At 72.1% G+C, this 114,817-nt stretch carries 97 protein-coding genes, 5 tRNA genes and 3 pseudogenes (1 of these 105 only partly in view); 57 read left to right on the top strand and 48 right to left on the bottom strand.

Annotated features, from left to right (window positions below):
• Positions 1-71, bottom strand: partial view of a response regulator transcription factor gene (locus tag QSK15_RS09565; RefSeq protein ID WP_030333589.1) — the start only. The gene continues 586 nt to the left of window position 1, outside the view; the window shows 71 of its 657 coding nt (coding positions 1-71); its start codon is at positions 69-71; the stop codon falls past the left edge of the window.
• Between the two features lie 95 nt (positions 72-166).
• Between QSK15_RS09565 and QSK15_RS09560 the strand changes: the two genes are divergently transcribed.
• Complete coding sequence (locus QSK15_RS09560; RefSeq protein WP_285793805.1) at positions 167-1,294, top strand: LolA family protein; 1,128 nt, start codon at positions 167-169, stop codon at positions 1,292-1,294.
• A 67-nt stretch (positions 1,295-1,361) separates the two neighbouring features.
• On the opposite strand, the gene QSK15_RS09555 is transcribed toward QSK15_RS09560, so the two are convergent.
• Positions 1,362-1,988, bottom strand: a complete 627-nt coding sequence (locus tag QSK15_RS09555; RefSeq protein ID WP_285793804.1) for an SGNH/GDSL hydrolase family protein — start codon at positions 1,986-1,988, stop codon at positions 1,362-1,364.
• 146 nt (positions 1,989-2,134) lie between these two features.
• On the opposite strand from QSK15_RS09555, the gene QSK15_RS09550 reads away from it, so the two are divergent.
• Positions 2,135-4,429: a HelD family protein gene (locus tag QSK15_RS09550; RefSeq protein ID WP_502889529.1), complete on the top strand. Its 2,295-nt coding sequence runs from the start codon at positions 2,135-2,137 to the stop codon at positions 4,427-4,429.
• A 110-nt stretch (positions 4,430-4,539) separates the two neighbouring features.
• Here the strand turns inward: QSK15_RS09550 and QSK15_RS09545 are convergent, their stop codons facing one another.
• Entirely contained in the window at positions 4,540-4,959 is a 420-nt protein-coding gene (locus QSK15_RS09545) for a hypothetical protein (RefSeq protein ID WP_285793803.1), read from the bottom strand.
• A 191-nt stretch (positions 4,960-5,150) separates the two neighbouring features.
• Here QSK15_RS09545 and QSK15_RS09540 point away from each other — a divergent pair, with 191 nt between their 5' ends.
• On the top strand, positions 5,151-7,193 hold the full coding sequence (locus QSK15_RS09540; protein ID WP_285793802.1) for a glycerophosphodiester phosphodiesterase family protein: 2,043 nt from the start codon (positions 5,151-5,153) through the stop codon (positions 7,191-7,193).
• A 266-nt stretch (positions 7,194-7,459) separates the two neighbouring features.
• On the top strand, positions 7,460-7,741 hold the full coding sequence (locus QSK15_RS09535) for a hypothetical protein (protein ID WP_377620585.1): 282 nt from the start codon (positions 7,460-7,462) through the stop codon (positions 7,739-7,741).
• Positions 7,742-7,809: 68 nt separating this feature from the next.
• Here the strand turns inward: QSK15_RS09535 and QSK15_RS09530 are convergent, their stop codons facing one another.
• The 3 genes and pseudogenes from QSK15_RS09530 to QSK15_RS09520 all read right to left on the bottom strand — a co-directional run.
• A complete protein-coding gene (locus QSK15_RS09530; RefSeq protein WP_285793800.1) occupies positions 7,810-8,766 on the bottom strand; it encodes a sporulation protein in 957 nt (318 codons plus the stop codon).
• A gap of 208 nt (positions 8,767-8,974) precedes the next feature.
• Positions 8,975-9,184 (bottom strand): DUF397 domain-containing protein, encoded by a 210-nt coding sequence (locus QSK15_RS09525; RefSeq protein WP_285793799.1) that lies wholly within the window; start codon positions 9,182-9,184, stop codon positions 8,975-8,977.
• Positions 9,181-9,360: pseudogene (locus QSK15_RS09520) on the bottom strand (Scr1 family TA system antitoxin-like transcriptional regulator); the annotation flags it as partial. The gene QSK15_RS09525 and the pseudogene QSK15_RS09520, both read right to left, overlap by 4 nt.
• Between QSK15_RS09520 and QSK15_RS09515 the strand changes: the two are divergent.
• Together QSK15_RS09515 and QSK15_RS09510 are read left to right on the top strand one after the other, a co-directional pair.
• Positions 9,325-9,579, top strand: coding sequence for a DivIVA domain-containing protein (locus QSK15_RS09515; protein ID WP_285793798.1), 255 nt, complete (start codon positions 9,325-9,327; stop codon positions 9,577-9,579). The pseudogene QSK15_RS09520 and the gene QSK15_RS09515 overlap by 36 nt on opposite strands.
• Before the next feature lie 86 nt (positions 9,580-9,665).
• Positions 9,666-9,887, top strand: a pseudogene (locus tag QSK15_RS09510) (hypothetical protein); the annotation flags it as partial.
• Positions 9,888-10,029: 142 nt separating this feature from the next.
• Here QSK15_RS09510 and QSK15_RS09505 read toward each other — a convergent pair.
• Entirely contained in the window at positions 10,030-10,806 is a 777-nt protein-coding gene (locus QSK15_RS09505) for a DeoR/GlpR family DNA-binding transcription regulator (RefSeq protein ID WP_285794373.1), read from the bottom strand.
• Between the two features lie 37 nt (positions 10,807-10,843).
• The gene (locus QSK15_RS09500) at positions 10,844-12,835 is read right to left on the bottom strand and encodes a beta-galactosidase (RefSeq protein WP_285793797.1); all 1,992 of its coding nucleotides are present in this window, start codon (positions 12,833-12,835) and stop codon (positions 10,844-10,846) included.
• 283 nt (positions 12,836-13,118) lie between these two features.
• Between QSK15_RS09500 and QSK15_RS09495 the strand changes: the two genes are divergently transcribed.
• From QSK15_RS09495 to QSK15_RS09465, 7 genes are all read left to right on the top strand, one after another.
• Positions 13,119-14,447, top strand: a complete 1,329-nt coding sequence (locus QSK15_RS09495; RefSeq protein ID WP_285793796.1) for an ABC transporter substrate-binding protein — start codon at positions 13,119-13,121, stop codon at positions 14,445-14,447.
• Positions 14,448-14,468: 21 nt separating this feature from the next.
• Positions 14,469-15,425, top strand: a complete 957-nt coding sequence (locus tag QSK15_RS09490) for a carbohydrate ABC transporter permease (RefSeq protein ID WP_030333565.1) — start codon at positions 14,469-14,471, stop codon at positions 15,423-15,425.
• Positions 15,422-16,336: a carbohydrate ABC transporter permease gene (locus QSK15_RS09485; protein ID WP_285793795.1), complete on the top strand. Its 915-nt coding sequence runs from the start codon at positions 15,422-15,424 to the stop codon at positions 16,334-16,336. The genes QSK15_RS09490 and QSK15_RS09485 overlap by 4 nt, the downstream gene beginning before the upstream one ends.
• Complete coding sequence (locus QSK15_RS09480) at positions 16,333-18,468, top strand: alpha-galactosidase (protein WP_285793794.1); 2,136 nt, start codon at positions 16,333-16,335, stop codon at positions 18,466-18,468. The genes QSK15_RS09485 and QSK15_RS09480 overlap by 4 nt, the downstream gene beginning before the upstream one ends.
• Before the next feature lie 107 nt (positions 18,469-18,575).
• The gene (locus QSK15_RS09475; protein ID WP_285793793.1) at positions 18,576-18,977 is read left to right on the top strand and encodes a YciI family protein; all 402 of its coding nucleotides are present in this window, start codon (positions 18,576-18,578) and stop codon (positions 18,975-18,977) included.
• Positions 18,978-18,980: 3 nt separating this feature from the next.
• Positions 18,981-20,375, top strand: coding sequence for an RNA polymerase sigma factor (locus QSK15_RS09470; RefSeq protein ID WP_285794372.1), 1,395 nt, complete (start codon positions 18,981-18,983; stop codon positions 20,373-20,375).
• 895 nt (positions 20,376-21,270) lie between these two features.
• Positions 21,271-21,591, top strand: coding sequence for a DMT family transporter (locus QSK15_RS09465; protein WP_285793792.1), 321 nt, complete (start codon positions 21,271-21,273; stop codon positions 21,589-21,591).
• Positions 21,592-21,645: 54 nt separating this feature from the next.
• Here the strand turns inward: QSK15_RS09465 and QSK15_RS09460 are convergent, their stop codons facing one another.
• On the bottom strand, positions 21,646-22,992 hold the full coding sequence (locus tag QSK15_RS09460) for a cellulase family glycosylhydrolase (protein ID WP_285793791.1): 1,347 nt from the start codon (positions 22,990-22,992) through the stop codon (positions 21,646-21,648).
• Positions 22,993-23,366: 374 nt separating this feature from the next.
• Here QSK15_RS09460 and QSK15_RS09455 point away from each other — a divergent pair, with 374 nt between their 5' ends.
• Genes QSK15_RS09455 through QSK15_RS09445 form a run of 3 tightly spaced genes read left to right on the top strand, consistent with a single transcriptional unit; the run spans position 23,367 to position 25,326 of the window.
• On the top strand, positions 23,367-24,329 hold the full coding sequence (locus QSK15_RS09455) for a TIGR03557 family F420-dependent LLM class oxidoreductase (RefSeq protein WP_285793790.1): 963 nt from the start codon (positions 23,367-23,369) through the stop codon (positions 24,327-24,329).
• Positions 24,326-25,201: an alpha/beta fold hydrolase gene (locus QSK15_RS09450; protein WP_285793789.1), complete on the top strand. Its 876-nt coding sequence runs from the start codon at positions 24,326-24,328 to the stop codon at positions 25,199-25,201. The genes QSK15_RS09455 and QSK15_RS09450 overlap by 4 nt, the downstream gene beginning before the upstream one ends.
• Positions 25,198-25,326, top strand: coding sequence for a hypothetical protein (locus QSK15_RS09445; RefSeq protein WP_285794391.1), 129 nt, complete (start codon positions 25,198-25,200; stop codon positions 25,324-25,326). Before QSK15_RS09450 ends, QSK15_RS09445 begins: the two co-directional genes overlap by 4 nt.
• A gap of 11 nt (positions 25,327-25,337) precedes the next feature.
• Here the strand turns inward: QSK15_RS09445 and QSK15_RS09440 are convergent, their stop codons facing one another.
• From QSK15_RS09440 to QSK15_RS09410, 7 genes are all read right to left on the bottom strand, one after another.
• Complete coding sequence (locus QSK15_RS09440) at positions 25,338-26,381, bottom strand: hypothetical protein (protein WP_285793788.1); 1,044 nt, start codon at positions 26,379-26,381, stop codon at positions 25,338-25,340.
• A gap of 65 nt (positions 26,382-26,446) precedes the next feature.
• Positions 26,447-27,256 carry an endonuclease/exonuclease/phosphatase family protein gene (locus QSK15_RS09435; RefSeq protein WP_285793787.1) on the bottom strand — a complete coding sequence of 270 codons (810 nt, stop codon included), beginning with the start codon at positions 27,254-27,256 and terminating at the stop codon, positions 26,447-26,449.
• 11 nt (positions 27,257-27,267) lie between these two features.
• Positions 27,268-28,758, bottom strand: a complete 1,491-nt coding sequence (locus tag QSK15_RS09430; protein WP_285793786.1) for a phosphatase PAP2 family protein — start codon at positions 28,756-28,758, stop codon at positions 27,268-27,270.
• A gap of 69 nt (positions 28,759-28,827) precedes the next feature.
• Complete coding sequence (locus tag QSK15_RS09425) at positions 28,828-29,829, bottom strand: YihY/virulence factor BrkB family protein (protein ID WP_285793785.1); 1,002 nt, start codon at positions 29,827-29,829, stop codon at positions 28,828-28,830.
• Positions 29,822-30,826: a diacylglycerol/lipid kinase family protein gene (locus QSK15_RS09420; RefSeq protein WP_285793784.1), complete on the bottom strand. Its 1,005-nt coding sequence runs from the start codon at positions 30,824-30,826 to the stop codon at positions 29,822-29,824. The genes QSK15_RS09425 and QSK15_RS09420 overlap by 8 nt, the downstream gene beginning before the upstream one ends.
• 93 nt (positions 30,827-30,919) lie before the next feature.
• Complete coding sequence (locus QSK15_RS09415) at positions 30,920-31,498, bottom strand: Clp protease N-terminal domain-containing protein (RefSeq protein WP_285793783.1); 579 nt, start codon at positions 31,496-31,498, stop codon at positions 30,920-30,922.
• Positions 31,498-31,734 carry an HTH domain-containing protein gene (locus QSK15_RS09410; RefSeq protein WP_030336062.1) on the bottom strand — a complete coding sequence of 79 codons (237 nt, stop codon included), beginning with the start codon at positions 31,732-31,734 and terminating at the stop codon, positions 31,498-31,500. Before QSK15_RS09410 ends, QSK15_RS09415 begins: the two co-directional genes overlap by 1 nt.
• Positions 31,735-31,869: 135 nt before the next feature.
• Between QSK15_RS09410 and QSK15_RS09405 the strand changes: the two genes are divergently transcribed.
• The 8 genes from QSK15_RS09405 (at position 31,870) to QSK15_RS09370 (ending at position 42,087) form a co-directional block, all read left to right on the top strand.
• Complete coding sequence (locus tag QSK15_RS09405) at positions 31,870-32,409, top strand: PadR family transcriptional regulator (RefSeq protein WP_285793782.1); 540 nt, start codon at positions 31,870-31,872, stop codon at positions 32,407-32,409.
• Positions 32,406-33,134 carry an ABC transporter ATP-binding protein gene (locus QSK15_RS09400; RefSeq protein WP_285793781.1) on the top strand — a complete coding sequence of 243 codons (729 nt, stop codon included), beginning with the start codon at positions 32,406-32,408 and terminating at the stop codon, positions 33,132-33,134. The genes QSK15_RS09405 and QSK15_RS09400 overlap by 4 nt, the downstream gene beginning before the upstream one ends.
• 1 nt (position 33,135) lies before the next feature.
• Entirely contained in the window at positions 33,136-34,899 is a 1,764-nt protein-coding gene (locus QSK15_RS09395) for an ABC transporter permease (RefSeq protein WP_285793780.1), read from the top strand.
• Between the two features lie 102 nt (positions 34,900-35,001).
• Positions 35,002-35,862: a universal stress protein gene (locus QSK15_RS09390; RefSeq protein ID WP_285793779.1), complete on the top strand. Its 861-nt coding sequence runs from the start codon at positions 35,002-35,004 to the stop codon at positions 35,860-35,862.
• Positions 35,863-35,928: 66 nt separating this feature from the next.
• Positions 35,929-38,322: a phosphoketolase family protein gene (locus tag QSK15_RS09385; RefSeq protein WP_285794371.1), complete on the top strand. Its 2,394-nt coding sequence runs from the start codon at positions 35,929-35,931 to the stop codon at positions 38,320-38,322.
• 11 nt (positions 38,323-38,333) lie between these two features.
• On the top strand, positions 38,334-39,191 hold the full coding sequence (locus QSK15_RS09380) for a universal stress protein (protein ID WP_285793778.1): 858 nt from the start codon (positions 38,334-38,336) through the stop codon (positions 39,189-39,191).
• Positions 39,192-39,331: 140 nt separating this feature from the next.
• The gene (locus tag QSK15_RS09375) at positions 39,332-40,315 is read left to right on the top strand and encodes an Acg family FMN-binding oxidoreductase (protein ID WP_285793777.1); all 984 of its coding nucleotides are present in this window, start codon (positions 39,332-39,334) and stop codon (positions 40,313-40,315) included.
• A gap of 41 nt (positions 40,316-40,356) precedes the next feature.
• Positions 40,357-42,087: a sensor histidine kinase gene (locus tag QSK15_RS09370; RefSeq protein WP_285793776.1), complete on the top strand. Its 1,731-nt coding sequence runs from the start codon at positions 40,357-40,359 to the stop codon at positions 42,085-42,087.
• A 15-nt stretch (positions 42,088-42,102) separates the two neighbouring features.
• On the opposite strand, the gene QSK15_RS09365 is transcribed toward QSK15_RS09370, so the two are convergent.
• Positions 42,103-42,741, bottom strand: coding sequence for a response regulator (locus QSK15_RS09365; protein WP_285793775.1), 639 nt, complete (start codon positions 42,739-42,741; stop codon positions 42,103-42,105).
• 192 nt (positions 42,742-42,933) lie between these two features.
• On the opposite strand from QSK15_RS09365, the gene QSK15_RS09360 reads away from it, so the two are divergent.
• Positions 42,934-43,908 carry an Acg family FMN-binding oxidoreductase gene (locus QSK15_RS09360; RefSeq protein WP_285793774.1) on the top strand — a complete coding sequence of 325 codons (975 nt, stop codon included), beginning with the start codon at positions 42,934-42,936 and terminating at the stop codon, positions 43,906-43,908.
• Between the two features lie 15 nt (positions 43,909-43,923).
• Here QSK15_RS09360 and QSK15_RS09355 read toward each other — a convergent pair whose 3' ends face one another.
• From QSK15_RS09355 to QSK15_RS09345, 3 genes are all read right to left on the bottom strand, one after another.
• A complete protein-coding gene (locus tag QSK15_RS09355) occupies positions 43,924-44,916 on the bottom strand; it encodes an NAD-dependent epimerase/dehydratase family protein (protein ID WP_285793773.1) in 993 nt (330 codons plus the stop codon).
• 87 nt (positions 44,917-45,003) lie between these two features.
• Positions 45,004-45,468 (bottom strand): hypothetical protein, encoded by a 465-nt coding sequence (locus QSK15_RS09350; RefSeq protein ID WP_285793772.1) that lies wholly within the window; start codon positions 45,466-45,468, stop codon positions 45,004-45,006.
• Positions 45,465-45,983: an RNA polymerase sigma factor gene (locus tag QSK15_RS09345; RefSeq protein WP_285793771.1), complete on the bottom strand. Its 519-nt coding sequence runs from the start codon at positions 45,981-45,983 to the stop codon at positions 45,465-45,467. The genes QSK15_RS09350 and QSK15_RS09345 overlap by 4 nt, the downstream gene beginning before the upstream one ends.
• A 308-nt stretch (positions 45,984-46,291) precedes the next feature.
• Here QSK15_RS09345 and QSK15_RS09340 point away from each other — a divergent pair, with 308 nt between their 5' ends.
• From QSK15_RS09340 to QSK15_RS09325, 4 genes are read left to right on the top strand one after another with little or no spacing between them, the layout of a single operon-like run.
• Positions 46,292-47,224 (top strand): ABC transporter ATP-binding protein, encoded by a 933-nt coding sequence (locus QSK15_RS09340; RefSeq protein WP_285793770.1) that lies wholly within the window; start codon positions 46,292-46,294, stop codon positions 47,222-47,224.
• Entirely contained in the window at positions 47,221-47,943 is a 723-nt protein-coding gene (locus tag QSK15_RS09335) for an ABC transporter ATP-binding protein (RefSeq protein ID WP_285793769.1), read from the top strand. The genes QSK15_RS09340 and QSK15_RS09335 overlap by 4 nt, the downstream gene beginning before the upstream one ends.
• 7 nt (positions 47,944-47,950) lie before the next feature.
• Positions 47,951-51,118, top strand: coding sequence for a permease (locus tag QSK15_RS09330; protein ID WP_285793768.1), 3,168 nt, complete (start codon positions 47,951-47,953; stop codon positions 51,116-51,118).
• The gene (locus tag QSK15_RS09325) at positions 51,115-53,874 is read left to right on the top strand and encodes an FtsX-like permease family protein (protein ID WP_285793767.1); all 2,760 of its coding nucleotides are present in this window, start codon (positions 51,115-51,117) and stop codon (positions 53,872-53,874) included. The genes QSK15_RS09330 and QSK15_RS09325 overlap by 4 nt, the downstream gene beginning before the upstream one ends.
• Positions 53,875-53,947: 73 nt before the next feature.
• Here QSK15_RS09325 and QSK15_RS09320 read toward each other — a convergent pair.
• Positions 53,948-54,022, bottom strand: a tRNA-Val gene (locus QSK15_RS09320).
• Between the two features lie 29 nt (positions 54,023-54,051).
• Positions 54,052-54,124 (bottom strand) — tRNA-Gly (locus tag QSK15_RS09315).
• A 148-nt stretch (positions 54,125-54,272) separates the two neighbouring features.
• On the opposite strand from QSK15_RS09315, the gene QSK15_RS09310 reads away from it, so the two are divergent.
• Positions 54,273-54,515: a DUF6458 family protein gene (locus tag QSK15_RS09310; RefSeq protein WP_030336096.1), complete on the top strand. Its 243-nt coding sequence runs from the start codon at positions 54,273-54,275 to the stop codon at positions 54,513-54,515.
• Positions 54,516-54,603: 88 nt separating this feature from the next.
• Here the strand turns inward: QSK15_RS09310 and QSK15_RS09305 are convergent, their stop codons facing one another.
• Positions 54,604-55,185, bottom strand: a complete 582-nt coding sequence (locus tag QSK15_RS09305) for a TetR/AcrR family transcriptional regulator (RefSeq protein WP_285793766.1) — start codon at positions 55,183-55,185, stop codon at positions 54,604-54,606.
• Positions 55,186-55,302: 117 nt separating this feature from the next.
• Between QSK15_RS09305 and QSK15_RS09300 the strand changes: the two genes are divergently transcribed.
• Together QSK15_RS09300 and QSK15_RS09295 are read left to right on the top strand one after the other, a co-directional pair.
• Positions 55,303-56,037, top strand: a complete 735-nt coding sequence (locus QSK15_RS09300; protein WP_285793765.1) for a GNAT family N-acetyltransferase — start codon at positions 55,303-55,305, stop codon at positions 56,035-56,037.
• A gap of 129 nt (positions 56,038-56,166) precedes the next feature.
• Positions 56,167-56,652 (top strand): winged helix-turn-helix domain-containing protein, encoded by a 486-nt coding sequence (locus QSK15_RS09295; protein WP_285794370.1) that lies wholly within the window; start codon positions 56,167-56,169, stop codon positions 56,650-56,652.
• 64 nt (positions 56,653-56,716) lie between these two features.
• On the opposite strand, the gene QSK15_RS09290 is transcribed toward QSK15_RS09295, so the two are convergent.
• The 3 genes from QSK15_RS09290 to QSK15_RS09280 all read right to left on the bottom strand — a co-directional run bounded on the left by QSK15_RS09290 (position 56,717) and on the right by QSK15_RS09280 (position 56,982).
• Positions 56,717-56,791, bottom strand: a tRNA-Val gene (locus QSK15_RS09290).
• Between the two features lie 13 nt (positions 56,792-56,804).
• Positions 56,805-56,875: transfer RNA gene (locus tag QSK15_RS09285), tRNA-Cys, on the bottom strand.
• Between the two features lie 34 nt (positions 56,876-56,909).
• A tRNA-Gly gene (locus tag QSK15_RS09280) sits at positions 56,910-56,982 on the bottom strand.
• A 387-nt stretch (positions 56,983-57,369) separates the two neighbouring features.
• On the opposite strand from QSK15_RS09280, the gene QSK15_RS09275 reads away from it, so the two are divergent.
• Complete coding sequence (locus QSK15_RS09275; protein ID WP_278138192.1) at positions 57,370-57,972, top strand: TetR/AcrR family transcriptional regulator; 603 nt, start codon at positions 57,370-57,372, stop codon at positions 57,970-57,972.
• Between the two features lie 83 nt (positions 57,973-58,055).
• On the top strand, positions 58,056-58,637 hold the full coding sequence (locus QSK15_RS09270) for a TIGR03086 family metal-binding protein (protein ID WP_285793764.1): 582 nt from the start codon (positions 58,056-58,058) through the stop codon (positions 58,635-58,637).
• Positions 58,638-58,727: 90 nt separating this feature from the next.
• Here QSK15_RS09270 and QSK15_RS09265 read toward each other — a convergent pair.
• A pseudogene (locus QSK15_RS09265) lies at positions 58,728-59,925 on the bottom strand (alkane 1-monooxygenase).
• Positions 59,926-60,130: 205 nt separating this feature from the next.
• On the opposite strand from QSK15_RS09265, the gene QSK15_RS09260 reads away from it, so the two are divergent.
• Both QSK15_RS09260 and QSK15_RS09255 read left to right on the top strand, forming a co-directional pair.
• Positions 60,131-62,266 carry an acyltransferase family protein gene (locus QSK15_RS09260; RefSeq protein WP_285793763.1) on the top strand — a complete coding sequence of 712 codons (2,136 nt, stop codon included), beginning with the start codon at positions 60,131-60,133 and terminating at the stop codon, positions 62,264-62,266.
• A 226-nt stretch (positions 62,267-62,492) separates the two neighbouring features.
• Complete coding sequence (locus tag QSK15_RS09255) at positions 62,493-65,429, top strand: M36 family metallopeptidase (protein ID WP_285793762.1); 2,937 nt, start codon at positions 62,493-62,495, stop codon at positions 65,427-65,429.
• Between the two features lie 42 nt (positions 65,430-65,471).
• On the opposite strand, the gene QSK15_RS09250 is transcribed toward QSK15_RS09255, so the two are convergent.
• A complete protein-coding gene (locus QSK15_RS09250) occupies positions 65,472-66,362 on the bottom strand; it encodes a hypothetical protein (protein ID WP_285793761.1) in 891 nt (296 codons plus the stop codon).
• Between the two features lie 150 nt (positions 66,363-66,512).
• Here QSK15_RS09250 and QSK15_RS09245 point away from each other — a divergent pair, with 150 nt between their 5' ends.
• The 5 genes from QSK15_RS09245 to QSK15_RS09225 all read left to right on the top strand — a co-directional run bounded on the left by QSK15_RS09245 (position 66,513) and on the right by QSK15_RS09225 (position 71,043).
• Positions 66,513-67,181, top strand: coding sequence for a class I SAM-dependent methyltransferase (locus tag QSK15_RS09245; protein ID WP_285793760.1), 669 nt, complete (start codon positions 66,513-66,515; stop codon positions 67,179-67,181).
• A 9-nt stretch (positions 67,182-67,190) separates the two neighbouring features.
• Positions 67,191-68,381 carry a cytochrome P450 gene (locus QSK15_RS09240; RefSeq protein WP_285793759.1) on the top strand — a complete coding sequence of 397 codons (1,191 nt, stop codon included), beginning with the start codon at positions 67,191-67,193 and terminating at the stop codon, positions 68,379-68,381.
• Between the two features lie 24 nt (positions 68,382-68,405).
• Entirely contained in the window at positions 68,406-69,254 is an 849-nt protein-coding gene (locus tag QSK15_RS09235; RefSeq protein ID WP_285793758.1) for a polysaccharide deacetylase family protein, read from the top strand.
• Positions 69,255-69,343: 89 nt separating this feature from the next.
• Complete coding sequence (locus tag QSK15_RS09230; protein WP_285793757.1) at positions 69,344-70,276, top strand: ABC transporter ATP-binding protein; 933 nt, start codon at positions 69,344-69,346, stop codon at positions 70,274-70,276.
• On the top strand, positions 70,273-71,043 hold the full coding sequence (locus QSK15_RS09225) for an ABC transporter permease subunit (protein ID WP_285793756.1): 771 nt from the start codon (positions 70,273-70,275) through the stop codon (positions 71,041-71,043). The genes QSK15_RS09230 and QSK15_RS09225 overlap by 4 nt, the downstream gene beginning before the upstream one ends.
• Before the next feature lie 36 nt (positions 71,044-71,079).
• Here QSK15_RS09225 and QSK15_RS09220 read toward each other — a convergent pair whose 3' ends face one another.
• The 4 genes from QSK15_RS09220 to QSK15_RS09205 form a co-directional block, all read right to left on the bottom strand.
• Positions 71,080-71,757, bottom strand: coding sequence for a response regulator (locus tag QSK15_RS09220; RefSeq protein ID WP_285793755.1), 678 nt, complete (start codon positions 71,755-71,757; stop codon positions 71,080-71,082).
• Positions 71,757-73,328, bottom strand: coding sequence for a sensor histidine kinase (locus QSK15_RS09215; protein ID WP_285793754.1), 1,572 nt, complete (start codon positions 73,326-73,328; stop codon positions 71,757-71,759). Before QSK15_RS09215 ends, QSK15_RS09220 begins: the two co-directional genes overlap by 1 nt.
• 287 nt (positions 73,329-73,615) lie before the next feature.
• On the bottom strand, positions 73,616-74,341 hold the full coding sequence (gene bioD, locus QSK15_RS09210) for a dethiobiotin synthase (RefSeq protein ID WP_285793753.1): 726 nt from the start codon (positions 74,339-74,341) through the stop codon (positions 73,616-73,618).
• A 173-nt stretch (positions 74,342-74,514) separates the two neighbouring features.
• A complete protein-coding gene (locus QSK15_RS09205) occupies positions 74,515-75,651 on the bottom strand; it encodes an 8-amino-7-oxononanoate synthase (RefSeq protein ID WP_285793752.1) in 1,137 nt (378 codons plus the stop codon).
• Positions 75,652-75,854: 203 nt separating this feature from the next.
• Between QSK15_RS09205 and bioB the strand changes: the two genes are divergently transcribed.
• The 3 genes from bioB to QSK15_RS09190 are packed head-to-tail and all read left to right on the top strand — an operon-like array spanning position 75,855 to position 77,558.
• On the top strand, positions 75,855-76,850 hold the full coding sequence (gene bioB / locus QSK15_RS09200; protein WP_030336132.1) for a biotin synthase BioB: 996 nt from the start codon (positions 75,855-75,857) through the stop codon (positions 76,848-76,850).
• A 5-nt stretch (positions 76,851-76,855) separates the two neighbouring features.
• Complete coding sequence (bsaP, locus tag QSK15_RS09195; protein WP_285793751.1) at positions 76,856-77,047, top strand: biotin synthase auxiliary protein BsaP; 192 nt, start codon at positions 76,856-76,858, stop codon at positions 77,045-77,047.
• A gap of 4 nt (positions 77,048-77,051) precedes the next feature.
• Complete coding sequence (locus QSK15_RS09190) at positions 77,052-77,558, top strand: GNAT family N-acetyltransferase (protein ID WP_285793750.1); 507 nt, start codon at positions 77,052-77,054, stop codon at positions 77,556-77,558.
• 139 nt (positions 77,559-77,697) lie between these two features.
• Here the strand turns inward: QSK15_RS09190 and QSK15_RS09185 are convergent, their stop codons facing one another.
• Positions 77,698-80,601 carry a glycoside hydrolase family 9 protein gene (locus QSK15_RS09185; protein WP_285793749.1) on the bottom strand — a complete coding sequence of 968 codons (2,904 nt, stop codon included), beginning with the start codon at positions 80,599-80,601 and terminating at the stop codon, positions 77,698-77,700.
• Positions 80,602-81,036: 435 nt separating this feature from the next.
• On the opposite strand from QSK15_RS09185, the gene QSK15_RS09180 reads away from it, so the two are divergent.
• Positions 81,037-82,602, top strand: a complete 1,566-nt coding sequence (locus QSK15_RS09180; RefSeq protein WP_285793748.1) for an aldehyde dehydrogenase family protein — start codon at positions 81,037-81,039, stop codon at positions 82,600-82,602.
• A 72-nt stretch (positions 82,603-82,674) separates the two neighbouring features.
• Here QSK15_RS09180 and QSK15_RS09175 read toward each other — a convergent pair whose 3' ends face one another.
• The 4 genes from QSK15_RS09175 to QSK15_RS09165 form a co-directional block, all read right to left on the bottom strand.
• Positions 82,675-83,733, bottom strand: a complete 1,059-nt coding sequence (locus QSK15_RS09175; RefSeq protein ID WP_285793747.1) for a GNAT family N-acetyltransferase — start codon at positions 83,731-83,733, stop codon at positions 82,675-82,677.
• 106 nt (positions 83,734-83,839) lie between these two features.
• Positions 83,840-83,944: a hypothetical protein gene (locus QSK15_RS32520; protein WP_352232175.1), complete on the bottom strand. Its 105-nt coding sequence runs from the start codon at positions 83,942-83,944 to the stop codon at positions 83,840-83,842.
• Positions 83,945-83,950: 6 nt separating this feature from the next.
• Positions 83,951-85,234, bottom strand: a complete 1,284-nt coding sequence (locus QSK15_RS09170) for a DM9 repeat-containing protein (RefSeq protein WP_285793746.1) — start codon at positions 85,232-85,234, stop codon at positions 83,951-83,953.
• A 63-nt stretch (positions 85,235-85,297) separates the two neighbouring features.
• Positions 85,298-85,999 carry an ACT domain-containing protein gene (locus QSK15_RS09165; protein ID WP_285794369.1) on the bottom strand — a complete coding sequence of 234 codons (702 nt, stop codon included), beginning with the start codon at positions 85,997-85,999 and terminating at the stop codon, positions 85,298-85,300.
• Positions 86,000-86,144: 145 nt separating this feature from the next.
• On the opposite strand from QSK15_RS09165, the gene QSK15_RS09160 reads away from it, so the two are divergent.
• Together QSK15_RS09160 and QSK15_RS09155 are read left to right on the top strand one after the other, a co-directional pair.
• Positions 86,145-87,212 (top strand): phosphotransferase family protein, encoded by a 1,068-nt coding sequence (locus QSK15_RS09160; protein WP_285793745.1) that lies wholly within the window; start codon positions 86,145-86,147, stop codon positions 87,210-87,212.
• Complete coding sequence (locus QSK15_RS09155) at positions 87,212-88,423, top strand: acyl-CoA dehydrogenase family protein (RefSeq protein ID WP_285793744.1); 1,212 nt, start codon at positions 87,212-87,214, stop codon at positions 88,421-88,423. Before QSK15_RS09160 ends, QSK15_RS09155 begins: the two co-directional genes overlap by 1 nt.
• A gap of 135 nt (positions 88,424-88,558) precedes the next feature.
• Here QSK15_RS09155 and QSK15_RS09150 read toward each other — a convergent pair whose 3' ends face one another.
• The 6 genes from QSK15_RS09150 to QSK15_RS09125 all read right to left on the bottom strand — a co-directional run bounded on the left by QSK15_RS09150 (position 88,559) and on the right by QSK15_RS09125 (position 95,117).
• Entirely contained in the window at positions 88,559-89,605 is a 1,047-nt protein-coding gene (locus QSK15_RS09150; protein WP_285793743.1) for a LacI family DNA-binding transcriptional regulator, read from the bottom strand.
• Between the two features lie 82 nt (positions 89,606-89,687).
• A complete protein-coding gene (locus tag QSK15_RS09145) occupies positions 89,688-91,109 on the bottom strand; it encodes a GH1 family beta-glucosidase (RefSeq protein WP_285793742.1) in 1,422 nt (473 codons plus the stop codon).
• Entirely contained in the window at positions 91,106-91,948 is an 843-nt protein-coding gene (locus QSK15_RS09140; RefSeq protein ID WP_285793741.1) for a carbohydrate ABC transporter permease, read from the bottom strand. Before QSK15_RS09140 ends, QSK15_RS09145 begins: the two co-directional genes overlap by 4 nt.
• A gap of 10 nt (positions 91,949-91,958) precedes the next feature.
• Positions 91,959-92,927: a carbohydrate ABC transporter permease gene (locus QSK15_RS09135; RefSeq protein WP_285793740.1), complete on the bottom strand. Its 969-nt coding sequence runs from the start codon at positions 92,925-92,927 to the stop codon at positions 91,959-91,961.
• Positions 92,928-93,036: 109 nt separating this feature from the next.
• Entirely contained in the window at positions 93,037-94,326 is a 1,290-nt protein-coding gene (locus QSK15_RS09130; RefSeq protein ID WP_285793739.1) for an ABC transporter substrate-binding protein, read from the bottom strand.
• Between the two features lie 227 nt (positions 94,327-94,553).
• A complete protein-coding gene (locus QSK15_RS09125; protein ID WP_285793738.1) occupies positions 94,554-95,117 on the bottom strand; it encodes a plasmid pRiA4b ORF-3 family protein in 564 nt (187 codons plus the stop codon).
• Positions 95,118-95,267: 150 nt separating this feature from the next.
• On the opposite strand from QSK15_RS09125, the gene QSK15_RS09120 reads away from it, so the two are divergent.
• From QSK15_RS09120 to QSK15_RS09080, 9 genes are all read left to right on the top strand, one after another.
• The gene (locus tag QSK15_RS09120; RefSeq protein ID WP_285793737.1) at positions 95,268-96,014 is read left to right on the top strand and encodes a pyrimidine reductase family protein; all 747 of its coding nucleotides are present in this window, start codon (positions 95,268-95,270) and stop codon (positions 96,012-96,014) included.
• 200 nt (positions 96,015-96,214) lie between these two features.
• Positions 96,215-97,969, top strand: a complete 1,755-nt coding sequence (locus QSK15_RS09115; RefSeq protein ID WP_285793736.1) for an ATP-binding protein — start codon at positions 96,215-96,217, stop codon at positions 97,967-97,969.
• A gap of 14 nt (positions 97,970-97,983) precedes the next feature.
• Positions 97,984-99,132: an exonuclease SbcCD subunit D gene (locus QSK15_RS09110; RefSeq protein WP_285793735.1), complete on the top strand. Its 1,149-nt coding sequence runs from the start codon at positions 97,984-97,986 to the stop codon at positions 99,130-99,132.
• Positions 99,132-101,606: an AAA family ATPase gene (locus QSK15_RS09105; RefSeq protein ID WP_285793734.1), complete on the top strand. Its 2,475-nt coding sequence runs from the start codon at positions 99,132-99,134 to the stop codon at positions 101,604-101,606. The genes QSK15_RS09110 and QSK15_RS09105 overlap by 1 nt, the downstream gene beginning before the upstream one ends.
• A gap of 155 nt (positions 101,607-101,761) precedes the next feature.
• Positions 101,762-102,721, top strand: coding sequence for a hypothetical protein (locus QSK15_RS09100; protein ID WP_279518285.1), 960 nt, complete (start codon positions 101,762-101,764; stop codon positions 102,719-102,721).
• Positions 102,722-102,739: 18 nt separating this feature from the next.
• Positions 102,740-103,597: a spermidine synthase gene (locus QSK15_RS09095; protein WP_285793733.1), complete on the top strand. Its 858-nt coding sequence runs from the start codon at positions 102,740-102,742 to the stop codon at positions 103,595-103,597.
• 126 nt (positions 103,598-103,723) lie between these two features.
• Entirely contained in the window at positions 103,724-104,416 is a 693-nt protein-coding gene (locus tag QSK15_RS09090) for a sigma-70 family RNA polymerase sigma factor (protein ID WP_130399796.1), read from the top strand.
• Entirely contained in the window at positions 104,413-105,195 is a 783-nt protein-coding gene (locus tag QSK15_RS09085; protein WP_285793732.1) for an anti-sigma factor family protein, read from the top strand. Before QSK15_RS09090 ends, QSK15_RS09085 begins: the two co-directional genes overlap by 4 nt.
• Positions 105,196-105,397: 202 nt before the next feature.
• Positions 105,398-106,045: a hypothetical protein gene (locus tag QSK15_RS09080; RefSeq protein WP_030336186.1), complete on the top strand. Its 648-nt coding sequence runs from the start codon at positions 105,398-105,400 to the stop codon at positions 106,043-106,045.
• A 78-nt stretch (positions 106,046-106,123) separates the two neighbouring features.
• On the opposite strand, the gene QSK15_RS09075 is transcribed toward QSK15_RS09080, so the two are convergent.
• From QSK15_RS09075 to QSK15_RS09065, 3 genes are read right to left on the bottom strand one after another with little or no spacing between them, the layout of a single operon-like run.
• Entirely contained in the window at positions 106,124-107,884 is a 1,761-nt protein-coding gene (locus tag QSK15_RS09075; protein WP_285793731.1) for a stealth family protein, read from the bottom strand.
• Positions 107,881-110,610 (bottom strand): bifunctional glycosyltransferase/CDP-glycerol:glycerophosphate glycerophosphotransferase, encoded by a 2,730-nt coding sequence (locus tag QSK15_RS09070; protein WP_285793730.1) that lies wholly within the window; start codon positions 110,608-110,610, stop codon positions 107,881-107,883. The genes QSK15_RS09075 and QSK15_RS09070 overlap by 4 nt, the downstream gene beginning before the upstream one ends.
• Before the next feature lie 58 nt (positions 110,611-110,668).
• A complete protein-coding gene (locus tag QSK15_RS09065; RefSeq protein WP_285793729.1) occupies positions 110,669-112,486 on the bottom strand; it encodes a stealth family protein in 1,818 nt (605 codons plus the stop codon).
• Between the two features lie 494 nt (positions 112,487-112,980).
• Here QSK15_RS09065 and QSK15_RS09060 point away from each other — a divergent pair, with 494 nt between their 5' ends.
• Entirely contained in the window at positions 112,981-113,901 is a 921-nt protein-coding gene (locus tag QSK15_RS09060) for a DNA-3-methyladenine glycosylase family protein (protein ID WP_285793728.1), read from the top strand.
• 57 nt (positions 113,902-113,958) lie between these two features.
• Here the strand turns inward: QSK15_RS09060 and QSK15_RS09055 are convergent, their stop codons facing one another.
• Together QSK15_RS09055 and QSK15_RS09050 are read right to left on the bottom strand one after the other, a co-directional pair.
• On the bottom strand, positions 113,959-114,381 hold the full coding sequence (locus tag QSK15_RS09055) for an SRPBCC family protein (protein ID WP_285793727.1): 423 nt from the start codon (positions 114,379-114,381) through the stop codon (positions 113,959-113,961).
• A gap of 112 nt (positions 114,382-114,493) precedes the next feature.
• The gene (locus QSK15_RS09050) at positions 114,494-114,706 is read right to left on the bottom strand and encodes a hypothetical protein (RefSeq protein ID WP_030336201.1); all 213 of its coding nucleotides are present in this window, start codon (positions 114,704-114,706) and stop codon (positions 114,494-114,496) included.
• Positions 114,707-114,817 lie beyond the last annotated feature (111 nt).

The raw sequence follows: 114,817 nt of genomic DNA, 5'->3' as shown, positions 1-114,817 counted from the left end.
CCCTCGGCCTGCAGGCCGCGTTGCAGGGCAGCCGCCAACCGGGCCTCGTCCTCCACCACCAGCACCCGCACCACTCAAGGGTGCCACCCGGGTCAATCAACCCCGTTCGGTGTCCTCAGCACGTTCACAGCAGCCAGCGGGCAGGATGGGCGCAGGAGGTGCCACCATGTCCGTCCTGAGAAGTCGTCCCGTCCTGCGCTGGCTGGTGCCGGCAACCGCGGCCGTCGCCGTCATCGGCGGTGGCGCGGCGATCGGCACGTTCGCCGCCGAGGCCGAGCCGAGTCTGCCGCCCCGCACCGCCGCTCAGCTCCTCGTCGATCTGCAGACATCCCGGTTGGAGGGGTTGTCCGGGACCGTCGTGCAGCGCGCCGACCTCGGCCTGCCGCCGCTGGTCGGGCTGCTCCCCGGCAACGAGCTGACCACCATGCTGACCGGCACACACACCCTGCGGGTCTGGTACTCCGGGCCGGACAAGCAGCGGGTCGCGCTGCTGGACACCCTCGGCGAGCAGGACGTGATCCGCAACGGCCGGGACCTGTGGACCTGGCAGAGCCGCACCAACACCGCCACCCACCGGGCGCTCGGCGACAAGGCCGGGGCCTTCAAGCCCGCCCCGGACCCGGCAGCGAGCCTGCCGGCCACCCCGCAACAGGCCGCCGACCTGGCGTTGGGCGCGATCGACCCGAGCACCGAGGTCAGCGTCGGCCGCTCGGCCACCGTCGCCGGCCGGGACTCGTACGAGCTGGTGCTCCAGCCGCGCGACCGGGACTCGCTGGTGCACCAGCTGCGGATCGCCATCGACGCCAAGCAGCACGTGCCGCTGCGCTTCGAGGTGCTCGCGAAGGGCAGTGACCAGCCGGCGTTCGAGGTGGCCTTCACCCAGGTCGACTACCGTCGCCCGGACGCCGACCAGTTCACCTTCAACCCGCCGCCGGGGGTGACGGTCACCGAGGAGAAGGCCGAACGGCCGGCGGGCAGGCCCGGTCACGTCAAGCCGGAGGCAGACCCTGGGGTCCGCGCGGTGGGCGACGGCTGGACCACCGTGCTGGTCGCCCGCCTGGACGATGCGCTCGACGGCGGGCCCGCTGCCGCGAAACCCGCCACTCCCCCGGCCGGTGCCGCAGCCGACATGGACGTGTCGAAGCTGCTCGGCGGGCTGCCCGCCGTCAGTGGTGACTGGGGCAGCGGTCGGCTCTTCAGCACCAGGCTGTTCACCGTGCTGCTCACCGACGACGGCCGGGTGCTCGCCGGAGCGGTGACGCCGGAGCGGCTCTACCAGGCCGCCCGCAGCTGATCTCCGCGGTGTTCGCGCCGGGTCGACCTCACGGTCGGCCCGGCGCTTCGCCGTGCGCGCGGCCGGGTCAGGAGACGCCGAGGGCGCTGAGGTACGCGTCGGCGAGGACCGCGTGACCGGGCAGGTACGGGTGGACCCGGTCGTCGGCCCAGCGCGTCGCGGGACTGACCGTCAGCACCCGGTCGAACGCCGCCTGGTTGGGCACGTGCACCGCGTCGAACTCGGCGGCGAGCCCGGCCACGACCGCCGCGTACCGGTCGGTGTCGGCGCGTTGCGGGACGCTCCGGTCGGGCTCGATGAAGAACGGGTCACCAAGGATCAGTCCGCAGCCGGTGGCGTCGACCGCCCGACGCAGCAGGTCGCGCAGCGTGCGCTCGTACTCCTCGATGCCGACGGCCTCATCCGGGCGGTCACCGTAGTGCCGCCAGATGTCGTTGATGCCGATCAGCACCGCGAGCCAGTCGGGGCGCTCGGCGATGGCGTCGGCGTCCCAGCGGGCGGCCAGGTCCCGCACGGTGTCGCCGCTCACACCCCGGTTGACCCATTGCACCTCCAGCTCGGGGTGCCGGGCGTCGACGAGGGCGCGCACGAGACTCACGTATCCGCTGCCGTACGGCGCGGCGGTGTCGCGTCGACCACAATCGGTGATGCTGTCCCCGATGAAGACCACCCGTTGGCCGGTCCGCAGGATCATCTGCCGTCACCTCGCGATCACCGGCGCGCCGGACCGCCCGGCTTAGTGAGAACCGGCGGAACGCGCTATCTTCAACAGTTCGAAGGCACAAAAAAGAACGGCTAAAAGCCGTTCCTGCAAAGGATTCTAATCTTTAGGGAGACGGCTTGTCAAGGCACTCCGGCGGTTCCGGCGAATTGCCGCTCGACGACGAGATCGGTCGCGAGCAGGAGTACGTCTCGATGCTCTACCACCGGCTGGATGAGCTGCGTGAGCAGGCCGCCCGCCGACTCACCGCCGAGCTGCACAACACCGGCGGAACCCTCCAGGACCGCTCGCAGCGCGACAGCTCGGTAGCGATGTACGCCGATCAGGTCGAACAGTTCTCCGCCGTGGAGAACGGACTCTGCTTCGGCCGTCTCGACGGCGACGACGACTCCCGCCGCTACATCGGCCGGATCGGCATCTTCGACACCACCGGTGACTACGACCCGCTGCTGATGGACTGGCGCGCCCCCGCCGCTCGACCGTTCTACCTCGCCACCGCCGCCAACCCGCAGGGCGTACGCCGTCGTCGGCACCTGCGTACCCGCCAGCGCAAGGTGACCGGGCTCAACGACGAGGTGCTCGACATCGACAGCGCCTCCCCCGGCGCCCACGAGGAGCTGACCGGCGAGGCGTCGCTGCTCGCCGCGCTCAACGCCGGCCGCACCGGCCGGATGCGCGACATCGTCGAGACCATCCAGGCCGAACAGGACGAGATCATCCGCGCGGAACTTCCGGGCGTCATGGTGGTCCAGGGCGGCCCCGGCACCGGCAAGACCGCTGTCGCGTTGCACCGGGCGGCGTACCTGCTCTACACGCACCGCCGCGAACTCTCCAGCCGGGGCGTGCTGCTGGTCGGTCCGAACGCGACCTTCCTGCGGTACATCTCCCAGGTGCTGCCGACGCTGGCCGAGACCGGTGTGTTGCTGCGTACCCAGGGTGATCTCTTTCCCGGGGTGAGCGCCCAACGGTCCGAGCCGGCCGGGACCGCGGCGCTCAAGGGCCGGGCGGTGCTGGCCGAGGTGTTGGCGCTGGCCGTGCGGGACCGGCAGTGGGTGCCGGACGAGCCACTGGAGATCGAGGTCGAGCGGGAGACGCTGACCCTCGACCCGGAGATCGTGCGCGCCGCCCGCGACCGGGTCCGCCGCACCGACCGACCGCACAACCTGGCCCGCGCGCTGTTCGACGTGGAGATCGTGCACGCGCTCGCCGAGCAGGTGGCCGAACGGATCGGCGCCGACCCGCTCGGCGGGGACAACCTCCTCGACGAGGCGGACCGGGCCGAGATCCGGCGGGAACTGCGCGAGGAACCGGAGATCCGGGCCGCCCTCGACCAGCTGTGGCCGGTCCTCACACCGCAGCGGCTGCTCGCCGACCTGTACGCCGACCCGGATCGGATCGCCGCCGCCGCGCCGATGCTCACCGCTGACGAACGGGCGCTGCTGCGGCGCGAGCGCGGTGGCTGGACCCCCGCCGACGTTCCGCTGCTGGACGAGGCCGCCGAACTGCTCGGCGAGGACGAACGTGCCGCCGCCGCCCGGCGGGACCGCATCCGGATGATGGAACGGGAGTACGCCGAGGGCGTGCTCGAGATCGCCAGGGGTTCCCGCTCGATCGACGTCGAGGACGAGGCCGAGGGCGGTGAGATCCTCGGCGTCACCGACCTGATCGACGCGGACCGGCTGCTGGAACGGCAGGAGGAGACCGACCGGCTGACCACCGCGCAGCGGGCCGCCGCCGACCGCACCTGGGCGTTCGGCCACGTCATCGTGGACGAGGCGCAGGAGTTGTCGCCGATGGCCTGGCGACTGCTGATGCGCCGCTGCCCGAGCCGGTCGATGACGATCGTCGGGGATGTCGCCCAGACCGGCGCGCTCAGCGGCACACCGTCCTGGGCGGACGCGCTCGCCCCGTACGTCGAGCAGCGGTGGCGGCTCACCGAGTTGACGGTCAGCTACCGCACCCCCGCCGAGATCATGGCGGTGGCAGCCGACGTACTGGCCGAGATCGACCCGGCGCTGCGACCGCCGCGCTCGGTGCGGGAGAGCGGCGTACCCCCGTGGGACCGGACGGTGCCCGACGGGCGGTTGGCTGCGGAACTGGTAGCCGAGGTCACCCGAGAGGCCGCCGGGCTGACCGAGGGTCGGCTCGGCGTGCTGGTGCCGGCCGGTCGGGTGGGCGAGTTGGGCGCGGCGGTGACCGCGGCCCTTCCGGAGGCCGCCGTCGGCGAGCATCCGGAGCTGGAGAGCCGGGTGGTGGTGCTGACCGTCGCACAGGCCAAGGGGTTGGAGTTCGACTCGGTGCTGGTGGTCGACCCGGACCGGATGGTGGCCGAGTCACCGCGCGGGCGCAGCGACCTGTACGTCGCGCTCACCCGCGCCACCCAACGCCTGGGCGTCCTGCGCCCCGCGAGCTGATCCCCGATCCCCCACGCCCTCCCGGCCAGCCTCTCAGTCGATCATGAGGTTGGCGTGGACTGTGATCTCCGACAGCCCCGCCAACCTCATGATCACGGCGGGATTCCGCTCTAGTCGTCGGCGCGATCCTGGATGGACTTCGCCGGTCCGGTCGCGGAGGTGGACTGGTCGCTGGTGCCGCCGCCGATCGGAGTGCTCAGACCGCCGGTGGTGGCGTCGCCGGTGGTCGTCGGGGCTACCCTGCCCGGGTGCCGCTCCGGCTGTCGGGCCACCCGGCGTACGCTCGCCGGCCCGGCGGTGCCACCGGTGGTGGTCACCGCGCCCTGCCCGCCGACCGGGCCGCCGTCGCGCAGCACCTGCGGGTCGATCCGTTCGTTCGCCGGATCGAGCGGGTCATCGCGCTGGATCTGACTCTCCACATCGGTGCGGGGCACCGTCACCTCGTCGAGGGCGCCCTTGCCGTACACGCCACCGGCGATCCGGTCCTCGGCCTCGCGGGCGGCGTCCTGCCGCATGTCGTCCTCACGCACGTCCATCACCTCGCAGAAGCTGTGGAACTGACTGCGTGCCCGACCACCGGCCGACCAAACCCGGTGTGACCGGGAGGTCGTCCACGGCGGTTCACCGTCGCGCCGCCCGCTGGCCGCCTGCCCGCAGCCCGAGATGTCCATGCTGTCCGGCGACCGGTGGGAGGTGCCCGCCGGCAGGAGGGGATGACAGCGTGCGCACAGTACGCCGTACCGCCGTCGCGGCCCTGGTGGCCGCGACGGTGACGACCGGACTCGCGGTGCCCGCCCAGGCGAAGCCGCGACCGGACCGGACATTCGACGTGCAGGCCCACCGGGGTGGCCTCGGGCTGCGGGTGGAGAACACCCTCGCCTCCTTCGGCAACGCCCTCCAACTCGGGGTGACCACCCTCGAACTGGACGTGCAGATCACCGAGGACGGCCAGGCCGTCGTCACCCACGACCGGAAGGTCACCGGCACCAAGTGCGTCGACACCTCCCCGGTGACGCCCGGTGACCCGGAGTTCCCGTACGTCGGGAAGTACATCAACACGCTCAGCCTGGCCCAGGTGCGCTCGCTCGACTGTGGGTCGAAGACCCTCGCCGACAAGCCGGGGCAGGTCGCCGTCCCGGGTGCCCGGATGCCGCTGCTGCGTGAGGTCTTCGCGCTGGTCAACCGGTACCGGGCGAAGGACGTGAAGCTCAACGTCGAAACCAAGGTCGAGGCGGGCGCGCCGACCGAGACCGCCCCCCGCGAGCAGTTCGTCCGGGTCACCGCTGCCGAGGTCCGCGCCGCCGGTCTGCTCAAGCAGGTGACCATCCAGAGCTTCGACTGGGGTGCGCTGATGCGCATGCGTCAGGTCGAGCCGAAGCTGCCGCTGGTGGCCCTGACCAACTACGACTTCCTGCAGACCGGCCAGCCGGGTGCCTCGCCGTGGCTGGGCGGGTTGGACATCGACGACTTCGGCGGCGACCCGATCACGGCGATCCGCAGCTTCGGCGCCAGCGCCTTCTCGCCGGTGCACGGTATGCCGCAGAACGGCACTGTCACCGACCCCGGCTACCAGCCGTACGTCACCAAGGAGATGGTCGACCGGGCGCACCGCTACGGGATCACGGTGATCCCGTGGACGGTCGACGACGTGCCGACCATGGCCAAGCTCATCGACGACGGCGTGGACGGCATCATCACCGACTACCCGGACCGGCTGCGCGGCGTGCTGGCGCAGCGCGGTTACCGGCTGCCGAAGGCGTACGCGTCGCCGTTCGACATTCAGGCGCACCGCGGTGGCCGGGCCACCCGGCCGGAGAACACCCTGCCGGCGTTCTCGAACGCGCTGTCCAACCGGGCCATCTCCACCCTGGAGCTGGACACCGGCGTGACCGCCGACGGCAAGCTCGTGGTGCTGCACGATCGCACCGTCAACGGATCGCACTGCGTCGACACCAAGCCGGTGCACCCCGGTGACCGGATGTTCCCGTACGTGGGCAAGCCGGTGCACGAGCTGACCCTGGCGCAGCTCAAGACCGTCGACTGCGGCACGAAGACGCTGCCCGAGCTGCCCGCGCAGGTGCCCGCGCCCGGTGCCCGGATCCCGACCCTGGACGAGGTCTTCGCCCTGGTGAAGGCCAGTGGCCGCACCGACATCGGCATGAACATCGAAACGAAGATCAGCCCGGTGGTGAACGACACCGAGCCGTACCGCAGCTTCACCCGCAAGCTCGTCGACGCAATCCAGCGGGCCGGCTTCGCCAACCGGGCCACCATCCAGTCGTTCGACTGGCGCACCATCACGTACGCCCGGCAGCTCGACAAGCGCATCGGCACCGTCGCCCTGGTCTGGCAGTACGGCCCGACCGAATGCGCGACCCTGGCCGACGAGTGCTCGCTGCAGGCGGTCTACGGCAACCCGGCGGTGAAGAGCCCGTGGACCGGTGGACTGGACTGGTGGAAGTACCAGGACCTCGGCAAGCTGACCCGGGCCGCGGGCGCTGGCACGGTGTCCGCCAACTGGCAGGTGCACGACCCGAAGCAGGGCACCGTCGCGTCCTCCGACTGGTACCTGCGGGAGAACCCGGCATACTTCCACGGACCGGACGTTCGTACTCTGCAGACGCGCGACGGCCTGAAGGTGATCCCGTACACCGTCGATGACGCGGCGGTGATGCAGCGGGTCATCGACCTCGGCGTCGACGGCATCATCACCGACGACCCGGACCTTCTGGTGCGCGTGGCCATGCGCAACGGCCTGCGCTGACCCGCCGGACCACCTGATCGCCGGCCGGATTTTTCCGGCCGGCGATCGGTGTTACCTGCTCCGGGGCCTCGGGTAGTCGGGGGTTGTCCCCGCCACGAAAGCGAACCGTGCCGTGGCCGAAACGCGGTAGCGGGGCGAGGGAATGCAGGTACGACTCATCGCATCCTGAGGAGGACCAGATGAGCACGCAGGCTGCTTCCACCCGGCCGACGAACCGGCCCATGAACGACCCGCAGAACCCCGCCATGATGCGGGACACGCAGCAGATGCCGTCCATGCGGGACGGGCACCGAGACCCGATGCCGTCGCCGGGCACGGAGACCAAGCAGGCGTTCCTGACGACGGAATTCTGGGTCTACGCCGCCGCGGTCGCGCTGCTGGTGATCTCCGCGTTCTGGAAGGGCACCACCGCCAACGGGTTGAACATCAACAACCCGAGCCAGGCGTGGCTGTTCCTGACCATTCTGACGGGTGGTTACCTGGTCAGTCGTGGTCTGTCGAAGGCTGGTTCCGCGCGCCGGTCCGGCCGGGAGCGCAGCAAGCACTGACGCGTCACGCGTAGCACAGTGGCCTCCGGGACTACTCCCGGAGGCCACTGTCGTCGCTTGTGGAACGGCTACTCGTCGCCACCGAAGTCGCCGAAGTCGCCCTCGAACGCGTCCTCGATCATCTCGCCGGCGATCATGCCGCCAGCGACGCCGAGCGCCGCCCCGGCGACCATGCCGCCGACTCCCATGCCGCCTCGGCCGTGCCCGTGACCGGGGCCGTACCCGTGGCCGTACTGCGAGCGCAGGCTGCCGTAGCGGGACGTGGTCTCGCGCAGCCAACCGTCGACGACCTGCGCCCAGTCCACCCGGTCGACGTCGGTGTGCGACACCTGGTAGCGGCCGAACGCGTCATGCCCGGCGCTGAGGAACCCGCCGCGCTTGTCGCACTCCAGGATGACCTCCACGCCACGCTGGCTGGTCACGAAGGTCAGCTCGACCTCGTTGATCGTGTTCGCGTACTGCGGGGAGGCGAAGAACTCGATCTCCTGGTAGAACGGCAGCGTCTGCTGCACGCCCCGGATGTGACCGCGCTCCAGGTCGGCGCTCTTGAACCGGAAACCGAGCCGCTGGAACGCCTCCAGGATCCGCTCGTGCACCGGCAGCGGGTGCACCGCCACGTGGTCCAGGTCGCCCTTGTCGACAGCACGGGCGATGGCCAGCTCGGTGCGCAGACCCATCGTCATGCCGTGCAGGCGCTGGCCGTACACGTCGGTGATCGGGGTCTCCCACGGCACCGGCAGTTGGAACGGGAGCGAGAGTTGCTGCTTCGGGGCGAGGACGAACGACCCGCTGACCGCCATGCGGTGGAACTCCATCGTGCCCGCGTACTCGGTGTCGTGTCCTTCGACCTCGACCCGGGTGACCAGGCCAATCACCACCTGCTCGATGGCTGCCTCAGCGTCGCCACCGACGAGGTTGACCTGCCCGTCGAGGGTCAGGCCGGGCCGGGTGTTGGGGTTGGTCAGCACGGTGTCCACGCTGGGACCGCCCACACCGAACGCGCTCAACATCTTCTTGAAGACCATCGGAACTCCTGTGCGACGCCGACCGCTCCACGCTGGAGTCGGACGTTGACTCGACCGGCACCCTATCCAGCACCCCTGTGAGATGGCTGTGAAGCGCCGCGCCGACACCGTCGGCGTCGGCGCCACTTGATCGACTCGCGTTCACGGAAGTCGGGGTGTCCTGGTCGCGGTGACGCCCCGATTTTCAGCAACCCGAGTCGATCACGCATCAGGTCGCGAAATCGCCGTCCTTCACCCCGTTGACGAAGGCCATCCAGCCGCCAGCCGGGTAGACGAGGGTCGCTGCCGCGCGATCCTTGCTGTCGCGAACGGCCACTCGACCGGAACCGTCCAGGACGGGCCCGGCCTCGACACAGTTGCCGCCGTTGTCGGGGCTTTTGGTGCTGATATGCCAGGCGACGGGCATGAACTCGCTCATGACAGCTCCTCCGCGAGTGCTGCGATCAGCTTCGCCGACTCGTTCGCGCTGAGTGCGGCCTCCCGGAGGCGATCGTACGCGCGGACATACCGCAGAGCCTTGTCCGACTCGAGAAACAGCCGCCCTCCGAGGGTCTCCGCATGGGCAACGTCGGAGTACGGCGCAGGCATCCTGAACGGCTGCACCCGAGCCAGGTCCGCGACCGGCAGTTCACCGTCGTCGGTTTCGGCCGACGAGGCGTGGACCCCGCAGAGGTACGACGCTTCCTGCACCGCGTCGCGCTCGATCTGGCGACGCTGCACCATGATGTGGCTCGGCTCAGCGAGGAGAACGCCCGGGTGAAGCGAGCGCTGCGCGACTGGCAGAGCACCTGGTCCGAGCGGCGTCAGCCGTGAGCCCGGGATGGGAGCATCAGTACAGCGGGCTCTTCACGCCGCTGCCGCGGTTCGCTCTCGAGGCGCATTCGGAGGAGCCTCGGCATGTGATCCACCTGCCGGTGGCGGTCACCGACCTGGCCGAGGCGATGGACCTGGCGCGGACCCTCGCCCGGTCGCTGGCCTCCACGCCGCAGGTCGACGTCGGCGGTACCACCGTCTCGGCCGAGGACGCGCAGCACGTACGACATTGGGTTTTCTGCGACCGGCTCATACCCGGCCACCGCCGGTGCGCCCGGCAGGCCGACCACGCCGGAGCCTGCCTGCCCAACGACAGCCAGCAAGGCGGTCGGGCCCCGCCCCCCTCTTCCGCGATCTTGCGTTTTCCGTTGCGACCTAAGGGGCAATGCACGCATACCGACGTCCGAAAGTGCAAGATCGGTGCAGAGCGGCGCGGGGCGCGACGGGGCTTCAGGTTGCGTTGACGATCACCAGCTCGCCTACCTGTTCGCCGATGGTGGTGCGGGCCTCGGCGGGCAGGCCGGCGTCGGTGATGAGCACGTCGGCGGCCTCCAGGGGGGCGATGGTGGCGATGCCGATCGTCTCCCACTTGGTGTGGTCGGCGAGCACCACGAGCCGGCGGGCCGCGCCGATGAGACACCGGTTGACCCCGGCCTCCAGCAGGTTGGGCGTGGTGAAGCCGGTGCGTGGGCTGAGGCCGTGCACCCCGAGGAACAGCAGGTCGACGTTGAGCGCGCTGATCGCCGCCTCGGCCACCGGCCCGGTCAACGCGTCCGACGGGGTGCGGATGCCGCCGGTCAGCACGACGGTCTGGTCGGCGCGCGGATTCTGGTACAGCGCGTCGGCCACCGGGATCGAGTTGGTCACCACGGTCAGGCCCCGGACGTCGGAGAGGAGCGTGGCCAGCGCGGCGGTGGTGGTGCCGGCGGAGAGCGCGATGGCCATCCCCGGCTCCACCAGTGTCGCCGCCCGCTCGGCAATGGCCCGCTTCTCCGCCTGCTGGCGGATCGACTTCGCGGCGAAGCCGGGTTCCTCGGCGGAGCCCGGCCCGGCGAGGGTCGCGCCGCCGTGCACCTTGTCGACCAGGCCGCGTTCGGCCAACACCTCCAGGTCACGCCGGATCGTCATGTCGGACACACCGAACCGGCTGACCAGCTGACTCACCCGCACCCCGCCACGTTGGCGGATCAGATCGAGGATGGCGGTCTGCCGCTGCTGGGCGAGCATGTGGGGAACCTCCTTCGCGCCGTGCCGGTCGTACGGATCACTGCCGATCCTCACGGATGACAGCCACCTCACCGGCCGGCACCGTCAGGTCACCGGCGCACTCTGCACCGCTGAGCAACTCGACGCCGTGCGCCGGCAGGCGTACCTCCGTGTCGGTGTGGTTGATCGCGAAGAGCCAGGTCCGGTCGCCGTCGCGGCGGCGGACCACCTCCACCCCGGGCGGCGCCGACACCGCCGGGCGGACGCCGGCCTCGGCGAGCAGCCGGGCCACCAGGCGGTCCGTGGCCGGCTCGTCCAGCCGGGTGCCGACGTACCAGGCGGCGCCGTCGCCCACCTGGTTCCGGGTCAGCGCCGGCACGCCCGGCAGCGGCCCATCGGTGTACGAGGCGAGCACCTCCGCGCCCTCGGCGTGCACCCACTCGGTCCACACGTCGGCGGCGCTGCCGTCGTCCAGTCGGACCTGCTCGCCCTCGCGCAGCGGGAAGAACTCCTCGGTCCGGACGCCGAGCAGCTCCCGGAACGCGCCCGGGTAGCCGCCCAGCCGGATGTGGTCGTTGGCGTCCACGATGCCGCTGAAGTAGGTGACCGCGGCGGTGCCGCCGGCCTCGACGTACCGGTGGAGCGCGTCGGCGTCCGCGTCGCGGACCAGGTAGAGGGTCGGCACCAGGACCAGCCGGTAGCCACCGAGGTCGGTCGACGGGTGGACGACGTCGGCGGTCACGCCGGCGCGCCAGAGCGAGCCGTACAGGGCGTTCAGCCGGTCGGCGTAGGTGACGTCGAGGCTGGGGTGCGAGTCCAACTCGGCACCCCACCACGCCTCCCAGTCGAACAGGATCGCCACGTCCGCGTCCACCCGGCTGCCGCGTACCTCCGCGAGGGCCTTGAGGTCCGCGCCGAGCCGGCAGACCTCGCGGAACACCTTGGTGTCCGGCCCGGCGTGCGGCACGAGCGCGGAGTGGAACTTCTCCGCGCCGGCCCGGGAGGCGCGCCACTGGAAGAAGAGCACCCCGTCGGCGCCGCGGGCGACGTGCGCGAGGCTGTTGCGGCGCAGCTGCCCGGGCAGCTTCGCGACGTTGCGCGGCTGCCAGTTGACAGCGCTGGTGGAGTGCTCCATCAGCAGCCACGGCTCGCCACCGGCGACGCCCCGGGTGTGGTCGGCGGCGAGCGCCAGCCCGAGGTGTGCCTGCGGGTCGGCGGCGGTCAGGTAGTGGTCGTTGGAGACCAGGTCCACGTCGGACGCCCAGGAGTGGTAGTCCATGTGCTTGACGCCCAGGCCGATCATGAAGTTGGTGGTGATCGGTTGCCGGACCAACGTCCGCAGTACCTCGCGCTCGGCGCGTAGTTGGGCGCGCTGCTCGTCGGAGGAGAACCGCAGGAAGTCCAACTGCTGCGTGGGGTTGGCGAAGGTCGGCGCGGTGCGCGGCGGGTTGATCTCGGCCCAGTCGCCGTAGCGCTGGCTCCAGAACGCGGTACCCCAGGCGTGGTTGAGCCGGTCCAGGTCGCCGTAGCGTTCGCGCAGCCAGCCGCGGAACGCCTCGGCGCTGACGTCGCAGTAGCAGTGCACGTTGTGGCAGCCCAGCTCGTTGGAGACGTGCCACATCACCACTGCGGGATGCTCGGCGTACCGGCCGGCGACCGCGCGCACCAGCTCCAGGGAGCGCTCGCGGAACACCGGGGAACTGGGGCAGTACGCCTGACGTCCACCGGGCCAGAGGATCGCGCCGTCGGCACGGCGGGGCAGCGTCTCCGGGTGCGCGCGCGCCAACCACGGCGGTGGGCTGGCCGTGGCGGTGGCCAGGTCGACCTGGATGCCGCCGTCGTGCAGCAGGTCCAGCACCCGGTCCAGCCAGCCGAACTCGAAGCGCCCCACGCTGGGCTCCAGCAGGGCCCAGGAGAAGATCCCGACGGAGACCAGGTTGACCCCGGCCCGGCGCATCAGGTCGATGTCCTCCGACCACGTTTCCTCGGGCCACTGCTCGGGGTTGTAGTCGCCACCGAAATAGATGCTGTCACCCTGCCATCGCCGCATGACAGCTGAGAGTGCACCCGCCGGTCCGCGGAAGTCAACAGGTTCCAACATCGAGATTCTTTCCAACGTTTACCAGGTAACAGCCGTGTCACGACTGGGTTATCAGAGGCGAACAGCCCTCTTGACAGCACACGACCGCAGGGTAGCTTGAGGCCCCAATGGCCGTTCGTGTTCGCCAATGTGGATTCTCGGTGGATCTCAATGTGTGATCACGACGCCGGACCTGCCTTCACCACCCTGATGGCCCTTGGGCGTAGCACCTCTTCATCCGCAGGAGGCACAGATGTCCCGTCCCCAAACCCAAGCCGAGTACCTGGCTCGGCTCGTACCGCCCTCAGTCGCCGGCATCAACCGGCGGTCGTTGCTGGCCGCAGCGGCCGGCACGGGCGCGCTGCTCGGCACCGGACTGCTCGCCGGCTGCGGCGACGACTCCGGCTCCGGCGGGTCCAGCACTGACGTGTCGCTCGGCTCGAACCAGTCGGACCCGAAGCCGAAAGAGGTGCTCGTCAAAATCACCGACGGCTTCAAGACCTCCTCCGGGGTGCAGGTCGCGGTGAACACCGTCGACCACAACACGTTCCAGGAAAACATCAACAATTACCTACAGGGCAAACCGGACGACGTCTTCACCTGGTTCGCCGGCTACCGGATGCGCTTCTTCGCCCAGAAGGGCCTGGCCAGCGACATCAGCGACGTGTGGGGCAAGCTTTCCGGCTTCTCCGACGCCTTCAAGAAGGCATCGACCGGCGACGACGGCAAACAGTACTTCGTACCGGCGACGTATTACCCGTGGGCGGTGTTCTACCGCAAGTCGGTGTGGCAGCAGTACGGCTACCAGGTGCCCACCACGCTGGACCAGTTCACCACGCTCGGCGCGCAGATGAAGCGGGACGGCCTCATCCCCATCGCCTTCGCCGACAAGGACGGCTGGCCGGCGATGGGCACCTTCGACATCCTCAACCTGCGCATCAACGGCTACCAGTTCCACATCGACCTGATGGCCGGCAAGGAGGCCTGGACCTCCGACAAGGTCAAGAAGGTCTTCGACACCTGGGCCGGTCTACTCCCCCTGCACCAGCCCGACAGCCTCGGCCGCACCTGGCAGGAGGCCGCTCAGTCGTTGCAGCAGAAGAAGAGCGGCATGTACCTGCTCGGCCTCTTCGTCGGTCAGCAGTTCAGCAACGACGAGCAGGACGACCTCGACTTCTTCACCTTCCCCGAGATCGACCCGGCCATCGGCGCCAAGGCGCTCGACGCCCCGATCGACGGCTACATGATGGCCCGCAAGCCCAAGAACGAGGACAACGCGCGCAAGCTGCTGGAGTACTTCGGTGGCAAGGCCGCCGCGGACATCAACCTCAAGAACGACCCCGCCGTCCTGGTCGCCAACAGTGGCGCGGACGTCGGCGGCTACACGGCGTTGCAGAAGAAGGCCGCCGACCTGGTCGGGTCGGCCACCGAGATCGCCCAGTTCCTCGACCGGGACACCCGGCCGGACTTCGCCTCCACGGTGATGATCCCGGCGATCCAGCAGTTCATCAAGAACCCCAAGGACATCGACGGGCTCACCTCGTCCATCGAGAACCAGAAAAAGTCGATCTTCACTGACTGACGGCGGAAGGGGGAGGACATCGTGTCCGACCTGCCCCTGATCCAAGCGGATCGCGCCGTGCCGCCGCCGGCCACGACCACCTCCACGGGTGGTCGTCGCCGGCGGCTACGGCTCCTGTCCCGCACCGACCGCGTGGTCATCACGCTGATGGTGCTCGTCCCGCTGCTGCTCGTCACCGGGTTCGTCTGGCTGCCGGCGGCGGCCACCGTGCTGCTCTCCGGCACCAACTGGGACGGCATCGGCCCCCTCAACGAGATCGAGTTCGTCGGCGCGCGCAACTACAGCGACGTGGTGAACATCTACCCGCCGTTCGTGCCGGCGATCCAGAACAACCTGCTCTGGCTGGCGACGCTGTTCGTGGTCGCCACCCCGTTCGGCATGTTCCTGGCCGTGCTGTTGGACAAGGAACTGCGCGGCAGCCGCTTCTACCAGACCGCGCTCTACCTGCCGGTGGTGCTCTCACTGGCGCTCATCGGCTTCGTCTGGCAGCTGCTCTACTCCCGGGACCAGGGCCTGATCAACGCCGCCTTCGGCAGCAGCATCGACTGGTACGGCGACTCGAACGTCAACATCTGGGCGGTCATGGTCGCCTCCGGATGGCGGCACGTCGGGTACATCATGCTGCTCTACCTGGCCGGCCTGAAGGGTGTCGATCCGTCGCTGCGGGAGGCCGCAGCTGTCGACGGCGCCTCGGAGAGCCGGACGTTCTTCCGGGTCGTGTTCCCGGTGCTGCGGCCGATCAACATCATCGTGCTGGTGGTGACCGTGATCGAGTCGCTGCGCGCGTTCGACCTGGTCTGGGTGGTCAACAAGGGACGCAACGGACTGGAGCTGATCTCCGCCCTGGTCACCCAGAACGTGGTGGGTGAGGCGAGCCGGATCGGTTTCGGCTCGGCCCTGGCAACGATCATGCTGGTCGTCTCGCTGGTCTTCATCACCATCTACCTGGCGACCGTGATGAGGGAGAACCGGGAATGAGCACCGCGACCGTCACCCGGCGTACCGAGGGTGAACCCGACGTGCCGCCGCGCCGGCGCCCGCTGACCCCGATGCGGATGCTGCTGCACGGCTTCCTCATCGTCGTCTCGTTGGCCTGGCTCTTCCCGATCGCCTGGGCGGTGCTGACCTCGCTGCGCTCGTACGACTACACCGCCCGCAACGGCTACGTCTCGTTCGGCGGCTGGACCTTCGACAACTACGTCACCGCGTGGCGGACGGCGGAGTTCGGGCAGCACTTCCTCAACTCGGTGTACATCACCGTGCCGGCGGTGCTGCTGACCCTCTTCCTCGCCTCCTGCGTGGCGTTCGTCATCGCCCGGTTCAGTTGGAAGCTCAACCTCGTCCTGCTGGGGGTCTTCACCGCGGCCAACCTGCTGCCCCAGCAGGCGCTGCTCATCCCACTGTTCCGGCTGTTCACCGAGGTGCCGCTGCCGGAGTTCATGAGCGACTCCGAACTGCTCTACGACAGCTACTGGGGCCTGATCCTGATCAACGTGGCCTTCCAGTGCGGCTTCTGCGTCTTCGTGCTCAGCAACTACATGAAGGCGCTGCCCCGCGACCTGTACGAGGCGGCGATGGTCGACGGGGCGAGCATCTGGCGGCAGTACTGGCAGGTCACCATGCCGCTGTGCCGGCCGGCCCTGGCCGCGCTGGCGACGCTGGAGGTGACCTGGATCTACAACGAGTTCTTCTGGGCCACCGTCCTCATGCGTACCGGTGACAAGTTCCCGGTGACCAGCTCACTGAACAACCTGCGCGGTGAGTTCTTCACCGACAACAACCTGGTCTCGGCGGGCAGCGTGCTCGTCGCGATCCCCACCCTGGTGATCTTCTTTATGCTCCAGCGGCACTTCGTCCGGGGCCTGACCTTGGGAGCCTCCAAAGGATGACGATCCTGCACCTGCGCCGCGCGCGGACCAGCCTGGTGCTCGACGCACGCGGCCCGGGGCTGCCCCGGGTCGTGCACTGGGGCGGCGACGTCGGCGACCTCGACGACGACGGCCTGCGCCAGCTCACCGACGCGACAGCACCGCCGGTGGTGCCGAGCAGCTTCGACGAACCGACGGTGCTGTCAGTGCTGCCGGAGGCCAGCGCGGGTTGGAGTGGCCGCCCGGGGCTGGCCGGGCACCGCGACGGACGGGACTGGTCCACCTCCTTCCGCCTCGACGGGGTGGACGTGCGGGACTCCGGGGCCGACGCGGCGCGGGTGACCGTACGGGCCTCGGACCCGGCCGCCGGGCTGACCGTGACCATCGAGATCACCCTCGACCCGTACGGCCTGCTGACCGTTCGGCACCGGCTGCGCAACGACGGCGACAGCGGGTACGAGCTGCGGGAGCTGACACCGGTGCTGCCGGTGCCGGCGGTCGCCACCGAACTGCTCGACCTGACTGGCCGGTGGTGCCGGGAACGGTCCCCCCAGCGGCACCCGTGGCAGCACGGGGCCTGGGTCCGCGAGAGCCGGCGCGGTCGTACCGGGCATGACGCCACACTGCTGCTGGTGGCCGGCACCAGCGGCTTCGGCTTCGGCCACGGTGAGGTCTGGGCGGTGCACACCGCATGGAGCGGCGACCACGTCACGTTCGCCGAACGTCGGCCCACCGGCGAGTCGACGCTCGGCGGCGGTGAGCTGCTGACCGCCGGGGAGATCCGGCTCGACCCCGGCGAGTCGTACGAGACTCCCCTGCTCTACGCGGTCTGGTCCGACGCCGGGCTGGACGGGCTCAGCGACGTGCTGCACACCCACCTGCGGGCCCGCCCCGGGCACCCGCGCTCCCCCCGCCCGGTGACCCTCAACGTCTGGGAGGCGGTCTACTTCGACCACGACCTGGACCGCCTGCGGGCACTCGCCGACCGGGCCGCGCAGATCGGCGTGGAGCGGTTCGTGCTCGACGACGGCTGGTTCCGCGGCCGGCGCGACGACACCGCCGGACTCGGCGACTGGTACGTCGACCAGGGTGTCTGGCCGGACGGCCTGCAACCGCTGATCGACCACGTCACCGACCAGGGTCTCCAGTTCGGCCTCTGGGTCGAGCCGGAGATGGTCAACCCCGACTCGGACCTGTTCCGCGCACACCCCGACTGGCTGCTCGCCGTGCCGGGGCGGCTGCCGCCGGCCTGGCGTCACCAGCAGGTGCTCGACCTGGGCCGCCCCGAGGCGTACGAGTATGTCCGGGAACGCCTCGACGCGCTGCTCACCGACCACCCCGGCATCCGGTATCTCAAGTGGGACCAGAACCGGGACCTCACCGAGGCCGGGCACCACGGCCGCCCCGGGGTGCACGGGCAGACCCTGGCGGTCTACCGGCTCCTCGACGAGTTGCGCGGTCGCCACCCGGGCGTGGAGATCGAAAGCTGCTCGTCCGGCGGGGCCCGGGTGGACCTGGCCATCCTCGCGCGCACCGACCGGGTCTGGGCCAGCGACTGCAACGACGCCCTGGAGCGGCTCAGCATCCAGCGCTGGACGGGCTTGCTGCTGCCACCGGAGCTGATCGGCACCCACATCGGCCCGGAACGCTCGCACACCACCCGCCGCGTCCACGACCTGGGTTTCCGGGCGGCCACCGCGCTCTTCGGCCACCACGGCATCGAGTGGGACATCGCATCGATCAGCGTCACCGAGCAGATCGAGCTGGCCGCCTGGGTGGCACTGCACAAGCGGCTGCGCCCGCTGCTGCACTCCGGCCGGGTGGTCCGGGTCGACCACCAGGACCCGGCCGTCTGGGCGCACGGCGTGGTCGACCACGAGCAGACCCGAGCGGTGTACGCGGTGGCCCGGCTGACCACCTCGGTGGCGCAGGTTCCCGGCGCGGTACGGCTACCCGGCCTCGACCCCGGCCGGCGGTACCGGGTGCGGCAGGTGCCGGACGTACCGTCCCCGGCGGCCTTCGACCTGTCCGCGCCCGCGTGGTTGGCGGCGGGTGTGACCCTCAGCGGGGCGGCGCTGACCCGGGTGGGTGTGCAACTGCCCGCCCTGCATCCGGAGCAGAGTCTGGTGCTGGAGGTCGACGCGGTCGACTGACAGGATTCTCCGGAAGAATTTGTGGCCGGGGTGTCGAGAACGGCAGAGCCTGCTTCTACCTCAGGGTGAGAGCACCGACGAGGGTGCGCGGGCGTGAGGAGCCAACCATGAAGTACATGCTGCTGATGCAGTTCAGCGCCGCCGGGGCCGACTTCCCGGGCATCGACACCTGGACCCAGGACGAGGTCCGGGCGCACATCGCCTTCATGGGCGAGGTCAACGACAAGCTCACCGCCGCCGGGGAGTGGGTCGACGGCCAGGGCCTCGGCGGCCCGCAGCAGGCCCGGATCGTCCGAGCTGGTGAGGGCGGGACGCCGGTCGTCACCGAGGGGCCGTTCGCCGAGACGAAGGAGTTCCTGGCCGGGTTCTGGATCGTCGACTGCGAGAGCCCGCAGCGGGCCGTGGAGGTGGCCGCGTACATCTCCACCGCACCCGGCCCCGGCGGTCGGCCGCTGAACATGCCGATCGAGGTGCACCCGGTGATGTCCGCTCCGCCAGCGGAGCTGTGAGGGCTGAACACCGAACCCCGCGTCGAGGACCTGCTGCGCGAGTTGGCGCCGCAGGTCCTCGGCGTGCTCAGCCGCCGCTTCGGTGACTTCGCCACCGCCGAGGACGCGGTGCAGGAGGCGCTGCTGGCCGCCGCCACCCAGTGGCCGTCCGAAGGGCTACCGGTGAACCCCCGTGGCTGGCTGATCCAGGTCGGTTACCGCCGGATGATCGAGCTGGTCCGCGCTGAGCAGGCTCGACGCCGCCGGGAGGACCTGGTCGCCAGCCAGGACCCCGACGACCGACGGTACGCACCGGCCGCGGACGAGCAGTTGACCGCCGAACGGGACGACACGCTGGTCCTGCTCTTCCTCTGCTGCCACCCGGCGCTCGCGCCGACGTCGGCGGTGGCGCTGACCCTGCGCGCTGTCGGTGGGTTGAGCACCGCCGAGATCGCCCGCGCGTTCCTGGTGCCCGAGGCGACGATGGCGCAGCGGATCAGCCGGGCCAAGCAGCGCATCCGGGCGTCCGGGCTGTCGTTCCGGATGCCCGAGCCGGCGGAACGGGCGGACCGGTTGGTCGCCGTACGGCAGGTGCTCTACCTGATCTTCACCGAGGGGCACACCAGCACCAGCGGCCCGCACCTGCGCCGGATCGACCTCGCGGCGGAGGCGATCCGGCTGACCCGCGCACTGCACACGCTGCTGCCCCACGACAGCGAATCGGCCGGGCTGCTGGCGTTGATGCTGCTCACCGAGGCTCGCGGGCCGGCACGGACCGGCCCCTCCGGCGAGCTGATCTCACTGGCCGATCAGGACCGCAGCCGCTGGGACGCCACGGCGATCGCCGAGGGCATCACACTGGTCACCCGGGCCCTGCCACGCGGGCCGGTCGGCCCGTACCAGGTGCAAGCCGCCATCGCCGCGGTGCACGACGAGGCATCAAGCACCGAGCAGACCGACTGGCCACAGATCCTGGCGCTCTACGAGGTGCTGGAACGACTCGCCGGCAGCCCGGTGGTGGCTCTCAACCGGGCCGTGGCGACGGCCATGGTGCACGGTCCCGCCGCCGGCCTGGCCGCACTAGACGCGCTGACCCACGACCCGCAGTTGGCCGGACACCACCGGCTGGCCGCCGCCCGCGCCCACCTGCACGAGATGGCCGGTGACCGGGCCCGGGCGATCGCCAACTACCGGACCGCCGCCGCCCGCACGAGCAGCCGCCCCGAACAGCTCTACCTGACCATGCGGGCGGCCCGGCTGACTGCCGAGTCCGGGGACGATCCGCCGGCCGCCGTCGAAGTCGGCGATGACCCGCCAGCCGCCGTCGAGGTCGGCGAGGGCCTGCCGGCCGAGGTCGAAGTCGGCGATGGTCCGCCGGTCGAAGTCGAGGTCGAGGCCGAGGCCGAGGCCGAACCGTAGCCGTCTATCTCGGCGGGCCTGCCCGCCGAACGTGCGGTTGTCGCCGCGCGACAGTCTCCCGTGAAGGCCGGCACCTCACGGGTGCGGCCTAAGCCCCCGCAACCGGCAATCTTGGACACTTTCCGTCAACGCAGAACGGAAAGTGTCCAAGATCTACCCGGTCAACTCTCTTCTACGCTGCCACCCGGGGTGCGGCCAGGCCGCGCCCGGCGGGGCGCGAGCGCAGTCCGGGCGCAGGCGCAGGCGCGGACACGGACGCAGGCGCGGACACGGACGCAGGCGCGGTCCGGGCACGGCACGGCACGGCACGGTCCGGGCACGGCACGGCACGGCACGGTCCGGGCACGGCACGGCACGGCACGGTCCGGGCACGGCACGGCACGGCACGGTCCGGGCACGGCACGGCACGGCACGGCACGGGCACGGCACGGTCCGGGCACGGCGCGGCACGGCACGGGCACGGCACGGTCCGGGCACGGCGCGGTCCGGGCACGGCGCGGCGCGGGCGCGGCACGGTCGGGACACGGGCACGGGCACGGGCACGGGCGCGGGCGCGGGCGCGGGCACGTCCGGACGCAGGCGCGGGCACGGCACGATGTGGGCCGGGCCCGGGCGCGGCAGGGCACCATGCGCGTGCGGGCGCCTTTGGAGCTGATGCCGCAAACGATTCATCCACCGGGACGGGCGGGCGGGCAAGCGGGTGGGCGGCACCCTGTGCATCCGATTCGTTTGCGACATCAGCTCTAAAGGGTGGCTGTGGCAGATGTGGGGGTCACGCGGACGTCCCACTGACGGGGCGGCCGGACGTCACGCCGACGGGGCGGCCGGACGTGGACGTGGCCGGCACTAGCCTGGGCAGCGATGGGTTCGTCGACCAGAAGGACCAAGGGAACGCATGGCGTACGTGCTGCTGGGGATCGCGATCCTCGCCGAGGTGCTGGCGACCAGCCTGATCAAGAGCACCGCCGGGTTCACCCGCGTCTGGCCGACGGTGGCCTGCCTCGGCGGCTACGCGCTGGCCTTCGTCCTGCTCGCTCAGGCCGTCAAGGAGATCCCGGTGGGGGTGGCGTACGCCCTCTGGTCGGGTCTGGGCACGGCGGCCATCGTGGCGATCGGGGCGGTGTTCCTGGGTGAGTCGGTGGGGTTCGCCAAACTCACCGGCATCGCGCTGATCATCGCCGGAGTGGTCATCGTGAACCTGGCCGGGGAGCACTGACCGGACAGGTTCCGGTGGTCGGGACCGACGCGGACCCGACCACCGGTCCGACGGTCAGCTCGCCGTGCAGCTCAGCGCCGGCACGCTGTTGGTACCGGTCCAACTAGCGAGGAAGCCGAAGCTGGCACTGGCCCCGGCGGCCAGCCGTCCGTTGTACTCGGCATTGCGGGCCGTCACAGTGGTGCCGCTGCTGGTGAGGGCCACGTTCCAGGACTGGGTGACGCTCTGACCGTTCGCGAAGGTCCACCCGGCGGTCCAGCTGGTGATCGCCCTCGCGCCGGCGGTCACCCGTACCTCGGCCTGGAAGCCGCCCTGCCACTGGTTGGTCACCGTGTACGTCGCCGTGCACCCACCGGCCGGCGGGGGCGTCGTCGGCGGGGGCGTCGTGGGCGGGGGCGTGGTCGGCGGGGGGATGCTGTCGAAGATGCTGGCCTGCCGGGCGGTCTGCCGGATCCCGTTGGCACCGTTGAAGAGGCGCTGACCCCAGTCGGTCAAGCTCGCCGGGTTGAAGTTGGTGGCCAGGTCGAGATACTCCACGCCGCCGCCGTTACCGCTCCACGACCAGCCCAACCAGCCGATCCCGTTGGCCTGGCTGTACGCGAGGATGGTGTCCTCGTCCGGGTTCCCGTCGGAGTGGTTGAAGCCGAACTCACCGACCACGATGGGCAGTCCCGCGCTGCGGAACCGGCCCAGGTAATCGCTGATCTCCGCGGCGGTGTCGAACACGCCGTACATGTGGATCGAGAAGACCGTGTTGCGGGCCGGATCGGCGGCGAAGACCGACGCGGCGTTGTCGCGCATGGTGAACGACCAGTCCTGGCCCCAGTTCGGCGCGTCCACCATGATCGTGTGGCTCAGTCCGCCGGCACGCAGGCGCTTGATCGCGTTGGCGTTGTCGGTGGCCCAGGAGGCGTAGTTCTGGTTGCCGTACGGCTCGTTGCCGATGTTGACGATGACGTACTTCTCCTGACCGGAGAGGACATCGGCGAGGCTGAGCCAGTAGTCGACGGCGCGGGCCAGGGTGATCGCGCCGCTCTGCTCGCCGTACCCGGTGGTGTCGTGCACCTCCAGCACACAGATCAGCCGGTTGGCCTTGCAGAGTGAGATGACGTTGGCGACGTCGGCGTTGGTGTTGCGGGTCCAGCGGTCGCCGCTGGAGAGCACCACCCGTACGGTGTTCGCGCCGAGTGCCTTGACGTCGGCGAACGAGCTGGTCTGCTGCGGGTACCAGGTGTGCGCGTGGTTGACGCCGCGCATGATGAATTCGGTGCCGTTGGCGTCGTACAACTTGCCGCCAGCGACGGAGAAACCGGCCGCGGCGTGCGCCGGCTGGCCGAACGCCAGCACGGTGACGAGCAACGCGAGCACCGTCACGCCGACGGCGGAGAGTCGAGTCTTCATGGCCTTCCTCAGGGAGGACCCCCGGTGCCCGACAGGGGTGGGGATGTGACAGGGAAGGCGGCTGCAGCCCGGCAGCCGCGCCCGGCTCCCGGCGCAGGCATCAGCGTAGGGCGATGGGATGGTCATCGCAACCGGTTCAGTTGGCGGACCCGATGCCCGGACAGCCGCAACGGCCCACGCGGACGCAGGCCGTCACGGGGCGGTCATCCCCACCACAGGATGTGCGCCACACCCGGCTCTTAACCGGTTAAGAGCGACGGTAGGCAGGCGACTGCGATCCGTCAAGCACCGGGTCAGCCGAACCGGACGAGAGGGTTGACCGGCGCGCACCGGGGTATCCCGGGAACGATCCGTCGGTGAGAGGGGATACCAGGATGGTCAGCGTCGGCTACACCCTGATGAGCGAGCAGGCCGGTCCCAAGCAGCTGGTCGACCACGCGGTGCGGGCGGAAGCGGCCGGTTTCGACCAACTGGTGGTCTCCGACCACTACTACCCCTGGCTGGACTCCCAGGGCCACTCCCCGTACGCCTGGTCGGTGCTCGGCGCGGTCGCCCACGCCACCTCCCGCGCGCAGCTGATGTCGTTCGTGACCTGCCCGATCCGCCGTTACCACCCGGCCGTGGTCGCGCAGAAGGCCAGCACGGTCGGGGCGCTCTCGGACGGCCGGTTCACCCTCGGCCTGGGCGCCGGGGAGAACCTGAACGAGCACGTGGTGGGCGGCTGGCCGCACGTCCAGCAGCGGCACGAGATGTTCGAGGAGGCGTTGCAGATCATCCGGCCGTTGCTCAACGGGGAGACGCTGACCTTCTCCGGCAACCACTTCGACGTGCCCGACGCCTACGTCTGGGACCGCCCGGAACAGCCGGTGCCGATGGCCGTCGCCGCGTCCGGTCGACAGTCCGCGACACTGGCCGCCGAGTACGGCAACGGCCTCATCTCCACCGAACCCGACCGGCACATCATCGAGATGTACGACGACGCCGGGGGCGCCGGCCAGCCCCGCTACGGCCAGGTCGCCATCTGCTACGGCCCCGACGAGGCCGAGTGCCGCAAGATCGTGCACGACCAGTTCCGCTGGTTCGGGATGGGTTGGAAGGTCAACGCCGACCTCCCCGACCCGGATTCCTTCGCCGCCGCCACCCAGTTCGTGCGCGAGGAGGACGTCGCCGAGGGCATCTCCTGCGGTCCGGACGTGGACGCGCACGTCGAGGCGTTCGCCAAGTTCGTCGACGCCGGCTTCACCCACGTGGCGATCATCCAGGTCGGCGGGGAGACCCAGCCGATGTTCCTGGACTGGGCGCAGGAGCAACTGCTGCCCCGGTTGCGCGAGCTGTGAACCGAGACGTCGCCGACCGGCCGACCGGGTCGCCCCGCCGCACCTCCGGCGGCCGGTTCGGGCCCGCCGAGTTGCGGCTCGCCATGGCAGCGCCCCGGCCGGCCGGCGGACTGACCAGCGAGTGGCGGCTCGTCGACGGGCTCCGCACCCACACCCGCCGCAGCGCCGACCCGGTGAACGGGGCGCCGCCCGTGGTGCTCGTGCACGGTCTGGCGGTCTCGCACCGGTATCTCACCCCGCTGGCCGTCGCGCTCTCCAGCACCCATCAGGTGTACCTGCCGGACCTGCCCGGCTTCGGGCTCTCCGAGCATCCCCGGGGCGCATACGACGTCCGCCGGCACGCCGAGCATCTCGCCGCCTGGCTGGCCGCGTACCAACTGCCGCCGGTCTGCCTGCTGGGGCACTCGTTCGGCGCGGAGGTCGCCGCCGCGCTCGCCGCGACCCGCCCCGACGCGGTACGCGCGCTGGTGCTGGCCGGGCCGACGAGTGACCCGGCGGCCCGGTCCCGACGGGCCCAGTTCGGTCGTTGGCTGGTGGACATCCCGCGCGAGGCACCGCTGCAGGCTCCGATCCTGGTGCGGGACGTCTGGAACGCCCGGCCCTGGCGGGTCCTTGCGACGCTGTCCCACTCGGTGCGTAACGCCATCGAGGCCGACCTCGTCCGGGTTGGCGTGCCAACTGTCGTCGTCACCGGCGACCGCGACCCGGTCGTGCCGCACCTGTGGCGGAACGAGGCCACCCGGCTGGTGCCGGAGGCGACAGTGGTGGTCGTACCCGGTGCCGCGCACAACGTGGTCACGACCGCTCCGACGGCGGTCGCGGACGCGACCCGCCATCTGCTCGCCCCGCACTCCACACTCACGGACAGGTGACCACCATGCGTTTCGGCAACACGGAGATTCGCCCGCTCGGCGGTGGCCTCGGCTGCCTCCTGATGATCCTCTTCTCGATCGTGGCATCGGTGGTGCTGACCGTCCTGCTGAACCTGGTGCTCTGAGACGCACACCCTCAACGGCGCAGGCCCAGGGCGGTGAGCACCTCCCGGGCGCCCAGCCGGGCCGGGTCGAGCACCGACTGGCGGACCCAGCGGGCCACGGGCGCGACGGTGGCCCGCCACACCGCCCTGAGGCCCCGCGCCACCGGCACGACCGTCACCGACCAGACCCACCGGACTCCGCGCAGCAGCGGGCGCACCGTGTGCCGCCACAGCCAACCCAGCGCTGTCCCGAGTGGACGCACCACCAGCCGGTAGAGCTGTCGCAGCACCCAGCCGGCCGTCCGCCACGCGCCGAGCACCGCGGCGACGACCAGCCGACCCGCCCCCGAGATGAGCCACCAGACCCCCCGGAGGAACCCGACGAACGCGGCACTCAGCGCCCTGTCGAGCACGCCGACGGCACGCCGCAGCAGCCGTCCGACGGGGGTGAGCGCCGCGCCCAACCAGCTCAGCGGCCGCAGGACCAGGTGTTCGGCGAGCCACGCCAGCGCGCGCCCCAACGCGACCAGTGGCGGACGCAACCCTCGACGGGCCAACCAGACCAACGGCAACCAGATCACCGTGCGGGCCAGCCAGGCGAGTGCGGACGCCAACCACACCAGTGGAAGCCACACCACAGTGCGGGCCACCCATGCCAGAGCACGGCCCAACCACACCAGCGGAAGCCACACCACAGTGCGGGCCACCCATGCCAGAGCACGGCCCAACCACACCAGCGGCAACCACACCACAGTGCGCGCGACCCACGCCACACCACGCCCCAACCACACCAGCGGCAACCACACGAGGTGCCGGGCGCACCAGAGCAGCGGGGGCCAGCACAGCCGGTGCAGCAGCCGGCCGGCAGCCGCGATCAGCTCCCAGAGCAGGCGTACCGGCAGCACCACGACCAGCGCCGCACCGCGCGCGACGGCCGCGACGAGCGGAAGCGCGACGGCGGGGGGCTGCGCCGTGGCCGAAAGCTGGTCGCCGGCCGGATGCGCCGTCGTCGGCGCGGCCCGGTGCTCGACCGACGGACCGGGCAGCGGCGGGCGGAGGGGGTGGTGGTCGGTCACGGTGGCACGGTAATCGGCCAGCGCCACACCGTGGGGCCGGGCCGCGCGAGGTGGCGGGCGGCCGGTCAGCCGGCGGACAGCTCCACTGTGGCGAGCAGCGGATAGTGATCGGAGGCGGTGGCCGTCGCATCGTCTCGGACCACCCGACAGTCGTGCAGCCGCTGCGCCACAGCGGTGCTGCCCAGCAGGTAGTCCAGCCGCATCCCGGCGAACTCGGCCCCACCCAGCCGGGTGGGCACGGTGAGGCCGTCGGCCTCCGGTGCGTCGCCGTTGCCTGCCGGCCAGAGGTCGACGAGGCCGGCGTCGAGCAGCCGGGCGATCGCGCGGGTGTCCACCGCACCGCCGGAGCGACGCAGGTGCCGCCGCCGGTAGAGGGTGGGCATGCCGGCCAACCGGGCGGTGTGGTCGACTGTCGGGTCGAGCGCGTTGAGGTCACCGGTGACCAGCGCCAGCGGTCCCTCGTTGCGGCGCATCGCCGCGACCAACCAGTCGACCTCCATCCGCCGTCGACCCCCCGAGTACGGGTAGAGGTGGGTGCCGAGCACGGTGAACGGGCCGGCGGACGTGGCCACCACGACGCGGGCGGCGGCGTGGTGGAACGGGCGGCGCACCGACCCGGCGTCGACGACCCGGTACGGCGGCCGGACCAGCACCGCCACCGGCTGCCCGAAGCAGGACCGGGCCAGGTGGGGAGTCATCCCCACCCGGCCCGCCACGGTGGCCAGCAACCCGTCCCGGTCGAAGCCGCGCAGCTCCTGCAGGGCCAGCACGTCCGGTGCCTGCTCGTTGATGACCTGGACCACCTGATCCAGCCGGTCGGGGCCGCCGCGGTCCCGACCGCCGGTGCGGATGTTCCAGGTCATCACCCGCAGCACGACGGCGACGCCTAGTCGGCTCGGCCGGCCCGCGCCAGCTCGTCGTCGAGAGTGTCCACGTCCTCCGACTCGATGGCCGGCTGGTTGCCTTCCTTCAGGTCCTCGTTGGGACGGATCACCAGGTAGAGCAACCCGATCCAGAGCGCGGAGAGCAGGATCGCGCCCATGAAATCGGTCGGGTGGTGCATCCCCCGGTACATCCGGGAGGTGGCCACCCCGACCGGCATGATCACGGCCAGCGCCACGAAGACCCACCGCCACCACCGGTCGGTACGCGGGAAGACGATGAGGGTGATCGCCAGCCAGATGCAGATCGTGGCCGCGATGTGCCCGGACGGGAACGACGAGGTGGGCATATGCCCATCCAGGTTCTCCACCGGCGGACGCGGCCGGTCGACGACGTGCGCCGACGCCAGGAAGAGGGTCAGCTCACCCACCATCGCCAGCGCCACGAAGAGCACCGGACGCCAGCGCCGCCACACCGCCAGCACCAGCGGGCAGAACACCAACGAGATCAGCAGGATGGCGTGGGTGTCACCGAACTTGCTCCACCACCAGCTGACCTCCGTCAGCGCCTCGGTGTGCCGCTCGGCGAACCACTGCGGCACCGCGGTGTCCAGTGTGTCGAAGAAGGTGCCCTTGGCGTGGTAGCTGACGTACGTGCCGAAGGCGTACAGCGCCCCGAACACGATCACCCAGCCGACCAGCAGCTCGGCCACCGCGGAGCGGGGATGGGCCAACACGTGTTCCTCGGCCGGAGCGGGGGCGATGTCGTGCCCCGCCTCCGGCTCCAGGCCCTCGGTCAACGGCGGCACCGGCCGACCCCGCTCCCGCCGCCACAGCCGGAAGGCGTACGCGGTGACGCCCAGCCAGGCGGCCCCGAGCAGCCAGGCGCCCAGCACGTCGGAGACGAAGTGCACGCCCAGCGCGATCCGGGTCAGGCCGACCAGGACCACCAGCACACCGACACCGACGATGGCCGGCTTGCGCCACCGGGGCGCCATCGCCGGCAGGAACACCAGCAGCAGCGCACCGTACGCGACGAACGAGCCGAGCGCGTGCCCGCTCGGGAAGCTGTTGCCGGGCGCGCTGGCGATCGGCACGTCCACCACCGGGCGGAGCCGGCCGACGAGCGTCTTCAAAGACGGGTCGAGGATCAGGCCACCGACCCCTGTGATGATCAGGTAGACGGCGAGCCGGGGTTGCCGCCGGATCAGCAGCCCGACCACGGCGATGGTGACCAGCCAGATGAGGATCGGCCGGCCGCCCAGGTCGGTCACCGCCTGGAGCACGGTGACCAGCGCGTGGTGCGGGGCGACGAGCCCGTTGAACCACTCGGCGAGCGCGTGGTCGGCGTCCTGCAGTGGGCTCCACCGCATCCGGACGAGCAACAACAGCAGCCCGAAGGCCACGCCGGCGCCGGTGACGGCCACCAGACCGGCAATGCTCCGTTCGGCGAAATGACCGATCGGACGGCGCGCCACCTCTTTGACCGCGGTCACCCCGCACCTCCCTTGTCTGTCTGGCGAGGCGCTTTACCCGATCCGCGTCCGTTGTACACGCCGGTGCCGCTAGAGGGCCGACATGTCCCCGGTGTCGTACAGCTCGGCGCGGTCCGGGTCGGGCTCCCACAGGTCCGGTTGGGCGGGCTCCTGCACACCGATGCGCAGCGCCTCCAGTTGGGCGGCGAAGGCCAGCCCACCGAAGAGCGCCATCCCGGTCAGGTTGGCCCAGAGCAGCAGCGCCATCATGCCGGTCAGGGCGCCGTAGGTCTGCCCGAAACCGTCACTGAAGCGCACGTACGCGGCGAGCAGCAGGCTGGCCAGCCACCACAACGCCGTGGCGGTGCCGGCGCCGAAGAACAGCCAGGACAGGCCGGGCTGGTTGCGGCGCGGCGCGTGTCGGAACAGCACGGCGACGGCGACGACGGTCAGCCCGAGGCTCAGCGGGAAGCGGATCACGTCCCAGATGCCGTTGGCGACCGCGCCCCACTCGTAGTGTTCGCGGACCGAGTCGCCCATCGCGCCGCCGCCGACCAGGATCAGGAAGCCAGCGAGCGCGGGCACGCCGGCGGTGACGGCCAGGACGGCCGCCCGCAGGTACTTGCGCAGCGCCGGTCGGTCCCGCTCGACGCCGTAGATACGGTTGGCGCCCCGCTCGATCTGGGCCATCGTGGTGGTGAGCGCGAACAGGCCGGTGAGCAGACCGAGGGTGAGCGCCACCTCCCCGGCGTCCTCGACGCGTTCACCCTCCCCGAGCAGTTCGGCGACCATCTGCGAACTCTGGCCGGGGGTGAGCGCCAAGACGGTGTCGGCGACCACCTCGCCGCCCTCCGCGACGCCCAACTTGCTGATCAGGCCGGTGAGGGCGATCAGGAACGGCACCACGGCGAGGCAGAGTTGCAGCGCGAAGGCCCGGGAGTGGCTGAACCCGTCGCCGTAGCGGAACCGGATGAACGCGTCCCGCAGCAGGTGCCAGCCGCCCTGCCGGCGCAGCGTGTGCCAGGCGTCGTCGGCGGAGAGCTCCTCGTCGGCCATCAGCCGGGTCTCCGGCACGATCCGGGTGCTACTCACGGCGTGCTTCCTCGATCAGCTGCTCGCCCCGCTCTCCGGCGCTCTGCACATCGACGGCAAGGTCGGGGGCGTCCTCGGGCTGGGGGACGCAGAGCCACAGCGCCTGGGGCCGGACCTCCGCGCGCAGCTGCCGGCCCGGGGCGATCAGGTCGCCGTCCAACTCCCGAGGCTGCGCCCGGTTGCTGGTGATCACCACGCGTCGGCCCCGGAAGACCTCCATCCGGGGCACCTCGCCGCTGCGGCGGATCACCGCCCAGCCGAGCACGAGCCAGTGCCGCAGGTTACGTGGGGTGAGCACGGCGACGTCGAGCCAGCCGTCGTCCGGCTCAGCCTCGGTCAGGAGGGTCAGGCCGCCCTGCAACCGGCCGACGTTGGCGATCAGGACCGACCGGGCCCGGCGGCGCACCGGCGGCCGGTCGTCGATGCGGATCTGCACCCGCATCGGCCGGTCCCGCAGGTGACGGGCGGCACCCATCACGTACGCCGGCCAGCCGATGCGGGCCTTGGTGGTCTCGGAGGTGGCGTCGAGCATCTGGGCGTCGAAGCCCATGCCGGCCATCACTGTGAAGTACTGATCCTCGACCGCGCCGACATCGAGCAGCCGTCGGCCGCGTTCGACAGCGACCTGCAACCCGGCGGCGAGGTCGGTGGAGAGCCCCAGGTTGGCGGCGAGCAGGTTGCCGGTGCCCTGCGGCAGCACGGCCAGGGCCACGTCGGTCCCGACGAGCGCGCTGACACAGGACATCACGGTGCCGTCACCACCGCAGGCGAAGACCAGGTCGACGCCGGCCTTGAGGGCCTGCTCGGTCTGCCCGCGGCCCGGGTCGTCGACTGTCGTCTCGTACCACTGCGGCGCGGGCCAACCGGCCGCGGTCAGGGCGTCGTCGACGGTGCGTCGCAGCTCGTCGAGATCGTCGACCTTGACCGGGTTGACCACCACGGCGGAGCGCAGCCCGCCGTCGCCGCCTGCGGGTCGCCTGTCCTGTCCAGCATCCACGGCGTCAGTGTGCAGCACCCGGACGGCTTCAGCGACCCGGCGAACGGCCGGCGTCGGAAGTGCCACAGACAGGTTTCAAGACGGTTCCACCCGTCAGGCCGCCGCCCGCAGCGCGGCCTCCACCCGTCGGCGCAGATCGTCGAGGTCGACCCCGGACTCGGTGAGCACCAACGCGCCCAGTCCGCCCCCCTCCCGCAGCACGCCGAGCAGGATGTGCTCGGTGCCGATGTGGCGGTGGCGCAGGCGCAGGGCCTCCCGCAGGGACAGCTCCAGCGCCTTCTTGGAGCGGGGCGAGAACGGGCCGCCGAGGTAGCGCTTACGCCCCCAGCGGCGGCGCGGCGCCGGCACCGCCTCCCGTAGCGCGTCCGGGCCGAAGGACTGCTCGATGCGGGCCACGATCGCGGCCAGGTCGATGCCGATCTCCCGCAGGGCCGCCGCGTCCGCGTCGCCCAGTCCGGCGCCGCCGCTCACGGTGTGCCGGCGGATGCGTTCGCGCAGGTCGTCGGCGCGTACCCCGGCGTCGGCGAGCACCCGGCTGGCCAGCCCGTTGTCGTCGGCGAGCATGGCGAGCAGCAGGTGTTCGGTGCCGACCGGCCGTTGACCCTCGGCCCGTGCCTCCTCCAGCGCCCGCCGCACCACGTCGCGCGCCCGGTCGGTGAATCGTTCGAACATCACGCCTCCCAGGATGAGTTGACCGCCGGTCGCCCGGCGTGCTTCTTGTGCACCGCCTGCCGGCTGACCTCGAGCGTGTCGGCGATCTCCTGCCAGGACCAGCCCTGTCGTCGGGCGTTGTCCACCTGGACCACCTCGAGCCGCTCGAGCAGCCGGCGGAGCGCGCGGACGGCGCGTAGCCCGACCCGGGGGTCGGTGCTGCCGGCTGCCGCCGCGAGTTCTGTCGCCTGACTCATGCTGTCAACATACGTTGACAGCGCATGCCGTGTCAACCCTGGTTGACGAACGCGTGCCGCCTGCCGCCCCCTCCCTACTTGACAGCGCTATAGCTAGCCGTTATCCATTAACGATCTAGACGAAGGACGTGCTTGGTGCAGGACGTGGTGCTGGCCATGCTGGCCAAGGAGCCGGCGCACGGATACGAGCTGCGCAGGCGGCTCCGTGCCGCGCTCGGCCCGCTGGGCGAGGCGATGAACGCCGGGCAGATCTACGTGACGCTGACCCGCCTGGGCAAGGCAGGGCTGGTGACCTCGCAGCGAGCCGAGGGCCTGCCGGACCGGCCCGAACGCCGGGTGTACGCGCTGACCCCGGAGGGGCAGCAGCGGGTCGCCACCTGGCTGGCCGAAGTGAACTGGCCGAAGCCGGACCTCGCGGAGTTTCACCTCAAGTTGGTGGCTGCCGCGACCGCCCGGCTGGCCGATCCGGTGGCCCTGGTCGACGCGCAGCGGCGGGAGGTGCTGCGCCGGCTTCGCGACGCCCAACGGGCCGCGTTGGACCGGTCGGTGGATCCGGTTGCCGGGTTGCTGCTCGAGGGTGTCGTGTTGCGGCTGCGGGCCGACCTGGCATGGCTGGAGGCGTGTGAACGCGTGTGGGCTGAACATGATCCGACCGGACGGAAGGCGGGGGCGTGACCGGGTCGACGGTGTTGCGGGCGCGTGGGCTGAGCATGCTGTACGGCGGCGAGCGCGCGCTGGTCCGGGCGGTCGACGAGGTCGACCTGGACGTGCCGGCCGGACAGTCGCTGGCGGTGATGGGGCCCAGCGGCTGCGGCAAGTCCACCCTGCTGTACCTGCTCGGAGGGCTGCAACGCCCGACCGACGGGCAGGTGTGGCTCGGCGACCGTCGGATCGACACGATGAGCGAACGCGCCCTGGCCCGGCTGCGGCGTGACAACCTCGGGTTCGTCTTCCAGTCCTTCCAGCTCATGGACGAACTCACCGCGGTGGAGAATGTGGAGCTGGCCGCGCTGCTGGCCGGCCAGTCACCGGGGCGGGCCCGCAAGCGGGCGATGTACCTGCTGGACCGGGTGGGACTGGCCGACCGCGCCAGGCACCTGCCCTCGGCGCTGTCCGGTGGGCAGCGCCAGCGGGTCGCCATCGCCCGCGCATTGAGCAACGAGCCGCTGGTCGTGCTGGCCGACGAACCCACCGGCAACCTGGACAGCGCCGCCACCCTGGACGTGCTGCGGCTGTTCGAGGAGCTGCGCACCGCAGGACAGACCCTCGTGGTGGTTACCCATGACCCCCGCATCGCGGCGGTCGCCGACCGGGTGATCGCCATGCGTGACGGCGCGTTCGTCGACGACAACCGACTTGCCAGCGCCGCCACCGGCACCCTCTACGACGGGCGGCGCTGACGTGGCCGGCCGCCTCCTGCTCGTCTGCCGGCTGCTGATGCGGGACCTGCGCCGCCGCCGAACCGAAACCGTCCTGCTCCTGACCGCGATCACCGCCGCCACCGCCACACTGACCATCGGCCTCAGCCTCAACGAAGTCGCCGACCGGCCGTACCAGCAGACCCGGACCGCCACGGCCGGCCCGGACGTGATCGTGACACCCCGGGTCACCGGCCAGGCCGCACTGGACGAGCTCGCGTCGCTGACCACCGGGGCCGGCGTCACCGATCACAGCGGCCCCTTCCCGATCGCCTACCTGACGATGACAGCCCGCGGCGGGTCCGCGCACACCGTGGTAGCGGGCCGGGACACCACACCCGCGTCGATCGACCGACCCGCCGTGACCGACGGCACGTGGGTACGCCCCGGCGGCGTGGTCGTCGAGCGCGCCTTCGCCGACGCCCTCGGCATCCGCACCGGCGACACGGTCGACATCGGCGGCCACCAGTTGCGCGTGATCGGGACCGCGGTCACCGCCGCGAGAGCGACGTACCCCTACGCCGGGTGGCACTACCCCGGCAGCGTCCTGGTCGAGCGCGGCGGCCTGGTCTGGGTCGACGACAGCGACATCGCCATGCTCGCGGGCGGCCAGCCGCTGTCGTACACCCTCAATCTCAAACTCGCCGACCCGGCAGCCAGCAGCACGTACCCCATCGGCGACCAGCTCACCACCTGGCAGGCGATCAGCTATCTCAACGGTCGGTTGTACAGCGACGCGCAGATCGCCCTGCTCGTCGGGAGCTGGCTGCTCAACGGCCTTGCGCTGGCCGGCGTCGCCGGCATCGTCGCGGGCCGGATCATCGGGCAGCGTCGCCGAGTGGGGCTGCTCAAAGCCGTCGGCGCCGGACCTGCCATGATCGCCGCCGTCCACCTCGCCGAGTACCTCGCGATCGGGCTTGCGGCCGCCGCGACGGGCCTGGTCACGGGCTGGCTCGCCGCACCCGCGCTGATCCGCCCCAGCGCCGGACTCATCGGCTCCGTCAACACCCAGCCACCTGCGCTGCGCATGGTGGTCGCCGTCACGGTCCTTGCTCTCGCGATCGCTGTGGCGGCGACTCTGGTGCCGGTGTTGCGCGCCGCCGCCATCAGCACCGTTCACGCGCTTGCCGACACCGCCACGCCACCGCGTCGCCGGCGGTGGCGCATCTGGCTGTCGCGGCGGCTGCCCACCGCCCTGCTCATCGGGGTGCGTATCAACGCGCGCCGGCCGCGCCGCGCCCGGCTGGTCACCGTGAACACCCTGATCACCACGACCACCCTCGTCGGCATTCTCATGGTCAACTCCCAGGCGGTGCACTTCGACCTCGGCTACACCGAACTCGCCAATCCCCGGGTGGAACGGGGCGAGCAGGCCACGCTCGTGCTCACCGTCGTGCTCTGCGTCCTCGCGCTCATCAACGCCGTCGTGAGCGCCTGGACCGCAGTCCTCGACGCTCGGCAGCCACTGGCCGTCGCGCGGACGCTCGGTGCGACGCCCGCGCAGGCCGGCCTGGGCCTGGCGGTAGCGCAACTACTTCCCGCCGTACCCGGCGTCGCCGTGGGCATCCCGGCCGGCGTCGGGCTTGTCACGTTCGTCAGCACCGGCGAGGTCCAGTACCCACCCCACTCCTCGCTGCTCGCCACCGCGCTCGGAGTCCTGCTCGCCATCGCCGCGCTCACCGCCATCCCCGCGATGGTTGCCACCCGGCGTCCGGTCGTGGACACATTCCGGTCCGCACCGACCTGACCGCCGAGCCACCCGATCCCGCCCGCCACCGTGCCCATCCGACTACCCTCGGTCAGGGACAGCTTGGTCGTGCCGGGCGCGACGCCCGGGAGGTGATATCGGATGGCCGCACCCGCCGACGCAGCGGTGCTGGTCGGCCTCGGGTCGGATCTCGACCTCCCGGTCGTCGAGCAGGCCGCGCAGGAGGCCGCCGGACAGGACCGGCCACTGCACCTGCTGCACACCTTCGACTGGCATGCGGCGTTCGCCGCGGACACCGTCGCCGCACCCCGCGACCAGGCCGAAGAGCTGATCGCCCGCGCCGCCCAACTCGCCCACCAGAGCGAGCCGGGGCTGACCGTACGCGGCGAGATCGTCGAAGGTTCCATGCTGCCCACCCTCATCCGTCGCTCGGCGGGCACCTTCCTGCTGGCGGTCGGCGACAGCGGCATGGCCGGCAGCGGCCAGTGCATTTCGGCCGAGACGACCGCCGTGCAGTTGGCCGCGCGGGCCGACTGCCCCCTGTTGGTGGTCCGGCGGGAGCCGCCGCCGCAGGGCCCGGTGCTGGTGGGCGTGGACGGTTCACCCAGCTCACACCTCGCCCTGCGATGGGCCGTGCGGTGCGCGGCCCGCCGGGGCGCCCGACTGCTGGCGCTGCGGGTGGTCGAGTACGACGAGGACACCGACGCGGTCGCCGAGCAGCTCGGCGAGGCACTGGCCCAGCACGCCGACCAGCACAGCGCGGTGCCGATCGAGTGTCGCGTGGTACGCGGCGACCCCGCGGAGGTGCTGATCGACACGTCCCGCAACGCGCAGGTGGCGCTGGTCGCCGCCCGCGGCGACGAACCGGGCCGGGCCATGCTCGGCGCGGTGGCCCAGTCCCTGCTGTACCACTCGCCGGCCCCGGTTGTCGTCGTCCGCGGCCTGGCCGAGGCGCCACTGACCGGGCCTGGTGCCCGGTCGACGCGGGACCAACGGCCCTGACCCGAGTCGTCCACACCGGCCAGGCTGAACACCGGACGCCCCACACCTACCGCGAGAGGCAGCATGATGGACACCGCTCTCGACGTGCACCGCGCCCTCACCGACGACGAGCTGCGCCAGTTGGACGCCTACTGGCGGGCCGCGAACTACCTCACCGTCGGGCAGATCTACCTGCTGGACAATCCGCTGCTGCGGGAGCCGCTCACCCCCGACGACATCAAGCCCCGCCTGCTCGGGCACTGGGGCACCAGCCCCGGCCTCAACCTGATCTACGCCCACCTCAACCGGGTGATCGTGGCGCACGACCTCAACGCCATGCTGGTCACCGGCCCGGGCCACGGCGGCCCGGCCATCGTGGCCAACACCTGGTTGGAGGGCACCTGGTCGGAGCGCTACCACGACGTGGCACGCGACGAGGTCGGGATGTCCCGGCTCTTTCGCCAGTTCTCCTTCCCCGGCGGCATCCCCAGCCACGTGGCGGCGGACGTGCCGGGTTCGATCCACGAGGGCGGTGAGCTGGGGTACGCGTTGAGCCACGCCTACGGCGCCGCGTTCGACCACCCGGACCTGTTGGTGGCCTGCGTCATCGGCGACGGCGAGGCGGAGACCGGGCCGCTGGCCGGCAGTTGGCTCTCCGACGTGTTCCTCAACCCGGCGCGCGACGGCGCGGTGCTGCCCATCCTGCACCTCAACGGCTACAAGATCGCCAACCCGACCGTGCTGTCCCGGATCCCCGAGGCCGACCTGCTCGACCTGATGCGCGGATCGGGCTACCAGCCGTACGTGGTGGCCGGTGACGATCCCGCCCAGGTCCATCGGACCCTCGCCGCGACGCTCGACCGCGTGCTGGCGGAGATCGCCGAGATCCAACAGCGGGCGCGCTCCGGCGGTGTCGTCGAACGTCCCCGCTGGCCGATGATCATTCTGCGGACGCCGAAGGGCTGGACCGGCCCCCGTGAGGTCGACGACATCCAGGTGGAGGGCACCTACCGCGCCCACCAGGTGCCGCTGTCCGGGGTCCGCGACAACCCGGCGCACCTGGCCGAACTGGAGCGCTGGCTGCGCAGCTACCGACCGGAGGAGCTGTTCGACGCGACCGGCGCGCCGGTGCAGGAGCTGCTGGCGCTGCCGCCGCGCGGTGACCGGCGGATGAGCGCCAACCCGGTCACCAACGGCGGTGTGGTGCTGCGCGACCTGACCCTGCCGGACTTCCGCGACTACGCGGTGGAGGTCCCCGAACCGGGTACACCGATCGCCGGCGCGACCGGGGTGCTCGGCCCGTGGATCCGCGACGTCATCAGCGCCAACCCGGAGACCTTCCGGCTGTTCGGCCCGGACGAGGTCGCCTCCAACCGGCTGGGCGCCGCGTTCGAGGTGACCGACCGGGCCTGGGTGGCCCCCACCGTGCCCGGCGACGACCACCTCTCCCCCGACGGACGGGTCATGGAGGTGCTCTCCGAGCACCTGTGCCAGGGCTGGCTGGAGGGTTACCTGCTGACCGGCCGGCACGGCGTGTTCACCAGCTACGAGGCCTTCATCCACATCGTCGACTCGATGCTCAACCAGCACGCCAAGTGGCTGAAGGTGACCCGGGCCATCCCCTGGCGTCAGCCGATCGCCTCGCTGAACTACCTGCTGTCCAGCCACGTCTGGCGGCAGGACCACAACGGCTTCTCCCACCAGGATCCGGGCTTCATCGACCACGTCGTCAACAAGAAGGCCGAAGTGGTGCGGGTCTACCTCCCACCGGACGCGAACACGCTGCTCGCCACGATGGACCACTGCCTGCGCAGCCGGCACTACATCAACGTGGTGGTGGCCGGTAAGCAGGCCGCGCCGAACTGGCTGACGATGTCGGAGGCGATCCAGCACACCCGACGCGGCTTGGGCATCTGGGAGTGGGCCAGCAACGACGGCGGCACCGAACCGGACGTGGTGCTCGCCTGCTGTGGCGACGTGCCCACCCTGGAGACGTTGGCCGCCGTCGAGCTGCTACGCCAGAACCTCCCGGATCTGAAGGTGCGCCTGGTCAACGTGGTCGACCTGATGCGGCTCCAGCCGGACACCGAGCATCCGCACGGCCTGACCGACAGGGAGTTCGACACCATCTTCACCGAGGACCGGCCCGTCATCTTCGCGTACCACGGCTACCCGTGGCTGATCCACCGCCTCACCTACCGCCGCAGCAACCACGACAACCTGCACGTGCGCGGTTACAAGGAGGAGGGCACCACCACCACCCCGTTCGACATGGTGATGCTCAACGACCTGGACCGCTTCCACCTGGTCATCGACGTCATCGACCGGGTGCCCGGGCTGGCCGCCAGCGCCGCGCACCTGCGTCAACGGATGGTCGACGCCCGGCAGGCGGCCCGCGACTACACCCGCCAGTACGGCGAGGACGACCCCGAGGTCGCCGAGTGGCGCTGGATCCGCGAAACCGACCCGACCACCCCCTGAAGGAGGACGACGTGCGCGACGCGGAGATCCTGGTTGGCTACGACGGCTCCACCGACGCCTCGGTGGCCCTGAACTGGGCGGTGCAGGAGGCGCGGCACAGCGGCCAGCCGGTGCGGCTGGCGTACGTCTTCGAATGGCTGACAGTGGCCAGTTGGGTCGGTCCGGGGGTGGCGCCGGGCGTGTGGCCCGACGACACCGCCCGCCGGCAGGTCGACGAGCTGGTCCGCAAGGCCGCGGCGGACGCCGCCGCGGCCAACCCCGGGCTGCGGATCACCGGCGAGGTGTACGACGGGCCGCCCACCCTGGTGCTGCAGGAACGCTCGGCCGACGCCGGGCTGCTGGTGCTCGGCAGCCGGGGCCACGGCGGATTCGGGGGCCTGCTGGTCGGGTCGACGGCGGTGTCCGTCGCCGCGCACGCCCACTGCCCGGTCGTGGTGGTGCGGGACGGGGTCGGCGGCGCCGCCACCGACACGTCGGGCCGCCCGGTGACGGTCGGGGTGGACGGCTCGGAACCCTCGCTGGTGGCGCTCGGCTTCGCGGCCGAGCGGGCGGTGCAGCGGCAGGTGCCGTTGCGCGTCCTGCACGCCTGGACACCGGGCCCCGGCGGGGCCGCCGGGGTGCCCGACGAGCGGGCCGCCGTGGACGAGGCGCTGGAGCCGTGGCGACGGACCTTCCCCGAGCTGCCGATGACCGTCGACCTGGTGTCGGCCAGCCCGGCGGCGATGCTGATCGAGGCGAGTCGGGACGCACTGCTGGTGGTGGTCGGCAGCCGGGGCCGGGGCGGACTGGCCGGCATGCTGCTCGGCTCGGTCAGCCAGCAGCTCATCCAGCACGCCCACTGCCCCGTCGCGGTGGTCCGCGAACGCTGAGCACCGCGGGCGCAACGACCCGGCGGGGTCGGGACCTGTGGCCCTGCGGGGACACCACCGGGTGTCGCAGGATGAAGCGGCAACCCCGGCGCGGCGGAGCGCCGTGCGGCACGATGAGCAGAGACGGAAAGGTCGTGACCATGAGTCAGGAAAGCCAGCTGACCACCGCGCTGGCGGAGGCCGCCGCCACCGCCGGCCACGCCCCCTCGGTGCACAACACCCAGCCGTGGCGCTGGCGGGTGCTGCCCGACGCGTTGGAGCTGCGCTCCGTCGCCGACCGGCAGCTCGCCGCCAGCGACCCCGAGGGGCGACTGCTCGCCATCAGCTGCGGCACCGCCCTGCACCACGCCCGACTGGCGCTGGCCGCCGAGGGGTGGCGCGCGGTGGTGGAACGGCTGCCCGACCCGGCCGACAGCGAGCTGCTGGCCCGGCTGACCGACCTCAGCCGCACCACCGCCGACCCGGACGCCATGCGCATGGTGCAGTGCATGCAGGTGCGGCACACCGATCGCCGGCCGGTCAGCGACGAGCCGGTGCCGCCCACGGCGATCCAGGAGATCACCCGGGCGGTCAGTGCGGAGGGCTGCCGGTTGCAGATCCTCGACCGCGACCAGGTGCTGGAGTTGGCCGCCACCGCCGGGCACGCCGACACCGTCGAGGCCGAGGACACGGAGATGCGTACCGAGCTGGCGTACTGGACCAGCCGGGCCGGCTCGGGCACCGGTCTGCCGGCGGAGGTGCTGCCCGAGCAGCCCGCGCAGACCACCGTCCCGGGGCGTGACTTCGGGCGGCCCGGCAGCCTGCCGGTGGGTCCCGGGCACGACCGGATGGCGGTGTACGCGATGCTGCACGGCGACGAGGACGAACGGGACAGCTGGTTGCGCGCCGGCGAGGCGCTCTCCGCCGGTTGGTTGACCGCCACCCGGCTCGGCGTGTCAGTGGTGCCGCTCAGCGCGGTGGTGGAGGTGCCGGGCACCCGGCAGACCCTGCGTCAGCTGCTCTCGGGTATCGGCTTCCCGTACCTGGTGCTGCGGTTGGGTATCGCGGACCCGACCCAGTCCGGCCCGCCGCACACGCCACGGTTGACCACCGCACAGGTGGTCGACACCTCGGCCGTGCGCTGACGGGCCCTGACGACGGGCGACGTCAGCGCTACCATCCCCCGATGACCAGCAGCGCCCCGTCGCCCCGGCAGGAACCGTCCACGACACCGTCGCTCGGGCTGAGCCCGCTGTCCCGGGTCCGTCTCGACGAGCTGCTGCAGGAGATGCTGGTCCGCGTCGGTGAGGTGGTCACCAGCCGGGAGCGGCTGCGGGCCCTGCTGGACGCGGTGGTCGGCATCGGCACCAACCTGGATCTGCGTACCACCCTGCAACGCATCGTGCAGGCGGCCTGCGAACTGGTCGGCGCCCGGTACGGCGCGCTCGGCGTGGTCGGCCCGGACCGGCTGCTGCACGACTTCATCGTCCACGGCATCACCCCCGAGCAGCATGAGCGGATCGGGGACCTGCCGCACGGGCGGGGCGTGCTCGGTCTGCTCATCGACGACCCCCGCCCGCTGCGAATGCCCGACATCACCCAGCACCCCCGCTCCTACGGCTTCCCGGCCAACCACCCGCCCATGCACAGCTTCCTCGGGGTGCCGGTCCTCATCCGCGACCAGGTCTTCGGCAACCTCTACCTGGCGGAGAAGCAGGGCGGCGCGCAGTTCACCGAGGACGACGAGGAGATCGTCGTCGCGCTCGCCGCCGCCGCCGGTGTGGCCATCGAGAACGCCCGCCTGTACGCCGTGGCGCACCGGCGGCAACGCTGGCTCGCCGCCACCGCCGAGATCACCACGGTGCTGCTCGGCGAGGTACGCCGTACCGACGCGTTGGCGCTGGTCGCCCGCCGGGCCCGCGAGGTCGCCGAGGCCGAGCTGGCGTTGGTGCTGCTCTACGACAGCGACACCGAACACTTCTCGGTGGAGGTTGTCGACGGCGCCGACGCGCAGGCCCACCCGCTGGTCGGCGCGGTGCTGCCCGCCGCCGACACCAGTTTCGGCGCGGCCGTCGCCGAGGGCCGGCACGACCAGGTCGACGATCTGGCGCACGCCGCGCCGTGGCCGGCGCTGCTGCACACCGGCCCGGCGATGATCTCACCACTGGCCACCGCCGAAACCCTGCACGGCGTGCTGATCGTGGCGCACCGGCCGGAGCGCGGCGGGGGTGCCAGCGAAGAGGACCTGGCGCTGCTGGGCAGCTTCGCGGGGCAGGCCGCGCTGGCCATGGAACGGGCCCGGGGCCAGGAGGAGCGGGAACTGCTGGTGGTCCTGGAGGACCGGGAGCGCATCGCCCGTGACCTGCACGACGTCGTGATCCAACGGCTCTTCGCCACCGGCCTGCAACTGCAGAGCGCCGCACCGATGGGCCGTCCGGAGGTGGCCAAGCGGATCAACGCCGCCGTCGACGATCTCGACGCCACCATCCGGGACATCCGCCGGACCATCTTCGAGCTGCGTACGCCGATGACCTCGGAGCTGCGCACCGAGATCCGGGCGGCGATCGAGGCGGCCGCCGAGTCGCTGGGTTTCAAACCGCACCTGGAGCTGGCCGGGCCGGTGGACAGCGCCGTGCCCGACGCCATCCGTCCGGACCTCACCGCGGTGCTGCGCGAGGCGCTGTCCAACGTCGTCCGCCACTCCCGGTGCACCCGCGTCGACGTGGCCGTACGCGTCGACGCCGGCCACGTCACCGTGACCGTCAGCGACAACGGGGTGGGCTGCGACCCGGCCGCCGCCCGGGGTGGTCTGGTCAACCTGCGCGAACGCGCCAGCCGTCTCGCCGGCACGTTCACGATCCTCGGCGTCGAACCGCACGGCACCGAGCTGCGCTGGACCGTGCCGCTGCGCGACTGACCTCCGCGACCCCGGTCAGGGGGTCTTGCCGAGGAGGCGGGTGGCCAGAACGGCGGCCTGGGTGCGGCGCTCCAGACCCAACTTGGCCAGCACGCTGGAGACGTAGTTCTTCACCGTCTTCTCCGCGAGGAACATCTTCCCGGCGATCTCCCGGTTGGTGAGCCCTTCCGCCACGTACTCCAGGATCCGCCGCTCCTGCTCGGTGAGCGACTTCAGCTCGCGCGGCTGCTCGACGCCGTTGCGGATGCGTTCCAACACCCGGGTGGTGATCGCCGGGTCGAGCAGCGACTGCCCGGCCGCGACCCGGCGTACCGCGTCGACCAGGTCGGTGCCCCGGATCTGCTTGAGCACGTATCCGGCGGCACCAGCCATGATCGCCGCGAACAGCGCCTCGTCGTCCTCGTACGAGGTGAGGATGAGGCCCTTGATGGACGAGTCCACGGCCCGGACGTCCCGGCACACGTCGATGCCGTTGCCGTCGGGCAGCCGCGCGTCGAGGATCGCCACGTCGGGCCGCAACGCCGGGATGCGACGGGCCGCCTCCTGCGCCGAGCCGGACTCGCCGACCACCTCGATGTCACCGCTGCTCTGCAACAGGTCGGCCAGGCCACGACGGACGACCTCATGGTCGTCGAGGAGGAACACACGGATCATCAGTCGTTTCTACCCGCTGCCGGGGGCCCGGCGCACGGGCCGAAGGTCCCGACCCTCGGGGCGCGAGCGGGCGGTCGGTCCCGACCGGTCGGGACGTCCGGCCCTGCTCGCCGACCGCCGAACCGTGGACCGTGAAGGTACGGCCACCACGGCACCACCCGCCGCCGGCCGCACCGGGAGAGGAGCACCGCCATGGAGACCGGCTACACCGCGACCCAGCTGCGGATCGCCGCCGTAGACGCGGTCCGGGCACCGTCGTTGCACAACACCCAACCGTGGCGGCTACGGCTGCGCGACGGCGGCATCGAGGTACTGGCCGACCCGGGCCGCCGGCTGCCGGCTACCGACCCGAGCGGGTGGGGTGTCCGGGTCGCCTGCGGCGCGGCGCTGTTCAACCTGCGGCTCGCCCTGGCCGTCGTCGGTGCCCCGGCCCGGGTGCGGCTGCGCCCCGACCCGGCCCAACCGGACCTGCTGGCCCGGCTGGTGCCGGACATCCCGCGCCGGCCCACCCCCGCCGAGCAGAGCCTGTACACGGCCATCCCCCGCCGGTTCAGCAACCGCCTGCCGTTCTGGCCGGACCCGGTGCCCGCCGACGCCCGGTGGCGCCTCGGCGAGGCGGCCCGCGCCGAACAGTGCTGGTTGGAGCTGCTGATCGGGGTGAGCGCGGTCTCCGCGTTCGGCGAGATCGCGCGCGGCGCGCACCGGGTGCTGGAACGCGACCCCGCGTACCGGGCCGAGCGCGAACGGTGGCTGCGTCGCGAGTTCGCCCCGGACGGCGTACCCAGCTCGGCCGGTGGCCCGCAGGGCGAGCCGCAGGACGTCCTGCCGGCCCGCGGCTACGGTGGGCGTGACCGTGCCCCCGGCCGGGACTTCGAACCCGAACCCCTGGTGGGGGTGCTGGGCTCGGCGGGTAACACCGCAGTGGACCAGGTGATCGCCGGGCAGGCCCTGCAACGGCTGCTGCTCACCGCCACGGACGCCGGGCTCAGCGTGTCGATGCTCTCCCAGCCGATCGAAGTGCCGTCGGCCCGGGAACAACTGCGGTTGTCACTGGGCCGGCTCGGCACCCCCCAGATGGTGCTGCGGATCGGATACGGCCAACCGGGCCGACCGACCCCCCGACGCGACGTCGACGAGGTGCTGGACCTGCCGGTGGTGCCCGCCTGACCCGCCGGGGCACGCTCAGGCGGCGAGAACGGCGGCCTCCCGGGCCGGGTCCAACCCGACCGGGCCGCGCTCCGGTCGCCCGGCGCGCGGCGGAACCGCGCCGACCTCGCGCAGCCAACGCCAGGTGTCCTCGACGGTCTCGGTCACCGGCCGGCAGATCAGCCCGGCGGCCAGCGCGCGGGTCACGTCCTGCTCCAGCAACCCCCGGTACGGGTGACCGCGCGGCATCCAGATCGGCAGGTCGCTCCACGGCTGCACGCCGGCGGCGAGGATGGTCGCCGGTTCGGTCCAGCGCAGCCGGGCGGCGGCACCGGTGGCGGCCACGCACGCGTCGAGCAGCTCGCCCATCGTGGTCTGCGCCGGACGGCCGACCGCGTTGAACGTCCCGCTGACCCGGCGGGCGCCGGCGTCCAGCATCCACCCCGCCAGGTCGCGGACGTCGACGTACTGCACCGGCAGGTCCGCCGGACCGGGGGCGAGCACGTCCCCGCCGCGCTCGATGCGCCGCAGCCACCAGGGCAGCCGGCCGATGTCCTCCCCCGGGCCCAGGATCAGACCGGCCCGGGCGATCAGCGCACGCTCCCCGAACACCTCCCGCACGGCACCCTCGGCACCGGCCTTGAGCTGCGGGTAGTCCCCGTCGACGGCGTCCGGGTCGGCGTCCACCACCGGGGAGTCCTCCTGCAACCCGGCGGCGGCGTGGTCGGTGTAGACGGACCCGCTGGACACGTACACGTAGTGGCCGACCGAGGCGAGCAGGGCGCGGGCGGCGGCGCCGGCGGCTCGCGGGGCACCGTCCCAGGTGTCCACCACGACGTCCCACTCGCCGCCGTCCAGGGCCGCCAGGCCGTCGGGCGCGGTCCGGTCACCCCGCAACCGGTGTACGCCGGGCGGCACCACGCCGTGCAACCCCCGGTTGAACACCGTCACCGACCAGCCACGGCGCGCCGCCTCGGCGACAGTGGCCCCGCCCACGAAGCCCGTACCGCCCAGCACCAGCAATCTCATGCGCTCCACAGTGCCGGCCCGGGGCGGCGGGGCACAGCCCTGTTCACCGGCAGCGGATCTGCCCGTGGCAGAACCAGCGGGGCGTACTCAACCGCCGTCGCCGGTCGCGGCCAGCGCGGTCCGGCGGCGCAGCAGCGCCGCCCTCGCCCGGCGGGCCGCCCGCAGGTGCGCGCCCGCCAGGACGCCGAGCACCAGCACAACCCCCGGCAGCACCGGCTCGAACTCGTGCCGCACAACCGTGATGACCAGCGCCCCAATGCTGAACGCCAGCCACGCGGCGACGCCGAGCCAACCGGCTACCACCCGGTCCCGGGCGAACAGCGGGGTCCGTCGGGTCACCGCCCAGCCGCCGAACGCCGCCCAACCCAGGCCGATCGCCACCAACACGGCGAAGGCCACGCCGGTGCGTGTCGGTAACTCGGGCTCGGTCGCCCAGAGCAGACCGATCAGTCCGCTCCCGGTGAGACCGGTGAAGCCCACGGCCAGGTACCCGACCCGCCTGCGCAACGACAACGGCGCGTCCAGTCGCGCCAGTACCTCTTCCGGAGTCATGCTTCGTACCCCTTCCGCACCAGCTCACGGCGTAACAATCTGCGGGCCCGGTTGAGCCGCGACTTGACGGTGCCGACGGGGACGGCGCAGATCTGCGCGCAGGCGTCCAGCGGCAGATCCTCCAGGTAGAACAGCAGAAGCACCTCCCGTTCCCGGGCGGGTAGCTCCGCCAGCGCGCCGGCGAGGGTCTCCCGGTTGACGACCCCCTCGGCCTCGTCGTCGCCCGGCAGGTCGTCGACCGGTTCGGGTTCCGGGCGGGCGTACGCGTCCCGCAGCCGGTTCATCACCGCCCGGCGGGCGATGGTGAACAGCCACGGCGTGAACCGGTCCGGCTGCCGCAACCTCGGCAGCCCCTTGAGGACCGCCAACCAGATCTCCTGCACCACATCGTCATCGGACCCACCGAGCATCCGCCCGACGTACCGCTCGACCGCCGGATGCCAGCCCTGCACCAGTTCGGCGAACGCCTCCCGTTCACCCAACTGGCAGCGGACCACCAGCAACTCATCGCTCATCGGCCCTCCTTCACCTGTTCAGTCGCTGCGGGCGTCCGGCAGGTTCACGACGCGCCACAGCGGGACCGGCGTCGGGCGGGTGGCGGGGTCGCCGACCTCGTCCAGGATGCAGGAAAGCCACCCAGGGGCATGGTCAACGGAGCCGCCGATTGCGAAACTGCTTCAATCTGCGTCAGCACGGGCAATCGAGGCCCTTGACGCAATTGGTGACCACGCGTGCCGCCCAGGTGACATCACGTGCCGGACCGGTGGGCCCGACCGCTACCCGAGGCCGGTTCGACGTCGGCACGAGCCGGATGGAGGGGGAAATGTCAGGCACGCCGCTGTCCCTGCCGCAGCCGTCCGCGCGGGCCCCCGAGTTCGGGGGGAACGCGCTCATCGTCTGCGAGAACCTGGTGCGGATCTACCAGACCGGTTCGATCGAGGTGCAGGCACTACAGGGCCTGGACCTGGCCGTGGAAAGCGGCGAGCTGGTCGCCGTCGTCGGCGCCTCCGGGTCGGGCAAGTCGACGCTGCTCTCCATCCTCGCCGGCATCGACGCGCCCACCGCCGGGCGTGTCCGGGTCGACCGGTGGAATCTGCTGGCGATGTCCCGAGCGGACCGGGTGGACTACCGGCGGCACACCGTCGGGTTCGTACGGCAGCAGACGGCGAGCAACCTGATCCCCTACCTGACCGCACGGGAGATGGTGGACCTGCCGATGACGGCAGCCCGCACCGCGAAGGAGGAACGCCGGGAACGCGCGGCCGAGCTGCTGGACAGCCTCGGTGTCGCCGACTGCGCCGATCGCCGCCCTGGCCAACTCTCCGGAGGGCAGCAGATGCGGGTCGCGATCGCGGTGGCGCTGGCCAACCAGCCGCGCGTCCTGCTCGCCGACGAGCCGACCGGTGAGCTGGACGCGGCCACGTCCGCCGAGGTCTTCGGCGTGCTGCGGGACGTCAACCGGCGCTACGGCGTCACCGTCGTCGTGGTGACCCACGACCCGGCGGTCAGCGGCCAGGTCGAACGAACGGTCGCGATCCGGGACGGGCGCACCAGCAGCGAGGTGCTGCGCCGCACCACCACCGACGCGGCGGGCGACACGCACATGATCGCCGAGGAGTACGCGGTGATGGACCGGGCCGGGCGGGTCCAGGTGCCCCGCGACTTCCGCCAGGCGCTGGCGCTGACCCGACGGGTCCGGCTGGCCCTGGAACCCGACCACATCACGATCCGCCCCGATTCGGAGACCGGCGCATGAGCGCCGAGCCGCTGCTGCGCGTGCGCGACGTACACCGGCGCTTCCGCACCGGGCCGACCGTCGTGCACGCCCTGCGCGGCGTGTCGTTCGACGTGGCCGCCGGTGCCATGGTGGCGCTCGTCGGCCGGTCCGGTTCGGGCAAGACCACACTGCTCAACGTCATCGGGGGCCTGGACCGCCCGGACGCCGGCACCGTGCACGTCAACGGCACCGACGTCGCCGCGCTCGACGAGGACGGCCTGTCCCGGCTGCGGCGCGAGACGGTGTCGTACGTCTTCCAGAGCTTCGGGTTGATCCCGGTGCTGTCGGCCGCGGAGAACGTCGCCGCCCCGCTGCGGCTGGCCCGCGTCGCACCGGCCGAGCGCGAGCGGCGGGTCGGGTTGCTGCTGGAGCTGGTCGGCCTGGCCGACCACGCCCGGCAGCGGCCGGCCGAGCTGTCCGGCGGCCAACAGCAGCGGGTGGCGATCGCCCGCGCGCTGGCCGCCTCGCCCCGGCTGCTACTCGCCGACGAGCCCACCGGGCAACTGGACGCCGAGACGGGCCTGTCGGTGATGGCCCTGCTGCGCGGGATCGTGGAGTCCGAGGGCGTCACCGTCCTGGTGTCCACTCACGACGCGGTGATGATGGCCCTGGCCGACCGGGTGATCCGCATCCACGACGGGCACCTCGACGAACAGGCGGCCGGGCAGCCGTACGAGCCCGTGCCGGACGCCAGGTGACGCGTCGATGCTGAGGCTGGTCAGCCGGCGCGCCCGCGCGCAGTGGCCGTTGCTGGCGGCCCTCCTCGGGGTCGTCACGCTCGGCGCGACACTGCTGGGTACCTGCACCCTGCTGGTCACCCGCACCGCCGAGCGGGCGCTGGAGATCGCCATGGCCGACGCCGCCCCCGCCGCCGTCGACGTGACCGTCTACACCGGCACCGTCGAGGGCCCGGACGCGCTATCCGTCGCCGCCGACACCCGCGCCGTGGTGACCTCCGCGCTCGCGCCGTTCCCCGCGACGACGACCGCGCGGGCGTCGACGGTGCTGCGGGCGCTGCCGCCCGCGCTCGCCCCGGGCACCACAGTGCCGGCTCAGGCGTACCTGTCGGGGCTGGACGACCTGCCGGCCCGAGCCGAGCTGATCAGCGGAGGCTGGCCGCGGCACCCGGGCGACGCGGTGCTGCTGGAGTCCACCGCCCACCTGCTCAACCTCACCCCCGGCCGCCAGGTGCGCCTCGGCGCCGAACTGGCCCACGCCCCCGTCCCGGCCGTCGATGTGACGGTCGTCGGCGTGGTTCGCCCGCTGCCGGGGCGCGGCTGGGACCGCGACCCGTTGGCCGCGGCCGGCTCCGCCATCGGCTACCGCGACGGTCGCTTCATGCAGCCGGTCAACGCCTACGGCCCGTTCCTCGTCGACCTCGCCGACCTGTTCACCACCGGCGCCACTGTCGATCGGATGGAGGTCACCGCCCACCCGGACCTGTCCAACCCCAACCGCCGCGACCTGGAGACCGTGGCCGGGGCCATCCGCGGCGCCGACCGCCGGCTGGCCGGCACCCTCGGTGACCGCGTCCAGCTCGCCCGGGTCTCCTCCGACCTGTCGTCGACGGTGCGGGCAGCCGACGACCAGCAGCACGTCACCGCCGCCGTCGTGCTCGCCATCGCCGTCCTCGGCGGTGTCCTGGCCGCTACGGCACTCGTCCTCGCTGGCCGGCTGACCGCGGACCTGCGCGCCGACGAGACCGCCCTGCGGTCCGCCCTGGGCACCAGCCGCCGCCAACTCGCCGCCACCGCGACACTCGAGGCCGGGCTCGTCGCCGCCGTCGCCGCCGCGCTCGCGACACCGGCCTCGTCGGTGGTGCACGCCGGTCTGACCCACCTGCCGCCGCTGGACCGCGCCGGCCTGACCGTCGGGCCGGGCATCACCGGCGCCCAGGTCCTCGCGGTCGTCGGCGGCGCGCTGGCGCTCGCCGCCGTACTCACCGTCCTGGCGGTCCGGCCCGTCCCGGCGGCCGGCGACCGGCGGACCCGCCGGGAACTGCTGGCCCGGTCCGGCGCCGACCTGATCCTCGCGGTGTTCGCCGCCGCCGGCTGGTGGCAGCTGTACGCGCAGCCCACCGCCGCCAGCCCACGCGCCGACGCGGTCCGGGTGCTCGCGCCGGCGCTGTTGCTCACCGCTGGCGCCGCACTGGCGCTCCGGGTGGTGCTACCCGCCCTGCGCGGCGCCGACCGGCTGGCGTACCGCGCTCGCGGGCTGGCGCTTCCGCTGGCGCTCTCCGAGGCCGCCCGCCGGCCGCAGGCGGTCGCCGCCGGGCTGCTCGTCGGGCTGGCCTGCGCGGCCGGAACGTTCGGCGTCGCCTTCGACAGCACGTGGCACCAGTCGCAGCGCGACCAGGGGGCGCTGTCCGTCGGCACCGACCTGGCACTGACCCTCAGCACGGCACCGGTGCCCGGAGATGGCGCGGTCGTCAGCGCGGCCACCGCCGGGGCGGTGAGCCCGGCCCTGCACCGTGGCACCGCCGTCGGTCAGTGGCTCGGCACCGCCGGCGATCCGGCACGCCTGGTCGCCGTCGACACCACCCGCGCCGACGCACTGCTGCGCGGGCGGCTGGACGGCGACCGCGGCTGGGCGGAGCTGGGTGCCACGCTGGCCCCACCCACCCGCGTCACCGGCCTCGCCGTCGCGGCCAACGCCCCGCTCGTCCTGAGCGGAACCGCAGCCGGCGACACCCCGCTCGCCGTGACGCCCCGGCTGCTGCTGCAGGACGCCACCGGCCTCCGCACGTCCTGCACCGGCCCCGCCCTCCCGCTCGACGGCCGGGAGTTCCGGCTGCCCAGCTGCGCGACCGCTGACGGGCTGCGCCTCGTCGCGGTCGCCCTGCCGGTCACCGCCGACCCGGCCGGCGGCACCGTCGCCGTGGCCGTCACGCTCACCGTGCCGTCCGCCGGGTCGACCGACACACCCACTGACGGATCGGACTGGACCGCGACGTCCGCGCCGCCGGTGCCGAACAAGGTGACCGACCCGACCGTCACGCTGTCCGCCACACCGGCCGGAACCGCGCTGCGGATGGCCGCGACCGTCGAGCTCGACGGCGCCCCGGACGCCGCCCGGACACTCGTCGCCACCGCCTTCCCGGACCCCGGCCCAGTGCCCGTCGCCGTCTCCGCCCGCTTTGCCAGCGAGGTGGGTGCCCACACGGGCAGCAAGCTCAGCGTCACGGTCGGCATCACGCCCGTCCCGGTCATCGTCACCGAGGTCGTGCCGACGGTGCCGTCCGCCCCGGGCGCCGTCGCCGTCCTGGCCGACCTGGACATGCTGTCGCGCGCCCGCGCCGTCACCGGCGACCTGACGTTCCCGGTCGACGCCTGGTGGGTCGGCCACCCCGCCGGCCCCGGTGCCGTCGAGCGGGCCACCGCCCTGCACCTGGGCACCGTCACGACCCGCGAGTCGGAGACCACCCGCCTGATCGGCGGTCCGCTGCGCGCCGGGGTGCCGGGCGCGCTCCGGCTCATCGTCCCGGCCGCGGCCCTGCTGCTGCTCGCCGGCGTCGTCCTGCACGTCACCTGCGATCTCCAGGTCCGCGCCGTCGAGGTGGCACGGCTGCGCGGCCTGGGAATGTCCCGGCGGGGCATCCGGGCCGTGCTGCTCGGCCAGCACGCCGGCGTGCTGCTGCCCCTGCTCGCGGCGGGCGCGGCCGTCGGCGCACTCGCCACCCGGGCCGTCGCTCCCCTGCTCGTGCGCTCCGACACCGGCGCCGCGCCCATCCCGGCCGCCCAGCCACACTGGCCGTGGCCAGCCGAGGCCGCACTGCTCGCCGTGCTGCTGGCCGGATGCCTGCTGGCGGTGACCGTCGTGGTCACCGTCCAGGTCCGCCGGGCCGACGCCGCGCACCTGCGGGTGGCGCCGTGAACCCGTGGCTGACCCGCCGGTGGCCGGCGCCGCACTGGCCCAGCATCCGTGGCCGGGCCCGCGCCGACGCCGGTCCGCTGCTGCTCACCGCCGCCGTCATCGCGGCCGTCGCGCTGCTCGCCGGGGCCGTGCCGGCGCTGCTGCGTGCCGCCGCCGACGACGCCGTCCAGGACGCGGTCCGCCGCGCCGGCCACGACGCGAACGTCCTGGTACACGCCGACTGGGAACGCGACGACGGCCCGAACGGCGGGCGGATCCGGACCGCCGGTCTCGCCGACGACGTCGAGGACTTCCGCGCCCGGGCGACATACGCGCTCGGGCCCGACCTGGACGCCGCGCTGCTCCCGCCCGTCGCCGTCGTCAGCGGCCCGATCCTCAGCATCACCGAGGGCAGCGTGCCGCGTACCTTCCAGTTCACCTACCTGGCCGACGACCTCGACGGCCCGGCCGTGACCTGGATCGCCGGCAGTGCGCCCGGCTCCCCCTTCCCCGACGAGCCCGTCGAAGCCCCCTACGACGGGCCGCCGTGGCCGGTGCAGGTCGGCCTCGCCGAGACGGCCGCCGCCGCACTCAACCTCGGCCCCGGCGATCGGCTCCCGGTCAAGGACGGCCAGGGACACGACCGGGACGTGCGGATCAGCGGGATCTACCGCCCCGCGAACAGCACCGACAGCACCTGGCGACTCGCCCCGGCGCTCCTCGGCCCCCGGCCCGGCGCCGACGGTGTGGGGGTCACCCGGTTCGGCGGCCTGCTGTCACGCGAGTCGTTACCGGACGCCCGGCTGGCCGTCAACGAGGACCAACTGCGGCGCACCGTCCACTTCGCCCCCGAACCGGGCGCGCTCACCTGGGACACCACAGCGACGCTCGCCAACCAGGTGGTCGCGCTCAAGGCGACCTCCGGCTCATCAGGTGCCCGCGACGGGTCCCTGCGCTGGGAATCGCAGCTCGACACCACCCTGCGCGACGCCCGTACGCGCGGCAACGCCGCTTCCGCGCAGGCAGCCGTCCTGCTCACCGGGATCCTGACCGTCACGGTACTGGTCCTGCTGCTCGCCGCCGCGCTACTGGTCCACCGCCGTACCCCGGCGTTGGGTGCCGCCCGGCAGCGCGGGGCGGCGTTACCCGACCTGGCCGCGGAGCTGACCATCGAGTCCACAGTGGTGTCGGTGTCGGCCGCCGCCGTCGGGCTCGCGCTCGCCCGCGCGGTCACTCCGGGCATCTCCTGGACCTGGGCCGTTCCCGTGGTCCTGGCCGGCGCGGTCGCCGGGCCGGCGTTCGGCACCCTCGCCGCCGCCCGCGCCAGCCGCGACCGACGCCAGCCCGCCAACCCGGCCGCTCGGCGGTGGATCCGGACCACCGGCCATCTGCGCCGCGCCGCCGTGGAGGCGGCTGTCCTGATCGCCGCGGTCGCCGGGTTCGTCACGCTGCACCAGCGTGGGCTCCTGCCCGACGCCGTCGACGGCGACACCGGTGAGCTGACCGGCGACGTGGTCCTGCCGATCAGCGCCCTCGCTCTGGGTGGGCTCGTCGGCGCGCTGGTCCTGCTCCGGCTGCTGCCCCTCGGGGCGCGGTTCGCGCTCCGCCAGGCGCTGCGCTCGCGTCGCCCGCTGGCCGTGTTCGGTGCCGCCCGGGCGGCCACCACGGCCGGACGCGCGTTGCCGCTGCTGGTCCTGGTCAGCGCCACGGCGCTCGCGTCGTTCGCGCTCATCCTCGGCAGCACCGTCACCCGGGGTCTGGCCGACGGCGCGTGGAGCACCGTCGGCGCCGACGCCCGCCTCGACCTCGGCGCCGACGCGGAGGCGGCGACGCCCGCACTGGCCGAACGCGTCGCCACCGCACCCGGGGTACAGCAGGTCGTCGTCGCGCAGGTGACCGACTCGGCGCGCGTCTTCGCCGGATCAACGCTGTTCACGCCACGCCTGGTCGTCGTGGACGCCGCCGCGTTCCAGCGCCTGCTGGCCACCACCCCGCTGCCCGACGCGCCGGCGCTGGCCCGGCTCACCGCACCGGCTCCCGCCCCCGGTGACATCCCGGCGCTGGTCCTGTCGAACGACGGCGAACTGCGGACCGGCACCCGGTTGCAGCTACCCCGCGACGACGCTCCGGCGATCCGTCTCGCCGCGGTCGGTACCGCGCCCGCCGTCGGCGGCGCCGGCGACGTCGTCGTCGTGGACGCCACGGCCCTCGCCGCCGCCGGGCTGCCCGCCGTCCCGAACACCGTCTGGGTGACCGGTCCCGGCGCGGCGCGGGCCGTGTCGAACAGCGACGTCGCCGCCGACGTCGTGCTACGCGCGGACGTCCTGCGCTCGCAGCGGGTGGCTCCGCTGACCGCGGGGCTGCTACGGCTGGCGTGGACGGCCACCGCGGTGCTGGTGGCGCTGGGGCTGCTCGGCCTCCTGCTCGCCGCCGCCGCCGGTACGTCGGAGCGGTGGCACACACTGGTCCGGCTGCGCACCCTCGGCCTGCGGCCCCGCGACGCCCGCTGGGTCGCCGCCGGAGAGCTGCTGCCGCCGGTCGTGGTCACCGCCGGGTACGGCCCGCTACTCGGGGCCCTGCTGGCCCGCCTGACGCTCGGCCCGCTCGACCTGCGGCTGCTCACCGGCCAGACCGCCGACCCGGCGACGGTCCTGCCGTGGTGGCTGCTCGGCCTGGTGGGCGTGGTGCTGCTGGCGGTGGCCGCCAGTGTCGTCCCGGTCGAGTCGGCGCTGCGGCGACGCGACCGGCTCAGTGAGGTGCTCCGCGCCGGCGAGTGAACGGCTGCGGGCCGCAACGCCGAGGCCCGTCACCGGATGTCCGGTAACGGGCCAGTCGATGTGCCGGTGAAGATGGTGGGCGATACTGGGTTTGAACCAGTGACCTCTTCCGTGTCAAGGAAGCGCGCTCCCACTGCGCCAATCGCCCGTGGTGGCCCCCGTGGGGGGCAGATCGCGAGCGGACGACGGGATTCGAACCCGCGACCCTCACCTTGGCAAGGTGATGCGCTACCAGCTGCGCTACGTCCGCACGTCCCCGACTCGCGTCGGCGACAGGTGAACTCTACCCGATGCCAAGATCGCTTGGCACGGCACCCTTGCCGGCCGGCGGTTGCGCTGGTCGCCACCGGGGTACTGAAGGGCTCGACAGCGCACCACACCCCCTTAAGGAGGCTGTCGTGGGTATCGGCACCAGCATCTTCCTGATCGCGCTCGGCGCGATCCTCACCTTCGCACTGGACGCGAGCGTCGGCGGCATCAACCTCGACGTGGTCGGCTGGATCCTGATGGGCGCCGGGCTGCTCGGCCTGATCATGACCACGCTGATCTGGGGTCGCCGCCGCCAGGTGGTCACCACCACCGAACAGCCGGTGGAGTACCGCCAGGTCGAGGAGCGGCGGGACATCGCGCCGCCGCTGTGACCCGGCCCTCCGGCGTCGCTGACGGCACCGCCCGGATCACCGTGACGACGAGCCGGCCGCCCCGCTGAGGGACGGCCGGCTCGGGCGGTCAGTCCAGACAGGTGAGCGCGACCTCGGCGTACCGGGTCAGCGCCGCCCGGTCCGGGTTGATGGCGCCCATCACGCGCAGACCCTGGAGGCTGGTCACCAGGAAGCCGGCCAGGTCGGTGGCGCTGCGGTCGGTGCTGACCTGACCTCGCAACTGTGCCTCGGCGAGCAGGTCGTAGAGCGCCAACTCCAGGGACTGGGTGGTCGAGCGGAGCCGCTCGGCGACGCGCACGTCCTGGTGCGCGCGTTCCATCGAGGCGCCGACGATGAGGCAGGAGAGGTGCCGGCCGTCGCCGGTGATGTCGTCCACCGCGCCGATGAAGACCTCCCGGATGACCGCTCGCGCGTCGTTGCCGGAGCGCAGCAGATCGACCATCGGGGCGGCATAGCGCTGCCGGTACAGGTCGAGCACCGCCAGGTAGAGGCCGTCCTTACTGCCGAACGCGGCGTAGATCGAGCCGCTGCCCAGGCCGGTCGCCTCGGACAGGTCACGCATGGAGGTGCCCTCGTAACCCTTTCTCCGGAACACGTCCATGGCAGCGTTGACCGCGGCGTCGAGGTCGAACTCACGGGTACGTGCCATGACCGAACCCTATCCACTATCTGGAACGATCGACAAAGTACCGCCGGTCACAGCCGCCGAGCCGGTCCGTTTCCGCTGGCCGGGGCGGGTGCCGGCCACCGCGTTACGATCCAGATCATGGAGCCTCTCGACACGGTGCTGGCCGCGCACCGGGCGTACCTGCTCGGGTGGAACATCGGCGTCGCCGGAGGCCCGGACCTCCCGACCTACCGCAGTGACGTGCCGCACGCACCCCTCAATGGCGTGCTGCGGGTGGCCGGGCGCACCCCGCACGACGCGCTCACCGAGGCCCGGCAACGCCTGCACGGCGTACCCCGGATCTGGTGGGTCGGCCCGGACAGCGACGCCGGCACCGCGGACGGCCTGATCTCCCTCGGCGCGGTGGAGGTCGCCCGCATGCCGATCATGACGGCGGAGATCGGAGCGGCGGCCTACGTGCCGACGCCCGCCGGCGTGCACATCGCCGAGACCGCCGACCTCGCCACGTTCGTCCCGGCCTATGCCCGGGTATCCGGAATTCCGGCGGACGGTGTGGCGGCGACGATCGAACGGGAGAAGGCGTTCACCGGCGACGGCACGGTGCTCCGGCTCGCCGGCCACCTCGATGACGGTCCGGTCGTCGCGACGGCCGTCGCCTGGATCAGCCACGGCCTGGTCACGCTCTACTTCGTCGGCACCCAGCCGGAGCAGCGTCGCCGGGGCATCGGCGCAGCCATGACCAGGGCCGCCCTCGATCTGGCTGCCGAGCGGGGCGTCCGCACCGCCGCCCTCACCGCGTCGGCGGTCGGTGAGTCGGTCTACCGCAGCCTCGGTTTCCGGCCGGTGGGCGAGTTCCGCCTGTTGACCTTCTGACGGGCGAACGGGCGCGGGCCGGCGCAAACCATTGACTACGCGGTTCAGACAGCGTTGTCTTTTACTGTCGCCTGGGGAGGTACGACAGTGATCGACGATGTGTCCCTCGTGTTCTGCGTGACCGCTGACGTGTCGGTGCGCGAACGGATGGTCCGGCGCCTCAACGGCCTGGGCACCCTGGTGATCTGCGCCGACCTCGCGGAGTTGCAGGCGATGATCGGCGGACCGGTGATCAGCGGCCCGGCCCGGGTCGCCACCTCCACCACCGCACCCACGCCCGCTCCCGTCGCAGCCGGTGCACCTGTCGGCGCGGCCGGCCAGATCAGCCTCGGCAACCTCACCATCGACCCGCTTGAACACCGGGTGACGTGGCGCGGAGAACCGCTGGCCCTGACCCGACTCGAACGCAACCTGCTCACCCAGCTCGCCACCGCCCCGGTCGGCGTCTGGACGTACGAGCGGCTTTTCGAATCGGTCTGGGGCTGTGCGTTCCTCGGTGACACGTCGACCCTGCACTCGGCGGTGAAGCGGCTACGCCGCAAACTGCGCGCCGCCGACGACACTCTGCGGGTGCACACCGTGCGCGGGATCGGTTACCGACTCAGCGTTGACTGACGACCGACGGGCCACAAGCGGAACGGCTCGCCACCGGGTCTTCCGGTGACGAGCCGTTCTTCTCTGGTGGGCGATACTGGGTTTGAACCAGTGACCTCTTCCGTGTCAAGGAAGCGCGCTCCCACTGCGCCAATCGCCCGTGCTTGTTGCCGAGGTGGGGACGGGATTTGAACCCGCGTACACGGCTTTGCAGGCCGTTGCCTCGCCTCTCGGCCACCCCACCGAGGTTGCCCCCGTCATGCGTGGCGGCATCTCCGAGCGGACGACGGGATTCGAACCCGCGACCCTCACCTTGGCAAGGTGATGCGCTACCAGCTGCGCTACGTCCGCACGCCCCCGGACGTTCCCGGGTGACGGATGAGAACTTTAGCCGAGTAGGTGTTTGACTGCCAACTCGGGGTCGCCTCGGCGCGTCCCGGGTGGTCGGGGCTGGACCGGAGTCACCTCCGGCAGGCTTCCTAGGGGGCTGACCTGATGTCCGAAACCCCCACCGACCGTCACCCTCCGACATCACTAGGCAATCATCGTCATCATCTGGTCGCACACCCGACCGTCGATGCCTCCGGGCCCGGGCACCGGGCGACAGACCTCGACGAACACTCTCCAAGAAACGACCGGGAACACGCGGAAGAAGTGTCCGGCTTCCGACTGTCAGCGCGCGGATCGACGCGTGGTGGTAACTGTTCGTGTTCGATCAGATGGGCTACGGTAACGGTCGTGACGAGACGTGCGGCCGAGATCCGCCTGGATGCCCTGCTGCGCACCGCCTGCGACGTGATCGTGGAGCGCGGTCTGGCCAACACCCGGACGGCGGACGTGGCGAACGCCGCGGGCGTGAGTCAGGCGTTGGTCTTCTACCACTTCGCCACCAAGGAGCGGCTGCTCGCGCAGGCCTTCGCGTACGCGGTCGAACAGGACCTGGCCCGGCTGGACGCGGTGACCCGCTCCTCCGCCCCGCCGTTGACCAAGCTCCGCCGGATCCTCAAGCTCTACACCCCGGCCGGGCGGGCGACCTCCTGGTCGATGTGGATCGACGGCTGGTCGGAATCCCTGCGCACCCCCGAACTGGAGAAGGTCTCCCGCCGCCTCGACCTGCGCTGGCGGCAGGACCTGGCCGCGGTGATCTCCGCCGGGGTTGCCGACGGCACCTTCCAGTGCGCCGACCCCGACGGGGCCGCCTGGCGGATCAGCGCGGTGATGGACGGGCTTGCCGTCCAACTCGCCGTGCACGACCGGGTGATCTCCCGCCGGCAGTTCGGCGAGTGGGTCCGGCTGGTCACCGCCCGAGAGCTCGGCCTGGACCCCGCCGACCTGGACTGAGCCGGGCGACCCCGCACCGATCCGCCGCACCAGGCCGGGCAAAACGGACTCGGCACGCCCCGCCGACCGGAACAATCGGCAGCATGGATCTGCTGGAGGCGTACCGTCGGAGCCTGGCCGAATTCGTCGACCGGGTGGACCAGATCGAGCCCGGCCAGTGGTCCGACCCGACACCGTGCTCGGACTGGGACGTCCGCACGCTGGTCAACCACGTGGTGACCGAGGACCGGTGGAGCGTTCCGCTGCTCGCCGGGCGGACCATCGACGAGGTCGGCGACCGGCTCGACGGTGACCAACTGGGCGCCGACCCGATCGCCACCGCGCGGGAGGCCGCCGCACAGGCCGAGATCGCCGCCACCCACCCCGGCACGATCGACCGCACCGTGCACCTCTCCAGCGGCGACACACCGGCCGCCGAGTACCTCCGGCAACTCCTCGCCGAGCACCTCGTGCACGGCTGGGACGTGGCGGTGGCGATCGGCGCGCAGCCGCGGTTCGACCCGGACGTGGTGCGCGCCGCCGCCCGGTGGTTCGCCGGCCAGGTCGACGCCTACCAGCGCAACAACCTGGTCCACACCGGGGTACGGGTGCCCGACGACGCCGACGAGCAGGACCGTCTGCTGGCCGCGTTCGGCCGCGACCCGGACTGGACGCCCCCGGCCTGACCGTCCACCGGCCCGGCCCCGACGTCGGGTGGCCTGCGCCGGCCGGACGCTTCGAGGGGGCGCCACGTCCGGCCGGCGCGGTCGGGGTGGTCAGCGGGCGTACCGCCGGGTGGCCGCGGGGTGACGGCGCTGGCGCTCCCGCAGCTGGCGCCGGGCCGGCGGGTGGACGTTGGCCAGGTCCAGGTCGCCGCCGTAGTGGGCGAGCACCCGGTGGTCCATCACCCGCCGCCACAGCGGGGGCACCAGCGCGGCGACGACCATGGTGGCGTAGCCGGCCGGCAGTCGCGGCGAGACGTCGAAGCTGCGCAGGGTCTGGTACCGGCGCAGCGGGTTGGCGTGGTGGTCGCTGTGCCGCTGGAGCTGGAAGAGGAAGACGTTGGTGACGGTCCGGTCGCTGTTCCAGCTGTGCCGGGGGTCGACCTTCTCGTAGCAGCCGGCGGCGGTGCGCGCTGCCGAGCCAGCCCGTAGTGCTCCAGGTAGTTGACCACCTCGAGCAGGGAGAAGCCGACCACGGCCTGGAGGGCCAGGAATGGCAGCACCGCCCGGCCGAGGACGATCGCCAGCGCGGCGTAGAGCACCAGCGTCATCGCCCAGGCGTTGAGGACGTCGTTGCGGTGCATCCAGGGGCTCCGGCCGCGCGGCCGGAACCGGCTGGTCTCCAGCCGCCAGGCCGACCGCAGGCTGCCCCAGACGGTACGCGGCCAGAACGCCCAGAAGCTTTCCCCCAGCCGCGAGCTGGCCGGGTCCTCCGGGGTGGCGACCCGGGTGTGGTGGCCCCGGTTGTGCTCGACGTAGAAGTGCCCGTAGCCGGTCGGCGCGAGGGCCACCTTGGACAGCCACCGTTCCGCCGTCTCCCGCTTGTGCCCCAGCTCGTGGGCGGTGTTGATGGCGATGCCGTTGACCACGCCGACGGTGGCCACCAGGCCGGCCGCGCCGAGCCACGACAGCTCGCCGCGGACCCAGACCGCGCTGCAGAGCACCAGCGCCGCGTACTGGGCGGGCAGGTAGAGGTAAGTGAGCCAGCGGTAGTAGCCGTCGGCCTGCAACCGGGGCACCGCCTCCTCGGGCGGGTTGCGGCGGTCGTCGCCGAGCAGCACGTCGCGATCGCCGGGGTGAGCCCGAAGACCACCGCCGGGGTGAGCCACCACGTCCAGGTGCCGCCGGTGCTCCGCCAGCCCAGCCAGCCGAGGAAGGGCAGCGCCGGGACGAGCAGGGCCAGCGGCCAGAACGGCCGGCGGGGGTCGCGCCAGACGGTGGACGGGACGGTCGGTTCGACACCAGCGGCCATGGCCACTCTCCTACTCCGGGGGTCCTGCCTCCCGACTGTGGCAGCCGCCGCAGCCTTCTTGTAAAGCAAACAATCCAAGAATCGGACACTAAGCTAAAAATACCCCCTAAGTCACTTCAGTTCCTATAGCGTCACCTGCCAGGAAACCTCCAGGATCGGAGCCACGAGAGCCGGCTGACCGGCCCGCGCGGCGGAATGGTGGGACATGAAGCGGTGGGGCCACGGTGACGGGTCGAACTTTCGAGGCGACATCGAGGGGATGCGTGCCCTGGCGGTCGTCCTGGTGCTGATCGGGCACGCCGGGGTGAACGGTCTGCCCGGCGGCTTCGTCGGAGTCGACGTCTTCTTCGTCATCTCCGGCTTCCTGATTACCGGCATGCTCGTCAGGGAACTGGCCGACACCGGCCGGATCTCCATCGTGGACTTCTACACCCGCCGGGCCCGGCGCCTGCTGCCCGCGGCCGGCGTGGTCCTCGTCGCCAGCCTGCTGCTCGCGTACCTCTTCCTGCCCCGCCTGCGCTGGTCGAGCACCGGCTGGGACGTGCTGGCCAGCGGCCTCTACGCGATGAACTGGCGGCTGGCCGAACAGGCGGTCAACTACCTCCAGGCCGACGAGGCCCCCAGCATCCTGCAACACTTCTGGTCCCTCGCCGTCGAGGAGCAGTTCTACCTGATCTGGCCGATGCTGCTGCTCGTCCTCGCCCGGACCCTGCGCCGACGGCGCCACCGGCTCGACCGGGGGCGGCTGGACCGGGGGCGACTCGAACGACGCCTGCTGATCGGGCTGGCGCTGGTGGCGATCCCCTCGCTGGCCTGGTCCATCCATCTCTCCGAGGCGAACCCGGCCCGCGCCTACTTCGTCACCACCACCCGGATGTGGGAACTCGCCCTCGGCGCCGGCCTGGCCATCCTCGGTAGACACCTGATCCGGATACCCCGCGTGCTCGCCGCCGCGCTCGGCTGGGCCGGCGTCGCCGCCATCGTCGTCGCCGCGCTGGTGACCACACCGGACCTGCCCTTCCCCGGCCATCTCGCGTTGCTGCCGACGCTCGGCGCGGCCGCGGTGATAGCCGCCGGCGCGGCGGCCGGCCGGGCCGGGCCCGTCCTGCTGCTCGGCCTGCCGCCAATGCGCGCCCTGGGCGCCCTGTCCTACTCGCTCTACCTGTGGCACTGGCCGCTGCTGGTGGCCGCCGAGGCGAAGTTCGGCGAACTCCGTCCGGCGGCAGGGCTCGCCGTCGTCGCGCTGTCGGTCGTACCGGCCGCGCTGACCTACCGCTTCGTGGAGAACCCGATCAGGTTCTCGGTGGTCCTGCCCCGGCAGGCCGCCCAGCTCGGCGCGCTGGCCACCGGCGCCCCGGTGATCGCCGCCCTGCTGTTCCAGCTGACCGTATGGCCGCCGGCCAGGCCACCATCCGACATCGCCGCCATGATGCCGCCGCTCGACATCTCCGCGAGCGGTTCGGCCGAGCCGAGACGGTCCAACTTCGGTGCCGACGTGCTGGGCAGGAAGCCCCGGAGCAGCCCGGCCGGCGTGCCGGTGGACCGGGTCGACACCATCACGCCGGACGCGCTCTCCGCCCCCCTGGACCTGCCGGACACGTACCGGCAGGACTGCCTGCTCGAGGTGACGGAGTACGAACCGCGGCCCTGCTCGTACGGTGACCCCAACTCCAGCTTCACCATGGTGCTCGCGGGAGACTCGCACGCGGCACACTGGCTGCCGGCGCTCAAGGCCGTCGCGGAGGCGAACAAGTGGCGGCTGATCACCCAGATCAAGGGCAGCTGCCCGGTGGAGAACACGCCGGTGCTGTACAAGACGAACACCCCGTTCGACGCCTGCACGGAATGGAACAAGCGGCTCCGGGCGACCCTGACCGGCCCCGACAAGCCGCAGCTGCTCATCCTCTCCAGCCTGACCTACCAGCCGGTGCCGAAGGGGGAACCGCTGCAGGGCGTGGCCGCCCTGCGGGCGCGTACCGACGCGTTGCGGGACACCTGGTCGGAACTCGCGGACGCCGGCGTCCGGACCGTGGTCATCCGGGACACCCCCTACTTCCCGTTCAACGTCGCGGAGTGCGTGTCGAAGAACCCGGAGAAGCTGACCAGGTGCAGCGCGCCGAGAGAGAAGGCGCTGGAGATCAGCCAGCCGCAGGCGGAGGCCGCGAAGGGACTCGACGACATCCGTTTCGTCGACCTGAACGACGCCATCTGCCCGGCCGAGCGCTGCGCGCCGGTGATCGGCGGCGTGCTGATCTACCGGGACGCCGCCCACCTCACCGCCACCTACTCGCGCACCCTGGCGCCCCGCCTGCACGAGGCGCTGCGCGAGGACCTGAACTGAGCGGGCCGCTCCGCCGACCCGCCGCCGCGCCGGAGCCCGCCACGCCGGGGGCTCCGGCCCGTTCGTGAGCGGCGCAGGTCCGCCGCCGCGCGTTACCCCGACGGCACCCAGGGTCACCGATGACCTTGTGCCGCCCCGGACCGCCTGGTATCCACAGATGCGCATGCGTCACCACGCCTGCGTCGGGTCGGCGTCGCGCCGGCCCTCGCTCCCACGAGGAGGTCCCGTGCCCAGACCGGAGTGGACATCACGGATGAGCCGGCGTCGACGCCGGCTCATCCCCGTACTGGCGGCCGCCGCCGTGGTCGCCGCCCTGCTGCCCGATGGCAGCGGTGCCGCCGCAGCGCCGGGAGACGCGCCGGCCGCGGCAGCGGGCCGCTCCGGCCCGTTCGCCGAGGGCCACCACGAGGCCGCCGACGCCGACAACCGCACCGGCACGGCGGCACCTGACGCCCGCCAACGCGGCCTGGCCCGCGCCGTCGACCCCGACGTGCGGTGGAACCGGCTCGGCACCCCGCAGGCGCTAGGCCCGGGTCGCACCCCGCTCGCCAGCGGGCTGCCCGCCGATCCGGAGGCCGCCGCCCGCGCCTACCTGGCCGCCAACCCCGACCTGTTCGGCATGGACGCCGCCACGGTGGCCGCCATGGAACGGGTGCTGGTCCGGCCGATCGGCACCGGCACAGTGGTCACCCTCCGGCAACGCTTCGGCGACCTGCCCGCCGGGCCGGACGGCCTGGTCACCCTCGCGGTCGCCGACGGCGCGGTGCTCTCGGTCAGCTCCTCGCTGGCCCGCGACACCGGCACGCCGGCACCGGCCACCCGCACCGCCGAGCAGGCGTACGCCGCCGCGCTCGCCGACGCCGGGTTGACCGCCGGCGCGGTGTCCAGCCACACCATCCGTGAAGTGGCAGTGCCCACCCCGCTGGACGGGCCCCGGGCCGCCTACGAGGTGACCATGATCGGGGCGGACACCGAGCACCCGGCCGCGTTCACCAGCTACGTGGACGGCAGCACCGGGCAGGTGCTGGTCCGCGAGGACCTTGTCGACTTCGACTCCGACAACCCGAGCTGGGCGGTCTTCCCGGCCACCCCGCCCCGCGACCTGGGCCCCGGACAGGATCCCCGGGTGCGCTGGTGCGGCGACCCGACCCCCGGCTGCCAGGCGGCCTTCCGCGACCCGGCCACCGGCCAACCGTGGGACGTCGACGCGGCCACCGGCACGCCGACCTTCACCTCGCGCGGCAACTCGGCGAACACGGTGCTGTCCTGGGGTGCCAACACCCCGGTCGTGCCGGCCCCCACCAGCCCGGAACGCCGCTACGAGTACCCCTTCACCGACCAGTGGCACCAGGCGAAGTGCAACCCGGAGGTGTTCACCTCCGCCCAGCGCAACGACGCGGACGCGTCGATCGCCAACCTCTTCACCATGCACAACCGGATGCACGACTGGTCGTACCAGCTGGGCTTCACCGAGTCGGCGTGGAACCTCCAGGCGGTCAACCTCACCCCGTCCGGGCTGGGCGGTGACGCCGAGCAGGGCCGCGCCCAGCAGGGCGCGTTGAGCGGCAACCGGAACAACGCCAACCAGGGCACCCCGCGCGACGGGCTGCCGCCGACCACCAACATGTACCTCTGGCAGCCGCAGGCCGGCGGGCCGTACCCGCCGTGCGTGGACGGCGACTACGACATGACGGTGATCGGGCACGAGTACACCCACGCGATCACCAACCGGATGATCGCCGGCCCGGACAGCGGGATCAGCGGCCACCAGGGTGGGTCGATGGGTGAGTCGTGGGGCGACCTGCTCGCCGCCGAGTACCTCTTCCAGCACGGGCTGCGCGCGCCCGGCGAGACGCCCTTCATCACCGGTGGCTACGTCACCGGAAACCTGGTCAGCGGCATCCGCAACTACGACCTGAGCCGCAGCCCGCTCAACTACTCCGACATCGGTTACAACACCGCCGGCCCGGCCGTGCACGCCGACGGGGAGATCTGGGGCGCCACCAACTTCCGGGTCCGCTCCGCCCTGGTCAAGCGGTACGGCCTCGGCACCCCGCAACGGCAGCTCGACTGCGCCCTGGGCAAGGTCGCGGCGGATCAGTGCCCGGGCAACCGCCGCTGGTCGCAGCTGGTCTTCGACTCGTTCCTGTTGCAGGCCGCCAGCCAGGTCAGCATGCTCGACATGCGGGACAACATGCTCACCGCCGACCTGCTCCGCTTCGGCGGCGCGAACCAGGACCTGATCTGGACCGAGTTCGCCCGCTCCGGCATGGGCCGCGACGCCGCCACCAACGGTGCGGGCGACACCGACCCGACGCCGAGTTTCGCCTCGCCGCGCGGCGGCAACGCGACGCTCACCCTGCGCCCGCGGGGAGACAGCGCCGACGCGCCGATCCGCGTCTACGTCGGACATTACGAGGCGCGGGCCGTGCCGATCGCCGACACCGACCCGGCGACGCCGATCCCGGACACCGTGGAGATGGTGGCCGGCACGTACGACCTGCTGGCGGTCGCGCCGGGCTTCGGCCACCAGCGGCTCAGCGTGGTCGCCACGGCCGGCAAGCACGGGTACGTCGACCTGCGGATGAGCCGCAACCTCGCCTCCGCCGCGTCCGGGGCCACGATCACCGGTGACGGGGTCAACCTGGACCGGGTCGGCGACGACACCGAGGCGACGAACTGGGCGTCCCTGGACGGGGTCGCCGGCCGGCAGCTCACCGTGGCCCTGCCCGGGGGCACCCCGCAGACGGTCAAGCGGGTGAACGTCAGCGCGATGCTGCGCCCGGCGATCACCGGCGACGCCGACACCGGCGCACAGAACGCGCTCACCGCGCTGCGTTCGTTCGCGGTGTCCGCCTGCAACGCGACGACCACCGACTGCGCGGATCCGGCGCGCTGGCAGCGCATCTACACCAGTGCGGCGGACGCGTTCCCCGGTGGGGCGTACCGGGCGTACAGCCGGGACATCAACCTCCGGACGTTCGCGGTACCCACCACCCTCGCCACCCACCTGCGACTCGAGGTGCTGGCGAGCCAGTGCACCGGTGGCCCGCACTACGCGGGTGAGCAGGACGACGACCCGGCCACGACGACGGACTGCGCGACCGCCAGCCCGGCCCGCAGCCAGGTCAGGATCGCCGAGTTCCAGGCGTTCTCGAAGTGACCGGTGGGGCCGGCGGCACTCCGCCGGCCCCACCACCTCCGATCAGCGGTGCGCCCGGCGCCAGGGGTCGGCGACGGCCGGACGCTCCCAGCGCCGGTCCACCGGGGGGTCGTCGGCGTCGCCGGTCTCCCCGGCGGCGGCCCGGGTCAGCTGCCGCAACCGCAGCAGCAGCCCTACCCCGAGGAAGAGCAGCAGCCCGCCGAGCAGGAACGCGACCTGCACCACGCCGAACGCGCTGGACTGCGAGACCGGGCGGTCGGCCGACGGTGGTACGGCGTCGGCCGGGTAGTCGGCGGCCGGCTCCTCGGTTGCCGCACTCTCGTCGTCGGTCGGCGCGCTCGCGGACTCGGTGGGCTCCGGCGGGCTCTTCGTCGGCTTCGGCTTGCTGGTCGGGACGTTGCCCACCCCCACCACCGAGCGGGTGGCGGTCTGCCGGGCCAGCAGGCGCAGGTTGGCGTCGTACGCCTCGGCGGCGAGGGTGACCCGCCCCTGGGTGACGTCCTCGTCGAAGGCCACCCGGTAGCGGGCGGTGACCGTGCGACCCGGGCAGAGCGTGCCCGGGTCGAGCTGCCGGTCGGTCAGCCGGGCCACGTCACCCTCGGTGCGGATCTCCAGCGGAAAGTCGCCGGTCTCCTCCACCCGGTCCATCTTCACCTGGTCGAGCCGGAGGCCCTGCACGGTGAGCACCATCGACCAGCGCACCTTGGCGCACCTGGCGCGCCGGTCCGTCTGGGAGACCACCGCGGAGATCGTCCGCACCTGCTCACCGGCGGTGAACCGGCCCGGCAGGCCGCTCATCTCGGTGGTGAAGGCCGCCTGTGCCGGGGCAGCCGCCGCCAGCTCCACCCCGCTCAGACAGGCCAGCACCACCCCTGCCCGCAGCGCGTACCGCCACACCGTCACCACCGCCGTCCTCCGTTCGGTCGCCTCCACCTGGCAACGCTAGAAGCGGGACGACGGCCGGACCAGACGGGTGTGTTCGCACCCGACGGCAAGGACGGGGTGGGTTTTCACCGACAGTGGTGAACCGGTCACCACTCCCCCGCGACACGCCGGGAGTCGGGCCGCTGGGAGAATCACGCGGTGTCCGAGCTCTCCAGCACCTTCGTCCGGCTGCACGCGCGGCTGGCCCCGGTCCCCTTCGTTCCCGAGGTGCGGTTGCACCAGGCGGACGAGCCGATCGGGCTGTGGGAGCTGACCGAGGGCGAGTTCTCCAGTGACCGGCCGCCGCCGTTCTGGGCCTTCGCGTGGGCCGGCGGGCAGGCCCTCGCCCGCTACCTGACCGACCATCCGGAGCTGGTCGCCGGCCGCCGGGTGCTCGACCTCGCCTCCGGCTCCGGCCTGGTGGCCATCGCCGCCGCCCGCGCGGGCGCGGCGTCGGTGCGCGCGGTGGAGGTGGACGAGCTGGCGGTGGCGGCGGTCGCCCTCAACGCCGAGGCCAACGGGGTACGCGTCGACGCCGAGTTCGGCGACATCCTCGACGGCGACGCCGGTGACGCCGAGGTGGTGCTCGCCGGGGACGTCTTCTACAGCGAGGCGATGGCCCGTCGGGTGCTGCGGTTCCTGCTGCGCGCCGCACGGGCCGGCGCTCCGGCGGTGGTCGGTGACCCCGGCCGGGCGTTCCTGCCTCGGGACCGGTTCGACGAGCTGGCCGCGTACGACGTGCCGGTGCCGGAGGCGTTGGAGAGCGTGCGGGTGAAGCGCACCACCGTCTGGCGGCTGCGGACCGGACTGCCGGGAGCCTCCGGCTAGCGTGTCCGGGTGCTGTTCCGCAGCTGGGCGCAGGTGGCCGACCCCGCATGGCCGGACGTGGCCCGGGTGCCGGACCACGTCGGCGGCACCCACCTGGTCGTGACCCGGCACGCGCTGGTCCGCCAGGTCCTCGCCGACCCGGTCACCTACCGGCCGGACAACGCCCTGGACGCGGTGACGCCGATGCCGGTGACCGCGCTGCGGGTGCTCGCCGGGCACCGGTTCCGGCTGCCGCCGACCCTGGCGAACAACTCGGGCGCCAGCCACCCGCAGATCCGTGCGATCGTGGCGGCGGCGTTGCATCCCACCCGGGTCGCCGCGCAGCGGCAGTGGCTCACCACGCTGGTCCGGGACCGGGTCGCCCGGATCGGCACCGCGCTCGACGCCGGCACGCCGGTCGACCTGTACGCGGACCTCGCCGCCGACCTACCGTTGCTGGTGCTGGCCCGGCTGGTCGAGTTGCCGGACGCGCCGGTGGCGGCGGTCAAGGAGTTCGCCCGCGCCGCGCTGGAGTTGTTCTGGGCACCGCTGGACGCCGACCGGCAGGTGGCGCTCGCCGCCGAGGTGGGCCGGTTCCACCACGTACTGCAGGACTTCGCGGCCGTCGGTGGCGGTTTGGCCGCCGAACTGCGCGCGGCCGGGCACCCGCCGGACGTGGTGGTGGGCGCGCTGTTCTTCCTGTTGGTCGCCGGGCAGGAGACCACCTCGCAGTTCCTCACCCTGCTGCTGCACCGGCTGGCCGGCGAGCCCGCGGTACGGGCCGGGCTGCGCACCGGTGAGGTGGCGGTGGCCGACGTGGTGGAGGAGGGGCTGCGGCTGGAACCACCGATCGTCACCTGGCGACGGGTGGCCGCGACGGAGAGCACGCTGGGCGCGACGGTGGTGCCGGCGGGCAGCAGCCTGGTGCTGTGGCTGGGCCGCGCCGGTCGGGACCCGGCGGTGGTGGAGTCGCCCGACGAGTTCCGTCCGGGCCAGCGGGGGTCACGCCGACACCTGGCGTTCGGGGCGGGCGCGCACCGCTGCGTCGGGGACGTGCTGGCGCGGATGGAGGCCGCGGTGGTGGTGGCCGAGGCGACGCCGCTGCTGGACGGGGTGACGGTGCTCCGTGCGCCCTGGTGCCCGGACAATCTCACGTTCCGGATGCCGGACGCGTTCGTGGTCCGCCGCGGCGGCACTGTCACCGGGCTGACCGGATCCTGACACCAACTCGGTATGTTTCCGGGCGTGTCAGCCACCCCCACCCGTCGGATCCCCGCCGTCGTCACGCTTCTGGCCCTGCTGGCGTTGACCGGCTGCGCAGTCGGCCGCGGCCACCCGGCCCACGCCCGGCAGGTCGCCGCCGCCGAGGCGACTGCGTCCGCGTCCGCCGCGACCCCGTCGGTCTCGCCGTCGGTGACAGCGAAACCCGCGTTCAAGAGCCTGGCCTGGTACGTGTCCCAGGTGCCGACGTTTCCCGAGGCGCCGGTGCCGCAGCCGGTGCCGCTGCCGACGACCGGTTCGGCCCCCTTCTGGCACCGCCTGCCGACCGACCAGAAGGTCGCCTTCATCACCATCGACGACGGTGGGCTGGCCCGCCCACCGGGGGTGATCGACTTCATCTGGGAGGCACGCATCCCGGTCACCATGTTCCTCAACTCACCGGCGGCGGCCGAGCACACCGACTACTTCCGGCAGATCGAGGCGGTGGGCGGGGTGGTGGAGAACCACACCATCGCGCACAACTCGCTGGCCGGCCGGTCGTACGACTACCAGAGGCAGGAGATCTGCGGTGCCGCCGACCGGCTGGAAGGACTGTTCGGCAAGCGGCCCACCCTGTTCCGGCCACCGTTCGGCGAGCATGACAGCACCACGCTGAAGGCCGCGCACGACTGCGGCGCGAAGGCCGTCTTCCACTGGACGGAGACCGTCCACGAGGGGAAGGTGCGCTACCAGACCCCGGAGAAGGTGGTCCAGCCCGGCGACGTGCTGCTGATGCACTTCCGGCCGGCGCTGATGGACGACCTGCTCGCGGCGTTGAAGGCGATCCATCGGGCCGGGCTCACCCCGGCGCTGCTGGAGCAGTACGTACGGTGATCAGCCCGCCACCGGCCTGACGAAAGTCAGGGGTGGGTGGTGCCGTTCGGGCGCGGCGTAGCGGCAGGCTGCTCGCCTAGCGTCAGCGCATGATCACATTACGTGGGTTGACGAAACGGTTCGGGTCGACAGTCGCTGTCGACGCGCTGACCGTCGACGTCGCGCCCGGCCGGGTCACCGGCTTCCTCGGCCCCAACGGCGCCGGCAAGTCCACCACCATGCGGATGATCCTCGGGCTGGACCGTCCCACCGCCGGGAAGGCCCTGGTGGGCGGGCGCGCGTACCGGGAGTTACGCCGGCCGCTGCACGAGGTGGGCGCGCTGCTCGACGCCCGGGCCATCCACCCGGCCCGGTCCGGCCGGGCGCACCTGCGGGCCATGGCGCACAGCAACGGCATACCGATCCGTCGGGTCGACGAGGTGTTGGACACCGTCGGGCTGGACGCACGGGCCGCCGGCAAACCGGGGCGGACACTTTCGCTCGGCATGGGCCAACGGCTCGGCATCGCCGGCGCGCTGCTCGGCGACCCGCCGGTGCTGATGTTCGACGAGCCGGTGAACGGCCTCGACCCGGACGGGGTGCGCTGGGTGCGGCACCTGATGCGGTCACTCGCCGACGAGGGGCGCACCGTCTTCGTCTCCAGCCACCTGATGAGCGAGATGCAGCTCACCGCCGACCAGCTCGTGGTGATCGGCCGGGGACGGCTGCTCGCCGACGCGCCGATCGGCGAGGTGATCGCCCGCGGCACCGTCGCGGTGCGGGTCCGCAGCCCGCACCCGGACGGGCTGGCCGCCCTCGCGGCGCGCCTCACCGCCGCCGGGGCGGACGTCGAGGCGGCCGACCGCAACGAGCTGACCGTCACCGGCGTCACCGCGGACCAGGTCGGCGACCTGGCCCACGAGCTGGGGATACGCCTGCACGAGCTGAGCGCGCACGCCGCGTCGCTGGAGCAGGCGTTCATGGAGCTGACCGCCGACAGCGTCGAGTACGCCGGAGGCACGACCGGGGGTGGGGCGCGATGAGCACCACCAGCCGGCACGGCGTCGTGGCCGCCGAGTGGACCAAGCTCTCCTCCGTCCGGAGCACCTGGTGGACGGCGGTGGCCGGGCTGCTGGTGATGGCGGCCAGCGCCGGTCAACTGGCCATCTACGCGGCGAACGACAACACCAACGACGACCCGACCGACGACCGGGGGATCGTCACCGTCGGCAGCGTGCTGATCGGCTCGGTCGAGCTCACCCAGTACGTGGTGCTGGCGCTGGGTCTGCTCGCGATCACCGCCGAGTTCACCAGTGGCACCATCCGCACGACGTTGCAGTGCACCCCCTCGCGTGGTCGCGTACTGCTTTCCAAGGCCGCTGTCGCCGGCGCTGTCACCTTCGCGCTCGGGTTGCTGCTCGGCGGCGTCGGCGCGCTGGTCGCCCGGCCGGTGCTCGGCGAGTGGGGCAGCGCCCCGGCCGCCGACACGATCGGCGACATCGTGGCGGTGGCGACCTACCTGGCGCTCGTCGGCGTCCTCGCGCTGGGCCTCGGCGCGGCGCTGCGCAGCGCGGTGCTCACCCTCACCGTGCTCCTCGCCACCCTGATGATCGTGCCGCTGTCGCTCCAGGAGCCGGACATCGACGTGCTGAACCGGATCGCCGACGGGTTCCCCGGCGTGGCCGGCGGGCACTTCCTGGCCGGCGACACCGAGCCGTACCCGCCAGCGGTCGGGCTGCTCGTGCTCGCCGGGTGGGCCGGCGGCGCACTGCTGCTGGGCCGGGCCGCGCTGCGCCGCCGCGACGCGTAAGGGAAGTCGGCTGAGCGGGGGCTCCCCGGCCCCCGCTCAGCCGTCGACCAACCCCGCCTCGTACGCGAGGATTGCCGCCTGCACCCGGTTGCGCACATCCAGTCGGGTGAAGATGCTGGTCAGGTAGCTCTTCACGGTGCCCTCGACGAGGTGCAGCCGGCGGGCGATCTCGGCGTTGGACAGGCCCGCCCCGACCAGGGCCAGCACCTCCCGTTCCCGCTCGGTCAGCCCGGCCGTACGGTCCCGGGCCGCCGGCCGGCGGGCCAACCGCCCGGCCCCCAGCTCGATCACCCGGCGGGCCACGGCCGGCGACAGGTAGGCCCCACCGTCGGCGACGGCGTGCACACCGGCGATCAGCTCACGCGGGTCGCCGGCCTTGAGCAGGAACCCGCTGGCACCGTGCCCGAGCGCCCTTGCCACGTGGTCGTCCTCGCCGAACGTGGTCAGCATGATCGTCGATGTGTCCGGCACGACCCGGCGGATCTCGGCGGCGGCGGCCAACCCGTCCAGTCGCGGCATCCGGATGTCCAGTAGCGCGACCCGGGGTCGGTGGGCCCGGACCAGTTCCACCGCCGCGTGCCCGTCGCCGGCCTCGGCGATCACCTCGATGCCGGGGTCACTCGCGAGGATGGCCCGGACGCCGGCCCGGATCATCGCCTCGTCGTCGGCCAGCACGACCCGGATCGGGGGCGCCCCCGTCGTGTCGGTGTCCACTACGCGATCCACTCCTTGCTGACCAGCCGGTCATCGGTGAAGCAGAGTCGCCAGGTGGGCTCCGCGAGGGGGAAGTTGCCGTCGGTGTAGTACTCGCAGCCGGCGCGGTCGGCGGCGGCGGGGCGTTCCAACTGCCGCCGGGGCAGCCCGACCAGCTCCGACCGGGGCGCGCCGACGCGCAACTGGTCGAAGGTGGCCCGGTCCAGCACCGTGCCGGCGGTCGCCACCGGGTAGTAGACGAGCGAGAGCACCAGGGCGAAACCGACCGGTGCGACGAGCGCCACCAGCAGACTGCGCCGGACCCGCCGCCGGGCGTCGTGCAGCCGCCGCTCGGCGTCCACCGGCCCCTCCGCCGGACCGGGTCGCTCGTCGGACCACGCCGTCGGCCCGACCTCCGCGGCCGACCCGATCGCCTCCGCCGTCGGCGCGGTGGCCGGCAACACCGCCCGCACCGCGAAACCGCCCTCGGCCCGGTGGCCGGCCGCAAGCGTCCCGCCGGCGAGACGGACCCGCTCGGCGAGGGCGAGCAGCCCACTGCCCTGCGACGGCGGGGCGGGCAGCGGGCCGGCCGACGGGGCGTCGTTGACGACTGTCACCTCGACCCGGTCACCGTCGCGGGTGAGGCGTACGTCGACCGGCGCGCCGGGCGCGTACCGGGCCGCGTTGGTCAGCGCCTCACGGACGATCCGGTGCGCCGCGTGACCGGTCATCGCCGGCAGCTCCGCCACCGCCGGGGCGGCGTCCAGCCGTACCGCCATGCCGGCCTCCCGGGCACCGTCGACCAGGTCGGCGACGGTCTCCCCACTCGGACGCAGTGACGCGCCACCCTCCTCGCGGAGCACGCCGATGATCTCGTGCAGTCGCTCGGTGGCCGCGGAGACGCTGGCCCGCAACTCGGTCGCCGCGGTCCGGTGCTTGTCGTCCAGGTCGGCGGCGACCTCCAGGGCGGCGGCGCGCAACGCGATCAGGCTGAGGTCGTGACCGAGCGAGTCGTGCATCTCCCCGGCGATCCGAGCCCGTTCCCGCAGCCGGATCCGCTCGGCGGCACCACGCTGCTCGCGGGTCAGCGCGTCGACGTGCCGGCGACCCGCCTCCGCGAGTTCCTGCTGCTGGCGGCGGTACCGGCCCACCAGCCACGGGAACACGGCGGCGAAGAGCAGCACCGAGGCGAGCAGGAACCAGGTGGCCGCTCCGGCGCCGAGCAGTCCCAGGTTGAGCACCGTGCCACCGGCCGTGATCAGTACGAAGACCATGATCGACGGACCCGCGGTGGCGCTGCGTCGCCCGGCGAGATAGCTGAAGACCGGAATGGCGAACAGGAAGTTGCCGTCGACCAACGACCCGAGCACCACCAGCACCAGGGAGACCAACGGCTGACGTCGACTCGCCACCACCGCCGCGGTGAGCACCAGCAGGTTGCCGACCAGCAGCGGCAACGCGTACCGCGAATAGGGCGGGCTGATCCCGGCGTAGCCGACCGGGGCGGCCACCACCGCCCAGAGCAGCACGTCCAGCAGCAGGCGACGCCGCCGGTGCGGCCAACCCGGCGGCGCGGAGTGGAGGATCCGCACGGCGGTCAGGCTACCCACGCGCACCAGGACCGGACACTGACGAAAGTCAGGTGTTCGGCTGTCCCCGGCCGTGCCCCCACGACCCTCGCCGTACGGGACGCGCAGGCCGAGGCCATCGCCGACTGGGGCATCCTCCAGCGCCGCCGCGCTCGACCGGCTGGCCGCGATCCAGCAGCCCACCCTGGTGGCGAACGGCAACCACGACCTCCGGCATCCCCGGTTGCGGACCGATCACAGCCGCCAACGGCGGCGGAGCCCGGCCCGCCCGGACACCGACGGTCAGGTGTTCAGCTGCTCTCCTCGGCCCAGACCCGCCAGTCGTCGAGCACGCCGTGCAGGGCTGGGGTGAGCCAACCCGGCGCGGACCGCCGGAACACACCCGGATCCATCGCGCCCGCACCGTCGGGCAGCGCACCGAGCAGGTTCGGCACCATGTCGGTGAGATTCGTCCAGTGCACCAGCTCCGGCCTGGTCGGCCAGGCACCGATCACCACGCCGGCCGGCACCGCCCGACGGTCCAGCGCCTCCAGCGTCAACGCGGTGTGGTTGAGCGTGCCCAACCCGGCGCGGGCGACCACCACCGCCGGCGCGCCGAGCGACACCGCCAGGTCGGCCATCGTCCACGGCTCACCCGACGGCCGCAGCCCCATCGGCACCAGCAACCCACCCGCGCCCTCGACCAGCACCAGGTCGTGCTTGTCCGCCTCCGCACGCACGGCGTCCACCGCCGTGTACAACTCCAGCGGCGGCAGGTCGGCCACCCGCGCGGCGGCCAACGGTGCCAGCGGATCCGGGTAACTCGCCAAAGTCCGACCGGTCAACGGCGCAGCCAACCGGTGGACCGAGTCCACGTCACCGGGCTCACCACCGGCCGTACCGGTCTGGCCCGGTTTGATCACCGCCACCCGCAACCCGGCCGCCTGCGCGGCGGCCGCGATCGCCGCGGTCACCACCGTCTTGCCGACCTCGGTGTCCGTCCCGGTCACCAGAACCGGCCCCGCCCACCCGCTCACGGCGCCACCCCTGTTCGCGACTGCGGGGCTCGCAACACCGGCTCACTCCTCGCGCTCACGGCGCTACCCCTGTTCGCGACTGCGGGGCTCGCAAAACCGGCTCACTCCTCGCGCTCACGGCGCTACCCCTGTTCGCGACTGCGGGGCTCGCAAACCCGGCTCACTCCTCGCGCTCACGGCGCAGTGTCCACGATGACATCCAGCGCCCGCTCGAACGCCGCGCGCGGCACCCCCGCGCTGACCGTGAGGCGCAGGCGGGAACGGCTGTCCGGGGTGGACGGCGGCCGGAAACAACCCACCGCGACGCCCCGGTCCCGGCAGTCGGCGGCCCAGTCGGTCGCCGCCTCCGGCCCGGGGGCGGTCACCGAGATCACCGCCGCGTCCGGGGCGGAGACGGTCAGCCCGGCCGCCCGCAGGCGACCGACCGCCAGCGCCACCCGGTCGGACAGCTCGGCACGCAGGTCGTCGCCGGCCTGGGCGAGCCGCAACGCGGCGTGCACACCGGCGGCGACCGCCGGCGGCAGTGCCGTGTCGAAGATGAACGTGCGCCCGGTCTCGACCAGGTGCCGGACGAACTCGGCCGGGCCGGCGACGACACCACCCGCGCCACCGAGCGCCTTGGACAGGGTGGCGGTGACCACCACGTCCGGCTCGCCGGCCAAGCCGCTGGCCGCGACCGCGCCCGCGCCGGCCGGACCGGTGAGGCCGAGCGCGTGCGCGTCGTCGACCAGCAGCAACGCGCCGTGCCGGCGGGCCACCGAGTGCAGCCGGGCCAGTGGGGCGAGATCACCGTCGACCGAGAAGACCGACTCGGTCACCACCACCGCCGGGCGGCCGGGAGCGGACGCGAGCGCGGCGGCGACCGCGTCCACGTCGGCGTGCGGGGTGACCACCGTCTCGGCGCCGGAGAGTCGGCAACCGTCGATCAGCGACGCGTGGTTGTGCGCGTCGGAGACGAGCAGCGTCCGAGGTTGGACGAGCGCCCGCAGCGCACCGAGGTTGGCCAGGTAGCCGGAGGAGAAGACCAGGGCGCCGTCGGTGCCCAGCCAGCGGGCCAGGTCCTCCTCCAGCGCCCGGTGCGCGTCGGTGGAGCCCCGCACCAGGCGCGACCCGGTCGCCCCCAGCCCGTACGCCGAGAGTGCCGCCGTGGCCGCGGCGGTGACCTCCGGGTGGGTGGCCAGGCCGAGATAGTCGTTGCCGGCCAGATCGGTCATCTGGTCGTCGGCCGGACGCGGACGCAGTCGCCGGGTGAGCCCGGCCTTCGCCCGCAGCTCGGCGCGGCGGTCGAGCGCCGCGAGCCAGTCCGCCACCGTCACCCTCCCCCGCTTGCCTGCCGGTCAGCCCGACACCCGCCGGGCGAAATTACCACCCGCCGCCACCGGCCCGACGATTCCACTCGGTGTGCGGCGCCGACCGGGCTGCCAGGTCATTCCGGCTGATCGGAGAGCCGAGGCCTGTGACGGGCCTAGGCAGCGACCGGGGGCTTTGGCACAGGCCTAGTAGGGTACGAGCCATGCCAGAGATCCTCGACCAGGCCCGGACCCAGGTCCTGGGTGACGGTGTCGGCCTCGATCAGGCCGGCGTCCTCGCCGTGTTGAACCTGCCCGACGAGCACCTACCCGCCGCCCTCCAGCTCGCCCACGAGGTGCGGATGCGCTGGTGCGGCCCGGAGGTCGAGGTCGAGGGAATCGTTTCGCTCAAGACCGGCGGCTGCCCGGAAGACTGCCACTTCTGCTCGCAGTCGGGTCTGTTCACCTCACCGGTGCGCTCGGTCTGGCTGGACATTCCGTCGCTGGTCGAGGCGGCGAAGCAGACCGCCGCGACCGGGGCCACCGAGTTCTGCATCGTCGCCGCCGTCCGCGGTCCGGACGCCCGGCTCATGAAGCAGATGCGCGAGGGTGTCGCCGCCATCAAGGCGGCGGTCGACATCCAGGTCGCCGCGTCGCTGGGCATGCTCACCAAGGAGCAGGTCGACGACCTGGTCGACATGGGCGTGCACCGGTACAACCACAACCTGGAGACCTGCCGGTCGTACTTCCCCAACGTGGTCACCACCCACTCGTGGGAGGAGCGCTGGGAGACGCTGCGGATGGTTCGCGACTCCGGCATGGAGGTGTGCTGCGGCGGCATCCTCGGCCTCGGCGAGACCGTCGAACAGCGGGCCGAGTTCGCCGCGCAGCTCGCCGAGTTGGACCCGCACGAGGTGCCGCTCAACTTCCTCAACCCGCGCCCCGGCACCCCGCTGGGTGACCGCCCGGTGGTCGAGGGCAAGGACGCGCTGCGGGCCATCGCCGCGTTCCGGTTGGCCATGCCGCGCACCATCCTGCGGTACGCCGGTGGTCGTGAGATCACCCTCGGCGACCTCGGCACCCGCGACGGTCTGCTCGGCGGCATCAACGCGGTGATCGTCGGCAATTACCTGACCACGCTCGGTCGACCGGCTACTGCCGACCTGGAGCTGCTCAACGAGCTGAAGATGCCGGTCAAGGCTCTCTCCGCCACGCTGTGACGACCATGACGACCACCGAACTGTGGTGCGACCGGTGCGGCGAGGCGGTGACGGCCACCGCCCACCCGGGCTGCGCGTCGGCCCGCCAGTTGGAGCCGCCCCGGTTCTGCCAGCGCTGCCGACGTCGGATGAAGGTGCAGGTGCTGCCGGTGGGCTGGTCGGCGGTCTGCGTCGAGCACGGCGAGATCCGGGGCTGAGCCGGTGCTGCGCGGGCGGGCGGTGACCCTACGACCGGCGACGGCCGGGGACGTGCCGGCCCTCACGGCGATCCGGGCCGACCCGGAGGTACGCCGGTGGTGGCGGGGCGGCGACGACCTGGCCGATTCGGTGCGCGCCGACCTCGCCGACGACGACCTGCACGTGTACGCGATCGAGCACGACGGCCGGGTGATCGGCGCGATCCAGTGGTACGCCGAGTCGGACCCGGACTACCGCCACGCCAGCCTGGACGTCTTCCTCGACCCGGCGGTACGCGGTGCCGGCCTCGGCGGTGACGCCATCCGCACCCTGGCCCGACACCTGATCGACGAGTACGGCCACCACCGCTTCACCATCGACCCGGCGGCGGCGAACAGCGCCGCCATCCGGGCGTACGCGAAGGTCGGTTTTCGGCCGGTGGGGGTGCTGCGCCGTTACGAGCGCGGCGCGGACGGCCGCTGGCACGACGGCTTGTTGATGGACCTGCTCGCCGACGACCTGGTGGACTGAGCGCGAGTCGCCGGGTCAGCGGCGCCGCGGCATCCGCCGGTTGGCGTTGGTAGCGGATCGCCTACCCGATCGCAGATCTTGGACAGTTACCGTCCGCAGCACGAACGGCAACTGTCCAAGATCTCGAACGCGGAGCGGGTCAGGCGATGGTGCAGGTGGTGGTGTTGACGGTGAAGGCGGTCGGCTTCGGGTTGCTGCCGTTGTGGTTGCCGTTGAAGCCGAAGCTCACCGACGCCCCCGGCGCGATCGTGCCGTTGTAGGACAGGTTCGTGGCGGTGACCGCCGCGCCGGTCTGGCTGACCGTCGCCGACCAGCCCTGGCTGACGGTCTGCCCGCCGGGGAAGCTGAACCGTAAAGTCCAGCCGTTGATCGCGGTGGTGCCGGTGTTGGTGATCGACACGTTGGCGGTGAAGCCGGTGCTCCAGTCGGTGGTGGCGTACCCCACCGAGCAGGTGCCGCCGACCGGCGGGGCCGCGGTGGTCACCCCGACCGGCGCGGACGCCGCAGAGGTGTTGCCCGCCGCGTCGACGGCCACCACGTAGAACTGGTACGCCGTGGAGGCCGTCAGCCCGGTCACGGCGACCGTGGTGCCGGTGGGTGAGCCGACGAGCGCGTCGGTGGCGCCGGCCTCGCGGTAGACCCGGTACCCGGCGACGCCCACGTTGTCGGTGGACGCCGCCCAGCTCAGGGTGAGTCCGGTGGCGGTGACCGCCGAGGCGACGGGGGTGCCGGGCGCGGTCGGCGCGGTGGTGTCCGGCGCCGGTCCGGCCGGCGTGGTGACGCTGAGGGCAGCCGACGACGCGGACCGGTTGCCGGCGCCGTCGAGGGCCCGCACGGTGAACTGGTACGTGCGTTCCGGCAGCAGTCCGGTCACCGCGAGCGTGTTGGTGGTGGCGGTCCGCAGCACCAGCGCGTCGCTGCCCGTCTGTGCCTGGGTGATCTCGTAGCCGGCCAGGCCGCTGCCGCCCGTGTCGGTGGACGCCGCCCAGGTCAGCGTGAGCCCGCTCGACGTGACGGCTGACGCGGCCGGTGTGCCGGGAACGGTCGGCGCGGTGGTGTCCGGGACGACAGGCCCGGGCTCCTCGCCCCAGACCCGGGTGCTGCCGGAGTAGAGCGGCACCTTCCGGTTGGGCCCGGCGGTGGCCTGGTACGACGGGTCGTTGGTCGGGTCCCAGGTGCCGCCCTCCGGCACGCCGACCTTGAACTGGACCTCCATCCGGTGCTGTGACTGACCGGCCGGGGCGATGGTGTACCCGGTGCAGTCCACCTCGACGTACCAGATGTCCCCGCTGAACTGCTTGGCAGTGGTCGGGGACGGGCAACCCTGGGTGTAGCCGGCGGTCACCTGCACCGGTCCGCTGCCGTCGGGCCGGAAGTAGTACCGGAACTTCCCGTCGGTCAGCGCGCGGGCCGGGAATGCGGACTTGTTGTAGACCATCACCTTGAGCCCGGTGGCCCGCGGTTCGGCCTGCGCCACAGTGGTCTCCACGGTCAGCTCGTCGATGTCCGGCGTCTCGGTGACCGGGAAGTTCGCCAGCGGCGTGCCGCCGTACTCGGAGGTCAGCCGGACCAGCGCGGACGTGAAGCCGGCGTTGTAGTCGGTGGCCACCTCGTTCATCACGTAGTCCGACCGGCTGTCGCTGTACGCGTCGTTGGGCGAGGACGGGCCGCCGACCAGCGCGCCGTAGAGGGTGTGCCGCGTCTCGACGGGCACGGTCTGGCTGTCCCACCAGGAGCCGTGCGCGGTGCGGTGGTGCGGGTTCTTCGGTGAGTTGGCGCCGAATCCGATGACGTAGCTGGAGTTGCGCGGGTTGTCGCCGAGCGCGTAGTTGATCTGTCGGACGGCGAAGTCGTGGTAGCGCGCCTTACGGGTGGTGTCGGTGGTCTTGTCGCTGTAGACCAGCGCGGCGAACGAGGTGTTCGCGGCGTAGCGCAGCGCACCCCAGGAGTCGAGCACCGCCATCCCGCCCGGTGAGTACGGAACCCGCTGCCCGTTCACCCCGACGGTCCAGTAGTCCAGCCACCGGTTGGCGTCGTCGACGTACTTCTGCTTGCCGGTCAGGTTGGCCAGCAGCACGTACGCCCCGAACTGCTTGTTGTCCCAGGCGATGGTCCACTTGTAGGAGCGGGTGGTGGTCTGGTTCTCGGTGCCGAGCTTGTCGTACTCACTCTCGGCCTTGGTCAGGTAGCTGGCCTCGCCGGTGGCCCGGTGCAGCCAGATCGCGGCCCAGACCAGCTCGTCCTGCCAGCCGCTCCAGGACCGGTAGAAGCTGGTGGCGTCGGTGATGCACTCGTGGTAGGCCTTCCGCACCGTGTCGGCGAAGGTGTAGAGCTGCCGGGCGTGCCCGAGCAGCTTGTCCGCGTAGGCGGCGTCGGTGGGCCGGAACACCATCGAGGAGGCGGCCATCGCGGCCGCCGTCTCCCCCGCCAGGTCCGCGCCGCCACAGCTCGCATCGATCTTGTACGCGGGCCGCGCCATCGGCATCACCTCGGCCGGGCCCCACCACTTGTGGTCGTCGTCGCCCTTGCCGACCTGTCCGTAGAGGACGTTGGCGGACGGGTGTGCCTTGATGAAGTAGTCGTTGACGAAGCGCAGGTTGTTGAGCAGGTGCGGCAGTTGCCCGGAGGCGGTGTAGCCGCTGCGGTACTCGACAGCGCCCCAGGCGAGCATGGTGGCGCTGAACGCCATCGGGAAGCCGAACTTGACGTGGTCGCCGGCGTCGTACCAGCCGCCGGTGAGGTCGACACCCGCGCTGGCGCCGTCGGTGAGCGCGCTGTCGCCGCGCCAGGAGACCCGGTTCCAGTCGGGCAGCCGGCCGGACTGCTGCGCCTCGTAGAAGAGCAGCGACTTCTGCAACGCCTCGGCGTAGTTGTAGGTCGCCGCCGGCGCGGCCAGGGCGGGCGCGGACGGCGGCGCGGTCACCGTGAGGGACGCGCCGGTGAGCAGCGCGACGCCGACGGCCAGCAGTCGCCGTGGCCAGGGCTGGTCGGCGGCCGGTGACCGGCCGGGCTGGCCGCTGAACGGCCGGGTCAGGTGGCGCATGGCGGGCTCCTGTCGGAGGCGCCGCCGGCGGTCGCACCGACGCGGGACGGCGTACGGGCGGCACGGCCACCGGCGACAGCGGGGGTGGCGGTGTGACCATGGGTCATGGAAGCGCTCCCATGGATAGTCGACAATGTAATGGTCGGGCCGTCGGTTGGGAAGCCTGCCGGCCGGGGCGGCGGCGTGCGGGCCCGGCGGTCTACTCGCGAGTAACCACTGCGGACCATCTCACACCATCGATACTTGTCGATTAGTTGTCACCGTTTCCGCAGCTCATCGCCCACTCCCCCAGAAAGATCCTCACGCCGTTCGGAGGCGTCGGCGGCCAGCCAGACAAACGTACTGTTGCTGACCCACTACCGGGCGCGAGACAGTACCGAGCACCAGCGGTGCCGTCGACGCCGCCGCTCCCCGGTCAAACCCTGAGGAGAAGCGATGGCACTACGACTCGCCGACGGCACCGCCTGGACCGACATCCTGGCCCGCGCGGTGGCCGCCACCCCGGAGGCGTTCGGCCCCGAGGTCGACGGCGTCACCACACTGCACAACCTGGTCGAAGGCGAATGGCGGGCGGTCGGCCAGCCCGCCGCGGTCCGTACCCCGGTGGACAACACCGTCCTGGTCAACCTGCCCCGCCTCGACGCCGACACCGCCCGCGCCGCCGTCGCACACGCGGCCGCCGCACACCGGGCCTGGGCGCAGACCCCGCTGGCCGACCGCAAGGCCCGGGTCGCCGACGCCCTCGACTCGCTCACCGCCCACCGCGACCTGCTCGCCCTGCTGCTGGTCTGGGAGATCGGCAAGCCGTGGCGGCTGGCCTGCGCCGACGTGGACCGGGCGCTCGACGGCGTCCGCTGGTACGCGGGCGAGATCGACCGGATGCTCGCCGACGGCCGCGAGCCGCTACCCGGCCCGGTCAGCAACATCGCCTCGTGGAACTACCCGATGAGCGTCCTGGTGCACGCCGAACTGGTGCAACTCCTGGCCGGCAACGCGGTCATCGCCAAGACCCCGTCCCAGGGCGGCGCGGTCTGCCTGACCGTCGCACACGCGCTGATGCGCCGGGCCGGGTTGCCCGCCACCCTCGTCTCCGGCAGCGGCGCCGAACTGTCCGAGGTGCTGGTCCGGGCACCCGAGATCGGCGCGGTGGCGTTCGTCGGCGGCCGGTCCAACGGCGGCAAGGTGGCCGCCGCGCTGCTCGACAGCGACAAGCGGCACTTCATCGAACAGGAGGGCCTCAACGCCTGGGGCATCTGGAACTTCTCCCAGTGGGACCTGCTCGCCACGCACCTGAAGAAGGGCTTCGAGTACGGCAAGCAGCGCTGCACCGCGTACCCCCGGTTCGTGGTGCAGCGCGACCTGGTCGACGAGTTCCTCGACATGTACCTGCCGGTCGTCCGCTCGGTCCGCTTCGGACACCCGCTCGCCGTCGGCGACGACTGGACCGCCGGTGACCCGCTGCCCGAACTGGACTTCGGCCCGCTGATCAGCGCCGTCAAGGCCGAGGAGCTGCACCGCAAAGTCGACGAGGCGATGCGGGGCGGCGCGATTCCCCTGCACCGGGGCAAGCTCACCGGCGCGCCGTTCCTCCCCGGGCAGGACACGTCCGCGTACGTGGCGCCGTCGGTGCTGCTCGCCCCGCCCGGCAGGTCCCGGCTGATGCACGCCGAACCGTTCGGGCCGGTCGACACCATCGTCGTGGTGGACACCACCGACGAACTGCTGGCCGCCATGAACGCCTCCAACGGCGCGCTCGTCGCCTCGCTGGCCTGCGACGACACCGACGAGGCCGGCAAGCTCGCGGTCGACCTGCAGGCGTTCAAGGTGGGCATCAACAAGCCACGCTCACGCGGTGACCGGGACGAACCGTTCGGCGGCCGGGGCGCCTCCTGGAAGGGCGCGTTCGTCGGCGGCGACCTGCTGGTGCAGGCCGTCACCGTCGGCGGCGACAGCCGGCTCTACGGCAACTTCCCCGACTACAGCAGCTACCCCGCCACCTGATCGGCGTACGCGGCGAGGGCCCCGGCGACAGGCGGCGGGCCCTCGCCGCCACGTGGCTCGTGCTGGAGCCCGCTAGACGCCCGGTACGGTCACCGCGGCCGGGGCGGCGAGCGGCACGGTGCAGCTGAGCACCGCGCCGTCGCGTTCGGTGACGGCGGGCCGGTCCAACCGACGCAGCGTACGCAGCATCGGCGTGTTCTCGGCCTGCACGTGCAGCACCAGCGCCGCGTAGCCGGCCGCGTCGGCGTGCCGGGCCAGCCGGCGCAGCAACGCCGAGCCGAGCCCCCGCCGCTGCCAGTCGTCGCGCACCAGCAGCGCCACCTCGGCCTCGTCGCCCTCGCCGAGCAGGTTCGCCATGGCGACCACCGACTCCGCCGTACCGTCGGCAGCCACCGTCGTGGCCAGCAGGGTCAACCCCCGGTCCGGCTCCAGCACCCGACGCAGCCGGGCCGGGTGGGGCAGCGACGCTCCGCCCAGATAACGCCGCTGCCGGCTTCGTGGGGAACAACCCTCGTGCAACTCCAGAACGCCCGACAGGTCATCCGCGCACGCCGGCCGGACGGCCACCTCGGCGCCGTCGGGCAGCACCAGGGTGACCTGTTCGGCGGCCCGCCGCGCCACCGTGGCGGCCAACTCGACAAGGGCCTGCGCCCGCGCGTACTCCGCCGGGGTGAACGCGGGCGCCGCCCGGCCCAACGCGAACGCGCCGCCCGCCGGATCGGCCAACGACATGCTGGTGCCGGCGATGCCCCGCTCGACGCCGGTCGACGCCGGTCGCCAGCTCACCGAATCGGCGCCGAGCAGCGTCCGCAGGGCCTCACCTGTCGAATCCGGGTCCCGCACCAGCCTGTTGGCCAGACCGAGCATCCGGGTGGGCTGGTCGACCAGGCCACGCGCCTCGCTGCGCGCCACCCAGCAGTCCCGCCCACGACCACGCTCGACGGCCGCGACCAGTTCGGCCTCGTCGAGCGTGTCCGGTGCGTCCACCAGGAAGTCGTCCACCGCGCCCTGCTCGGTGGGCTGCACCTGCACGGTGAGGATGTTGACCCCGCGCAGCGCGAGGCTGGCCGTGAGGACCGACAGGAAACCGGGCCGGTCATCCACCGTCGCTCGGATCCGCCACAACGTCATGGTTGGCTCCCTTCACCGGGTACCACCCTCGTCCCCCGCTGTTGCCGCCCGATTGCCCGGCGGTGACGGGTAGCGCTCAAGCCGATGTCCCCGCCCGGGTGCTCCGCTACGCGGTGCGGCCGCGGTAGCCGATGGGGCCCTCCCCGACCCGCTGGTAGGTACCCAGGAACCCACCGTCGCCGAAGGCGACAGTGCCGTTGTTACCGCGCAGGTCCCGTCAGGCCAGCCTGGTGACCGGGCGGCCGGCCACGGTCACCGAGAGGAGCAGATCACCCGAGCGGTGCCACCCACCGGCCCAGCCCTCCTGGGTGGAGAAGCGCCAGGCCTCCTTGACGACGGTGTCGCGCTGGGTCAGCCGGCCACGGAACTCCGTCGGCTCTCCGCCCGGCTGTCGCCGCCAGCCGTAGAAGGCGGCCTGCTGCTTCTCGAACGTGATCGCGTACTCGACGCCGGACTCGTCGGCCCAGGCCACCTGATCGAGGACGGCCTGCTCGCCGCGGTCGATGAAGATGGTGATGTCGCCGACGTCGCTGGCGTACCGCAGCACCGGCTCGGCGATCGCCTGCCGTTCGAGGGCCAGTCCCGCCTGGTCGTGTGCGTGCATCGGGTCGATCGTCACCCGGTACAGCCACAGCATGCTGCGGGCGTCGACACCGCTCTCGATGCGCAGTGTGTTCCGGCCGGCCGTCAACTCCTCGGCCGGCACCGCGAAGACCAGCCGTTGCGGGAGCCCACCGCCGTTGGGGATCCGCAGCCGGTTGGCCAGCGGCCTGCCGTTGAGGCGAACGGTGAGCGGGGCGTACCCGGGCGCCCGGGAGAGCATCGACGCGAGCGCCCGGACGGCGACGCAGGCCTCGCCGACGACCGCCGGGTCGGGCACGTCGAACTCCAGCTCGACCGACCCGCCGGCGCCGATGGCCAGGTGGTCGCCGGCGGCCGAGGAACGGTCGACGCCGGTGATCGTGACGTTCCCGACCCGGGGCGGCTCGGTGCCGAAGTCGGCGTAGGTGGGGTCCATCTGGGTCCCGGGCCGCCGCCCGCTCGCCGGCGCGGCAGCCGGCGGCCGCAGCAGCACCTCGTAGGACCAGGCGGTTCGCTCGGCGTTGCCGTATCCGATGTTGGCGGCGCCGAAGGCCGACCGCACCTTGCCGATGTGCAGGGCGCCCGGCCCGACCGCCGCGCGGGCGACGTAGAGCGGTTCGCCGTCAGCCTCGTGGCCCGCCGGCTGCGCGTCGGCGGGCACCGCGCCACCGGACGCGATGCCCCAGACGCCGTGGCCCATCAGCACCTCGTACTCGTCGACGCGGACCTCCGCGCCGGCCCAGGTGGTCTTGGCGCCGAGCGCCGGGCTGACCTCGCCCGGGTGCACGCCGCCGCGCATCCGGATGCGGCACACCCACAGGGGCTCACCGTCCGCCTCGTACCCGTGCGGTACCGCACCGGCCGGGATCGAGCCACCGCGGGCTGTCTCCCAGCGATATCCATCGAAAGCGAAGTCCATTCCGGAGAGGCTAGATCAACAGGTTCGGACCTCGCGGACCACCGAACTCCGGCGGGTGGCGGCTCAGGGATTGACGGTGACCGGCGGTGCGCCGACCAGGTCCAAGCGGTCCCCGAGGATGACCGCGCAGGCACGGACGAGCTGGGTGAGCCGATCCACCTCGGTGCTGTGGAACGCCGCGGCGGAGAGGGTCTCGCTGCGCTCGCGGGCCACCACCAGGACCAGGCCCGCCCGGCCGAACGGCGCGATCGCGTGGTGGGTGCCGTCGGGCGTGGTCATCGACCGGCCGCGCAACGGCGTCACTTCCGGCAACCGCAGGGGTACGGGAGCCCGCCAGCTCGCGTGCCCCACCGTCGCCCCGCCACCCCCGGACCGCGAGGCCCAGTCGACCGGCACCACTGCCGCCACCGCCCAGTCGGCGGCCAGCAACCCCGGGACCGCGTCGACAAGGGTCGCCAACCCGTCGGCCGGGTTGGCCGCGACCTGGGCCAACAGCTCCGCGTCCTGCCCGGTGGTGGTGGGCGCGCCGATCGCCCGCCACACACCGTCCACCCGCACCCCCGGTATCGCCGCGAGCCCAGCCAGCAGCCGCTCCACCCGCGCCGCGCCCGGCCAGACGACAGTGAAGTCGTCCACCGCGCGCCCGCCGAGCCGCTCCAGGACCACCACCTGGACGATGTCCGCGCCGGACACGCCGAGCGTGCGGGCGACCTGGCCGAGGGTGCCCGGACGGTCCGGCAGGGTGACCCGAACTCGCAGCAACATGTCTGTCCCTCCGCTCGGCAGGCCGGCGGCGGCCGGCAGGCTGGTCACAGCCTGATCGTTGACCATTTCGTCCCCGTTGCAGGGGCATGTCCCGAGGGGAAATTCCGACCTTGACAACGTGAGCGGCCTGCCATCAACTAGTCGGATGACTGATCCGGCCGTCGACGCGCTCCGGCCCGGAGAGGTCCCGGCCGGCCTGGACCTGGCCCGGCTCGCCGACCACCTCGCACAGCACCGGCCCGAGCTGACCGGCCCGCTGCGGGCCGAGCTGATCGCCGGCGGCAAGTCCAACCTCACCTACCTGCTGCACGCCGGTGGGCGGGAGGTCGTGCTGCGCCGGCCGCCGCTCGGGCACGTGCTGGCGACCGCGCACGACATGGCCCGCGAGTTCCGGGTCATCTCGGCGCTGGCGCCGACCGAGGTGCCGGTGCCTCGGGCGCTGCTGCTCTGCGAGGACCCCGACGTGATCGGCGCGCCGTTCTACCTGATGGAGCGGATGCCCGGTGAGGTGTTCCGCACCCGGGCGCAGACCGACCCGCTGGGCGACGAGCGCCGCCGGGCCCTGGCCATGGCGATGATGGACACCCTCGCCGCGCTGCACACGGTCGACCCGGCGGAGGTCGGGCTGGGCGACTTCGGCCGCCCCGAGGGCTACCTGGCCCGGCAGGTACGCCGGTGGGCCGGTCAGCTCGACCGCTCCCGCAGCCGCGACCTGCCCGGCATCGACGAGCTGCGTGACCTGCTCGCGGCGACCGCCCCGGAAGGTGCGAACGCGGGCCGGATCGTGCACGGCGACTACCGGCTCGACAACCTCCTCGCCTCGGCCGACCCGGTCGCCGTGCACGCGGTGCTCGACTGGGAGATGGCCACCCTCGGCGACCCCCTCGCCGACCTGGGGCTGCTGCTGACGTACTGGGACGTGCTCGGCGGCAGCGACACCGCCGCCGGCAACCCCGTCGCGGACGGTCTCGGCCCGCGCGCCGGCTTCCCCACCGGCAGCGAGCTGATCGACAGGTACGCCGGGCGCAGCGACGTCGACGTCGGGCCACTGCACTGGCACGTGGCGCTGGGCTGTTTCAAACTCGCTGTCATCTGCGAGGGCATCCACTACCGCCACACGCTCGGGCAGACGCTCGGCGAGGGCTTCGACCGGATCGGCGAGATGGTGGCACCGCTGGTCGCGCACGGGCTGACCGCCGCCAGGGAGCGGTGATGGACTTCTCATACGACAGCCGGACCGAGGAGCTGCGCGACGAGCTGACCCGGTTCCTGACCGAGCACGTCTACCCGGCCGAGCCCGTGCACGCCGAGCAGGTGGCCGCCGGGGACCCGTGGTCGCGTACCCCGGTGTTGGCCGAACTGAAGGCGGAGGCCCGCAAGCGCGGCCTGTGGAACCTGTTCCTGCCCGACCCGCGCTACGGCGCCGGCCTGACCAACCTCCAGTACGCTCCCCTGGCCGAGCTGACCGGGCGCAGCCCGCACCTCGCGCCGGAGGCGGTCAACTGCGCGGCACCGGACACCGGCAACATGGAGTTGCTGGCCGAGTTCGGCTCGGAAGCGCAGCGGCAGCGCTGGCTGATGCCGCTGCTGGAGGGTGAGATCCGCTCGGCGTTCTGCATGACCGAGCCGGACGTCGCCTCCTCCGACGCCACCAACATCGCCACCCGGATCACCCGCGACGGCGACGAGTACGTGATCAACGGGCGGAAGTGGTGGTCGTCGGGCGCGATGGACCCGCGCTGCGAGATCTTCATCGTGATGGGCAAGACCGACCCCACCGCCGACCGGCACCGCCAGCAGAGCATGGTGCTCGTCCCCCGGGACACCCCCGGTGTGACGGTACGCCGGGGGATGACCGTCTTCGGCTACACCGACGGCTCCCACGGCGGACACGCCGAGATCGACTTCGTCGACGTCCGGGTGCCCGCGGAGAACCTGATCGGTGCCGAGGGCACCGGCTTCGCCATCGCGCAGGCCCGCCTCGGTCCGGGCCGCATCCACCACTGCATGCGATTGATCGGAATGGCTGAGCGGGCATTGGAGCTGCTTTGCAAGCGGGCGCTCGGGCGGATCGCGTTCGGCCGACCCCTGGCGGAGCAGGGCGTCGTGCGGGAGTGGATCGCCGAGTCCCGGGTCCGCATCGAGCAGGCCCGGCTGCTGGTGCTCAAGACAGCCTGGCTGATGGACACCGTCGGCAACAAGGGCGCGCACACCGAGATCCAGGCCATCAAGATCGGCACTCCGGCGATGGCGGAGTGGGTGATCGACAAGGCCATCCAGGGGTACGGCGGCGCCGGCGTCAGCCAGGACACCCCACTGGCCGCCCTCTGGGCGCAGACCCGCACCCTGCGCCTCGCCGACGGCCCCGATGAGGTCCACCGCAATTCCCTGGCCAAGCGCGAACTCCGCCGCTGGACCCCCTAACCCCCTCCCCCGCCGGCCCGCCCACCCCCGTTGATCATGAAGTTATTGCCCTCCGCCTCGGCGTGTCACGGCAACAACTTCATGATCGACGAGGTGGGGGTGGGGGCCCGGGGGGGAAGGGGGGAAGGGCGGGGGTTAGGCGGAGGCTCGGTGGACCAGTTGGGTGTCCAGGAGGATGTGGGAGGCGGGTAGCTCCTCACCACGGATCCGGGCCACCAGCAGGCGGGCCATCTGCCGGCCCATCTCCTCCACCGGCTGGAAGACGGTGGTCAGCGGCGGCTCCGCCTGACGGGCGATCGTCGCGTCGTCGAAGCCGATCACCGCGACGTCCCGCGGCACCCGCCGGCCGGCCTCGCGCAGGGTCCGCAGCGCGCCGAACGCCATCAGGTCGGAGGCGACGAACACCGCGTCCAGGTCCGGGCAGACGTCCAGCAGCCGACGCATGCCGGCCGCGCCGCTGCCCTCGCTGAAGTCGCCGTACGCGATCAGGTCGGGGTTGACGGTGGCCCCGGTGGCCTTGACCGCCTCGGTGTAGCCGGCCAACCGGGCCAGACCGGCGCCCATGTCCTGTGGACCGGCGATGGTGGCGACGCGTCGCCGCCCCTGCCCCGTCAGGTACTCCACCGCCTGCCGGGCACCGCCAACGTTGTCCACGTCGACGAACCAGGCCGGTTGGGCGCCGGGTTGCAGCATCCGCGCGGGCCGACCGCCGAGCACGGCGGGCAGGCCGCGCTCCTCCAGCAGCGTCGGCAGCGGGTCGGAGTCGTGCAACGACAGCAGCAGGACGCCGTCGACGTGTTGGTTGGTGAGGTGGTGCTCGACCCGCTCCCGTTCCACCGGCGACTGCGCCATGGCCAGCCAGAGCTGCATCGGCGTCTCCAGCAGTCCGGAGCTGATCCCCCGCACGATCGAGGCGAAGAACGGCTCGGTGAAGACCCGCTCGCCGGATTCGGAGACCACCAGCGCGACCGAGTCGGTCCGCTGGGTGACGAGCGCGCGCGCGGCCCGGTTCGGCACGTACCCCAACTCGGCGATGGCCTGTTGGACCGCGGCCCGGGCCTCCGGGCTGACCTGGGGCGAGCCGTTGACCACGCGGGAGACCGTGCCCCGACCGACGCCGGCACGCGCCGCGACCGCGTCGAGGGTCGGGCGCCCGAGCGACCGGGTGCGCTGCGTTGTCATCGTCTGCTCCTCCGACGGCGGGCGGACCCGGCGCCACCTGCGGGAGGTGGACGCCGGGGCCGTCCTGATGGCTGGCCCGAGCCTATTGTGCGGCCAGACCGTTGCGCCGGATCACCGAGGCGTACCACTTGGCGCTGGACTTGGGGGTGCGGACCTGACTGTCGTAGTCGACGTGGATCATGCCAAACCGCTTGGTGTAACCCCAGGCCCATTCGAAATTATCCATCAACGACCAGGCAAAGTATCCCCGCAGCGGCACCCCGGCGTCGATCGCCTCGTGGGCGGCGCGCAGGTGGGCGTCGAAGTAGGCCAGCCGATCGACGTCGTCGACCTGCCCGTCGACCACCGAGTCGACGAACGCGGAACCGTTCTCGGTGACGTACAGCGGCAGCTCGGTGTAGCTGTGCACCCGACGCAGCGTCTCGGTCAGGCCCGGGGCGTCGATCTCCCAGCCCATGTCGGTGACCGGGACGCCACGGGTGACGAACCGGACGTCCTCGCTGCCCGGCCAGCACGAGGGGGCCGGGTCGGCCGGGACGTCCTCGACCGGCGCGGCGACGACGTGCCGGCTGTAGTAGTTGACCCCGACCAGGTCCAACGGCGTGGAGATGGTCGCCAGGTCGCCGTCGCGCACGTGGTCGAAGTCGGTCACCGCGCTGAGGTCGGCAACCAGGTCCTCCGGGTACGACCCGCGCAGCAGCGGGTCCAGGAAGAAGCGGTTGGCCAGCCCGTCGATCCGCCGGGCGGCGTCGCGGTCGGCGGGGGTGTCGCTGGCCGGGTCGACCGGGTAGAGGTTGACGGTCACGCCCACCTCGGCGGCCGGGCGGGCGGCCCGCAGCGCCTGCACGGCCAGACCGTGCCCGAGCATCAGGTGGTGACCGGCGCGCACCGCGTCCGCTCCGTTGGTGCGGCCGGGGGCGTGCACCCCGGAGCCGTAGCCGAGGAACGCGGAGCACCACGGCTCGTTCAGCGTGGTCCAGTAGCGCACCCGGTCACCGAGCGCGTCGGCCATCACCGTCGTGTAGTCGGCGAAGCGGGCCGCGGTGTCCCGGGCCGGCCAGCCGCCGGCGTCCTCCAGCGGCTGCGGCAGATCCCAGTGGTAGAGGGTGAGCCACGGCTCGATGCCGTTGGCCAACAGCTCGTCGACCAGCCGGCGGTAGAAGTCCAACCCCTGCGGGTTGACAGCGCCGCTGCCGGCGGGCTGCACCCGCGACCAGGAGACCGAGAAGCGGTACGACTTCAGGCCCAGCTCGGCCATCAGCGCGACGTCCTCGCCGAGGCGGTGGTAGTGGTCGCACGCCACGTCACCGGTGTGCCCGGCGACGACCCGGCCCTCGGTGTGACTGAAGGTGTCCCAGATCGACGGGGCGCGGCCGTCCTCGGCCGCCGCCCCCTCGATCTGGTACGCCGCCGTCGCGGCCCCCCAGAGGAATCCGGGCGGAAAGGTCAGCCCGGGGCGCTCGTCGAGGACGTCGACGGCGGGTGGGCTGGCGGGGTTGCTCACGACTTGACGGCACCTTCCATGATCCCGCCAATGATCTGACGGCCGAACACGAGGAAAACAATCACCAGGGGGATCGTGCCGATCGCCGTGGCGGCGAACACCTGGGAGTAGTCGGTGTAGTAGGCGTACGAGAGGAAGGAGAGCGAGACCTGCAGGGTCGGGTTCTCCGGGGTGAGGATGGCGTACGGCCAGAGGAACGAGTTCCAGGTCTCCATGAAGGTCAGCAGACCGAGGACGCCGGCGGCGGGCCGCAGCGCGGGCAGCACGATGCTCCAGTAGATCCGGAACGTGCTCGCCCCGTCGACCCGACCGGCCTCGATCAGCTCGTCGGAGATCGCCTGGCTGGCGTACTGCCGCATCATGAACACGCCGAAGGCGGTGACCAGGAACGGCACGGTGACCGCGTAGAGGGTGTCGTACCACCCGAGGTCCTGCATCATGCCCCAGAGCGGGATGAGGCCCATCTGGGTCGGGATCATCATGGTGACGATGATCGCCAGCAGGAGGACGTTGCTGCCGCGGAACTTCAGCTTGGCGAAGGCGAACCCGGCCAGCGAACCGGTGAGCACCACCGAGACGGTGACCACCGAGGAGACGATGATCGAGTTCATCATGCCGGTGAGGAAGTTGGCGGCGTCGTTGTCGAGCACCCGCCCGAAGTTGTCACCGAACGCGCCGCCGGGAGTCAGCGGCGGCGGCACGTCGTTGATGTTGTCCAGGCTGCGGGTGCCGATCACCAGCATGTAGTAGAACGGGTAGATCGACAGCAGCGCCGCCAGGACGAGCGCCACGTAGGTCAGCGGGCTGGTGCGCCACAGGCGCTGGGAAGCCGAGATCATCGATCTCTCCTCACTTCGCCGAGCGGCGGACGAGTAGGAAGTTGAACAGCGACACCACGATGATGATCATGAAGATCGCCCAGGCCACCGCGGCTCCGTAGCCGGCGCTGTTGAGGTTCACGATGCCCATCTCGTACATGTACATGGCCAGCGTCTGGAACTCCCGCTGGTTGCCGCCGATGATGTTGCCGTTGCCGAAGAGCAGCGGCTCGGTGAAGAGCTGCATGCCGCCGATCGTGGACAGGATGACCACGAAGATGAAGGTGGGCTTGAGCATGGGCAGGGTGATCTGCCAGAACTGTCGCCACGGACTGGCACCGTCGATCTCCGCGGCCTCGTAGAGGTCCTTCGGGATCGCCTGCATGCCGGCGAGCAGGATCAGGGTGTTGTACCCGGTCCACCGCCAGTTGACCATCGAGGAGATGGCCGTCCAGGAACTCCACCGGTGCCCGTCCCAGTCGACCGGATCGACACCGACGAAGCTGAGCAGCCAGTTGAACAGGCCGAACTCGCGCTGGAACAGCATCCCGAAGACGATCGCGACCGCGGCCACCGACACCACGTTCGGCATGAAGATGGCCATCCGGAAGAAGGTCTTGGCGCGCAGGAAGGTCCGGTTGAGCAGGTTCGCCAGGAAGAGGGCGAGCAACAACTGCGGGATGGTCGACAGGGCGAAGATGCCGAACGTGTTGACCAGCGCGTTCCAGAAGTACTCGTCGGACACCAGCCGGGTGTAGTTGTCGAAGCCGATGAACGTGTGCTCGCCGATCATGTCCCAGTCGTGCAGTGACATCCAGGCGGTACGCAGCATCGGGTACAGCCCGAAGATGCCGAAGATCAGGAAGAACGGGGCGATGTAGAGGTACGGCGAGTACTTGACATCGAGGCGGTTGAGTAATCTCCCCCGGCGACGCCGAGAGACGTCGGGAGAAGGCGGTGCTGCTGGCGACGGCCGTGCCGTCGTGGCCGACAGGCTCATGCGAATTTCCTTTTCCGGCGAGGCCCGGGGGCCCTCGCGCAGGGCGCTACGCGGAGGGGACCGGCCGGTGGCGTCCGGGAAGTCCCGAACGCCACCGGCAGGGAATCACTCAGAAGGCACCCTGAGTCTTTGCGTCCTTCGTGAACTGCTCCCAGGCCTTCGCCTTGTCGGCCTGCCCGTTCTCGAACGCCCGCAGGGCCGGCTCGAGCGCGTTCTCCTTGACCGCCTGGTGCTTCGGGCCCAGGTGGATCGGCTGGATCTTGGCGACGCTCTCACCGAAGATCTTGCCGGTCGGCGCGTTGCTGAAGTACTCGTTGGTGTAGCCGAGGAACGCCTCGTCCTTCAGCGCCTCCAGGTTGGTGGGCAGCGGGCCCTTGAGCTTGAAGGCCTCCACCTGGCTCTTGGCGTTGGTGAGGTACTCGGCGAGCTTCGCCGCCTCCTTCGGGTACTTGCTCTGCGCCGGAACCGCGAGCCACGAGCCGCCCCAGTTACCGCCGCCGCCCGGCACGGACGCGACGTCCCACTTGCCCTTGTTGGCCGGACCGGAGTTGTCCGAGACGATGCCGAGCATCCAGGACGGGCAGAAGGTCGCCGCGAAGGTGCCCTGCTTGAAGCCACCCGACCACTCCGGCGACCAGGTGGACGCCTTGGCGGAGATGTCCGCCATCGACGTGGCGGTGTCCCAGGCGTTCTTCACCGCAGGGCTGGTGTCCGCGATGATGTTGTCTTCCTTGTCGTAGAACAGGTCACCGTTGCCCTGGAAGAGCACACCGTTGGAGACGGCGGTGATCGAGTCGATGAACGCCTTGCCGCCGCTGCCCTGCTTGTACTTCAGACCGGCGTCGTGGAAGCCCTTCCAGTCCGGCCAGAGCGCCGACACCTGGTCGCGCTCGGTGGGCAGGCCGGCCGCCTGGAACAGGTCCTTGCGGTAGCAGACGGCGAGGCTGCCGACGTCGGTCGGCAGGCCGATCAGCCGACCGTCCGGCGCCTTGCCCAGCTCCCACTTCCAGGGCAGGTACTCCTTCGAGTGGTCCCCCACCAGCGGCGCGAGGTCCTCCCAGTTGCGCGCGTTGGGCTTGAACTCGTTGAGGATGCCCTCTTCCAGCGCGGTGACGTCCGCCGCGCCCTTGCCGGTGGCCAGGTAGCGGACCAGCTTCGGCCGGTACTCACCGAGCTGCGCGGTCTTGCGCAGCTCGACCTTGATGCCGGTGTCCTTCTCGTACTGCTTGACAAGCTCGTCGTAGCCCATCTCGCCGAACGTGTCGACGACCAGCTTGGCCGGCTTCTCGCCGGCCGCCGGCTTGTCGTCGTCCTTGCCGCAGGCCGCGAGACCGCTGATTGCGGTGATCGCGGCCAGGGCAGTGGCTGCTAGGCGGGTACGCCGCGTGGTGACACTCATGCGCTGACCCCTCTTTCCGGTGGTGAGGCTGGATGGGTGTGGTGGGGGGGTGCCCGTCGCGCCAGGCCGGGGATTCGTGAGTGAGCCACGCCACCTCCGGGAGCGCTCCCATGAGATTGCCGGCGGGTAACGGGAGTGTCAATAGGGCGATGGGAGCGTTCCCAGATCGTTACCGCTGATCACTCGGGCAACAGGCGTCCCATCGACACCTCCCGCAACCGGGCGGTTCAGCAGAAGCGGCGCAGCAGCGTGGTTGCCCGGTCCGGGTCAAAGCCCGACGGGTCGAAGGCGGCGCCCGCCCAGTCGCGCAGCATCGCGTGCCGGGAGCTGACCAGGTCACCCGCGTCGGCCTGGTCGTCCAGCGCCTCCAGGAGCGCCTGATAGCCCACCGGCCCGCCGATACCCTCCGGCGGGCAGGCCCGCTCGCCGGCCAGGCAGACCGGGTACCGCTCGTCGGGGTCGGCGGTCAGCGCGTCCTCCACGACCAGGTCGTGCTCCCACCAGTCGCCGAAGTCGTACGTGTAGGAGAACCGACTGCCCTTGCCGAGCACCGCGTCGAGCCGCACGTCCAACTCGTCGTGCAGCGCCAACTCACCGTCCGGGTCGGGCTCGCCGTACTGCATCGCATCGATCTCGAACGAGTGCAGGTGGCAGTCCCGCCAACCCATCGCGTGCTGCGCCACCCGGTGCAGCCGGTCCAGCGTGTAACCGGCCGGCACGAGCACCCGGCGCCACACCGGCGGCCGGGTCCCGGCGAGGGACATCTTCAGCTGGAAGATCTGACGCGGCATGCTGTCCTGTCCTCCCGCGGCTTAGGCTGCGAGCATGATCTGCCGAGCGTGCCGGGCCCGGCGACACGACGAGTGCCCGGGCCGGAACTGGTGCGACTGCCAGCACCGTACCGCCGAACCGACCCCTCCGGTCACCGGTCCGGCCGGCGAATGACCGTCAGAATTCCGATCCGACGGCTCTGGCCCGAGCCGTCGACGCAGCCGCTCGACGACGCCGCGCTGACCGTCCTCTACGGCCGCGCCGACCAGCCCCGGCTGCGAGTGAACTTTGTGACCAGCCTGGACGGCGCCGTCAGCGTGGACGGCTACTCCGCCGGGCTCTCCGGCGAGCCGGACAAGCGGGTGTTCGGCCTGCTGCGGATGGCCTGCGACGCCCTGGTGGTGGCCGCCGGCACGCTGCGCCACGAGGGGTACCGGGCGGTCCGCCTCGACGAACGCCGCCGCGCCTGGCGTCAGGCCAACGGACTGGCCGCGTACCCGACGCTGGTGGTCGTCTCCGGATCGCTGGACCTGGACCCGGCGCAGGCCGCGTTCGCCGACGCACCGACCCGCCCGGTCGTGCTCACCCACGCCGACGCCGACCCGCCGCCCGGACTGACCGACGTCGCCGACGTGCTGCGCTGCGGCACCGGGCGGGTCGACCTGGCCGCCGGCCTCGCCGAGCTGCACCGCCGCGGGCTCACCCAACTGCTCTGCGAGGGCGGCCCACACCTGTTCGGCGCGCTCACCGCCGCCGACCTGGTGGACGAGCTGTGCCTCACCGTCTCGCCGCTGCTCGCCGGGCCCGGCCCCGGCCGGATCACCGCCGGCGACGTCACCGCGCCCCGGCATCTGCCGCTGCGGCACGTGCTCGCCACCGAGGACGGCGTTCTCCTGCTCCGCCACGCCCGCCAGTAGGTCCCTCCGACGCCCGTCCCCGGCGGCCGGATTCCCGACGCGACTTCCGCCCACCTGGTGCGCCCGGTCGAACACCGAGCGTCATGAGTGTGACGGCGCATGGTGTCGTCCGCCGCGTCGCGTGGCGACCTGTCGTACTCCTCGGGCACTATGCACGTCATGCGCGCCGACCGTGATGCCCGAGCGACAGGGGTCGCCCGATGACCGACGCCGACCTCGACAACCCTGGCGAGGCGGTCGGGCGGGTGCTGGGCACCGCCGACGCCACCCCGTTGCAGTTCTGGACGGCCGTGGCGCCCGGCAGCTACCTCCAGCTCGACGACGTGGTGGTCACCCGACGCGACCTGCCCGACCGCGAGCCGGTGACGATCGCCGGGGTGGTCACCCAGGTCCGGGCCCGGCACGAGGGCGCCCAGTTCGACTCCGACGTGTTCGCCATCGCCGACGGCACACTGCCGGCGATGGTGCAGGAGGCGGCCGAGGTCACCACCACCCGGGTCGACCCGGAGCTCTACGTGCCGCCGACCCCGGGCGCGGTGGTGCACCGGGCCGAGGGTGACGCCCGGGCGCGCGCGCTGCACTTCGACCGGATGGAGCGGCGCATCCCGATGGGCATGGGTCGCGACGGTGTGCCGGTCTATCTCAACGCCGACTTCCTCGACGGCAGCCGGGGCGCGCACGTCTCCATCTCCGGCATCTCCGGGGTGGCCACCAAGACCAGCTTCGCCACCTTCCTGCTCTACTCGGTGTTCCGCTCCGGGGTGCTGGGCGGCGACGCGGTCAACGCCAAGGCGCTGATCTTCAACGTCAAGGGTGAGGATCTGCTCTTCCTCGACCACCCCAACACGCGCCTCGACGAGCCCACCCGCGCGGCGTACGCGAAGCTCGGGTTGAGCGCGGGCGCGTTCCCCGACGTGCGGGTGTACGCGCCACCGCGGGTCGGTGACGCGGCCGGCACGCCGGATGTGAGCAGCCGGCTCACCGGCGTCGACAGCTTCTACTGGACGCTGAGCGAGTTCTGCACCGACCGCCTGCTGCCGTACGTGTTCGCCGACGCCGACGACGAGCGCCAGCAGTACACGATGGTGGTTCACTCGGTGGCCGCGCACCTGGCCCGCTACGCCCAGCCCGCCGACGGCGGGGTGAGCATCGACGGGGTTCGGCTCGGCTCCTACGGTGACCTGGTCGACCACATCGTCGACCAACTCAACGACGACGAGACCCGCTCCGACTGGGCGGGCAGCGCGGTGGGGCTGGGCACCGTCAACGCGTTCGCCCGGCGGTTGATCGGCAGTAAGAAGGACCTGGCCCGGCTGATCCGTGGTGACCTCGCGGCCCGCCGCCCGCACTCGATCAACACCAGCGAGTCGGCGCAGGTCACGGTGGTCGACCTGCACAACCTGCCGGACCGGGCGCAACGGTTCGTGGTCGGTGTGACGCTGAAGAGCGAGTTCGACCGCAAGGAGAAGTCCGGCACGGCCAAGCCGCTGCTGTTCGTGGTCCTCGACGAGCTCAACAAGTACGCCCCACGGGAGGGCTCCTCCCCTATCAAGGAGGTGCTGCTCGACATCGCCGAGCGGGGCCGTTCGCTCGGGGTGATCCTGATCGGCGCGCAGCAGACGGCGAGCGAGGTGGAGCGGCGGATCGTCACCAACTCGGCGATCCGGGTGGTCGGTCGGCTCGATCCGGCCGAGGCGTCCCGCCCGGAATACGGCTTCCTGCCGCCCGCGCAGCGCCAGCGGGCGTTGCTGGCCAAGCCGGGCACCATGTTCGTCAACCAGCCGGACATTCCGGTGCCGCTCTGCCTGGAGTTTCCGTTCCCGGCCTGGGCCACCCGGGTTTCCGAGGCGGGCCGGGCACCATCGGAGACGCTGCGCTCGATCACCCAGTCCGCCGACCCGTTCGCCGTGGTGGGCTCCGGCGGCGGCACCACCGACGACGACATCCCGTTCTAGGGGGCCGGCAACCCATGAAGATCCTGCACACCTCCGACTGGCATGTGGGCAAGGTGCTCAAGGGGCAGTCCCGGGCCGACGAGCACAAGGCAGTGCTGGCCGGCGTCATCGAGATCGCCAATGCCGAGCGGCCGGATCTGGTGATCGTCGCCGGTGACCTCTACGACACCGCCGCGCCCAGTTCGGAGGCGACCCGTCTGGTCACCCGGGCGTTGACGGCACTGCGGCGGACCGGCGCGGACGTGGTGGCGATCGGCGGTAACCACGACAACGGCCCCGCGCTGGACGCGCTGCGCCCGTGGGCCGACGCCGCCGGCATCACGCTGCGCGGCGGGGTACGCGAAAATCCGGACGAGCACATCATCGACGGCACCACCGCCGGTGGCGAGCGGTGGCGGCTGGCCGCGTTGCCGTTCCTGTCCCAGCGGTACGCGGTGCGCGCGTTGGAGATGTACGAGCTGACCGCCGCGGAGACCAACCAGACGTACGCCGACCACCTGGGCCGGGTGCTGGGGCGACTGACCGAGGGGTTCACCGAGCCGGACCGGGTGCACCTGGTCACCGCGCACCTGACGGTGACCGGCGCGGCCACCGGTGGCGGCGAGCGCGACGCGCACACGGTGTTGGGTTACGCGGTGCCGGCCACCGTCTTCCCGGCCACCGCGCACTACGTGGCGCTGGGTCACCTGCACCGGGCGCAGCGGGTCGCCGGCCCCTGTCCGGTGCGGTACAGCGGCAGCCCGCTCGCTGTCGACTTCGGGGAGCAGGAGAACGTCCCCTCGGTGACGATTGTCGAGGTGACGGCCAGCACCGCCGCCCGGGTGCGGGAGGTGCCGGTGACGGCGGCGAGCGCGCTGCGGACGGTACGCGGCACCCTGGCCCAGCTCGCCGAGATCGAGGCGCCGGACGCGTGGCTGCGCGTGTACGTGCGGGAGCAACCGCGTGCCGGCCTGCGCGAGGAGGTCCAGGAGCTGCTCCCCCAGGCCCTGGAGATCCGGATCGACCCGGAGCTGGTGGCCGCGCCGGGCAGTGGCACGCGCATCGCCCAGCGCTCGGGGCGTTCGCCCCGGGAGTTGTTCGCCGACTACCTGAACAGCCGGGGCCACGCCGACGAGGGTGTCCGGGAGCTCTTCGACGAGCTTTTCGAGGAGGTCGAGCACTGATGCGTCCGATGCGGTTGGACATGGCCGGGTTCACGGTCTTCCGGGACGAGACCACAGTCGACTTCACCGACGCCGACTTCTTCGCGCTGATCGGCCCGACCGGTTCGGGTAAGTCAACCGTGTTGGACGCGATCTGCTTCGCGCTGTACGGCATGGTGCCCCGCTGGGGCGGCGCCCGGGGGTTGGCCAATGCTCTCGCCCCGTCGGCGACCGAGGCGCGGGTGCGGTTGGTCTTCGAGTCCGGCGGTGCCCGGTACGTGGCGACCCGGGTGGTCCGCCGGGACGGTCGGGGCAACGTGAAGACCGCGAACGCCGGGTTGCAGCTGATGCCGGCCGGCTTCGACGTGACCAAGCTGGACACCGGTCTGAGCCCGGACGACCTCGGCGAGGTGGTGGCCGGCACTCCCGCCGAGATGGAGCAGGCGGTGCTGGAGGCGGTCGGGCTGCCGTACGAGCAGTTCACCAGCTGTGTGGTGCTGCCACAGGGGCAGTTCGCCGACTTCCTGCACGCCAAGCCGGCGACGCGGCAGCAGATCCTGGTCAATCTGCTGGGCCTCGGCGTCTACGAGGACGTGCAGAAGAAGGCGACGGCGCGCGCCGCGCAGGCGGAGGCCCGGTTGGAGGCGGTCGACCAGCTGCTCGCCGGGTTGACCGGCGTGGACGACGAGGCGTTGGCCGAGGCCGACGCCCGGGTCGCTCGGATGACCGAGCTGGCGGCCGCGGTGGCCGAGGCGGTGCCGGAGTTGGCGGCGGCGCGGGTCACCGCACGGGAGGCCGCGGCGGCGCTGACCGCCCTGGACGACGAGCTGACGGTGCTGACGGGGGTGCGGGCGCCGGCTGGGGTGGCCGCTGTCGCCCGCGCGGTCACCGCGGCGCGGGCTGAGGCGGAGGCGGCGGCGACCGGGGTGTCGCTGGCCGAGGAGCGGGAGGAGAAGCTGCGCGGCGAGCTGGCCGGCGCCGGTGACGAGAGCGCGCTGCGCCTGCTGCTGCGGGCGTACGACGATCGGGACCGGCTGGCCGGCGAGGCCGACACGGTCCGCGAGGCGGTGCGCACGGCGCACGGCGAGCACACCACGGCGGTGGCGGCGCTGGCCGACGCCCGTGCGGTCGCCGAGCGGGCCGACGCGGAGCTGGAGGCGGCCTTCCGGGCGCACGAGGAGGCGAAGGCCGCCGACCTGGCGGTCAGCCTGCGGGTGCACCTGCATGTGGGCGCGGCGTGCCCGGTGTGCGAGCAGCCGGTGGCCGAGGTGCCGGCGGTGCCGGCCGATTCGGCGGTGGCCGCCGCGACGGCGGCCGGCAAGGCCGCGCGGGCCGCGACCAAGGCCGCGCAGGAGACGGTGCGGCAGCGGGACGCGGCGGCGCGTGAGCTGGAGCGGCTGCTGGTGCAGGCGCGGGCCCGGCAGGAGCAGTTGGAGGCCCGGCTGGCCGAGCTGGACGGGCAGCTTTCCGGGGCTGCCGAGCCGGCCGTGCTGCGCCGGGAGTTGGCCGAGCACGCCCGGTTGCGGGGCGCGCTGGACGAGGCGGCGACGGCGGTCCGGGCCGGTCGCGAGACCGCTCGCCAGGCCCGAGCCGCTGTGGATGCCGCCGAGGAGCGGCTGCGGGCGGCGTGGCGGGCCTTCGACACCACCCGGGACGGGTTGGCCCGGTTCGGTCCCCCGGCGACCGACCGGGACGATGTGGCCGCCGCCTGGTCGACGCTGACCGGCTGGGCGACCAGTGAGGCGGACCGTCGCCGCGCCGACCGGGACGGTCGGGCCGCTGCCGTGGCGGCGGCCGAGTCGGTGGCCGACGGGGTGCAGCGGGCCATCGCGGCCATCTTCGCCGACGCCGACGTGTCGGTGGGGGACGATCCGGTGCACGCGGCGACGGTGGCGGTGGAGCGGGCCGACGCCGACCGGCGGCGGCTGCACGAGCGTCGCGAGCAGGCCGGCGCGTTGCGCGAGCAGCGGGCGGGGCACGAGCGGGAGGCGCAGGTGGCGCGCGCGCTCGCCGGGCACCTGCGGGCCAACAACTTCGAGCGGTGGTTGCTGGCCGAGGCGTTGGACCTGCTGGTGGACGGTGCGTCGGGGATTCTGCGGGAGTTGTCCAACGGGCAGTACGAGCTGGTGCACGACAAGGGCGAGTTCGTCGTCGTCGACCACCACGACGCCGGGCTGCGTCGGGGGGTGCGCACCCTCTCCGGTGGTGAGACGTTCCAGGCGTCGCTGGCGTTGGCGTTGGCGCTCTCCGAACAGTTGGCCGGGATGTCCACCACGGCGGCGAGCCTGGAGTCGATCGTCCTGGACGAGGGTTTCGGCACCCTCGACGCCGCCACGCTGGACACGGTGGCGGCGACCCTGGAGAACCTGGCGGCCCGGGGCGATCGGATGGTCGGCGTGGTCACCCACGTGCCGGCGTTGGCCGAGCGGATCCCGGTCCGCTTCGAGGTGCGCAAGGACGCCCGCTCGGCCCGGGTGGAACGGACCGGCCGGTGAGCGCGAGGAGTGCAGCGAAGCGGAGCCCCGCAGTCGCGAACGAAGGACCAGCCCGGTGAGCGCGAGGAGTGCAGCGAAGCGGAGCCCCGCAGTCGCGAACGAAGGACCAGCCCGGTGAGCGCGAGGAGCGCAGCGCGGATGGGACGGGCTGGCCGGTGAGTGACGCCGCGTTCTTCGTGGACTCGTGGGATCCGGCGTACGGGGCGTCGTTCGAGGCGTCAGCGGCCGGCCCGGCCGCGCCGAGCAGCGCCCAGGTCGACGCGGACGTGGAGCTGCCCGCCGTGGACTGGCGGGCGATCGGGGTACGCCCCGGGGTGCGCGCACCCGACGTGGTGTTGCTGGTCGACGGGGTGCGTCGGATCGACGCGAGCATCTGGACGGCCGAGACCGACGGCGGGTCGTTTCCCGGCTTGGCCGCCTCGTACGCGGCCGGGGTGGTCCGCTGTGACCTGGGCCGGGGCGCGGCGCAGTTGGCGGGCACCCAGGTTGGCAGGGGGCTGTTCACCGCGAGCCCGTCGGCGCAGGATGTGGTGGCGGGCGCGATCCGTTACCCGGTGCACCGGGTGGGTGGCACCGGTGAGTTGGCGAAGCTTCCGGCCGCCGTGCAGGGTCCGCTGACCGCGTTGGAGGTGGCGGTGTCCGACGCGGCCCGGGTCGACGGTGACCTGTTGGTGGTGGACGGCCCGTTGCGCAGTCGTCGGCAGTTGCCGCGCACTCTGGGCTACATCAAGACGCAGCACAGTCAGTACCTGGATGCCCGGCTGACCGCCGTGGTGACCGGGATGGCGTCGGGTGAGCGGTCCCCGGTGTTCCGGCTCGGCACCGCCTGGGGTGGTTGGTCGTGGTATTTGCGACTGCCGGTGGCGATCGGCGCGCCGTGGGCGGGCATCGTCCGGGTGGAGTGCTCCGCCGACCTGCCGGTCGAGGCGGCGATCGAGCTGGCCGATCTGTCGTTGGTGACCCTCCCGCGCTTCGCGTCCACCCCGTACAAGGATCCGCGGGCCCCGCAGAATTTGATCCCGATCGCCGGCCTGGAGCGCCGACTGCGGGCCCTGCTGGGTGATTCCCGGCTGCTGCACCGCGCGTTGACCGCAGCGGCCCGCGCCGCCCGTTGAACGCGGATACTGGTTCCGATGGGGCGTAAACGGACGACTGACCGGGTGGTCGAGCAGGTGGACACCGGGCTGGCGGAGCTGGTGCCGGATCCGGACCGGGCCGGCTCGTGGACGTTGCTGCTGGATGGCGCGCCGCAGTCGCACGTCGATCTGACCGACCCCACTCACCTGGAGTTCGAGTACGTGCGTCGGCTGGCTGCGGCCGTGGATCTGGTCGCGCCGGCCGGTGCGCCGCTGCGGGTGCTGCATCTGGGTGGTGGCGCCCTGACCCTGCCCCGGTACGTCTCCGCCACCCGGCCGGGGTCGACCCAGCGGGTCTCCGAGGTGGATGCCGCGCTGGTGGAGTTGGTCCGTCGGGCGTTGCCGTGGCCGTCGGACCCCCGGTTGAAGGTTCGGGTGCAGGACGCCCGGGCGGTGTTGGCGTCGACCCGGGAGGCCAGCTACGACGTGGTGGTCGCCGACGTGTTCGCCGGTGCGCGTACTCCTGCCCATCTGACGTCGCTGGAGTACGCGGCCGAGGTGGCCCGGGTGCTCCGTCCCGACGGTTGGTATCTGGCGAACCTGGCCGACGGCCCGCCGTTGCGGCACGCCCGGGGGCAGGTCGCCACGGTCCGGTCGGTGCTGCCGCAGGCGTGTCTGGTCGGTGATGCGGCGGTGCTGCGCGGGCGCCGGTACGGCAATCTGGTGCTGGTCGCCGGGCGGTCCCAGCCGCCGGTGCCGGAGTTGACCAGACGGGCCGCCGGTGACTGGTTTCCGGGACGGGTGGTGGCCGGCGACGACCTGGACCGTTTCGCCGGTGGTGCGCAGGTCGTGCGGGACGCCGACGCGACGGGTTCGGATCCGCCACCGGCAGGGCTGTTCTCGGTACGCCGCTGATCGTCCACTCACCGGCGGGCGCGGAAGTTTTTTCGCCGTTTGTTGATCCGTTGGGACCGGTGCTGCGTACCACCGGGCGGCCCACCTCGTGGGCCGGCGTTGGTCACGGACATCCCGGAGGTCTGCATGCACGCGGTGGCGGCCGGTTGGCATGGCGACGCGGTCCGCGCTGACTGGTTGTCGGCGCGACCCTCGTCACGGTCGACCTCGTCTGCCCGGGGGGTCGACGCGAGAGCGACGTCTCGCCAGAATGGTCCGGTGACGCCGCGACCGGCGCCCGGACGCCATCAGGCGACATCAACCGAGGCCAGCCACTCCGACCAGTTGATCCGTCAGCTCTACGCCGAGCACGCCGGCCCGTTGCTGATGTTCGTCATGCGTCTCACCGGGGGGGACCGGCAGCGCGCGGAGGACATCGTCCAGGAGACGCTGCTGCGGGCCTGGCGCAACGCTCACCGACTGGGCGCCCAGGGGCAGGGTTCGTTGCGGCCGTGGTTGGTCACTGTGGCCCGCCGCATCGCCATCGACGAGCACCGCAGCCAGGAGGCCCGGCCGCCGGAGACGTACGACCGGGACCTCACCGCGTTCGCCGAGGCGGACAGCACGGACCGGGTGCTGCGCACCATGACGGTGGCGGACGCGCTGCGTACGCTCAGTCAGTCGCACCGGGAGATCCTGATCTCGACGTACTTCCGGGGGCGGACGGTGCCGGAGGCGGCCGAGGAGTTGGGCCTGCCGCTGGGCACCGCCAAGTCGAGGGTCTACTACGCGCTGCGCGCGCTGCGCACGGCTTTGCAGGAGCGGGGGGTGACAGAATGAGCCGGCCGGACCACATGGACGTCGCGGCGTACGCGCTCGGTGTGCTCGACGAGCAGGACACTGAGCGGTTCGAGGAGCATCTCGCCACCTGCTGGGCGTGCGCGGCCGAGTTGGAGACGATGGTGCCGGTGGTCGGGCTGCTCTCCGACATCGACGGCGAGACGATGATGGCGCTGGAGCAGACGGCGACGGATCCGGCCCTGCTGGACCGGACGCTCAGCGCGGTCCGGGCGGATCGGCGGCGTACCCGGTTTCGTCAGATGCTCGCGACGGCCGCCGCGGTGGTGGTCTTGGGCGGTCTGACCGGGTACGGCTTTGTCAGTGTGACGGGCAACGAGCAGCCGCCGGGGGTGCTTGCCGAGCCGACGCCGAGCGCGCCCAACGATCCGCCGACGAGCGCGCCGACGGCCGCGCCGAGCGGCCCGGGTGTGGGTGGCACCGAGGTGGAGGGTGACCAGGTCGAGGCGACCGACCCGACCACCGGTGTGCAGACCACCATGTTCCTGGTGACCAAGGACTACGGCACCCGGATCAATTTCAGCTTGCGGAAACTGCCCGGCCCGCGCGTCTGTCGTCTGGTGGTGGTGCGCAAGAACGGCAGCACGGAGGTCATCTCGAGCTGGTCGGTGCCGGATGGCGGCTATGGCACCAGCACCCGGCCGCAGGGGCTCGAACTGAGTGCCTCGACGTCGGCTCTGCCGGAGGGCATCAAGCAGCTCCAGGTGCAGTCGGTGGATGCCAACGGCGTGGCGAGTCCGCTGGTCACCGTGCCCTTGTAGGCGCGCCTTCCGCATCGGCGCCGGTCATTTCCACACTGACCGGCGCCGATCTGTCGTTGCGGACGGCATCCCCCGCGGGGCGTACGCAGCGCAGCCGGAAACGGTTCAATCGGTTTACGTGAAATTGACCACTGTTACTGCTTCAACCTTGACAGCCCTCTCCCCGTACCTATGGGTGAACTGTCAAGAATGAGGAGGGCACGTGGCACAGATGAAGCGGACCGTCATCGTCGCGAGCGCGATGGTCGCACTAACGGCCTGCGCTCCCGCGGGTTACGACCCCGCGAACTCGAGCGCGGCGGAGCCGGTCGCCGTCGCCGCGGCCGAGCCCACCGCGACGGTTGAACCTGAGGTCTCGGCGTCCGCGGAGGCGCCGGCCGCCGACGCGCCGCCCGCGGACGTCGACCTGACCGAGAAGTTGGTCGGTAAGAGCGTCGCCCGGATGGGCAAGGTGGTCACCGACCAGGACGGCTGGATCCTGTACCGCTTCGACAAGGACACCGCCGACCCGCCGTCGTCGAACTGTGTCGACAAGTGCGCCGAGGTGTGGCCCCCGGCACTGACCGACGGCAACCCGGAGCTCACCGGCGTCTCCGACGACAAGGTCGGCAGCGTGACCCGGCAGGACGGCACCCGTCAGCTCACCGTCGGCGGCTGGCCGGTCTACCGCTACATCGGTGACAAGAAGCCCGGCCAGTGGAAGGGCCAGGCTGTCGGTGGCACCTGGTTCGTGGTCCAGCCGGACGGCAAGAAGAACCTGAGCTGCCTGCCCAAGGGCACCCCGAAGGCGGTCGCGCCGCCGTCGGACAGCGGCTCCAACGACGCCGGTGGCTCGGGCTACTCGTACTGAGCCTGACCGCCCGCGAGGGCACGGTGGTCGGTCGTCGCCGGGGAGGGCGCGACCGGCCACCGTCGTGTCCGGGGTCGGTCAGGCCCGTTCCCACGGGCTCGGCACCGGGAAGTACGTCTCCAGGAACGGGATGAGCAGCGCCATCTGCGCGTCGAGGTCCTCCTCGACGGAGAACGCGTCGTTGAGGCAGAACACCTGCCGGTCCCGGCGGGCGAGCAGGTGCGCCAACCGGGCCGGGGTGTCCGGGTGGGACAGCTCGGCGATGGTGTACCGCAGGTCCCCCGGTGCCGCGCGTCCGGTGTGGAACGCGTAGTAGTGGTGCAGCGACGAGGCGATCGACAGGTCGTCCATGCTACGGAACTGACTCGCCGCGGTCCGCCGGTACTGCTGCGGGAACGTCTGCTCGATCTCCTGGAGCACGCTGCGCCGCAGCGCGTGCGGCATGTGCTTCATCTTCTGGGTCAGCACGGTGCCGAACCGCTCCGCGATCAACGCGCGGTTGTTCTTCCCGGCCGCCGAGGACGGGATGTCCCCGGCGGTGGGTGGCCCCGGCGGCACCAGCGCCGGCGAGGGGAAGAACCGGGAGATGCCGTTGGCCAGGAAGAAGTCCTGGGGCAGCACCTCGGTGCCGAGGAAGACGTCGTCGTTGAAGTACAGGAAGTGCTCGGAGAGCCCGTCGATGTGGTGCAGTTGACTCTCGATGGCGTGCGAGTTGTACGTCGGCAGCACCGTCGGGTCGGTGAAGATCTCCCGGTGGCTGACCACCCGCAGCCCGCTGGCGGACGGGTCCAGCCAGGCCGGCACCTGGTCGTCGGTCACCACGTAGACGTGGCGTACCCAGGGCGCGAAGAGGTGCAGCGACCGCAGCGAGTAGCGCAGCTCGTCGCGGCTGAGGAAGCGGGCCGCGTTGGCCGCCTCCGCGTGGTACGGCACCCCGGCCACCTCGGCCCGTCGCCGTAGCCAGGCCGGGTCGGTGCCGTCGACCCAGGTGTAGACCACGTCGACCGGGAACGGCACGTCGTCGGGGCGCGGTGCGGCGAACTCCGGACGGGTCCAGGCGGTGGCGGGCGCCGAGGGGGGTGCGATCCCGGTGAACCGCGACTCCGGTACGAGCACCAGCGGCGCCGCCACTGTCACCTGTTCGGCCACGGCGTTGGGCCGCGGCGCGACGAGCGTGTCACCCTCCCGGGTCCAGAACTCGACGTCGCACCCGTACGCCTGCCCCAGCACCAGCCGCCGCTGGGGGTCCGTCCAGTACCAGGTCAGCCGTACCACCGGGGCGTCCGCCAGCCGGTCCCAGGTCTTCGTCTCGAACCCGGCGGCCGGCTGGCCGGTGCTGTCCGGCACCGAGACGTAGCCGGGGACCCGGCCGCAGGCGGCGGCGAGCGCGGCACACGCCTGCGCGCGGTGCGTGGCCTCGACAGCCACCACCGACGAGCGGTGAGACTGCCCCCGCACCCGGAAATGGGGTACGCCGGCCTCGTCGAGCGCCGCCGTCACCGCGGTGAGATTGTCCAGCCGTGCCATCAGCGGGGTGACCGACGCCCCGATCCGGGCCACCCGGGGCCCCCGGTCGGCGGTGACGACCACCCGGTCCGCGCCGGCCAGCAACTCCGGCTGGCGGCGGGCCAGCCGCTCGCCCCGGCGCTCGGAGAGGTGACCGTCGCGGGCGGCCCGGGCGACCCACTGCTTCAGCTGGTGCCGGGCCCGGGGGCTCACCTTCGTCGCGATGGCACGCCGGGTCTGCGGGCTGAGCACCCGGCGGTACACCTCCACGAACCCGGTGGGTTCGGCCAGTGCCCGGGGTGGGTCCCCGTGCGGGGGCGTCGGGCCGGTCACTGCTGCGGACCCGGCAACGCCGCGATGGCGGCGGCCACCCGTTGGGAGTTGTTGCGGTCCTGAACGGCGAAGAAGTCGGCGGCCCGGCGCGAGTACTCCTCCTCGCGGACACAACCGTTCTCCAGGTAGCGGACGATCGCGGTCACCGTCTCCTGCGCGGTCGCGCAGACCGGGCCGAACCCGTGCTCACCGTGTTCGAAGTAGCCCTTGCGGTAGCCGCCGATGGAGAAGTACTCCTCCTTGTCGAAGTGGGCGTAGATCAACGGGGTGCCCAGGTAGGCGACGTCGAAGGCAGTGGACGAATAGTCGGTGATGAAGAGGTCGCACTGCCGCAGGGCGTCCTGCACGCTGCGCTGCGTCTGGTCCACTACGGAGAACGCGGGGTCCGCCGGCACCATCGCCGTCGACACGTTCCGCATCTCGTAGTGCGGAAGGAACTCCAGGGTGTACCCGTGCTGCCGCAGGCTGAGTCGCAACTCCTCACTACCGAACAGCTCGCTCAGGAAGCGGGCGTACGCGGACGTGTCGAACGGGAACCTGGGGCGCAGCGCGGGGTTGTACGAGGGGCTGACCAGGTAGCTGCGCCAGGTGGGCATCAGCAGGATCCGCCGGCCGCCCCGGTCCGGGACCAGTGCGTCAAAACGCGGGAACCCCAACCGCTGGGCCGCGTCGCCGTAGTCGAACTGCTTCGCCGCGTACTCGGCCTCCTGGCCGGCCGCGGCGACGAACAGGTCGACGCCGGTCTTGGCCCGGTGCAACCCGCCGCTGACGTCCTTGTCCGTGACGCCGTGCTGCAGGAAGACGCGGGCCGGGGCGATCCGCCAGTTGAGGTGCTTGAGGTACGCCCCCCGCTCCCAGCTGGACGGGAGCATGTAGGAGTCGATGTCGTAGGAGTTGATCAGCTTGCTGGCGTGCAGCATGAGGAACTTGTGCCGGAACGAGTCGTACGTGACGACATTGCCGAGCCCTCGCAGCCGCTCCCGGTCCGGGCTGTCGCGGGCGATCACGTAGTAGGCATTCCGCTTGCGCTCGACCTTGCGAAGGTGTCGGAACAGGTGCCAGGAGTTGTCCTGGGCGGTGTCCTTGCGCTCCCCGACGAGCCAGATGTCGCGCCCGCGCATCAGCGGCTCGGTGATCAGACGCAGCAGGCGCTGCTTCCAGAAGGGCCGGCGGGACACCACGTGTCGAAGGTCCTTGCGCACCAGCATCCGCCGCCACCGCCGCCGGCCGGCGGCGCCACCGCCCCGCTGTACCAGCAGAGTGGCGTTCTCCCGCCCGGCGAAGCCCGGCAGGATCCGGGTGTCCCCGGCGAGCTTCATCCCCGCGTCCCGCAGGAAGGCGGCGGAGATCAGACACTGCCGCGACGCCTGGCCCGTCTCGGTCAGGAAGACGAGCCGCAGGAGGTGGCTGCCGGTGCGCATCTGCGCGACGGGCACCTCGGCCACGAATCCGGACCACTCCCGGCTGTCGTCGGCGGACTTCAGGTCGCTGCGCCGCTCGATCGTGGCGGGCACCGTCAGCTTACTGCCCCGCAAGCGCAGCCCGAGGGGGGTACGGATCGGTCGGTGCATGGGCAGGCCGTTGATCTGCACATGCCCGGACAGCTTGAGGGCGTCACCCGACTCGGTCAGCCGCGCCTGTTCCAACCGCACCGACACCGCGCTGACCTTCGTCAACGGAAGCAGAGCCGGGGTGACCGGGTAATCGAGGTGCAGCTCGCCACCGCAGGCGACGACGCCCTGCACCCGCTCCCACGGGCGCGCGAACAGCTCGAAGTCGTACGTCTTGAAGGCGAGGTAGGCCACCCGGTGCCGGGTGTCAGCGCTCCAGCGGGCGATGAAGGCCGGATCGACGTCCTGGTAGATCTGCGTGCACTTCTCGAATATCCGCCACAGCGCGGCCTCGTCGAACAGGGTGTGCGCGCGCATCGCGAAACCCTGGTAGCTGCGCACCAGGAAGCGTTCCAGCACCTCGCGGCGGAAGACGTCCAGCTCGGGCCGGAGACCGGCGAGGGTTTCGCAGAGTTCCAGGTGGTCCCAGTAGTTCTGTTCCCGCAGGAACAGGTTGTCCATGATGGAGTTGCCGGTGTCCCGACGGCGGTACTGGTAGACCACCGTGTCGACCAGGGCGATGCCCTCGGCCTTGAGCAGCATCGGGATGGCCAGGAAGGCGTCCTCGAAGTGGACACCCTCGCGGAACCGCAGGCCGTGCTGTCGCAGTTGGGCGAGGTCGTACAGCTTGTGGCACGGGCCGGCGTCGAAGATCAGATCGGGTGCGTCGACGACGGTTTCCAGCAGCCGATCGCCCTTGCCGAACGGCTTCTTCCAGAGGAACGCGGTCGGCTTCGGAAAGGTGTCCATGTCGCCGATGGCGATGCTGGCCTTGTGGGTCACGATCGCCTTGAGTAGCACCTCGATGGCTCGCGGCGGCAACAGGTCGTCGGAGTCGACGAACGCCACGTACGGGGTGTCGGCGAGGTCGAGCGCCAGGTTACGGGCCGCCCCCGGCCCGCTGTTGGGCTGTTGCAGGGCGGTCACATTCGGGTGTTCCGCCGCGAACTGCTTGACCAGCAGGTCGGAGCCGTCGGTACTGCCGTCGTCGACCAGGATGACGTGACACTGACGGAAGACGGTCTGCGCGGCGATCGACCCCAGTGTCTCGGGCAGGTAGTCGACGACGTTGTAGACCGGAACGATGATCGTGACCTGCGGGGCGGGGTCTACCACTCTGGACTCCACGGGAAAGGGTGCGGGAAACGCGGGGGGAACATCGGCTGGCACGGGCTCACTCGTCGCGACGGAGCAGGACCGACTTGAAGTCGGTGACCGTGTTGAGCATGTTGTTGGGCATGGTGGGAGCGTCGATCGGGGCGCCCCGACGGGCGTCCTGCACCGAGCGGTACGAGCGCCGCCACAGCTCCCCGGCGCCCACGCTCCGCCGCTCCGCCACCACGTCGTCCGGCAGCTCGAACGGGGCGGGGAAGGGCAGGTAGCGCGGCAAAAAGTCGGCCAGCATCCGCTCCTGCTCGGCGAACGTCCGAGGGTCGGAGTCGGTGTCGTTGAGGCAGAACACGTCGCGGTTGCGGCGGGCCAGCAGCTCGGCCAGTCGGGCGGGGGTCGAGGGGTGGCCCAGGTCGGCGTACTCGTACTCGATGTCGCCGGGGACGGCCTGCGCGGTCAGGAACGCCCAGTACTGGTGCAGCGACGACGGGATGGACAGGTCGCCGTGGTGCCGGAACCGGTGCCGCGCGGTGGCCATCACCTCGTCCGGCAGCGTGCCCTCGATCTGCTGCATGATGCTGCGGCGCAGCGCGAACGGGGTGTGCTTCATCTTCTGCGTGATGGTCACGCCGAACTGCCGCTGGATGTGCCGGCGGTTGTTCTTCCCGGCGGCCTTCACTGGCGGGTCCTCCGGCTTCGCCTCGCCCAGGCCGAACTGGGCCGGCGAGGGGAAGAACTTCGCGATCCCGTTGGCATGGAAGAAGTGGTTGGGCAGCAGCGGGCGACCGAGGAACACGTCGTCGTTGAGGTAGAGAAAGTGTTCGGACAGGCCGTCGATGCGGTGCAACCGGGACTCGATGGCGTGCGAGTTGTACGACGACCGGCCGCCGAGGTCGGCGAAGAGTTCGGCGTGCGAGACCACCGTGATCATCGGGTGGCTCGGGTCGAGCCAGCTCGGCAGTTGGCTGTCGGTGATCAGGAAGATCCGCCGCAGCCAGGGCGCGAAGCTGTGCAGCGACCGCAGCGAATACCGCAGCTCGTCGCGGTTGTGATAGCGCGAGGAGTTCGCGGCGACCGCGTGCAGCGGGCCTTCGGGACCGCCGAGCGCCAACGACTTCCGCTTCAGCCACTGCGGGTCGGAGCCGTCCACCCACGTGTAGACGGCGTCGATCGGGAAGCCGATCCGGTCCGGCGCTCGGACGGCCAGGTCCCGGCGGGTGCCGTAGGTGTGGTCGTCGGCCTCGGGAACGAAGTGGCTCATCAGCGCCGCCGCCACCCGGACCGGCTGCGCCCGGGCGGGTGCCTCGTCGACGACCCCGTTGCGCCGCGGCGCGCGGACCATGTCCCCGTGCCGGCTCCAGAACTCGATCTCGCAGGCGAACTGTGCGCCGAGGACCACACCGGCGCGGGCGTCGGTCACCGGGAAGCAGACCTGGATCACCTCGGTCGGGGTGGCGTCCGGTTGGTCCCGACGGGGCTGGACCTGTACCACCCGGACGTCCGCGCCGGCCAGCGCCGGCGCGGAGCGGATCAGGCGTTGTACCGCCGGCCGGTGGTCGTCCAGGACCGCGACGGTGCTGCGCAGGTGGTCGTCGTTACGGATGCAGTGGTATTCGATGCCGGCCGCGTGCAGCGCGGTGGTGACGGCCGTGAGGTTACGGTGCCACTGCTGCAACGGGGTCGCCGCGGCGACGACCTCGGCACGGGTGCGAACGCCACCGTCGGTCACTGCCACCCGGGCGCCGAGGGGATGCACCGTGTCGCCGCCGCGCGGGCGGGAGAGCGTCTGCACCAGGCCCATCCGCCGGTGCGCGGGCAGCAGGCCCATCAGCCGCCGCCGGGCCGGTGACGGCAGGAGTCGGTAGATCTTCAGGGCGATCATGAGCTGGGCCGTCCGTTCGCTACGGCCGCCTCGTCAGCGGGCACCGTTCAGCCCTGCGTACGGTTGGCGGGGCGACGTCCCACTCGCGATGATTCGACACACATCCGTGCGGCCATCACTGCATGCCTTTCCACAGATCCCCCGTTGACACCGCGTGGCGATCTGACGTCCGACCGCGCATCGGCTGGCGGCGGACACCGATCTCCGGGCCGGACCGCGTTCTCCCGTGAGGGTCGACGCTGGCCGCCGCAGGTGGCCCGGGGCAGTGCATTTTACCTGCAGGCCATCAAACAACCACATGATCGATACCTGGCCTACAGGCAAAAATGGCATAAGGACGGTATGGGGGCATTCGAGAAGATAATCCTGGCCATTCGGGTGGTTCAATGACACCGGGTCGGTCGACTGACCGTGCCCTCGCGAAGCTGCTCAACTCCGCGCGCGACCGGTACGGCCGATCACCGGCCACTGCCGTGACCTGGCAGAGTAGCGGGGTGACCGAGACCGGACCCGCCGCGACGAGGGTGCTGCACCCACCGGTCGGCTACCGGCTGACCGCCTCGGTCCGCGCCCTCACCTTCAGCCCGTACGACCCGTGCGCCCGGGTGGCGGCCGGCAGCTTCTGGTGGGCGACCCGCACCCCGGTCGGTCCGGCCACGCTCGCGCTGCGGCCAGCCGGCGGGGAGTTGCTCGCCGAGGGCTACGGGCCGGGGGCCGAGCACGTCGTCGCCCGCGCCGACGCGATCGCGGGACTGCGCGACGACCTGACCGGCTTCACCGAGTTGGCCTCGGCGCACCCGCTGGTCGCCCGGCTGGCCCGCGAGCACCGGGGGCTCCGGATGCCCGCCACCGGGCAGGTCTTCCCCCGGCTGCTGCGCGCGGTCTTCGAACAGAAGGTCACCGGCAAGGAGGCCTACCGGGCGTACGCGGCAATGGTGCGGCACTTCCGGGAACCGGCTCCCGGCCCGTTGCAGCCGCTGCTCCTACCGCCCGAGGCCGCCGCGGTGGCCGCCACCCCGTACTGGGTGTTCCACCCGTTCGGGGTGGAGCAGCGTCGGGCCGACACGCTTCGTCGCGCCGCGGCGCTCGCCGACCGCCTGGAGCGCAGCACCGACGCCACCGACGCCACCCGCCGGCTCACCGCGATCCCCGGCATCGGGCCGTGGACGGCCGCCGAGGTGGTCCGGATCGCCTACGGGGACCCGGACGCGGTCAGCGTCGGCGACTACCACATCCCGAACACGGTGGCCTGGGCGCTGGCCGGCGAACCACGGGGAGACGACGCCCGGATGTTGGCCCTGCTGGAGCCGTTCCGAGGTCACCGGGGCCGGGTGTGTCTGCTGCTGGAGGCCGCCGGCATCCGGGCGCCGAAGTACGGCCCGCGTGCCCCGATCCGGTCGTTCGCCGGCTACTGACCCGTTGAAGCGGACGGGGCCAGCCACCGATGCGACGGCGGCGGGAGAGGCCGGCCGTCAGCCCCGCTCGCAGCGACGCCCCAGCCCGTCGGCCTCCATCCGCAGGTAACGGCGGAGCAGCCCGCCGTACAGCCAGCCGATCAGGCCGGCCAGCGGACCGGACTGGTCGATGGCCAGTTCGACGCGGGTACGCCCGTCGGGCAGCGACAGCAGCCGGTGCTCCCCCGTGGTCCGCACACCCGGCGCGGCGGAGACCCACACGAACTCCCGCCGCTCGGTCAACTCGGTGACCCGCCACACGGCCGGCCGCAGCTTCGGCTGGGTCAGTCGCGCGGTCGCGCCGACGGCGAGCGGCCCCGGCTCCCCCCGCTCGGCCTGGGTCACCGAGTCGGTCCACTCGGGCCAGCGCCCCACGTCGACGAGCACCGCCCAGACCTGCTCGGCGTCCGCGGCGATCTCGGTATCGGCCTCGAACCGCATCACGTTTCCTCCCCGGCGGCGCCGCTCGGCACCGCCCCGGGTACGGACGAGGCCGCCGCGAGCATTGTGACAGCCCGATCCTCCTCAGTGGAGGCAGGCGGCCGGCCCGCGGTCAGGCGGCCTCGTGCAGGTCGGCCAGGGTGAGTGGGGTACGCCGACGCAGCAGTTCCTCCAGCTCCGGCACCGAGCCGACCTCGCCCAGCACGTTGCGGCCGCCGCCGAACCGCTCCGGGTAACGGCGGGTCAGCCGGAAGCGGTAGCGGCCCCGGATCAGCTCGACGCTCACCCGCCACCGCCCGCAGCAGTCACAGACCCACTCGGACACCTGGCGAAAGTAGCTCTGACCTGGGGTTATTCGATTCGCCCGGTCGGGACGAGCGACGCGTAGGCGGACACGCCACCCCGGCACCCACGGTGATCTGCCTCACGGCTGTCG

This window comes from Micromonospora sp. NBRC 107095 (genome assembly GCF_030269705.1).
Taxonomy (GTDB): domain Bacteria; phylum Actinomycetota; class Actinomycetes; order Mycobacteriales; family Micromonosporaceae; genus Micromonospora; species Micromonospora parva.
The sequence above is the reverse complement of the archived record's forward strand: the minus strand, read 5'-3'. Positions and strand labels throughout refer to the sequence as shown.

What these genes read in the sequence shown, in the direction of transcription:
- QSK15_RS09560 (WP_285793805.1), top strand. Translation starts at nt 167, where the DNA reads ATGTCCGTCCTGAGAAGTCGTCCCGTCCTGCGCTGGCTGGTGCCGGCA.
- QSK15_RS09555 (WP_285793804.1), bottom strand. Translation starts at nt 1,988, where the DNA reads ATGATCCTGCGGACCGGCCAACGGGTGGTCTTCATCGGGGACAGCATC.
- QSK15_RS09535 (WP_377620585.1), top strand. Translation starts at nt 7,460, where the DNA reads ATGCCGTCCATGCGGGACGGGCACCGAGACCCGATGCCGTCGCCGGGC.
- QSK15_RS09530 (WP_285793800.1), bottom strand. Translation starts at nt 8,766, where the DNA reads ATGGTCTTCAAGAAGATGTTGAGCGCGTTCGGTGTGGGCGGTCCCAGC.
- QSK15_RS09525 (WP_285793799.1), bottom strand. Translation starts at nt 9,184, where the DNA reads ATGAGCGAGTTCATGCCCGTCGCCTGGCATATCAGCACCAAAAGCCCC.
- QSK15_RS09515 (WP_285793798.1), top strand. Translation starts at nt 9,325, where the DNA reads ATGGGCAACGTCGGAGTACGGCGCAGGCATCCTGAACGGCTGCACCCG.
- QSK15_RS09505 (WP_285794373.1), bottom strand. Translation starts at nt 10,806, where the DNA reads ATGCTCGCCCAGCAGCGGCAGACCGCCATCCTCGATCTGATCCGCCAA.
- QSK15_RS09500 (WP_285793797.1), bottom strand. Translation starts at nt 12,835, where the DNA reads ATGCGGCGATGGCAGGGTGACAGCATCTATTTCGGTGGCGACTACAAC.
- QSK15_RS09495 (WP_285793796.1), top strand. Translation starts at nt 13,119, where the DNA reads ATGTCCCGTCCCCAAACCCAAGCCGAGTACCTGGCTCGGCTCGTACCG.
- QSK15_RS09485 (WP_285793795.1), top strand. Translation starts at nt 15,422, where the DNA reads ATGAGCACCGCGACCGTCACCCGGCGTACCGAGGGTGAACCCGACGTG.
- QSK15_RS09480 (WP_285793794.1), top strand. Translation starts at nt 16,333, where the DNA reads ATGACGATCCTGCACCTGCGCCGCGCGCGGACCAGCCTGGTGCTCGAC.
- QSK15_RS09475 (WP_285793793.1), top strand. Translation starts at nt 18,576, where the DNA reads ATGAAGTACATGCTGCTGATGCAGTTCAGCGCCGCCGGGGCCGACTTC.
- QSK15_RS09465 (WP_285793792.1), top strand. Translation starts at nt 21,271, where the DNA reads ATGGCGTACGTGCTGCTGGGGATCGCGATCCTCGCCGAGGTGCTGGCG.
- QSK15_RS09460 (WP_285793791.1), bottom strand. Translation starts at nt 22,992, where the DNA reads ATGAAGACTCGACTCTCCGCCGTCGGCGTGACGGTGCTCGCGTTGCTC.
- QSK15_RS09455 (WP_285793790.1), top strand. Translation starts at nt 23,367, where the DNA reads ATGGTCAGCGTCGGCTACACCCTGATGAGCGAGCAGGCCGGTCCCAAG.
- QSK15_RS09415 (WP_285793783.1), bottom strand. Translation starts at nt 31,498, where the DNA reads ATGTTCGAACGATTCACCGACCGGGCGCGCGACGTGGTGCGGCGGGCG.
- QSK15_RS09410 (WP_030336062.1), bottom strand. Translation starts at nt 31,734, where the DNA reads ATGAGTCAGGCGACAGAACTCGCGGCGGCAGCCGGCAGCACCGACCCC.
- QSK15_RS09390 (WP_285793779.1), top strand. Translation starts at nt 35,002, where the DNA reads ATGGCCGCACCCGCCGACGCAGCGGTGCTGGTCGGCCTCGGGTCGGAT.
- QSK15_RS09385 (WP_285794371.1), top strand. Translation starts at nt 35,929, where the DNA reads ATGGACACCGCTCTCGACGTGCACCGCGCCCTCACCGACGACGAGCTG.
- QSK15_RS09375 (WP_285793777.1), top strand. Translation starts at nt 39,332, where the DNA reads ATGAGTCAGGAAAGCCAGCTGACCACCGCGCTGGCGGAGGCCGCCGCC.
- QSK15_RS09370 (WP_285793776.1), top strand. Translation starts at nt 40,357, where the DNA reads ATGACCAGCAGCGCCCCGTCGCCCCGGCAGGAACCGTCCACGACACCG.
- QSK15_RS09365 (WP_285793775.1), bottom strand. Translation starts at nt 42,741, where the DNA reads ATGATCCGTGTGTTCCTCCTCGACGACCATGAGGTCGTCCGTCGTGGC.
- QSK15_RS09360 (WP_285793774.1), top strand. Translation starts at nt 42,934, where the DNA reads ATGGAGACCGGCTACACCGCGACCCAGCTGCGGATCGCCGCCGTAGAC.
- QSK15_RS09355 (WP_285793773.1), bottom strand. Translation starts at nt 44,916, where the DNA reads ATGAGATTGCTGGTGCTGGGCGGTACGGGCTTCGTGGGCGGGGCCACT.
- QSK15_RS09350 (WP_285793772.1), bottom strand. Translation starts at nt 45,468, where the DNA reads ATGACTCCGGAAGAGGTACTGGCGCGACTGGACGCGCCGTTGTCGTTG.
- QSK15_RS09345 (WP_285793771.1), bottom strand. Translation starts at nt 45,983, where the DNA reads ATGAGCGATGAGTTGCTGGTGGTCCGCTGCCAGTTGGGTGAACGGGAG.
- QSK15_RS09340 (WP_285793770.1), top strand. Translation starts at nt 46,292, where the DNA reads ATGTCAGGCACGCCGCTGTCCCTGCCGCAGCCGTCCGCGCGGGCCCCC.
- QSK15_RS09335 (WP_285793769.1), top strand. Translation starts at nt 47,221, where the DNA reads ATGAGCGCCGAGCCGCTGCTGCGCGTGCGCGACGTACACCGGCGCTTC.
- QSK15_RS09330 (WP_285793768.1), top strand. Translation starts at nt 47,951, where the DNA reads ATGCTGAGGCTGGTCAGCCGGCGCGCCCGCGCGCAGTGGCCGTTGCTG.
- QSK15_RS09305 (WP_285793766.1), bottom strand. Translation starts at nt 55,185, where the DNA reads ATGGCACGTACCCGTGAGTTCGACCTCGACGCCGCGGTCAACGCTGCC.
- QSK15_RS09300 (WP_285793765.1), top strand. Translation starts at nt 55,303, where the DNA reads ATGGAGCCTCTCGACACGGTGCTGGCCGCGCACCGGGCGTACCTGCTC.
- QSK15_RS09270 (WP_285793764.1), top strand. Translation starts at nt 58,056, where the DNA reads ATGGATCTGCTGGAGGCGTACCGTCGGAGCCTGGCCGAATTCGTCGAC.
- QSK15_RS09260 (WP_285793763.1), top strand. Translation starts at nt 60,131, where the DNA reads ATGAAGCGGTGGGGCCACGGTGACGGGTCGAACTTTCGAGGCGACATC.
- QSK15_RS09230 (WP_285793757.1), top strand. Translation starts at nt 69,344, where the DNA reads ATGATCACATTACGTGGGTTGACGAAACGGTTCGGGTCGACAGTCGCT.
- QSK15_RS09225 (WP_285793756.1), top strand. Translation starts at nt 70,273, where the DNA reads ATGAGCACCACCAGCCGGCACGGCGTCGTGGCCGCCGAGTGGACCAAG.
- bioB (WP_030336132.1), top strand. Translation starts at nt 75,855, where the DNA reads ATGCCAGAGATCCTCGACCAGGCCCGGACCCAGGTCCTGGGTGACGGT.
- bsaP (WP_285793751.1), top strand. Translation starts at nt 76,856, where the DNA reads ATGACGACCACCGAACTGTGGTGCGACCGGTGCGGCGAGGCGGTGACG.
- QSK15_RS09185 (WP_285793749.1), bottom strand. Translation starts at nt 80,601, where the DNA reads ATGCGCCACCTGACCCGGCCGTTCAGCGGCCAGCCCGGCCGGTCACCG.
- QSK15_RS09180 (WP_285793748.1), top strand. Translation starts at nt 81,037, where the DNA reads ATGGCACTACGACTCGCCGACGGCACCGCCTGGACCGACATCCTGGCC.
- QSK15_RS09175 (WP_285793747.1), bottom strand. Translation starts at nt 83,733, where the DNA reads ATGACGTTGTGGCGGATCCGAGCGACGGTGGATGACCGGCCCGGTTTC.
- QSK15_RS09170 (WP_285793746.1), bottom strand. Translation starts at nt 85,234, where the DNA reads ATGGACTTCGCTTTCGATGGATATCGCTGGGAGACAGCCCGCGGTGGC.
- QSK15_RS09165 (WP_285794369.1), bottom strand. Translation starts at nt 85,999, where the DNA reads ATGTTGCTGCGAGTTCGGGTCACCCTGCCGGACCGTCCGGGCACCCTC.
- QSK15_RS09160 (WP_285793745.1), top strand. Translation starts at nt 86,145, where the DNA reads ATGACTGATCCGGCCGTCGACGCGCTCCGGCCCGGAGAGGTCCCGGCC.
- QSK15_RS09155 (WP_285793744.1), top strand. Translation starts at nt 87,212, where the DNA reads ATGGACTTCTCATACGACAGCCGGACCGAGGAGCTGCGCGACGAGCTG.
- QSK15_RS09150 (WP_285793743.1), bottom strand. Translation starts at nt 89,605, where the DNA reads ATGACAACGCAGCGCACCCGGTCGCTCGGGCGCCCGACCCTCGACGCG.
- QSK15_RS09140 (WP_285793741.1), bottom strand. Translation starts at nt 91,948, where the DNA reads ATGATCTCGGCTTCCCAGCGCCTGTGGCGCACCAGCCCGCTGACCTAC.
- QSK15_RS09135 (WP_285793740.1), bottom strand. Translation starts at nt 92,927, where the DNA reads ATGAGCCTGTCGGCCACGACGGCACGGCCGTCGCCAGCAGCACCGCCT.
- QSK15_RS09130 (WP_285793739.1), bottom strand. Translation starts at nt 94,326, where the DNA reads ATGAGTGTCACCACGCGGCGTACCCGCCTAGCAGCCACTGCCCTGGCC.
- QSK15_RS09125 (WP_285793738.1), bottom strand. Translation starts at nt 95,117, where the DNA reads ATGCCGCGTCAGATCTTCCAGCTGAAGATGTCCCTCGCCGGGACCCGG.
- QSK15_RS09120 (WP_285793737.1), top strand. Translation starts at nt 95,268, where the DNA reads ATGACCGTCAGAATTCCGATCCGACGGCTCTGGCCCGAGCCGTCGACG.
- QSK15_RS09115 (WP_285793736.1), top strand. Translation starts at nt 96,215, where the DNA reads ATGACCGACGCCGACCTCGACAACCCTGGCGAGGCGGTCGGGCGGGTG.
- QSK15_RS09110 (WP_285793735.1), top strand. Translation starts at nt 97,984, where the DNA reads ATGAAGATCCTGCACACCTCCGACTGGCATGTGGGCAAGGTGCTCAAG.
- QSK15_RS09105 (WP_285793734.1), top strand. Translation starts at nt 99,132, where the DNA reads ATGCGTCCGATGCGGTTGGACATGGCCGGGTTCACGGTCTTCCGGGAC.
- QSK15_RS09095 (WP_285793733.1), top strand. Translation starts at nt 102,740, where the DNA reads ATGGGGCGTAAACGGACGACTGACCGGGTGGTCGAGCAGGTGGACACC.
- QSK15_RS09090 (WP_130399796.1), top strand. Translation starts at nt 103,724, where the DNA reads ATGCACGCGGTGGCGGCCGGTTGGCATGGCGACGCGGTCCGCGCTGAC.
- QSK15_RS09085 (WP_285793732.1), top strand. Translation starts at nt 104,413, where the DNA reads ATGAGCCGGCCGGACCACATGGACGTCGCGGCGTACGCGCTCGGTGTG.
- QSK15_RS09065 (WP_285793729.1), bottom strand. Translation starts at nt 112,486, where the DNA reads ATGATCGCCCTGAAGATCTACCGACTCCTGCCGTCACCGGCCCGGCGG.
- QSK15_RS09055 (WP_285793727.1), bottom strand. Translation starts at nt 114,381, where the DNA reads ATGCGGTTCGAGGCCGATACCGAGATCGCCGCGGACGCCGAGCAGGTC.